The sequence below is a fragment of the Bradyrhizobium sp. CSA207 genome, assembly GCF_029051685.1.
Classification (GTDB): domain Bacteria; phylum Pseudomonadota; class Alphaproteobacteria; order Rhizobiales; family Xanthobacteraceae; genus Bradyrhizobium.
In genome coordinates, this window is sequence record NZ_JAACFT010000003.1 from 1 (window position 1) to 114,608 (window position 114,608).

General features: G+C 63.9%; 101 protein-coding genes and 1 pseudogene (1 of these 102 running past the window's edge). 57 read left to right on the top strand and 45 right to left on the bottom strand.

Translation table 11 applies throughout. The annotated features are described in order from the left end of the window. Window positions 1-541: 541 nt before the first annotated feature. Window positions 542-1,372 carry a uroporphyrinogen-III synthase gene (locus GWG65_RS03375; RefSeq protein WP_275193938.1) on the bottom strand — a complete coding sequence of 277 codons (831 nt, stop codon included), beginning with the start codon at window positions 1,370-1,372 and terminating at the stop codon, window positions 542-544. 172 nt (window positions 1,373-1,544) lie between these two features. Between GWG65_RS03375 and purU the strand changes: the two genes are divergently transcribed. Continuing rightward, window positions 1,545-2,408, top strand: coding sequence for a formyltetrahydrofolate deformylase (purU, locus tag GWG65_RS03380; RefSeq protein ID WP_275193939.1), 864 nt, complete (start codon window positions 1,545-1,547; stop codon window positions 2,406-2,408). 75 nt (window positions 2,409-2,483) lie between these two features. On the opposite strand, the gene GWG65_RS03385 is transcribed toward purU, so the two are convergent. Then, complete coding sequence (locus tag GWG65_RS03385; protein WP_275193941.1) at window positions 2,484-2,768, bottom strand: hypothetical protein; 285 nt, start codon at window positions 2,766-2,768, stop codon at window positions 2,484-2,486. Window positions 2,769-3,304: 536 nt separating this feature from the next. On the opposite strand from GWG65_RS03385, the gene GWG65_RS03390 reads away from it, so the two are divergent. The 6 genes from GWG65_RS03390 (at window position 3,305) to GWG65_RS03415 (ending at window position 9,238) form a co-directional block, all read left to right on the top strand. Beyond that, window positions 3,305-4,507 (top strand): ABC transporter substrate-binding protein, encoded by a 1,203-nt coding sequence (locus GWG65_RS03390; RefSeq protein WP_275193942.1) that lies wholly within the window; start codon window positions 3,305-3,307, stop codon window positions 4,505-4,507. Between the two features lie 223 nt (window positions 4,508-4,730). Then, window positions 4,731-5,600 carry a branched-chain amino acid ABC transporter permease gene (locus GWG65_RS03395; protein ID WP_275193943.1) on the top strand — a complete coding sequence of 290 codons (870 nt, stop codon included), beginning with the start codon at window positions 4,731-4,733 and terminating at the stop codon, window positions 5,598-5,600. Window positions 5,601-5,608: 8 nt separating this feature from the next. After that, window positions 5,609-6,637 carry a branched-chain amino acid ABC transporter permease gene (locus GWG65_RS03400; RefSeq protein ID WP_275193945.1) on the top strand — a complete coding sequence of 343 codons (1,029 nt, stop codon included), beginning with the start codon at window positions 5,609-5,611 and terminating at the stop codon, window positions 6,635-6,637. Further along, complete coding sequence (locus GWG65_RS03405) at window positions 6,634-7,389, top strand: ABC transporter ATP-binding protein (RefSeq protein WP_275193946.1); 756 nt, start codon at window positions 6,634-6,636, stop codon at window positions 7,387-7,389. Before GWG65_RS03400 ends, GWG65_RS03405 begins: the two co-directional genes overlap by 4 nt. Then, window positions 7,382-8,098, top strand: a complete 717-nt coding sequence (locus GWG65_RS03410; RefSeq protein ID WP_275193947.1) for an ABC transporter ATP-binding protein — start codon at window positions 7,382-7,384, stop codon at window positions 8,096-8,098. Before GWG65_RS03405 ends, GWG65_RS03410 begins: the two co-directional genes overlap by 8 nt. A gap of 21 nt (window positions 8,099-8,119) precedes the next feature. Then, a complete protein-coding gene (locus GWG65_RS03415; protein ID WP_275193948.1) occupies window positions 8,120-9,238 on the top strand; it encodes a cobalamin-independent methionine synthase II family protein in 1,119 nt (372 codons plus the stop codon). 148 nt (window positions 9,239-9,386) lie between these two features. Here the strand turns inward: GWG65_RS03415 and GWG65_RS03420 are convergent, their stop codons facing one another. Further along, the gene (locus tag GWG65_RS03420) at window positions 9,387-11,093 is read right to left on the bottom strand and encodes a caspase family protein (RefSeq protein WP_275193949.1); all 1,707 of its coding nucleotides are present in this window, start codon (window positions 11,091-11,093) and stop codon (window positions 9,387-9,389) included. A gap of 98 nt (window positions 11,094-11,191) precedes the next feature. Continuing rightward, a complete protein-coding gene (locus GWG65_RS03425) occupies window positions 11,192-12,280 on the bottom strand; it encodes an aspartyl protease family protein (RefSeq protein WP_275193950.1) in 1,089 nt (362 codons plus the stop codon). A gap of 195 nt (window positions 12,281-12,475) precedes the next feature. Between GWG65_RS03425 and GWG65_RS03430 the strand changes: the two genes are divergently transcribed. The 6 genes from GWG65_RS03430 (at window position 12,476) to GWG65_RS03455 (ending at window position 19,688) form a co-directional block, all read left to right on the top strand. Next, window positions 12,476-13,831 carry a hypothetical protein gene (locus GWG65_RS03430; RefSeq protein ID WP_275193951.1) on the top strand — a complete coding sequence of 452 codons (1,356 nt, stop codon included), beginning with the start codon at window positions 12,476-12,478 and terminating at the stop codon, window positions 13,829-13,831. A gap of 61 nt (window positions 13,832-13,892) precedes the next feature. After that, entirely contained in the window at window positions 13,893-15,089 is a 1,197-nt protein-coding gene (gene metK, locus GWG65_RS03435; protein ID WP_275193953.1) for a methionine adenosyltransferase, read from the top strand. Between the two features lie 120 nt (window positions 15,090-15,209). Next, window positions 15,210-16,631, top strand: coding sequence for an adenosylhomocysteinase (gene ahcY, locus GWG65_RS03440; protein WP_275193954.1), 1,422 nt, complete (start codon window positions 15,210-15,212; stop codon window positions 16,629-16,631). 201 nt (window positions 16,632-16,832) lie between these two features. Further along, window positions 16,833-18,293 carry an NAD(P)/FAD-dependent oxidoreductase gene (locus tag GWG65_RS03445; RefSeq protein WP_275193955.1) on the top strand — a complete coding sequence of 487 codons (1,461 nt, stop codon included), beginning with the start codon at window positions 16,833-16,835 and terminating at the stop codon, window positions 18,291-18,293. A 122-nt stretch (window positions 18,294-18,415) separates the two neighbouring features. Continuing rightward, complete coding sequence (locus GWG65_RS03450; protein ID WP_275193956.1) at window positions 18,416-19,078, top strand: AAA family ATPase; 663 nt, start codon at window positions 18,416-18,418, stop codon at window positions 19,076-19,078. Beyond that, the gene (locus tag GWG65_RS03455; protein ID WP_275193957.1) at window positions 19,047-19,688 is read left to right on the top strand and encodes a phasin family protein; all 642 of its coding nucleotides are present in this window, start codon (window positions 19,047-19,049) and stop codon (window positions 19,686-19,688) included. The genes GWG65_RS03450 and GWG65_RS03455 overlap by 32 nt, the downstream gene beginning before the upstream one ends. Before the next feature lie 622 nt (window positions 19,689-20,310). Here GWG65_RS03455 and GWG65_RS03460 read toward each other — a convergent pair. The 13 genes from GWG65_RS03460 to GWG65_RS03520 all read right to left on the bottom strand — a co-directional run bounded on the left by GWG65_RS03460 (window position 20,311) and on the right by GWG65_RS03520 (window position 31,022). Beyond that, on the bottom strand, window positions 20,311-21,405 hold the full coding sequence (locus GWG65_RS03460; RefSeq protein WP_275193958.1) for a phage baseplate assembly protein: 1,095 nt from the start codon (window positions 21,403-21,405) through the stop codon (window positions 20,311-20,313). 1 nt (window position 21,406) lies between these two features. Further along, window positions 21,407-21,754 (bottom strand): hypothetical protein, encoded by a 348-nt coding sequence (locus GWG65_RS03465; protein ID WP_275193959.1) that lies wholly within the window; start codon window positions 21,752-21,754, stop codon window positions 21,407-21,409. Window positions 21,755-21,777: 23 nt separating this feature from the next. Beyond that, window positions 21,778-22,083, bottom strand: coding sequence for a hypothetical protein (locus tag GWG65_RS03470; RefSeq protein WP_275193960.1), 306 nt, complete (start codon window positions 22,081-22,083; stop codon window positions 21,778-21,780). Then, window positions 22,080-22,382, bottom strand: a complete 303-nt coding sequence (locus GWG65_RS03475; protein WP_275193961.1) for a hypothetical protein — start codon at window positions 22,380-22,382, stop codon at window positions 22,080-22,082. The genes GWG65_RS03470 and GWG65_RS03475 overlap by 4 nt, the downstream gene beginning before the upstream one ends. Further along, window positions 22,382-22,750, bottom strand: coding sequence for a hypothetical protein (locus GWG65_RS03480; protein WP_275193962.1), 369 nt, complete (start codon window positions 22,748-22,750; stop codon window positions 22,382-22,384). Before GWG65_RS03480 ends, GWG65_RS03475 begins: the two co-directional genes overlap by 1 nt. 2 nt (window positions 22,751-22,752) lie before the next feature. Next, the gene (locus tag GWG65_RS03485; RefSeq protein WP_275193963.1) at window positions 22,753-23,121 is read right to left on the bottom strand and encodes a hypothetical protein; all 369 of its coding nucleotides are present in this window, start codon (window positions 23,119-23,121) and stop codon (window positions 22,753-22,755) included. 534 nt (window positions 23,122-23,655) lie between these two features. Further along, window positions 23,656-24,123, bottom strand: coding sequence for a hypothetical protein (locus GWG65_RS03490; RefSeq protein WP_275193964.1), 468 nt, complete (start codon window positions 24,121-24,123; stop codon window positions 23,656-23,658). A 5-nt stretch (window positions 24,124-24,128) separates the two neighbouring features. After that, window positions 24,129-25,190, bottom strand: a complete 1,062-nt coding sequence (locus tag GWG65_RS03495; protein WP_275193965.1) for a hypothetical protein — start codon at window positions 25,188-25,190, stop codon at window positions 24,129-24,131. 80 nt (window positions 25,191-25,270) lie between these two features. Continuing rightward, complete coding sequence (locus GWG65_RS03500) at window positions 25,271-25,693, bottom strand: hypothetical protein (protein ID WP_275193971.1); 423 nt, start codon at window positions 25,691-25,693, stop codon at window positions 25,271-25,273. A 481-nt stretch (window positions 25,694-26,174) separates the two neighbouring features. Beyond that, window positions 26,175-28,244 (bottom strand): primase-helicase family protein, encoded by a 2,070-nt coding sequence (locus GWG65_RS03505; protein ID WP_275193972.1) that lies wholly within the window; start codon window positions 28,242-28,244, stop codon window positions 26,175-26,177. A 295-nt stretch (window positions 28,245-28,539) separates the two neighbouring features. Further along, window positions 28,540-29,199, bottom strand: coding sequence for a hypothetical protein (locus GWG65_RS03510; RefSeq protein ID WP_275193973.1), 660 nt, complete (start codon window positions 29,197-29,199; stop codon window positions 28,540-28,542). Window positions 29,200-29,233: 34 nt separating this feature from the next. After that, complete coding sequence (locus GWG65_RS03515) at window positions 29,234-29,566, bottom strand: AlpA family phage regulatory protein (RefSeq protein ID WP_275193974.1); 333 nt, start codon at window positions 29,564-29,566, stop codon at window positions 29,234-29,236. 250 nt (window positions 29,567-29,816) lie between these two features. Then, a complete protein-coding gene (locus GWG65_RS03520) occupies window positions 29,817-31,022 on the bottom strand; it encodes an integrase family protein (RefSeq protein WP_275193975.1) in 1,206 nt (401 codons plus the stop codon). A gap of 230 nt (window positions 31,023-31,252) precedes the next feature. On the opposite strand from GWG65_RS03520, the gene GWG65_RS03525 reads away from it, so the two are divergent. The 3 genes from GWG65_RS03525 to GWG65_RS03535 all read left to right on the top strand — a co-directional run bounded on the left by GWG65_RS03525 (window position 31,253) and on the right by GWG65_RS03535 (window position 32,964). Beyond that, window positions 31,253-31,408, top strand: a complete 156-nt coding sequence (locus tag GWG65_RS03525) for a hypothetical protein (RefSeq protein WP_014493894.1) — start codon at window positions 31,253-31,255, stop codon at window positions 31,406-31,408. A 143-nt stretch (window positions 31,409-31,551) separates the two neighbouring features. Continuing rightward, the gene (locus tag GWG65_RS03530; RefSeq protein WP_275193980.1) at window positions 31,552-32,481 is read left to right on the top strand and encodes an aspartyl/asparaginyl beta-hydroxylase domain-containing protein; all 930 of its coding nucleotides are present in this window, start codon (window positions 31,552-31,554) and stop codon (window positions 32,479-32,481) included. A gap of 24 nt (window positions 32,482-32,505) precedes the next feature. Next, entirely contained in the window at window positions 32,506-32,964 is a 459-nt protein-coding gene (locus GWG65_RS03535) for a nuclear transport factor 2 family protein (RefSeq protein WP_275193981.1), read from the top strand. Between the two features lie 86 nt (window positions 32,965-33,050). On the opposite strand, the gene GWG65_RS03540 is transcribed toward GWG65_RS03535, so the two are convergent. From GWG65_RS03540 to galE, 3 genes are all read right to left on the bottom strand, one after another. Then, entirely contained in the window at window positions 33,051-33,752 is a 702-nt protein-coding gene (locus GWG65_RS03540) for a fumarylacetoacetate hydrolase family protein (RefSeq protein WP_275193982.1), read from the bottom strand. Window positions 33,753-33,799: 47 nt separating this feature from the next. Then, window positions 33,800-35,608, bottom strand: a complete 1,809-nt coding sequence (locus GWG65_RS03545; RefSeq protein ID WP_275193983.1) for an ABC transporter ATP-binding protein — start codon at window positions 35,606-35,608, stop codon at window positions 33,800-33,802. Between the two features lie 118 nt (window positions 35,609-35,726). Next, complete coding sequence (gene galE, locus GWG65_RS03550) at window positions 35,727-36,740, bottom strand: UDP-glucose 4-epimerase GalE (protein ID WP_275193984.1); 1,014 nt, start codon at window positions 36,738-36,740, stop codon at window positions 35,727-35,729. A gap of 126 nt (window positions 36,741-36,866) precedes the next feature. On the opposite strand from galE, the gene GWG65_RS03555 reads away from it, so the two are divergent. Beyond that, a complete protein-coding gene (locus GWG65_RS03555; protein ID WP_275193985.1) occupies window positions 36,867-37,904 on the top strand; it encodes a glycosyltransferase family 4 protein in 1,038 nt (345 codons plus the stop codon). Between the two features lie 176 nt (window positions 37,905-38,080). Here GWG65_RS03555 and waaF read toward each other — a convergent pair whose 3' ends face one another. Further along, window positions 38,081-39,151 (bottom strand): lipopolysaccharide heptosyltransferase II, encoded by a 1,071-nt coding sequence (gene waaF, locus GWG65_RS03560; protein ID WP_275193986.1) that lies wholly within the window; start codon window positions 39,149-39,151, stop codon window positions 38,081-38,083. A 159-nt stretch (window positions 39,152-39,310) separates the two neighbouring features. Here waaF and rfaD point away from each other — a divergent pair, with 159 nt between their 5' ends. The 6 genes from rfaD (at window position 39,311) to GWG65_RS03590 (ending at window position 47,313) form a co-directional block, all read left to right on the top strand. Continuing rightward, window positions 39,311-40,291, top strand: a complete 981-nt coding sequence (rfaD, locus tag GWG65_RS03565; RefSeq protein ID WP_275193987.1) for an ADP-glyceromanno-heptose 6-epimerase — start codon at window positions 39,311-39,313, stop codon at window positions 40,289-40,291. Between the two features lie 12 nt (window positions 40,292-40,303). Continuing rightward, on the top strand, window positions 40,304-41,788 hold the full coding sequence (gene rfaE1, locus GWG65_RS03570; protein ID WP_275193988.1) for a D-glycero-beta-D-manno-heptose-7-phosphate kinase: 1,485 nt from the start codon (window positions 40,304-40,306) through the stop codon (window positions 41,786-41,788). Continuing rightward, the gene (locus tag GWG65_RS03575; protein ID WP_275193990.1) at window positions 41,785-43,071 is read left to right on the top strand and encodes an O-antigen ligase family protein; all 1,287 of its coding nucleotides are present in this window, start codon (window positions 41,785-41,787) and stop codon (window positions 43,069-43,071) included. Before rfaE1 ends, GWG65_RS03575 begins: the two co-directional genes overlap by 4 nt. 161 nt (window positions 43,072-43,232) lie before the next feature. Next, window positions 43,233-45,146 (top strand): SDR family NAD(P)-dependent oxidoreductase, encoded by a 1,914-nt coding sequence (locus GWG65_RS03580; protein WP_275193991.1) that lies wholly within the window; start codon window positions 43,233-43,235, stop codon window positions 45,144-45,146. 2 nt (window positions 45,147-45,148) lie between these two features. Then, entirely contained in the window at window positions 45,149-46,369 is a 1,221-nt protein-coding gene (locus GWG65_RS03585) for a glycosyltransferase family 4 protein (protein ID WP_275193993.1), read from the top strand. Continuing rightward, window positions 46,366-47,313: an NAD-dependent epimerase/dehydratase family protein gene (locus GWG65_RS03590; RefSeq protein WP_275193995.1), complete on the top strand. Its 948-nt coding sequence runs from the start codon at window positions 46,366-46,368 to the stop codon at window positions 47,311-47,313. The genes GWG65_RS03585 and GWG65_RS03590 overlap by 4 nt, the downstream gene beginning before the upstream one ends. Here the strand turns inward: GWG65_RS03590 and GWG65_RS03595 are convergent. Next, entirely contained in the window at window positions 47,301-48,311 is a 1,011-nt protein-coding gene (locus tag GWG65_RS03595; RefSeq protein WP_275193996.1) for a glycosyltransferase family 4 protein, read from the bottom strand. The two genes, GWG65_RS03590 and GWG65_RS03595, sit on opposite strands and share 13 nt — an antisense overlap. Continuing rightward, window positions 48,308-49,267, bottom strand: coding sequence for a lysylphosphatidylglycerol synthase transmembrane domain-containing protein (locus GWG65_RS03600; RefSeq protein WP_275193997.1), 960 nt, complete (start codon window positions 49,265-49,267; stop codon window positions 48,308-48,310). Before GWG65_RS03600 ends, GWG65_RS03595 begins: the two co-directional genes overlap by 4 nt. Before the next feature lie 252 nt (window positions 49,268-49,519). On the opposite strand from GWG65_RS03600, the gene GWG65_RS03605 reads away from it, so the two are divergent. The 9 genes from GWG65_RS03605 to GWG65_RS03645 all read left to right on the top strand — a co-directional run bounded on the left by GWG65_RS03605 (window position 49,520) and on the right by GWG65_RS03645 (window position 61,558). After that, a complete protein-coding gene (locus GWG65_RS03605) occupies window positions 49,520-50,509 on the top strand; it encodes an SDR family NAD(P)-dependent oxidoreductase (protein ID WP_275193998.1) in 990 nt (329 codons plus the stop codon). A 7-nt stretch (window positions 50,510-50,516) separates the two neighbouring features. Further along, window positions 50,517-51,929 carry a mannose-1-phosphate guanylyltransferase/mannose-6-phosphate isomerase gene (locus tag GWG65_RS03610; protein ID WP_275193999.1) on the top strand — a complete coding sequence of 471 codons (1,413 nt, stop codon included), beginning with the start codon at window positions 50,517-50,519 and terminating at the stop codon, window positions 51,927-51,929. Between the two features lie 185 nt (window positions 51,930-52,114). After that, window positions 52,115-53,122, top strand: a complete 1,008-nt coding sequence (locus GWG65_RS03615; protein WP_275194000.1) for a Gfo/Idh/MocA family oxidoreductase — start codon at window positions 52,115-52,117, stop codon at window positions 53,120-53,122. Between the two features lie 51 nt (window positions 53,123-53,173). After that, a complete protein-coding gene (locus GWG65_RS03620; protein WP_275194002.1) occupies window positions 53,174-54,325 on the top strand; it encodes a DegT/DnrJ/EryC1/StrS family aminotransferase in 1,152 nt (383 codons plus the stop codon). Window positions 54,326-54,568: 243 nt separating this feature from the next. Continuing rightward, window positions 54,569-56,098: a murein biosynthesis integral membrane protein MurJ gene (gene murJ, locus GWG65_RS03625; protein ID WP_275194003.1), complete on the top strand. Its 1,530-nt coding sequence runs from the start codon at window positions 54,569-54,571 to the stop codon at window positions 56,096-56,098. Window positions 56,099-56,405: 307 nt separating this feature from the next. Next, a complete protein-coding gene (locus GWG65_RS03630; RefSeq protein WP_275194005.1) occupies window positions 56,406-56,696 on the top strand; it encodes a DUF1127 domain-containing protein in 291 nt (96 codons plus the stop codon). 299 nt (window positions 56,697-56,995) lie between these two features. Beyond that, window positions 56,996-59,305: a xanthine dehydrogenase family protein molybdopterin-binding subunit gene (locus GWG65_RS03635; RefSeq protein WP_275194007.1), complete on the top strand. Its 2,310-nt coding sequence runs from the start codon at window positions 56,996-56,998 to the stop codon at window positions 59,303-59,305. A gap of 121 nt (window positions 59,306-59,426) precedes the next feature. After that, complete coding sequence (locus tag GWG65_RS03640) at window positions 59,427-59,876, top strand: cytochrome c (RefSeq protein WP_275194008.1); 450 nt, start codon at window positions 59,427-59,429, stop codon at window positions 59,874-59,876. Window positions 59,877-60,274: 398 nt separating this feature from the next. Then, a complete protein-coding gene (locus GWG65_RS03645; protein WP_275194009.1) occupies window positions 60,275-61,558 on the top strand; it encodes a cystathionine gamma-synthase family protein in 1,284 nt (427 codons plus the stop codon). Window positions 61,559-61,684: 126 nt separating this feature from the next. Here the strand turns inward: GWG65_RS03645 and GWG65_RS03650 are convergent, their stop codons facing one another. After that, complete coding sequence (locus GWG65_RS03650; RefSeq protein WP_275194010.1) at window positions 61,685-62,104, bottom strand: CHRD domain-containing protein; 420 nt, start codon at window positions 62,102-62,104, stop codon at window positions 61,685-61,687. A 153-nt stretch (window positions 62,105-62,257) separates the two neighbouring features. Here GWG65_RS03650 and GWG65_RS03655 point away from each other — a divergent pair, with 153 nt between their 5' ends. Then, on the top strand, window positions 62,258-63,184 hold the full coding sequence (locus tag GWG65_RS03655; RefSeq protein WP_275194011.1) for a cytochrome c: 927 nt from the start codon (window positions 62,258-62,260) through the stop codon (window positions 63,182-63,184). Between the two features lie 9 nt (window positions 63,185-63,193). Here the strand turns inward: GWG65_RS03655 and GWG65_RS03660 are convergent, their stop codons facing one another. After that, complete coding sequence (locus GWG65_RS03660; RefSeq protein ID WP_148744076.1) at window positions 63,194-63,439, bottom strand: Lrp/AsnC ligand binding domain-containing protein; 246 nt, start codon at window positions 63,437-63,439, stop codon at window positions 63,194-63,196. Window positions 63,440-63,593: 154 nt separating this feature from the next. Between GWG65_RS03660 and thiD the strand changes: the two genes are divergently transcribed. From thiD to GWG65_RS03680, 4 genes are all read left to right on the top strand, one after another. After that, complete coding sequence (gene thiD / locus GWG65_RS03665; RefSeq protein WP_275194012.1) at window positions 63,594-64,394, top strand: bifunctional hydroxymethylpyrimidine kinase/phosphomethylpyrimidine kinase; 801 nt, start codon at window positions 63,594-63,596, stop codon at window positions 64,392-64,394. Window positions 64,395-64,610: 216 nt separating this feature from the next. Continuing rightward, on the top strand, window positions 64,611-65,423 hold the full coding sequence (locus GWG65_RS03670; protein WP_275194013.1) for a UDP-2,3-diacylglucosamine diphosphatase: 813 nt from the start codon (window positions 64,611-64,613) through the stop codon (window positions 65,421-65,423). After that, a complete protein-coding gene (locus GWG65_RS03675) occupies window positions 65,423-66,466 on the top strand; it encodes a glycosyltransferase family 1 protein (RefSeq protein WP_275194014.1) in 1,044 nt (347 codons plus the stop codon). The genes GWG65_RS03670 and GWG65_RS03675 overlap by 1 nt, the downstream gene beginning before the upstream one ends. A gap of 61 nt (window positions 66,467-66,527) precedes the next feature. Further along, window positions 66,528-67,511, top strand: a complete 984-nt coding sequence (locus GWG65_RS03680) for a threonine/serine dehydratase (RefSeq protein ID WP_275194015.1) — start codon at window positions 66,528-66,530, stop codon at window positions 67,509-67,511. A gap of 296 nt (window positions 67,512-67,807) precedes the next feature. On the opposite strand, the gene GWG65_RS03685 is transcribed toward GWG65_RS03680, so the two are convergent. Then, the gene (locus GWG65_RS03685) at window positions 67,808-69,628 is read right to left on the bottom strand and encodes a caspase family protein (protein ID WP_275194016.1); all 1,821 of its coding nucleotides are present in this window, start codon (window positions 69,626-69,628) and stop codon (window positions 67,808-67,810) included. 193 nt (window positions 69,629-69,821) lie between these two features. Here GWG65_RS03685 and GWG65_RS03690 point away from each other — a divergent pair, with 193 nt between their 5' ends. Beyond that, window positions 69,822-70,265 carry an RbsD/FucU domain-containing protein gene (locus GWG65_RS03690; RefSeq protein ID WP_275194018.1) on the top strand — a complete coding sequence of 148 codons (444 nt, stop codon included), beginning with the start codon at window positions 69,822-69,824 and terminating at the stop codon, window positions 70,263-70,265. A 61-nt stretch (window positions 70,266-70,326) separates the two neighbouring features. Beyond that, window positions 70,327-70,722 (top strand): hypothetical protein, encoded by a 396-nt coding sequence (locus GWG65_RS03695; protein ID WP_275194019.1) that lies wholly within the window; start codon window positions 70,327-70,329, stop codon window positions 70,720-70,722. A gap of 301 nt (window positions 70,723-71,023) precedes the next feature. Here GWG65_RS03695 and GWG65_RS03700 read toward each other — a convergent pair whose 3' ends face one another. Beyond that, window positions 71,024-72,370, bottom strand: coding sequence for a hypothetical protein (locus GWG65_RS03700; protein WP_275194020.1), 1,347 nt, complete (start codon window positions 72,368-72,370; stop codon window positions 71,024-71,026). 75 nt (window positions 72,371-72,445) lie between these two features. Here GWG65_RS03700 and GWG65_RS03705 point away from each other — a divergent pair, with 75 nt between their 5' ends. Next, entirely contained in the window at window positions 72,446-73,642 is a 1,197-nt protein-coding gene (locus GWG65_RS03705; protein ID WP_275194022.1) for an MFS transporter, read from the top strand. On the opposite strand, the gene dgcA is transcribed toward GWG65_RS03705, so the two are convergent. Then, the gene (gene dgcA / locus GWG65_RS03710; RefSeq protein ID WP_275194023.1) at window positions 73,612-74,607 is read right to left on the bottom strand and encodes an N-acetyl-D-Glu racemase DgcA; all 996 of its coding nucleotides are present in this window, start codon (window positions 74,605-74,607) and stop codon (window positions 73,612-73,614) included. The genes GWG65_RS03705 and dgcA overlap by 31 nt on opposite strands. 133 nt (window positions 74,608-74,740) lie before the next feature. Here dgcA and GWG65_RS03715 point away from each other — a divergent pair, with 133 nt between their 5' ends. The 3 genes from GWG65_RS03715 to GWG65_RS03725 are packed head-to-tail and all read left to right on the top strand — an operon-like array spanning window position 74,741 to window position 77,545. Continuing rightward, on the top strand, window positions 74,741-75,874 hold the full coding sequence (locus tag GWG65_RS03715; RefSeq protein WP_275194025.1) for an ABC transporter permease: 1,134 nt from the start codon (window positions 74,741-74,743) through the stop codon (window positions 75,872-75,874). 2 nt (window positions 75,875-75,876) lie between these two features. Continuing rightward, window positions 75,877-76,647 (top strand): ABC transporter ATP-binding protein, encoded by a 771-nt coding sequence (locus GWG65_RS03720; protein ID WP_275194026.1) that lies wholly within the window; start codon window positions 75,877-75,879, stop codon window positions 76,645-76,647. Between the two features lie 16 nt (window positions 76,648-76,663). Further along, entirely contained in the window at window positions 76,664-77,545 is an 882-nt protein-coding gene (locus GWG65_RS03725) for an MlaD family protein (RefSeq protein WP_275194027.1), read from the top strand. Between the two features lie 287 nt (window positions 77,546-77,832). On the opposite strand, the gene GWG65_RS03730 is transcribed toward GWG65_RS03725, so the two are convergent. After that, on the bottom strand, window positions 77,833-83,472 hold the full coding sequence (locus GWG65_RS03730) for a negative regulator of septation ring formation (RefSeq protein ID WP_275194028.1): 5,640 nt from the start codon (window positions 83,470-83,472) through the stop codon (window positions 77,833-77,835). Window positions 83,473-83,869: 397 nt separating this feature from the next. Between GWG65_RS03730 and GWG65_RS03735 the strand changes: the two genes are divergently transcribed. Both GWG65_RS03735 and GWG65_RS03740 read left to right on the top strand, forming a co-directional pair. Then, window positions 83,870-84,244, top strand: a complete 375-nt coding sequence (locus tag GWG65_RS03735) for an Hpt domain-containing protein (RefSeq protein ID WP_275194279.1) — start codon at window positions 83,870-83,872, stop codon at window positions 84,242-84,244. Window positions 84,245-84,522: 278 nt separating this feature from the next. Further along, window positions 84,523-84,843: a 2Fe-2S iron-sulfur cluster-binding protein gene (locus tag GWG65_RS03740; protein ID WP_045008721.1), complete on the top strand. Its 321-nt coding sequence runs from the start codon at window positions 84,523-84,525 to the stop codon at window positions 84,841-84,843. 13 nt (window positions 84,844-84,856) lie between these two features. On the opposite strand, the gene GWG65_RS03745 is transcribed toward GWG65_RS03740, so the two are convergent. Then, window positions 84,857-85,324, bottom strand: a complete 468-nt coding sequence (locus GWG65_RS03745) for a thioesterase family protein (RefSeq protein WP_275194031.1) — start codon at window positions 85,322-85,324, stop codon at window positions 84,857-84,859. Window positions 85,325-85,505: 181 nt separating this feature from the next. Between GWG65_RS03745 and GWG65_RS03750 the strand changes: the two genes are divergently transcribed. The 3 genes from GWG65_RS03750 to GWG65_RS03760 all read left to right on the top strand — a co-directional run bounded on the left by GWG65_RS03750 (window position 85,506) and on the right by GWG65_RS03760 (window position 87,962). After that, window positions 85,506-86,534 (top strand): NAD(P)/FAD-dependent oxidoreductase, encoded by a 1,029-nt coding sequence (locus GWG65_RS03750; RefSeq protein WP_275194032.1) that lies wholly within the window; start codon window positions 85,506-85,508, stop codon window positions 86,532-86,534. A gap of 106 nt (window positions 86,535-86,640) precedes the next feature. Continuing rightward, window positions 86,641-87,252, top strand: a complete 612-nt coding sequence (locus GWG65_RS03755) for a DUF2147 domain-containing protein (RefSeq protein WP_275194033.1) — start codon at window positions 86,641-86,643, stop codon at window positions 87,250-87,252. 353 nt (window positions 87,253-87,605) lie between these two features. Next, on the top strand, window positions 87,606-87,962 hold the full coding sequence (locus GWG65_RS03760) for a hypothetical protein (RefSeq protein ID WP_275194034.1): 357 nt from the start codon (window positions 87,606-87,608) through the stop codon (window positions 87,960-87,962). A gap of 52 nt (window positions 87,963-88,014) precedes the next feature. Here the strand turns inward: GWG65_RS03760 and GWG65_RS03765 are convergent, their stop codons facing one another. From GWG65_RS03765 to GWG65_RS03800, 8 genes are all read right to left on the bottom strand, one after another. Further along, window positions 88,015-88,284, bottom strand: a complete 270-nt coding sequence (locus GWG65_RS03765) for a hypothetical protein (RefSeq protein ID WP_275194035.1) — start codon at window positions 88,282-88,284, stop codon at window positions 88,015-88,017. 203 nt (window positions 88,285-88,487) lie between these two features. Then, complete coding sequence (locus tag GWG65_RS03770) at window positions 88,488-89,693, bottom strand: mandelate racemase/muconate lactonizing enzyme family protein (RefSeq protein WP_275194037.1); 1,206 nt, start codon at window positions 89,691-89,693, stop codon at window positions 88,488-88,490. Window positions 89,694-89,733: 40 nt separating this feature from the next. Next, on the bottom strand, window positions 89,734-91,275 hold the full coding sequence (gene garD / locus GWG65_RS03775; protein WP_275194038.1) for a galactarate dehydratase: 1,542 nt from the start codon (window positions 91,273-91,275) through the stop codon (window positions 89,734-89,736). A 137-nt stretch (window positions 91,276-91,412) separates the two neighbouring features. Beyond that, window positions 91,413-92,861 carry an aldehyde dehydrogenase family protein gene (locus GWG65_RS03780; protein ID WP_275194039.1) on the bottom strand — a complete coding sequence of 483 codons (1,449 nt, stop codon included), beginning with the start codon at window positions 92,859-92,861 and terminating at the stop codon, window positions 91,413-91,415. An 82-nt stretch (window positions 92,862-92,943) separates the two neighbouring features. After that, window positions 92,944-94,302, bottom strand: a complete 1,359-nt coding sequence (gene gudD, locus GWG65_RS03785) for a glucarate dehydratase (protein ID WP_275194040.1) — start codon at window positions 94,300-94,302, stop codon at window positions 92,944-92,946. 27 nt (window positions 94,303-94,329) lie between these two features. Further along, window positions 94,330-95,274: a 5-dehydro-4-deoxyglucarate dehydratase gene (gene kdgD / locus GWG65_RS03790; protein ID WP_275194041.1), complete on the bottom strand. Its 945-nt coding sequence runs from the start codon at window positions 95,272-95,274 to the stop codon at window positions 94,330-94,332. Between the two features lie 127 nt (window positions 95,275-95,401). Next, complete coding sequence (locus GWG65_RS03795; protein ID WP_275194042.1) at window positions 95,402-96,307, bottom strand: LysR substrate-binding domain-containing protein; 906 nt, start codon at window positions 96,305-96,307, stop codon at window positions 95,402-95,404. A 126-nt stretch (window positions 96,308-96,433) separates the two neighbouring features. Continuing rightward, complete coding sequence (locus GWG65_RS03800; RefSeq protein WP_275194043.1) at window positions 96,434-97,774, bottom strand: MFS transporter; 1,341 nt, start codon at window positions 97,772-97,774, stop codon at window positions 96,434-96,436. A 594-nt stretch (window positions 97,775-98,368) separates the two neighbouring features. Here GWG65_RS03800 and GWG65_RS03805 point away from each other — a divergent pair. Beyond that, on the top strand, window positions 98,369-99,454 hold the full coding sequence (locus GWG65_RS03805) for a hypothetical protein (protein ID WP_275194044.1): 1,086 nt from the start codon (window positions 98,369-98,371) through the stop codon (window positions 99,452-99,454). 279 nt (window positions 99,455-99,733) lie between these two features. Here the strand turns inward: GWG65_RS03805 and GWG65_RS03810 are convergent, their stop codons facing one another. Then, a complete protein-coding gene (locus GWG65_RS03810) occupies window positions 99,734-101,686 on the bottom strand; it encodes a hypothetical protein (protein ID WP_275194045.1) in 1,953 nt (650 codons plus the stop codon). 100 nt (window positions 101,687-101,786) lie between these two features. After that, window positions 101,787-102,866, bottom strand: coding sequence for a YbhN family protein (locus GWG65_RS03815; RefSeq protein ID WP_275194046.1), 1,080 nt, complete (start codon window positions 102,864-102,866; stop codon window positions 101,787-101,789). 420 nt (window positions 102,867-103,286) lie between these two features. On the opposite strand from GWG65_RS03815, the gene GWG65_RS03820 reads away from it, so the two are divergent. Continuing rightward, the gene (locus tag GWG65_RS03820) at window positions 103,287-103,793 is read left to right on the top strand and encodes a ferritin-like domain-containing protein (RefSeq protein ID WP_275194047.1); all 507 of its coding nucleotides are present in this window, start codon (window positions 103,287-103,289) and stop codon (window positions 103,791-103,793) included. 167 nt (window positions 103,794-103,960) lie between these two features. Further along, window positions 103,961-104,128: pseudogene (locus tag GWG65_RS03825) on the top strand (MFS transporter); the annotation flags it as partial. Between the two features lie 210 nt (window positions 104,129-104,338). Here GWG65_RS03825 and GWG65_RS03830 read toward each other — a convergent pair. Continuing rightward, window positions 104,339-104,773 carry a hypothetical protein gene (locus GWG65_RS03830; RefSeq protein WP_275194048.1) on the bottom strand — a complete coding sequence of 145 codons (435 nt, stop codon included), beginning with the start codon at window positions 104,771-104,773 and terminating at the stop codon, window positions 104,339-104,341. Between the two features lie 79 nt (window positions 104,774-104,852). Here GWG65_RS03830 and GWG65_RS03835 point away from each other — a divergent pair, with 79 nt between their 5' ends. After that, window positions 104,853-105,440: a hypothetical protein gene (locus GWG65_RS03835; RefSeq protein ID WP_275194280.1), complete on the top strand. Its 588-nt coding sequence runs from the start codon at window positions 104,853-104,855 to the stop codon at window positions 105,438-105,440. 8 nt (window positions 105,441-105,448) lie between these two features. Here the strand turns inward: GWG65_RS03835 and GWG65_RS03840 are convergent, their stop codons facing one another. Then, the gene (locus GWG65_RS03840; RefSeq protein WP_275194049.1) at window positions 105,449-106,792 is read right to left on the bottom strand and encodes a PLP-dependent aminotransferase family protein; all 1,344 of its coding nucleotides are present in this window, start codon (window positions 106,790-106,792) and stop codon (window positions 105,449-105,451) included. Window positions 106,793-106,979: 187 nt separating this feature from the next. Between GWG65_RS03840 and GWG65_RS03845 the strand changes: the two genes are divergently transcribed. Further along, window positions 106,980-107,216 carry a DUF1127 domain-containing protein gene (locus GWG65_RS03845; RefSeq protein WP_148743837.1) on the top strand — a complete coding sequence of 79 codons (237 nt, stop codon included), beginning with the start codon at window positions 106,980-106,982 and terminating at the stop codon, window positions 107,214-107,216. Between the two features lie 296 nt (window positions 107,217-107,512). Here GWG65_RS03845 and GWG65_RS03850 read toward each other — a convergent pair whose 3' ends face one another. The 3 genes from GWG65_RS03850 to GWG65_RS03860 form a co-directional block, all read right to left on the bottom strand. Continuing rightward, a complete protein-coding gene (locus tag GWG65_RS03850) occupies window positions 107,513-107,974 on the bottom strand; it encodes a hypothetical protein (RefSeq protein ID WP_275194050.1) in 462 nt (153 codons plus the stop codon). 15 nt (window positions 107,975-107,989) lie between these two features. Continuing rightward, complete coding sequence (locus GWG65_RS03855) at window positions 107,990-108,415, bottom strand: universal stress protein (protein WP_275194051.1); 426 nt, start codon at window positions 108,413-108,415, stop codon at window positions 107,990-107,992. A 155-nt stretch (window positions 108,416-108,570) separates the two neighbouring features. After that, window positions 108,571-109,107 (bottom strand): histidine phosphatase family protein, encoded by a 537-nt coding sequence (locus tag GWG65_RS03860; protein ID WP_275194052.1) that lies wholly within the window; start codon window positions 109,105-109,107, stop codon window positions 108,571-108,573. Between the two features lie 106 nt (window positions 109,108-109,213). Here GWG65_RS03860 and GWG65_RS03865 point away from each other — a divergent pair, with 106 nt between their 5' ends. The 4 genes from GWG65_RS03865 to flgK form a co-directional block, all read left to right on the top strand. After that, entirely contained in the window at window positions 109,214-110,668 is a 1,455-nt protein-coding gene (locus GWG65_RS03865) for an FAD-binding oxidoreductase (protein ID WP_275194053.1), read from the top strand. A 101-nt stretch (window positions 110,669-110,769) separates the two neighbouring features. Beyond that, a complete protein-coding gene (gene msrB, locus GWG65_RS03870; protein WP_275194054.1) occupies window positions 110,770-111,282 on the top strand; it encodes a peptide-methionine (R)-S-oxide reductase MsrB in 513 nt (170 codons plus the stop codon). Between the two features lie 177 nt (window positions 111,283-111,459). Continuing rightward, on the top strand, window positions 111,460-113,721 hold the full coding sequence (locus GWG65_RS03875; protein ID WP_275194055.1) for a flagellar hook-basal body complex protein: 2,262 nt from the start codon (window positions 111,460-111,462) through the stop codon (window positions 113,719-113,721). A gap of 35 nt (window positions 113,722-113,756) precedes the next feature. Next, on the top strand, window positions 113,757-114,608 hold the beginning of the coding sequence (flgK, locus tag GWG65_RS03880) for a flagellar hook-associated protein FlgK (protein WP_275194056.1). It continues 1,032 nt past the right edge of the window; the window shows 852 of its 1,884 coding nt (coding positions 1-852); it begins with the start codon at window positions 113,757-113,759; the stop codon falls past the right edge of the window.

A 114,608-nucleotide genomic window follows, 5' to 3' on the forward strand; every position in this document is an offset into this window, starting at 1 on the left:
AGAAGGTCGGCTTGGACGTGCCGCCGCCGCTGGTGGCGCTGATCAGTGCGCTGACGTCAAAGCTGTAGTCGATGATGTTGAAGGCGCCCTCATGGTGAAGAGCGGTGGAATTGCCAATAACGCCGTCAATCGTCAAATAATAGGCGAGGGCCATCGAACGCACTCCTGGCTTGAATCTTGTTGTCGCTCAAGCACATCGGCTTGAGTGTAAAATTCTGACTTCAGGTGAACCGGCGTCATTACCGGCATATGGAATGGCGAGGACGCAATGGTCTTAAAATGCGGATTTGAACAGCTTACGACAAATGATTCCATTGAAGGCTGAAGGATGCAACATCGCATTCAATCTCCCGTTCGCACCGGATCATGCGGAATTGGTCGAAAGGTGTCTGTGAAGTGCTTCACCGAAATGAATTATCGTGTGAAGCAACGGACCAAAAGGAGAAAGCGTTTGCAGTCCCATCTCTCCAGAGCGCAACCCCTCATCCGGTCTCGCGCAAAAAACGCGAACGTATCGCCAGCGCAACCCTGAGAATGAGCCTTACCTCGGGCGCTTCTCCGCGAGCGCCGTTGCCATCGCCGAGATCAGCGGCCGCATGAAATAGGCGTCTTCCGCCGGCGTGATGTCCGGGCGCAAGCCGTGCGCTTCGAGCTCGCCCGAGACCGCCGGCCCTACCGACGCGATCAGCGTCCGCTCCAGGCCGGCGCGCAAGCGCGCCTCGCTGCCATGCGCCTTCGCGGCTTCGATCAGGCGGCGGACCTGGCCGAGATTGGTCAGCGCGATGGAATCGATCCGTCCCTCCGCCATGTCGTCGATGGCGGCGACGATGCTGGCATCGGCGGCCTTGGGATCGTAGACGTAAGGCAGCACGGTATCGACCTCGGCACCTTGCGCGGCAAGCGCGCTGGTCAGCGCGCTATGGTCCTTGTCTGGATAAAGTTGCAAGCCGAGACGCCGTCCGCCGAGATCGAGCTTTGCGAGCATCTCGATCACGCCCTCAGTGGTCGGCTTCTCCGTCATCTGCTGCTGCTCGAGCCCGATCTCGCGCAGCGCCTTTCCAGGCTTCGGCCCGCGGGTGAATTTTCGCGATTTTGCCAGGGCGGCGACAAAAGCCTGGTCGAGCCCGCGCTCGCGCGCGAGCTTCATGATCCGCCGCAGGCCTTCGCCGGTCATCAGCACGAGGTCGTCCAAGGGCCTGTCGATGGCGCGGCGGATCCAGGCCTCGACCGGGGCGGGATCGGGCGCGTCTTGAATGGTGAACATCGGGCATTGCACGACCTCGGCGCCCTGTTCGGCGAGCAGCTTTGAAAACTGCGCCTCCTCGCGCGTTTCCAGGATCAGGATGCGGTAGCCGTTCAGGCGGTCGGCCATGGGGATGCTCCGGTCAGAATTCGCAATCGTCTGTTCATCCTGACTCCGCGCTTTACGTTGAAGCAAGTCTTGACCTTGAAGTCTTGGGATTGGCGCAAGGGCGAGGTCGGTGATAGAGCAGGGCGCAAATCGCGGGGTTCCGCGCCGTTTGCACAAACCTTCATCAAGGCCCATGCCCGATCATCAATATGTCCTGACCCTGTCCTGTCCGGATCGCCCCGGCATCGTCTCCGCGGTGTCGACGTTTCTGGCCCACAATGGACAGAACATTCTCGATGCCCAGCAGTTCGACGATGTCGAGACCAAGAAGTTCTTCATGCGCGTGGTGTTCACGGCGGCCGATCTCGCCGTGGAGCTGTCGGCACTGCAGACCGGCTTTGCTGCGATCGCGGAACGTTTCGCCATGGAATGGCAGATGCGCGACCGTGCCGCGCACCGCAAGGTGATGCTGCTGGTATCGAAGTCCGACCACTGCCTGGTCGACATCCTCTATCGCTGGCGCACCGGTGAGCTGTCGATGATCCCGACCGCGATCGTCTCCAATCATCCGCGCGAAGCCTATGCCGGGCTCGATTTCGGCGGGATCCCGTTCCACCATCTGCCGGTGAGCAAGGAGACCAAGCGCGAGCAGGAGACGCAGATCCTGGACCTCGTTGCCAGGACCGGTACCGACCTCGTGGTGCTCGCCCGCTACATGCAGATCCTGTCGGATGATCTTTCGGCAAAGCTGTCCGGCCGCTGCATCAACATCCACCACTCGTTCCTGCCGGGGTTCAAGGGTGCAAAACCCTATCACCAGGCCCATGAGCGCGGCGTCAAGCTGATCGGGGCCACCGCCCATTACGTCACGCGCGACCTCGACGAGGGCCCGATCATCGACCAGGACGTCGAGCGCATCAGCCACCGCGACACGCCCGAAGATCTCGTCCGCAAGGGCCGCGACATCGAGCGGCGCGTGCTCGCCCGCGCGATCCGCTATCATCTGGATGACCGCGTCATCCCCAACGGCCGCAAGACTGTGGTGTTTATGGATTAGCGAATGGTGAGTGGCGAGTAGCGAATAGAAAAAAGTCAGCCTCCTTATTCGCTACTCCCTATTCGCCATTCGCCCCTAACGCACCGCGTTGCCGGGCGCCGAGCCCGTCGCGCCCTTCTGCGCCTGCTCTTCCTTCTCGCGATCGGCGGCCGGCAGCAGCCGCTTGCGCTCGCGCTCTTTCATGTAGGCGTCGTATTGCGGCGTGCCGGCCCGCGGTGGAGCGTCCGCCGGCAGGCCACCGGCCCATTGCGGGACGTAGTCGCCCATGCCGGCCGAGAGCTTTTCGTTGACGGTGCCGCAGCCGGACAGCCCCGCGGCAAGCGCGAGGAGGAACACGAGGGAACGGACGGGCTTCGACATTTGTGGGGCACGCGGGTTCGGTCTGGTTGGACGACAAAGGTCAGGCGGGTGCCGGGACAGTAGCCTTCAACAAGGTAAAATAGACTTATTCGAGGTAGGTACTTAGCTACCAAGTTGCGGCCGATCGGGCTTTTGCGATGTCCAAATTCTGCAAAAGAAAGACGGAATCCTCCATCCACGCCGTTCGCCCAGTTTCTAGACTACGGCACGAGGGCTTGGCGGCAAATGGGACTTGGCTTGATCGGCGAGAGGCTTTTTCGTTGACAGGTCCATTTTATTTGTACAATCGTACAAATAAAAGCGGTCGAGGTTGGGGTGCCTGGGTCACCCTGACGTAACCGCGGTATAGCCCCTTGCCGACGGAAAAGTGGGACGCTCGGCTTGCGCCGAACGGTCGCCAAACGTCCGATTGACAAGGGCTGCGCGAAAGACGCCATTTGACGCGCGATAGGGCTCGTGCGTGAGCTATGGTGAGACAAGGACCGGGCACTCGGTCCGGCGCACAAGAGGTCAGGAATTAAGGGGAGGGACATCTGATGTTCGGACGCAAACAGCTTTCTTGTAGGGTCTCCTGGAAGGCCAGTTGGGCCGCCGCAGTGGCGGCCGTTGCCGGCGTCATGGCCGCCGCGCCCGTCAAGGCCGAGGACGTCGTGAAGGTCGGCCTGATCCTGCCGATGACCGGCGGCCAAGCTTCGACCGGCAAGCAGATCGAGAATGCGATCAAGCTCTACATGCAGCAGAAGGGCGACACCGTCGCCGGCAAGAAGATCGAGATCGTTCTCAAGGACGATGCCGCGATTCCGGACAAGACCAAGACCGCCGCGCAAGAGCTGATCGTCAACGACAAGGTCAATTTCATTGCCGGCTTCGGTGTGACGCCCGCCGCGCTGGCGGCCGCGCCGCTGGCGACGCAAGCCAAGATCCCGGAAGTCGTGATGGCGGCCGGCACCTCCATCATCACCGAGCGCTCGCCCTACATCGTACGCACGAGCTTCACGCTGGCGCAGTCCTCCACCATCATCGGCGACTGGGCCGTCAAGAACGGCATCAAGAAGGTGGCGACGCTCACCTCCGACTACGCGCCCGGCAATGACGCGCTGAACTTCTTCAAGCAGAATTTCACTGCGGGCGGCGGCGAGGTGGTCGAAGAGGTCAAGGTGCCGCTGCAAAACCCTGATTTCGCGCCCTTCCTTCAGCGCATGAAGGACGCCAAGCCCGACGCGATCTTCGTGTTCGTGCCGGCCGGCCAGGGCGGCAACTTCATGAAGCAGTATGCCGAGCGCGGCCTCGACAAGGCCGGCATCAAGGTGATCGGACCGGGCGACGTCACCGACGACGATCTCCTCAACAACATGGGCGACGCCGTGCTCGGCACGGTCACCGCGCACCTCTATTCCGCGGCGCATCCCTCGCAGATGAACAAGGACTTCGTTGCGGCCTACAAGAAGGCTTTCGGCAATCGTCCGGGCTTCATGGCGGTGAGCGGCTATGACGGCATTCACCTAATCTATGAAGCGCTGAAGAAGACCAATGGCGACACCGACGGCACCAAGCTGGTCGAGGCCATGAAGGGACAGAAATGGGAAAGCCCGCGCGGCCCGATCTCGATCGACCCCGAGACCCGCGACATCGTGCAGAACATCTACATCCGCAAGGTCGAGAAGGTCGACGGCGAGCTCTACAATGTCGAGTTCGCCACTTTCGAGGCCGTCAAGGATCTCGGCAAGACCAAGAAGTGACGCGCGAAAGTGCGCCACTCGGGGGCTCTCTGCACACCTCTCCCGCTTGCGGGAGAGGTCGGCGCGATCCGGGCGATGCGAAGCATCGTCCCGCGCCGGGTGAGGGCTCTCTCCACATTGGGAGTCTCTCCGTGGAGACACCCTCACCCCAACCCTCCCCCGCACGCGGGAGAGGGAGCGCAGCACGGCCTTTGGCCACACTTGAGATGATTTTCGATCTTCGATGACCTCTATCCTCACCAACCTGTTCGATGGCGTTGCCTACGGCATGCTGCTGTTCGTGCTGGCCTGCGGGCTCGCGGTCACGCTGGGACTGATGAACTTCGTCAACCTTGCGCATGGCGCCTTCGCCATGGCCGGCGGCTATGTCTGCATGGTGCTGGTCAACCGGATGGGCTGGCCGTTCTTCGCGGCATTGCCGCTCGCTTTCGTCTCCGCCGCTGCAATCGGCATCGCGCTTGAGCGGACGCTGTACCGCCACCTCTATGCGCGCAGCCATCTCGACCAGGTGCTGTTCACGATCGGTCTGACCTTCATGTCGGTCGCCGCCGTCGACTACATTCAGGGCTCGTCGCGGGTCTTCATCAATTTGCCGACCGGGCTCCAGGGGCAGTTCGACCTGTTCGGGGTCGGCATCGGCCGCTACCGGCTGATGATCATCGTAATCTGCGGACTGCTCACCATCGCGCTTCAGATGGTGCTCGCCAAGACCCGTTTCGGCAGCCGCCTGCGCGCCGCCGTTGACGATCCCCGCGCCGCAAGCGGCCTCGGCATCAATGTGCCGCAGGTGTTCGCCTTCACGTTTGCATTTGGATGTGGCCTTGCCGGCCTCGGCGGCGCGCTGAGCGCGGAGATCCTCGGCCTCGATCCGTACTTCCCGCTGAAGTTCATGATCTACTTTTTGATCGTGGTCACCGTCGGCGGCTCATCCTCGATCACCGGGCCGTTCCTGGCCTCGCTCCTGCTTGGCATCGGCGACGTCGCCGGCAAGTACTACGTGCCGAAGATGGGTCCCTTCGTGATCTACACCATGATGATCGTGATCCTAATCTGGCGCCCGAACGGCCTGTTCGGCCGCACGGCCGCGCGTTGAGTTCGCCGATGAGCGCTTCTTCCGACGTCGGTCATCACGCCCAGCGCCAGGCACGCTGGCACTATGGCGAAGCCGCTTTCTGGCTGATCGTGCTGGCCTGCGGCTTCCTGTTTCCCAACCGCTATCTGATCATGACCGACATCCTGCGGCTGGCGCTGTTTGCGATGTCGCTCGATCTCATCCTCGGCTATGCCGGCATCGTCTCGCTCGGCCATGCCGCCTTCTTCGGCGTCGGCGCCTATGCTGCGGGGCTTCTTGCACTTCACGGCATCGTCAACGAGCCCGTGCTCGCGCTTGTTGTCGCCGGCCTGGCCGCGATGGTGCTCGGCTTCGCCACGAGCTTCCTGGTGATCCGCGGCGTCGACCTCACCCGGCTGATGGTGACCCTGGGCATCGCGCTGCTGCTCGAAGCGCTCGCCGAGCGCTTCTCCAAGATCACCGGCGGCACCGACGGTCTTCAGGGCATCGAGATCCAGCCGATCTTCGGCGAGATCCCGTTCGACATGTTCGGCAAGACCGGCTTCTTCTATTCGCTGGCCGTGCTGTTCCTGCTGTTCCTGCTCGCCCGCCGCGTCGTGCATTCGCCGTTCGGGCTGTCGCTGCGGGCGATCAAGAACAATCCGTTGCGTGCGGCGGCGATCGGCATCCCCGTCAACCGCCGCCTGATCGCGATCTATACGCTGGCGGCGTTCTACGCAGGTATTGCCGGCGCGCTGTTCACCCAGACCACGGCGATCGCCTCGCTCGACGTGTTCGCCTTCGAGCGCTCCGCCGACCTGATGCTGGTGCTCGTCATCGGTGGCACCGGCTATCTCTATGGGGGGCTGATCGGCGCGGTGCTGTTCCGCATGCTCCAGGAATTGTTCTCCACCATCACCCCGCAATACTGGCAGTTCTGGATCGGTCTCGTGCTGGTCGTGATCGTGCTGGTCGGCCGCCAGCGCCTGCATCGCTGGGCGCTGTATGTGCCGAACCTCGTGATCAAGCAAATTGCCGGACGCAAGGCCGTCGTCGCCGTGCCGGAGAGCGACGCATGACCATCGCGCTCGAAACCCAGAATCTCGAAAAGCAGTTCGGCGGCCTGCGCGTCACCCGAGACCTGTCCCTGAAGATCGAGCAGGGTGCCCGCCACGCCCTGATCGGCCCGAACGGCGCCGGCAAGACCACGGTGATCAATCAGCTCACCGGCGTGCTCAAGCCGAATTCGGGACGCATCCTGCTCGAAGGCCAGGACATCACCGACCTTGCCGTACACAAGCGCGTGCTGCGCGGCCTGTCGCGCACCTTCCAGATCAACCAGCTCTATCCCGACCTGACCCCGCTGGAGACCATCGGCCTTGCGGTTTCCGAACGCCTCGGCCATGGCGGCGACTGGTGGCGGCGGATGGGGACACGCAGTGACGTCAACGGCGAGATCGCCGATTTGCTCGCGCGTTTCCATCTGCTCGACGTCATGAACGAGCAGACCGTGACGCTGCCGTACGGCAAGCAGCGCCTGCTCGAGATCGCGGTCGCGATCGCGGCCAAGCCGCGCGTGCTGCTGCTCGACGAGCCCGCCGCCGGCGTGCCCGAGAGCGAGCGCCACGACATTCTCGCGGTCGTAGGCAGCCTGCCGCGCGACGTCACCGTGCTCCTGATCGAGCATGACATGGACCTCGTGTTCTCCTTTGCCGACCGCATCTCGGTGCTGGTTTCGGGCGCGCTGCTCACGGAGGGCCCGCCGGACCAGGTCGCGCGGGACCCGCAGGTCAAGGCTGTTTATCTCGGCGAGGAGGCGGTCAATGTCTGACCTGCTGGCCATCGAATCCCTGCGCGCCGGCTATGGCGAGGCGGTGGTGCTGCCGAATATGAGCCTGCGTCTTGCCGAGGGACAGGTGCTGGCGCTGCTCGGGCGCAACGGCACCGGCAAGACCACGCTGATCAACTCCATCGTCGGCGTCACCCGCCGCTTCTCGGGCACCGTCGCGCTCGCCGGCGCCGACGTCACGACCTTGCGCCCCGACCAGCGGGCGCGCGCCGGGATCGGCTGGGTGCCGCAGGAGCGCAACATCTTCCGTTCCCTCACGGTGGAAGAGAACATGACCGCCGTGGCGCAAGTTGGCCCCTGGACGGTCGACAGGGTTTACGAGATGTTCCCGCGGCTGAAGGAGCGGCGGAGCAATTTTGGCAACCAGCTCTCCGGCGGCGAGCAGCAGATGCTGGCGATCGGCCGCGCGCTGACCCTCAACCCGAAGGTCCTGCTGCTGGACGAGCCGACCGAGGGCCTTGCCCCCATCATCGTCGAGGAACTGCTGAAGGCGATCGGGACCATCACCCGGGCCGGCGGCATCTGCTCGATTATCGTCGAGCAGAATGCGCAAAAGATTCTGGGGCTGGCCGACCGCGTTGTGATATTGGAGCGCGGAACGATCGTCCACGACGCCCCGAGCGCCGCGCTGAAGGCCGACCCCTCGGTCCTGGAGCGCCACCTCGGCGTCGCCGGAGCGGTCGCCCACTAGAGCATCCCGGGAGTTAGAAGAATGCAGCGAACCAGAGCCCCCTTCCGCGCCGACGAGGTCGGCAGCCTCCTGCGTCCCGCCAAGATCAAGGAAGCCCGCAGCCGTCTCGAGAAGGGCGAGATCTCGGCCGACGATCTGCGCAAGATCGAGGACATGGAGATCGAGAAGGTCGTGCACAAGCAGGCCTCGATCGGCCTGAAGCTTGCGACCGACGGCGAATTCCGCCGTTCCTGGTGGCATTTCGACTTCCTGGCTAAGCTGACCGGCTGCGAGCTGTTTCACCCCGAGACCGGCATCCAGTTCGCGGGTGTGGAGACGCGTCACGACGCAGTCCGCGTGATCGGTAAGCTCGATTTCCCCGATGATCATCCGATGCTGGATCACTTCCGCTTCCTGAAGAAGTGTGCCGACCAGGCCCACGTCACCGCCAAGATGACGATCCCCTCGCCGGCGGTGCTGCACTTCCGTGGCGGCCGCAAGGCGATCTCCAAGGACGTCTATCCGGATCTCAACGCCTTCTACGAGGACCTCGGCAAGACCTATCGGAAAGCCGTCAAGGCCTTCTATGATGCCGGCTGCCGCTATCTCCAGTTCGATGACACCGTCTGGGCCTATCTCTGCTCGCAGGATGAGTTGCAGAAGGCGCGCGAGCGCGGCGACAATCCGGAGGGCCTCCAGCAGATCTATGCGCGCATCATCAACTACGCGCTGGCCGAGAAGCCTGCCGACATGGTGGTGACGACGCATGTCTGCCGCGGCAACTTCCGTTCGACTTGGATTTCCTCGGGCGGCTACGAGCCGGTCGCCGAGACCATGCTCGCCGGCACCAATTACGATGGCTACTTCCTTGAATACGATTCCGACCGCGCCGGCGGCTTCGAGCCGCTGCGCTTCCTGCCCAAGGGCAACAAGGTCGTCGTGGTCGGCGTCATCACGTCGAAGTTCGGCGAACTCGAGAGCAAGGACGCCATCAAGCGCCGCCTGGAAGAAGCCGCCAAATTCGTCCCGCTGGAGCAGCTCGCGCTCTCCCCGCAATGCGGCTTCGCCTCGACCGAGGAAGGCAACATCCTCTCCGAGGAAGAGCAGTGGGCCAAGCTCAGCCTCGCGGTGGAGATCGCGAAGGAAGTATGGGGCGGGTAAGCCCTCGCTCGCTGTCATTCCCCGCGAAGGCGGGGAATCCAGTACGCCGCCGCTTCTCCGTACCTCTCGCTGTCTCTGGAATACTGGATCGCCCGGTCGAGCCGGGCGATGACAGCTGAGTGTGTGGCGAGCCTTGAGGCCCGCCCCCTCAGTTCTCCGCCAGATAAACCTCGCCCAGCAGCGACGAGTTCGACCACGGCACCTGCTTGCTCTTGGTCGATGAGACCACGTCCGTCCGCACCCGCGTCAGCATCTGCTGCACTTCCAGCCCCGGCGTGCCGAGGTGGCGGGAGAGGGCGGCCGAGAACGGTGAGTTGGCGCCTTCGCCGTCGAGCGCGACCTGGCCCGGCGCGGTCGCGAATGCGATCAGCGTGCCGGCGCCCAGCGTTGCACCGGCGCCGAGGCTAGTCGGCGCGGCGAGGCCCGATGCGCCCTCGATGCCGCGATTGGCGCCCGTGGATGCGACCTGATGCGCCATCGGATTGTTGCGGCAGGCATCGAAGATCAGGATGTTGGTGCGGACCTGGTCGTCGAGGCCGGCCATGATCGTGTCCATGTCTATCATCGCATCAGTCATGCTCGCGCCCGGCTTGAGCTCGACGTCGACGGGAATGAGATAGTTGCGGCCGTCGACCTGCACGCCATGGCCGGCGTAGTAGATGACTGCGACCTGCGCTCGCGCCGCCTCCCGCAAAAAGTCGCGCGTCATCTTCTGCATGGCTGTGCGGTCGAGGTCGACGCCTTCCGACACAGTGAAGCCGATGTCGCGCAGGCTCTTGGCAACGGCGCGCGCATCGTTGGGCGGATTGGGCAGCGCCTTGACATGTGCATAGGCGCCGTTGCCGATGACCAGCGCCATCCGCGTGCCGCGAGCGGCCGGGGCGGGCGAGGGGGCTGACGCTGCGCCGGTCCGCTGCTGCGACGGGGCCACGGTCGGGGTCGGCGCATCGCGCGGGATTGGCGCGACTGCATCCGTCACCAGCGACAGCCGCACTTTTGCGGTCGCCTGATTGGCCTTGCTGCCGGCATCGGAGGCCACGATCGCCAGCGTCGCCTTGTAGTCATCCCTCGCGCGGGCGTAGTCGCCCTTGGCCTCATAGGCTAGCGCGCGATGGGTGTAGCCCGCGATCAGCACGCTGTTCGGCGGCGTCATGATGTTGGCGGGCGGCTTCTCCTTGGCAAGCCGGATCGCCTCGGAGCCATCGGCAATGGCGCGATCGAGATCGCCCCTCGCACGCCAGATCGCAGTGCGGTTGATCAGCGGCTGCGGCAGCGTCGGATCGAGCCGGATCGCCTGGTTGATGTCGGCGAGGGCGCCGTCGAGATCGCCGAGCGCTGCCTTCGCGATGCCGCGGTTCTGGAACGAGAATGCCGATTTCGGCTCCAGCTTGATCGTGGCGTCGTAATCGGCGATCGCCTTGGCGTAATCGCCCTTGCCGCGCCAGGCATTGCCGCGGTTGTGGAAGATGGTGCTATCAGGCGGACCGAGCTTTAGCGCATCGTCGAAATCCGCGATCGCGATGTCGTGCTCGCCCCTGTCGTAGTAGGCCGAGCCGCGCAGATTGTAGGCCGCCTGGCTCGGCTGGAGCCGGATCGCCTCGGTGGCGTCAGCGACGGCTTTTGCGTAATCGCCTTTCTTGTTCCAGCCGACTGCCCGCCAGAAATAGACAGTCGCGAGCTGCTCGCCCTTGAAGACCTTCAGCGCGATGATCTTGGTGCAGGCATCGATCATCTGGTCGGTCGGCGTGGTGTCGGTGGTGCAGAGTGGCCCGAGCTGACTGCGCGCCTGCGCGAATGCGGGCGCAGACCACAGGGTTGCCAAGAGAAGGGAGAGCGCGACGAGCAGGCGGCGCATGGGGCCTCGGATGCTGACGATACAACAGAAGGAGGACGTGACCCTTTTGTCGGTCCCAGGGGATCGTCGGTTCAGATCCTGCGGTTGTTGGGGCAGGCTTACTTCTTCGGTTGGCGGGTGCGGACCTCGATGAAGCCCCCGGCCATTTGAACTTCGAACCGTGACAGGAAGCTCATGCCGAGCAGGCCATCGACGCCGGCGCCGTAACTCTTGTCATCCGTGGTCTGGATCGCCACGGGCACGTTGATTGCTTCCAGCTTGCCGAGAGCAACTTTGTCGGCCCTGGATAGCTTCGCCTTGCTCTGGCCGTTGGCCGTCATGAGCGTGATCTCACTCGTGCCGGCTTCGGAGATTTTGGCGCGGCTGGCAAGAGCGGCCTTCACGGACACATAGCTCGCGCCGGTATCGAGGATGAACAGTCCGGAGACGCCGTTGATCGCAGCTTTCACCGTGATCACGTTCTTCTGCCCGCGTAGGGGGAAGCTTTCTTTGCGGAATCCTGTCGATTCGACGCAATGGCCCTGGCTTTCGTAGTCAGCGATGATCTTCCGCGTCTGGCTGGTGTCGCGGGTGGCCGGATCGAGCGCAACCCACAGATTTATCGGCGCTGTGGCCTCGCAGAACTGTTTGAGGGCGGCATAGGCGCCTGCCATGCGCAGGAAGACACGGCTCGAGATCGATTTCTTGTCCGCGCCATAGAGCTCGATGGCATCGGAATAATCGGCCAGCGCACGGTGATAGTCTTTCAGGCCTTCAAGCGCGACGCCACGCAAGTAATGCGCGTCGTGATTGGTTGGTGCGCGCCGCATGAACTCGTCGGCGACCTCCACGGCTCTGGGATAGTCCGTGAGCTTGAGATAGATGTCGATCGAGCGGTGCAGCGCGGTGATCGGCGCGCCACAATTCATGACGAACTTGTAGAGCCCGTCAGCGGCCTGTCGCCGGTAGCCGAGCTTGTCCAGCATGAGCGCGAGATCGTTGATGCTTTTCTGGTCGCACGGCTCGCGCTTCAGCTCTTCCAGGCGCAGCCAGACAAATGGGTCGCGCGCGGCTGCGACGGGCAGGACGCCGATCCTCTCATAGACTGATGCGAATAATTCGTCGGGATTCTCGTCCAGATAACCTGCGCGTGCGCCGCCCGATAATGCCGCCAGAAGACAAGCGACGAGCCAAAACAATCTGAACATACCCTGCCCCGAACATCCCCGTTCGCAATGTATACCGGTAAGTGTAGGCACAGCCAAACGCACGATGGGGGTGTCCGCAGAGAGCCTGGTGGGCCTATCGACGAGGGAGTGGAGCAGCTCCTGAGGTATTTCCTTAGTGGGCAGAATTTGCTAAGGGGAGGTCCCCCAACTCTTCTGCCCACCGCAATCCCACTGATGAAAAACGACGAAATCCTCAGCCAAATCACCGAGTTCTGCCGCAAGGCGGACATGGCGGAATCGACGTTTGGCCGGCGTGCGGTGAACGATGGGAAGCTGGTGCAGCGCCTGCGCGAGGGCAAGCGCATCACCATCGACACGCTGGACCGGATCCAGGCCTATATGGCGGCGTCGATGACCGGCGGCCTGCCGCCGCCGCGGGGACTGCAGGTGCCCCCGGAAAAGCGCGATCCGCGCGGCAATTTCCGCTTCTTCGAGAACCGGCAGAAGTACCTGCTGTTCGTCCACACCTGCAGCGAGAAGCGGGTGGTCGCCGATCGCGTGGCGCTCGAGCTTGCCACCATCCATCCGCGGCCACCGGCGCTGCGCATGTTCGACGCGGGTGTCGGTGACGGCACGGTGCTGGCGCGGGTGCTGCGCGCAACGCACCAGCGCTTTCCGCACATGCCGTTCTATGTGGCCGGCAAGGAGCTCAGTCTCGAGGACCTGCGCCTGACGCTGGAGAAGGTGCCGGATCGCATTTTCGAGCATCCGGCGTCGGTGTTCGTCTTCACCAACATGTTCTATTCGGAGGCGCCCTGGCTGACGCCGGCATCGCCTGCGGCAGCTGCTGCCACCGTCTGGCACGAAGTCCCGCTCCGGGGTGCATCATCGGGAGAGTTCGAGCAGCAGATCGTCGAGCTGAGGCCGTTCCTGGAGCAGAACTGGCGCGCCGCGATCAGCCCGCGCACGGCCATGCCGTTGTACGAGCGGCCCGTCGTCCTCGTGCTCTATCGCGAGGACCACAGGTTCCTGCTGGATTCGACCATTCCGCGGCCGGGCCAGACCGAAGCCAATTTCGACCTCATTATCGCATCCCAGCCCTACCGTGCCCTGTCCTCGGTCAATTTTCGGGCAAAGCGGATCATTGCGCCGCTGGCGCGGGCGCTTCGGCCCGGCGGGCGGCTGATCGGAATCCACTCCCACGGCCAGGATCCGGGCATGGAAATGATCCAGGCGATCTGGCCTGGAGAAAATCCTTTCTCGGTGAGCCGCCATGAGCTATTGCGCGCGGTGAAGTACGAGCTTGGATCGTTGGGCCGCGACTTAAATTTTAATGCTTATGCGGACAACCGTTCGATCTTCAGGTATGATATGGAAGCTCTGCCCAACGAGGTGACGGGTACCATCGGAACCTCGACGGCCTTTGCAGCGTGGAATGCGGCGGTGTATGTCGCTCAGATTGAGGACGACCGATTGACAGAAATGACTCAGAACGGCCGCACTCTGGACGCCGCCAGGGACGTGCTGCGGAAGTATAACGGGCTCTGGTTTCTCGACGAATCCTACGTCATCTCGCGCCGGCGCGATTGACATCATCCGAAGGTAAACATCGCAAACGACCGCCGGCTAGCGGCGGGACAGGGGGTTACTGATGCGCGCGTCCTATCTCTTCACCAGCGAGTCCGTGTCCGAAGGGCATCCCGACAAGGTCTGTGACCGGATTTCCGATGAAATCGTCGATCTGTTCTACCGCGAAGGGCCGAAAGCCGGCATCGATCCGTGGGCTATCCGCGCCGCCTGCGAGACGCTCGCGACCACCAACAAGGTGGTGATCGCCGGTGAGACCCGCGGTCCGAAGTCCGTGACCAACGAGCAGATCGAGGGTGTCGTCCGCGGCGCGATCAAGGACATCGGTTACGAGCAGGAAGGCTTCCACTGGAAGACGTGCGACATCGAGATCCTGCTGCATCCGCAGTCGGCCGACATCGCCCAGGGCGTCGATGCGCTGCAGCCGGGTGAGGTCAAGGAAGAAGGCGCGGGCGACCAGGGCATCATGTTCGGCTACGCCACCAACGAGACGCCCGACCTGATGCCGGCGCCGATCTTCTACGCCCACAAGATCCTGCGCCTGATCTCCGAAGCGCGCCACTCCGGCCGCGAGAAGGTGCTGGGCCCCGACTCCAAGAGTCAGGTCACCGTGCAGTACGAGAACGGCAAGCCGGTCGGCGTGCGCGAGATCGTGGTGTCGCACCAGCATCTGGTCGAGGACATCTCGTCCAAGCAGATCCGCGACATCGTCGAGCCCTATGTGCGCGAGGCGCTGCCGAACGACTGGATCACGTCGAAGACCATCTGGCACATCAATCCGACCGGCAAGTTCTTCATCGGCGGTCCCGACGGTGACTCCGGCCTGACCGGCCGCAAGATCATCGTCGACACCTATGGTGGCGCGGCCCCGCATGGCGGCGGCGCGTTCTCCGGCAAGGATCCGACCAAGGTCGATCGTTCGGCAGCGTACGCGGCGCGCTATGTCGCCAAGAACATCGTCGCGGCCGGTCTTGCTGACCGCTGCACGCTGCAGCTTGCCTACGCCATCGGCGTGGCGCGGCCGCTGTCGATCTATATCGACACCCACGGCACCGGCAAGGTGCCGGAGGATCAGCTCGAGAACGCCGCCGCCAAGGCGATGGACCTCACCCCGCGCGGCATCCGCAGCCATCTCGACCTCAACCGCCCGATCTACGCGCGCACCTCGGCCTACGGTCATTTCGGCCGCACGCCCGACAACGAAGGCGGCTTCTCATGGGAAAAGACCGACCTGGTCGAGCAACTCAAGCGCGCGCTCTAGTCACCTATGTCATTCCGGGGCGCCGCGGCAGCGGCGAACCCGGAATCTCGGACTTCTGGATTCGGGGTTCGCTCCTTTGCGGACGCCCGGAATGACCAGCTAAACAAATAGGAACCTCTCATGAACGCGAAGCCCGGCTTCACCGATTACATCGTCAAGGACATTTCGCTCGCCGATTTCGGCCGCAAGGAGCTCTCGCTCGCCGAGACCGAGATGCCGGGCCTGATGGCGACCCGCGAGGAATACGGCCCCAAACAACCTTTGAAGGGCGCGCGTATCGCCGGCTCGCTGCACATGACGATCCAGACCGGAGTGCTGATCGAGACGCTGGCAGCGCTCGGCGCCGACATTCGCTGGGTCTCCTGCAACATCTATTCGACCCAGGACCACGCCGCGGCGGCAATCGCAGCCGCCGGCATTCCGGTGTTCGCCGTCAAGGGTGAGAGCCTTACCGAATACTGGGACTACACCGCCAAGCTGTTCGACTGGCACGGCGGCGGTTACCCGAACATGATCCTGGATGACGGCGGCGACGCCACCATGTACGTCCATCTTGGTCTGCGCGCCGAGAACGGCGACACCAAGTTCCTGGACAAGCCGGGTTCGGAAGAAGAGGAGGTCTTCTTCGCGCTTCTGAAGAAGCAGCTCAAGGAAAAGCCGAAGGGCTACTTCGCCGAGATCGCCAAGAGCATCAAGGGCGTTTCTGAAGAGACCACCACGGGCGTGCATCGTCTCTATGACATGCAGAAGGCCGGCACGCTGCTGTGGCCGGCCATCAACGTCAACGACAGCGTCACCAAGTCGAAGTTCGACAACCTCTATGGCTGCCGTGAATCGCTGGTCGACGGCATCCGCCGCGGCACCGACGTGATGATGTCCGGCAAGGTCGCGATGGTCGCGGGCTTCGGCGACGTCGGCAAGGGCTCGGCCGCCTCGCTGCGTCAGGCCGGCTGCCGCGTCATGGTCTCCGAAATCGATCCGATCTGCGCGCTGCAGGCGGCGATGGAAGGCTACGAAGTCGTGACCATGGAAGACGCCGCCCCGCGCGCCGACATCTTCGTCACCGCCACCGGCAACAAGGACATCATCACCATCGAGCATATGCGTGCGATGAAGGATCGCGCCATCGTCTGCAACATCGGTCACTTCGACAACGAGATCCAGATCGCGGGTCTGCGTAACCTGAAGTGGACCAACATCAAGCCGCAGGTCGACGAGATCGAATTCCCCGACAAGCACCGCATCATCATGCTGTCGGAAGGCCGCCTCGTGAACCTCGGCAATGCGATGGGCCATCCGTCCTTCGTGATGTCGGCGTCCTTCACCAACCAGACGCTGGCGCAGATCGAGCTTTTCGCCAACAACAAGGACGGCAAGTACAAGAAGGAAGTCTATGTGCTGCCGAAGTCGCTGGACGAGAAGGTCGCGCGCCTGCATCTTGCCAAGATCGGCGTCAAGCTGACAGAACTGCGCAAGGACCAGGCCGACTACATCGGCGTCAAGCCGGAAGGTCCGTACAAGAGCGACCACTACCGGTACTGATCGTTCCGGGCTCAGCGCAGTCTGCAGTCATTGTGACGCTTCGGCTCGCAGTGAGATTGACAGAGCTTGGCCACAACCTCCACTGTCATCGCCCGGCTTGACCGGGCGATCCAGTACGCCGCGGCAGACGTGATAAGTAGCGTCGTCTCTGGAATACTGGATGCCCTGGTCAAGCCGGGGCATGACGACGGTGGAAGATCGATGCCACAAGAACATGTCGACGTCCTCATCGTCGGTGCCGGGCTGTCCGGCATCGGCGCGGGCTATCATCTTCGGACGAAGTGCCCGGCCAAGAGCTACGTCATCCTGGAGGGCCGCGACTGCATCGGCGGGACCTGGGATCTGTTCCGCTATCCCGGCGTCCGCTCCGACAGCGACATGTTCACGCTGGGCTATTCCTTCAAGCCGTGGATCGACCCGAAGGCGATCGCCGACGGTTCGCAGATTCTCGACTACGTGCGCGAGACCGCGGCCGAGAACGGCATCGAGAGGCACATCCGCTTCCACCATCGCGTCAAGCGCGCGTCGTGGTCGACGAGTGAGGCGCGCTGGACCGTCGAGGCCGAGCGCACTAAGAGTGAGGGCGCGACCGAGACCGTGCGCTTCACCTGCAATTTCCTGTTCATGTGCTCAGGCTATTATAAATACGAGGCGGGCTACACGCCGCAGTTCAAGGGCACTGAGGATTTCGCCGGCCGCATCGTACACCCGCAGCAATGGACCGACGACATCGACTACGCGGGCAAGCGCATCGTCGTGATCGGGTCGGGCGCGACTGCGGTCACGCTGGTGCCGGAGCTCGCCCGGAAGGCCGCGCAGGTCACCATGCTGCAGCGTTCGCCGACCTATGTGGTGTCGCGCCCCGCGCAGGATCCTGTCGCCAACAAATTGCGCCGCAATCTGCCGACACGGCTGGCCTATCATCTGATCCGCTGGCGCAACGTGATGTGGGGGATGTTCTTCTTCCAGCTCAGCCGGCGCCGCCCCGCCAAGGTGAAGGAACTGGTCCTCAAGGGCGTGAGAAGCGCGCTCGGGCCCGACTACGACGTCGCCACCCATTTCACGCCGCGCTACAATCCATGGGATCAGCGGCTCTGCCTCGTGCCCGACGGCGACCTGTTCAAGGCGATCCGCGAGCAGCGCGCCGCCGTCGTCACCAGCGAGATCGACTTGTTTACGCGCGACGGCATCCGCCTCAAGGACGGCAGCGAGCTCGCCGCCGACATCATCGTGACGGCGACGGGGCTCGTGCTCCAGGCCGTGGGCGGGCTCGAGGTGAGCGTCGACGGCCGCACGGTCGATTTCGCCAGCACGCTGACCTATAAGGGCATGATGTATGCCGACGTGCCGAACATGGCTTCGGCCCTCGGCTACACCAACGCGTCCTGGACGCTGAAATGCGATCTCACCTGCGAATATGTCTGCCGGCTGATCAACTATATGGACCGGCACAATTTCCGCCAGTGCATGCCGCACAATGACGATCCCACGATCACCGCGCAGCCGTCACTCGACTTCACCTCGGGGTATGTGCAGCGCTCGGTCGCCAAGATGCCGAAGCAGGGCTCGAAGCAGCCGTGGCGGCTGTACCAGAACTACGCCCTCGACATCGTCTCCCTGCGCTTCGGCCGGATCGACGATGGCGTGATGCGGTATTCCTGATCTCCGTATGTTGCCGGAAGAGCCCGTTGACCGCTTGAGGTGAATCGCGACTTGAAGTAGTGTTTTTGCGTTGCATGCAGCGTCTGAGTTCCGCGTCGCTGACATTCAGGGGAGCGCGGAACATGCACGTCCTTGCTCTGGTCACGCAAAAAGGCGGAAGCGGCAAGAGTACGCTGGCTGTTGGGCTCGCAGTGGCCGCCATGGCGCGCGGAGAGCGTGTCGCGCTTGTCGAGGCGGACGCCCAAGGCACGATCTCGAAATGGAGAGAGCGCCGCGAAAATCTTCACCCGCGTGTCGAGCGCGTCAACGAACCTGCTGAAATCGAGCAGATCTTATCCCGCCTCGAGGCCGAAGGGATCTGGCTCGCGATCATCGACACAGCCGCCACGAACAATGCCCTGGCGGCGCGCGCCATTGCCAGTGCCGATCTTTGCCTCATTCCGGCTCGTCCGAGCCCGGCCGATATCGAAGCCGCAATACCTACGCTGATCGCTATTCGCAGGCTCGATCGCCGGTTTGGCTTCATCCTCAATCAGACGCCCACACGGGGTTGCCGGCTGGGCGAAGCGGCCACCTCGCTCAACGCGCTCGGCTTGCTTGCGCTCCCCTTCATTGGGCAGCGCAACGACCACCAGGATGCGCTGGGGGCAGGGCTGGGCGTGACCGAGTTCGCGCCGGAGGGAAAAGCTTCGGAGGAAATCGTGGCCCTGTGGGGTTGGATATCGGAACGCCTTATCATGGAGTCGAATGATCATGGGCAAGCCGCGCTCAAGACAGCCTGCTGACATTGCACGCGCCAGGCGTCGTTCGCTGGTGGCCCTGACCGCGGAGGTGAGCCGCGCCGTCGACGAGGGCTTGGCGATGCCCCCGGGCTCGGTCACCGTCGACCGTCAGGATGCGCCGCGGATCGCGCAAGCAGCGCCTGCTTCGACGACGGTGCCGACACAAGAAGCCGCCAGCGTCATCGCTGCAACGATTGAGCCTCCGGGCAGCACCACCGCCGATCTTATCCTGGACATGGCCAAGGATTGTCAGGCTCGTGCCTTGGAGGGCGTGAAGGCTGGTGCTCACGCTGCGCTGGATTATGCCAAGGACCTGGCCAAGCCACGGCTAGCCGGTGGGGCACCGGGGGTCGAGGGCGTCGCCGCCGCGGAAAGCCACCTCATCGAGGCGATTGGAACGGCAGCCGAGTGTCGCGCCGTCGTCCTCGAACTGATGAAAGTCAATGCGGGCGCGACGCTAGAGTATGCGCGGGAGTTGGGCCGTGCGACGACGTTTGCGGACTTGGTTGAGCTGTCGAGCACGCATGCGCGAAAGCAATGCGAGCTGGTCCTGAAGCAAACCGAGTTGCTAAAATCGCTTGCTCAGAACATCGCAAAGCCCGGTGCCAGGTAGCGCCGTTCGCCGACGCGATTGCGCCCGGAATCTGCGCGGGCCGGCAATGCGTTGTTTTGCGTATTCGGCCGCGGCGCTGAATCGGCAATGCTGCCCGAACGGTTAACGCCGGATTAGTCGATAAATTTCATCTAACTTATTGAGCTTATTGGATGTTTTTAGAAGAAGGTGAGCCAAAAACTAACGACAAGCTAAGCGTAAATCGCGCCGACCCTAGACGTGGCCCGGACGGCGCGACGGGCTGGTATGGACAACCGGAGCCCAGAACTCGCATGGGCGGGCCGTTTCTGGCCCGACGCGGGGTGCCGGTGGGACAGGCGACTTGCCGCCGATACCTATGCCGAACAACGCGCTGCCGAAATCAGGCGACGTGCTGAACGTCGTGCCGGGGAGTTGTTGAGCAAGATGCCGAAAGCGAAAGGTGTGGTGGGGACCAAAAGTCAAATCACCGACCGCCTCGGGCGGCAGGTGATTCTACCCTAAAAGACCTTGGCATCAGCACCCAGCAAGCCTCGCAATGGCAGCGTATGGCGGCGATGCCCAAGCCGGAATTTGAAGCAGCAATCGGAACAGTAGAACTTAATGGCAGACCACCATCAACAAAAGACAAATCGCATCTAACCTAACCGCCTCCCGGTCCCTGCGGAATCAAGCCGCCCAGCGCCAGCGGATTGACCAGCTCCAGCGTCGTCCTCGTCCCGGTCTGGTCGTCCTGGGTGAAGGTTGCGGTCTTCACCGTCAGCGGCAGCGCGCCGTCCATGACCAGCATCGGCGACACCACATGCACGGTCTGATTTCGTTGCCACAAGCCGCCGCTCGGCCGCAGCCAACCCTGCACCGTCGCGAAGATCGTAATCATGTCCTCGGATTGCCAATCGCGGTCGGCGGCACCGCGGCCTTGCAAGTGCGCCTTGCTCCAAGCCGGAATCTCCAGCACTTGCGCCTGCGGCGCGTATTTTCCCGCCAGTGACGGAAACTGAGTGGCGTAGTACGGCACCGACGCGACCTTGGCGCCCCATTCCTCGTCGGTGCCGGGCTTGCTTCCCATGGTCGAATAGATTCCGTTCGCCATCCCCATGTTGAAAATGATCTCTCTGCCTTCAAGGATCGATGGCCGGCCTAGATCGCCTTCGTAGACCGTGTCGTCGCCTCCGGCCGGTCCCACCGCCACGACCAGATCGCCGGCATTGTTGGAGGTAAACGAAAACGAGCCAAGCGAGCGCAGCGGCATCTCCAGAGCGTCGAGAATGCTTTCGCCGGGAGTGATCGAGATGCGCGGGAATCTGTCGGTCGGCAATGTGCCGCCTTCGGTCAGGAATTTGATTCCGAGCGGCTTGACCAGCGCCTCTGCAAACTGCGCGTAGGTGACGTCCTTGAATTCGCCGGTCTTGGTGATCGCGGCGGCAGAAGCGAGTCCGGACGTCAGATTGCTGCCTTGGATTTCGATGTGGTGGCGGCGGGCGTCGAAGAACACCTGCCGGCTGTTGACCAGACCGGTGACGGCGTGCTCGCCAGCGAGGATAACCGTGCACTCCATTCCGGGGATAATGCGCAGCGCCGCCCAGTTACGGGCCAGAGGCATGCCTTCGCTCGCAGTGAAGCGATATGAGTAGTAGGGGTGCTCCTTCAGAGCCATTCTGACTTGGACCGTCTCCCAGTCGGTAAATCTGCGCCCGTCGACGATGAGAATCGCTTGTTCGCTCGCTTTGGGAAACATTTCAGACTCCTTTCGGCATGCCGATCACAACCGGCACGAATTCAAACGACGACTCGATCATGACCCTCGGCGCTGCTATCGTGCCGTGCACGAGCAAGCCGGTCGGGCTGCACAGCGCCCACCAGTTCACCATCGCGTGTGACGTCACCGTGCCGACCATGGTGATCGACGTCAGCTTGCGGCCGTTCGGCGCCCAAGGCGCGGGCGGATCGACGAAGATACCGCCGGGACCGTAATCCGCGTTGCCAATCGCGAACGATACGGCTTCGGCGAAGGTTGTCGGCTCGATTGTGCTTAGGAAAAGTTGGCTGGCGTTGGCGCGCAGCGCATTCAAACCGCCGTCGAGCACGGAGTCTTCCACTTTCGCAGACATTAATTTTCCTCGGATCGGTGGCGGGCCCGGTCCAGCGCTCGCAGCACCTGCGATAGCTCACGCGCCAGCACCTCACCGACGGGAAGAGTAACCTTGTCGTTGCCGCAGCCGCCGCGTTGTCGTGCCTCGACTGCACGTCGGTTCAGCGCCATCAAGAAAGCGGTTTCCATTTCCGATAGTTTCTGCTTGCGGTTGGCACGGCAGCGTCTTGATCGTTCGCGTCGACGAGCCAGCGCCGGGTCGGCAGCCTCTTGCGCTGCTCGGGCTTCGCGTCGTCGTTGCGCATACCATTGACAGTATTTCACGCCAGTCGCTCCAACTCCCGCCGGACCGCCAGCGCGTCCGCGAATTGCTCCGGCTTTTCATTCCAGCTTCGTCCTTCAGCCTCGCAGCCGATGGTGTCGAAGATATCGAGATCGCAAGCCGTGCGGCCGAGCAAAACGTGCAGATAGCCGCACGCAGCACGGCACTGGTCTGATAGCAGCCCCCACTCGTCAATCTTGGAAGTGTCGTAAAGTTTGCGCGCGCGTTTGTAGGCTTCGAGAATTTCCGGCGTGATGCGAAGCTTGCGGCCACGGTTGATGGGTGTGCGTGTTGTGGTCATTAACGCGCTCCCGGTGGACGACCGACGTTCTTCAGCGGCTCTAGGTTAAGGCCCAATCTTTGAAGGTTGCGGGTGATGAATGCTCTACAGCCTAGCTCTGCACGCAAAGCAGGATGCTCTTTTAGTCCGTGCTTCGTCATGACTACTGGTCCATCTCGATCAACTTCAGCGGCGAGAGATTCAGCGCGATCTAGGGTTGAACAAATCTGCACTAAAACTTCTACGCCGCCGGCATCCTCGATTTCATATTCTGAATTAATCTTGTTCCAAAGAGCGAGACCATGCTTTCCCAAATTCCGTGATGGCTGGGTTGTGGTAGCAGTCGATGCAGACACGATCTTAAGTGCTGGTTTAGATGGTTTCTTCATCTTCAATCCTCGCACAAATAGAGTGACGGAAGACTGCCGTCATAGGGATGCAGATAGCGCGCAGGCATTCCATCATCGATCCAATAGGTGGCAGCACCGCTGTTGTAGTCGTGCACAACATCATTGAGGACATAGAATGCGGGACACGCGGTGCCGCACTCATGGATAACATCGACTTCTACAATGCCATCATCAAGTTTCGAGAGTTTCGAAAGAAGAGCATCACGTTCTGCTTTCGAGACCGAGCGCGTAATAGCATCACGCAACTCTTCTTTTTTCTCTGAGACATCGTCGGTGGTTGCAATCGAAGCTTGGGACGCGATGTAATAACGCGGGACGCCACCGGGATATTGATAAATCGTTTTCGCCATTTCATCTCCTAATCATTTTCCGCGCTAATCGAAAACTTAGTATCAAGGGTCTTTCACCAGGCCGTGGTCCGCGATAGAGCAGAATAGAATGAAAGTTACTCGCCCCCCTGGCCTATTTCTAATCCCAGCAGCCCGGATGCGGAGGATTTGAAACAACACAGCCGGGCTGCTGGTGGAGGTCTTAAGCGGTCATCACTCCGCCCACCTCCTGTCTCTCAACACAGGCCGCTTTTTCTTCTTGAACGGTGAGCATCCACGCAGCTCCTCTTCGGCTTTGAAGCGCTCGACAAGTCGTTTTTGCAGGCGGTCGTCTGCACTCGATCGCGCCTTGCGTAGTGGCGGCTTCCATCGCATTTTCACTATCTGCCTCCATATTCCAATCGGTCCGCGACATCGCGTAAAACATCCGCGCATCGAAACCGCGTCGTGACCGATGCGTTGCGCGCCGCGATCAACGACTCCAAACTGCGATGCTTGACTGCGCTGACTAGGATTGCCAGCCGCTCGTCAAATTCCAATCCAGAGAGCTCGTTTTCAAGCCAGTCGCGAAAATCCATTGCGTCTTTCTTTCCGCCGTTCGATTGCCGTTGCCATGCGGCTTGTGCCGCCGCGATAGGTCTTGATGGAACGAAGATCGGCGATCTCACCTCGCAGCTCAGCGATCTCGTTGCGCAGGCCCGTGATCTGTGCTGTGTGGCTTTTGCTCACCGCCGCAACTTTCTTGAGAATAGCCACGACGACTGATTTGATCCGTGAATCAAAGCTTGCGGCAAACCATCTATTCCAGCCAGCGTCCGCTTTCGGCTGCTGTGACTGACTGCGCTCATGTCGCGCTCGGCTTTCCGCGAGAACCTCTTCGCGCCGTCGCTCGTCGCGTTGCACGAGCCGTTCGTCAATTTCCGCTAGCTCTTCCGCATGCGCTGCGGCCCAATTTTCAAATTCCGCCTCTAGCGACGCCGTGCGCTCCAGCGTTTCGCGCGCTTTTTGAATTGAACGATGCATATTCGTCACCACGTCACTGCTTGAGTCCAAGCGATTGCGCCTGAAGCCCGCAACGCCCAATTCATTTCGAAGATGAACCTCACAGCCACCGCATCTTGCTGGTAGGTTGAGAGCAACGGGGCGGCGACGGAGTTCGGGGTGCCGACTGTTGAAATCTGCGCAACAGCTGTGGCGCTGTCGTCCATATGCATGACCGCATTACGACTGATCTCGAATCGGGGCGCGGCGTCGCCTGCGACCGCGAGGCAATTGGTCGCGAGCGCGAGGACAATGCCGCTGGCGAGCCCGGCCGTCGCAAACACCGGATAAGCGAAGGTGCCGTTGGTCCGGATCGAAATTTTGGTGGCTTCGCCGGGAGCTGCGAGGAAAATGATGTTGGATTGCGAGACAGCCAAGGGCGCGATCGCTGCGGCGAGATTGGCGAGGTCCTTGATCATTGCCTCTTGACCGCCGCCCGCAGTCGCAGCGGTCGCGTTCACGTTATTGCGCAGGCCCGCTGGACGGACGGTATCGGAAGCAACCGCATCAAGGAATAAACTGTCCACGCCGAGCGACAGATCTTCTGAGAGTTTCGCCTTTACCAGCGTCGGCGCGTTCGAACCTTCGAACAGCTCCCGCGTCATGACAGCGCCCAGAGCGAGCTTCTTGGCCGTCAGGGTTGGGCCGTCAAAACTGTATTGCCGAACCGGAAACGGACTGCCTTGCGCGACGAATGCCACACCGCTCGCGCTCGCGGTGACGGTCGGCACCAGAATCGAATTGGCTCCATCGAGCGCCAATTGAATCGCGCGGCTGGCGACCGCACCGAACGCGGACATCGGCCCGATGATGCTGACCAGATCGGGGACGCCGGTTACAGCAAGTCCGCTGGTCGTGGTCGATGTTGGAATGACCGCGCTTTTTTGAATCGTCTCGACCGTCGCCCGATCACCCGGCCATGTCGACTTGGCGAATTCGGCGGCGTGCACGGAGTCGACGCGGGCAAGAGCAACAATGCCTCGATACAAGGGTCGCGAGCGTCTTTCGCTTTGCAAGCGGTCGGTATAGGTGCCGAGATGATGTTCCATCGCGCTGGTCCCACTGTCCTCGATTTTGAGGGACCATAGATATTCAAGTGCGCGGATCGCCAGTGGCTAGGGGGGTTTGCTCAAACCCTCCGCAACGAGAGCTTCCACAGCCTGCTACCGTGCTCCTTACCGCAGGGCTCGATACAATAGCCGTCGAAGTCTGTGTCGATGTTTTGAAGCAGCAACCGGCCAAGCTGTTTGCGGCTTCTCCCAACGAGAGCAGTACGCAGCGCTTCGTCGAATTCGGCATGACGAAACAATTGGTCAACCGTGAAGGGTTCTTCACCGATGGAATCGGCAATCGTGTCGGTTACAAGTGCAATGTCAGGCTTCGGAATCAGGTAGCCGCGACCACGGCAGCACGGGCAGGTGAAATAAATAACCGCGATCCCGATTAGGGGCGGGCGGACAGTCAAGTTGTTCGCTTCGAACGAGACACTGTTCTCCCTAGCGGGGGGGACAATGATTTCAATCACGCCAGACTTGGGTTTACCGCCATGCATTACCGACCTCCCGCCTTGCCCTTGCCCCGCCAAGCGCCTGTCCGGCCCAGCTAATGGGGCGTCGCACCGTCTTGCCGCTTGCCCGGGGACAGGGGGACAGCGCGGCACCTATGGCCTTGTCTGCTTGCCCTACCGCCTTGCCTGAGCTAACCTCGAATCTGCCTTAAAACCTGCGGCGCCAGCCAAATTTGTCAGCGTTGTCAGGGCTTTGTCAGGGGAATGAAACGAATCCCTGACACGATTAACCTCCTGATTTTATTAGGAGAATTTCCATTTGTCAGCGATGTCAGGGATTCGAGCCCGCAAAGTTGCGCGGGCCGGAGCGCAGGCGTTTGTGCAGCACACCGCTATCTTTATTATTATTCTCCCTTTAATAAGCTGACAAAGCTGACATCCCTGACAAACTAACTTAAACCATTAATTTCATTAGCAATTTTTTGTCAGGGTTGTTGTCAGCCGTGCAGCAAACCCTGACAACACGCTAGAATGGTGGCTCGCCCGGTTTGGCTCTGTTGATCAAGTCAGCAACTGACTCATACAAGTCGACCGGCTCGCCCGGCTGCTCGCTGCCAGTGACCGTCCATTCACTCACGTCGTCGGGGCTTAACCATTTCTGATCGCCAAAGCGCTCTACAAACTTGGTCCGCAAGTCCTCCAGCGTTGGCCATTGCAGCATGGACCTTCGGCGCTCTTTGTTGTCACGCGTAGGATCGCGCGTTGGTCCCAGCGCTTGGCAACCCCATTCGGCGACGAGTCTCCTGATCACCTTATGCGCGCCAAGGTTCACCAGCTCCTTGTCGCGGTGACTGTCAATGTAGAGAAAGAGTCCGTAGCCAAGCTCTTTGCCGGACGTGACGGTCCAGCCCGGTTTGTTCCAATGTGCCGCAGGCACTCGGCCCATGCTGCACGCCTCCTCGACAAGTCCGTCAACACCACGGCGTCCAAGCGCGGCTTGCTCCGCCAGTCCTGCGGTCTTTGGCACGGCGCGGACATTGAAATCAGTCAGGTCGATCTCGTGCAGCAAGTGATACAACAGTGCCTCAAAGCCGCCGTCGTTGCGGAGTTGGTTGTCAATTGCGGCAAAGAATTTGAAGTCCTGCATGTGATCGGCCGACGTAGTCGGGATAAAGACTCTCCGCGCCGTGCCGCTCGCCGGGAAAAAATGCCTGCTGTTGCTTAACATGGATATGTTGAGATAGTTGTCGACACTGTAGACCGCGCAGCCTTTGTGCTCGATTGTGATCGTCGGCTCGGTGATCAAAGCAAACAGCATATTTCTGTGCTCGTGGTTGCCGACAAACAACGCCTCGTCGGCCGTCAGTCGCAACAGCGTCTCCAAGTGTGGATTGAAATTTCCGACGATATGCCGTGGGTGGGTGATCGCCATGCCGTGGTTGCCGACCAAGTGGCGCATGACGGTCTCATAGAATCCTTTGCCAACGCCCTCCTGCTCGGAGTACAGACCCAGCGCGATCTCGCTCCGCACTAGCCTTTGCAGGATCGTCGCCTCGCGTTTCCGGAGATAGTCAAAGTGGCGTTCGTTGCCGCTACAGATCACTTTGAGCATAAAATCCAGAAACTTGGCGCACCCGGCGGCGCCGCTCTTGCCCTCTGGCTTGACCGGCTTGACGCCATAGCCGCGCCAAAGGTTGAGTTTTTTATCATCTCGTTTGTGGGGCATAAAAGCCATGCCGCCGTCGTATTGGCGACGATAGCGACTGTCGATCCAGTAGGACCCCAATGGAATCGTTTTCTTCTCGCCTTTGGCGTCCATATACTCGTGCCTGTACTTATTTTGCAGCGAGGCAAAGTCGCCGAGACTCTGTGTCATGACAATCGACTGGCGTCCCGGAAATTCCTCAAGCTCGCCAAAAGTCACGACGCGGGTCTTGCCTCCAATCGGCAGCACGGCGTGATCGGCGTTGAGCTGTTTGACGCCTTGTGAGTCCAGATCGACACCGTCCAGATCGATATCGGGATTGTAATCGATTGCCCCGGCGTCGAGATCGTCACGTTGATCGATAAAGTCGCCGTCGACAATTTCGGTCTTGATCTGTTGATCGCCAACGGCGCCGTAAGGAAGGAGCGCCTCGGGATTAAAGCTCTTGCCACTGAGCTTTTCCTTGAGCAGTCCGTTGAGCCGTGCCGCCATGGCTGGCAACTGCTCTGACGATAGCGGCGTTGAAAACGGAATCACGGCTTGCAGCTGCGGCGCGGCGATCAGATTATGCGGGCCATCGTAGATCAGCGCGCGGATCTTGGCTTTCTTGAATCGTTTGCAGACTTGGCCGATATCGGTCTCGTTGATTTTTGCATTGATCCCGGCAACCTCGACCTCACCATTGTCGTAGAGAGACAAGCAAGGCATCGGCTTTTTAGATTCGGTTTTCGTCAACGAGATCTCGTCGGCCAAATCCGGCAAGGTCATTCTTTCAGGACGCGCGAAAGTGGCGGCACCGCTAAATTGCATGACCCTGATTTTATGGCTGGCAAGCGCGCGGTCGGGGCTTGCCGTCGAATCTTGACGTTGGTGGCTGCCGTTACGTGCCATGGCGGCCTCCCGTGTCGGAGACCTTGACCCCGCCGGCCGGCTGGACTATGGTTGCCTTTGCAACTAATTTGGTTTTGCCCTGTTCGACGTGGCTGCGTCGAACGGGGCCATTTGTTGAATTGGCCATGTGAATCTCTTTCATATCGGTTGAAGGTCATTGCTCATTCCTTTCTGTGGGATTCCGATTTCTGATTTCGTTTTTCGATTTCACCGACTGCAAAAGCAGCAGTCTTGGCTACCGGTCTCGCCGGGGTGGGAAGACCTAATAATGGGTCTTGGCGCTTGCGCGTAATGCCTACCCCGCCGGTTCTCGACAAACCGGCGGGGGTTGTTCCCTTAAAACAGGCGGGTCTTCTTCCGCCGCCACCGCTAACCTCTGATGCAAAGCGCTCCACGCGTCGGCTGCCGCACGCACAGCGTCGATTTCATTCTTGGTCACCTTTGCTGGGTCGATATTCCACTCGTTGGCGCAATCCTCACAAGCCTTGGCTTTACAGATTCGCGACAGACTGCTTTTGAAGATTTGAGATAACAGTCCTTGCACAATTCCGGCGACTCTATTCGGCGACATTATCGTTTCACGGATTTTTCCTTCGTTCCTGAGCGCATTGATGAACGGCGTAATTCCATCGATCAGTTTTTCGGCGGCGGGTATGTGAACTAACTCGTCCGGGGTTGGATTGTCGTGCCGCCGGAATACCCGACGCGCTTTGCCGTCGAGACCAATTCGAACTGCGGAAAATTCCGCAGTTCCACGCCGGGCGTCTCTTACCGTTCCTTCATCAACCCCAATGTCCCTGGCGATAGCTCGATTTGACTTTCCTGGATGTGCCGCTACAGCCTTGGCCGCTGCAACACGGGCTGGCATATAGGCCACGCCGCAAGCGCAAGTCGCGTCCGCCCTGGCTCCGCATTTGGAGCAGAATAATTTGGGCAGAATTTTTCTCATCATCATCACGCTGCGCCTTTGTCGTCGCCCTTGAGCGGGGTCATGCCGACTCCTTATCAGCGCCCTTGCGCTGCCACCCATCATCGCCCTTCAGCAGTTTGCGCGGGCGTTCCGAAATCCAACGATCAATTTCGGACTCCACCCAGGTCGCCTTGCCGCCGGTATCGCGAGAACGAGGAAATTCTCCGGCTTTCATCCAGGTCCAGATCGTTGGAAAGCTGAACGGGATACGGCGCAGCAGTTCAGTCCTGTCGATCAGTCGCAGAGGGGATTTAGGATCGCGGGCAGCGGCAACGGTGGGGGGCGCCGGTGCGGCTGACGGTGCGGCTGACGGTGCCGCCGCAGCTTTGTGGCTGGTCTTGTGGGACGTCATTTGGATAGCTCCCGTTGGGAGCGCCGTGCAGCCGCAAAATAAAACGGGAGCCGCAACGGCGCTCGTTAAAGCGTCGGTTGCGACTCCCGTTTCTTGCTACCCTTTAAGCGGCCAACTCAGGTCGGGTGTCGGTATTGGATATTCGGGCTGGCCCGCCCGTTTACCTGTGCGGCTACGCTAACCTACCGGGGTTTGTGAGCGCAAGTATTTTTATAAGGCTTTGTAAAATCGGGCAAAACCCGCAAGCCTGCTATTTGGCAGGCTTGCTGAACGCAACCACGTTGACTGCACCGCCGCCGTCGATCAGCGACATGAATCTTGCCGCAACGCTTTCCATAATCCGCTTATTTTCTTCGGCGTATTCAAATCGATCGTAAACGTCGGCGATGCTGCCTTCGCGGTGATTTTGAATTCTATTCATGGCGTCCCTGCCAAAGCCAAGGCCGGTAACAGTCGAGCCGTGAGTACGTCGCAAATCGTGCGGCGTCGCTCGCTCGACTCCAAGCTTCTTGCAGATCGCGCGCATGGCCTTGTCCAGACCCGTGACAGCAACGCCGCGCGAACCGACAAACAACAGTCCGCTAGTCTCCATGTCGGCAATGATCTGTTGCGCGGCCTTCGGCAGCCAAATCCGGTGGGTCTTTTCATTCTTGGTACCCGGCCAGTGCAGCGCCGGCACCGGTTTGCCCGGCATGGTCCACCAGCCATCTTCATCGATATGCTCGGTACGCATGTGCACGACCTCGCCGGGGCGCTGGCCAGTGAGCAAAACCATTCTTAGCGCCGTGCCCTCGACCAGACCCGCGTCGTCGAATGCCAGCCAGAATTTCTTTAGCTCGGCGTCCGACAAAATTCTTTCGCGCTCGGTGGTCGCGTTGCGCTCGACTCCGACACAGGGATTGATCTTGACCAGTTCCTCGCGAATGGCCCACGTGAAGATTGACGACGCTGCGGCCAATACCTGATTGGCAAGAATCGGAGCCGCAATCCGGGCCATCATCGTCTTGACATCGGACCGCGCGATATCAGCAGGCGGCAACTTACTCCAGCGCGGCAACAGATAGCGCTGCACCAGCTTGTCGGCTTGTTTCCAAGACTTGTTTTTCTTCTTGGCGTGATCGAGGTAGCGGTCTGCCAATTCACCGAAAGTGCCGCTGGTGCGCTCGGCCTTGCGATCGGCCTGCGGGTCCTTGCCCTCGGCGACCTGCACCATGACCTTGGCCGCCAGCAGGCGAGCGGCGGCGAGTCCAATAGCGTCGGTTCGTCCAATGTGAAACCAGCGCGGTCGGCCGTGCCGAGAGTAGATGCACTTCCACGCCGCATTGCCGCTTGGCTGCACCTGGACCGCAAGCCCGTGTTGCAGGGTGTCCCAAATCAGATACGGCTTGGCCTTGGGCTTCAGTCGCTTGAGAGTGAGTTCGTTCAGTTTGACTTTGTTGGGTGGCTTGCGCGGCATGGCGATTACGTCCCGGAGTGGCCAACTAACCCACAGCTAAAGGTGGGGGCTTAATTAAGTTAACGATTTGTTAACGGATTTAAACAAGAAAAGACTGCGCCGCAGCAGTTTCTTGCGCTTAGTTTTACAAAGTTTAACAGGTCCTAAACCCCGTTTATCTTAACGCCGGATTAACCGGGGAGTCCTAACCTGTCTCGGCCGGGGTTACTCGCAAGGCCGAGGTGAGCCCAATGGAAGCCCAGAAGATCGCGGTCGACGCCGTCGTCGCGCTGACCGATTGCGACCGCGACGCCGTCATCGCCTTCATCCGCCGGCTCTATCTCGCCGGCGTCACCGATCCCAAGCGCCTGACCTTCAAGGGTCTCCAGGCGCTGTCGCGGGCGTGATTCGGTTCGTTTCGGTCTGATTCAGCCCAAGTTCCATCTCTGGGCTCTCTCCAGAGTGATTGCAACCCAGCGGTCAATATCTTGCCGCCTGGGTCGGGTCGAGGTAGAGGACGTCCCCAGCTGTGTCACTGGGGAACGGGGAGATGCTGAAGCAGCTTTTTGCGCCGCAACTGGTCGTGCTCTATGTGCTTGCAGCATCGACGATTTACGTTCACTTCCGGGGCAAGCAGCGGCTGCGCTTCGCGCGCCAGCTCGGCGACCACTCGACCTATCTCGCGCCTTACAACGTGCTGATGTATGCGGGCTCGGCCGTGCCGAACAGGCCGGTGATCTCGGTCGATCAGTTTCCCGAGCTCAAGCCGCTCGGCGACAATTGGGAAACAATTCGCGACGAGGCCGTTCGCCTGTTCGACGAGGGCTTTATCCGCGCCGCTGCGAAGAACAACGACTGGGGCTTCTACTCCTTCTTCAAGAGCGGCTGGAAGCGCTTTTACCTGAAATGGTACGACGACTTCCTGCCCTCGGCGCGGACGCTGTGCCCGAAGACGGTGGAGCTGTTGAATTCGATTCCGAGCGTGCATGGCGCGATGTTCGCGATGCTGCCGCCGGGCGGCAAGTTAGGGGCGCACCGCGATCCCTTCGCCGGCTCGCTGCGCTACCACCTCGGTCTCGTCACGCCGAACTCGAACAAGTGCCGCATCCTGGTCGACGGCGTCGAATGCGTCTGGCGCGACGGCGAGGCCTTCATGTTCGACGAGACCTTCATCCATAGCGCGGAGAATGCGACCGACGTCAACCGCATCATTCTGTTCTGCGACGTCGAGCGCCCGATGAAATACGGCTTCATGACCGCGATCAACCGCTGGGTCAGCCATCACGTCGTCAAGGCGTCGGCCACCCAGAACGTTGATGGCGAGAGCGTCGGCGTGCTCAACAAGGTGTTCGGCAAGCTCTACGAGATCCACCTTGCGAGCCGCAAGGTCAAGGACTGGAACCGCAACGTCTACTACACGCTGAAATATTCGCTGACCGCGCTGATCCTCGGTTTGATCTTGATGTCGGCACTGCGGTGATCGCCGCAGTCACTGGAGCAGGCCATGGCCCCCTTGCCGACCGCGAACGCGGAGATAACGCAGTTCTTCCACCAATGGCTGGAAACCTTCGCGGGCTATGTCCGCGAGGTCGACTACGCCTCGGCGAGGCCGCTCTTCCATCCGGATGTACTTGCCTTCGGCACGCATAACGATGTCATCCCCGGCCTGGACCAATGGGTCACGACGCAATGGGACAACGTCTGGCCAAAGACGGCCGACTTCCGTTTCGTCCTGGAGCAGACCTCGGTTCTGGCATCTCCCGACGCCGCGATGGCGACCGTAATCGCGCCGTGGACGAGCACCGGCTACCATCCCGACGGCAGTCTGTTTCCACGTCCCGGACGGGCAACGATGGTGTTTGCCAGGGATGCCGACGGCTGGCTGTGCGTGCATTCCCATATGTCGCTCAACCGTGGTGTGCCGCAGGCAAGCCACGCCGATCGACCGGTGAAGGCCTGGTAGATCGAATCCGGCATGTCCACGTCATCGGAATAGAAAAAGGCCCCGGACACGTCCGGGGCCTTTCGATGTCCAAAGGTCCTGGCAGCTTATTCCGGCTGGCCGATCGAGACCCTCAGCGCGCCGACGCCGTCGACGCCGCATTCGAGCCTGTCGCCGGGCTGCAGCTGCGACACGCCGGCCGGCGTGCCCGTCATGATGATGTCGCCGGCGGCGAGCTTCACCTGCTGCGAGAGCTGCCAGATGATCTCCGGCACGTTCCAGATCAGCTCGGTGAGGTCGCCCTTCTGCGCTTCCTTGCCGTTGACCGTGAGCCAGATCTTGCCCTTGGCCGGATGGCCGATCTTCGCGGCCGGCTGCACCGCGGAGCAGGGCGCGGAATAATCGAACGACTTGCCGATCTCCCAGGGACGCTCCTTCTTGCGTGAAGCAAGCTGAAGGTCGCGGCGGGTGAGATCGATGCCGACGGCATAGCCATAGACGTGGTCGAGCGCCTTGTCGGCGGGAATGTTCAGGCCACCGCTCTTCATCGCGACGATCAGCTCGACCTCGTGGTGCAAATCCTTGGTCAGCGGCGGATAGGGAATGCTGGTGCCATCGGGTACCAGCATGTCGGCATGCTTGGCGAAGAAGAACGGCGGCGCGCGCTCGTCATTGCCCATCTCGCGGATGTGCTCGAGATAGTTGCGGCCGACGCACCAGATGCGGCGCACCGGGTAGCGGCCGGACTCCCCGACGACGGGAAGCGATGGTTGCGGCGGAAGCGGGATGACGTAGGAGGCGGCGTTCATGAAGCGATCTCGCTGCTCTTGGGGTAACTCTTGGGGTGAGAGGAATGCTAGGCGGTTGCACCGATCGGCGCCAGTCCCAAGGAGCCGGTGTCGTGATGTTGCAGCCGGAAGAACGAGGCGTAGCGACCCGAGCGGCGGAGCAGCTCGTCGTGCCGGCCCTGCTCGACGATCTCGCCGCCCTCGACCACAAGGATCGCATCCGCGTGTATGATGGTGTGCAGGCGATGGGCGATCACGATGGTGGTGCGATTCTGGCAGAGATGCTCGATCGCCTCCTGCACCTGCTTCTCGGACTCGGAATCGAGCGCCGCGGTGGCCTCATCGAGCAGGATGATCGGTGCATTCTTGATCAGCGCGCGTGCCACCGCGATGCGCTGGCGCTGGCCGCCGGAGAGCTGGGTGCCGTGCTCGCCGACCGGGGTGTCGTAGCCGAGCGGGAAGCTCATGATGAAGTCGTGCGCGCAGGCTGCCTTGGCGGCATCGATGATTTGCGCTTCGGTCGCGCCCGGCCTGCCGAAGGCGATGTTGCTGCGAATGGTGTCGCGGAACAGATAGACGTCCTGGCCGACATAGGCGGTCTGCGCCCGCAGCGACTTTCGCGAAATAGACCCGATCGACTGGCCGTCGATCACGATGTCGCCCTGCGTCACCTCATAGAAGCGCAGCAGCAGCGCCAGCACCGTCGACTTGCCGCCGCCCGAGGGGCCAACCAGCGCGGTGACCTTGCCGGGCTCGGCGACGAAGCTCATGCGATTGAGCACGGTCTCGCCGGTGCGGTAAGCGAAGCTGACGTCGTTGAGCTCGATCCGTGCGTCGGAGAGCTTTAGCGCCGGCTTGTCGTCGTCGGATTGCTCGCTGGCCGGGCTGTCGACGACTTCGAGCAGCATGCGCGCGCCGACGAGCTGGCTGTTCAGGTCGATGTTGAGCCGCGCCAGGCGCTTGGCCGGCTCGGTCGCCATCAGGAACGCGGTCATGAAGGAGAAGAACGCGCCGGGCGTGGCGTTGAGTGCAACCACGCTGTAACCGCCATAGAGCAGGCAGCCGGCCACCGCGAAGCCGCCGAGCATTTCCATCAGCGGGTTGGAGCGGTTGGCGACGCGGGCCATCTTGTTGGCGTTGCGCTCGACGATTGCGATGTTCTCGTCGATGCGCTTCTGCATGGCTTCTTCGAGCGTGAAGGCCTTGACGGTACGGATGCCTTGCAGCGACTCCTGCATCGTTTCCATGATGTCGGCAGTGCCGGTGAACTGGTTGAAGGCGAGACCCTTGATGCGCTTGACCAGCTTGCGCAGCACCAGCATCGCCGGCGGTACCGCGACGAGGCCGATGAACGACATCAGCGGATCCTGCCACACCATCACGCCGATCATGGCGAGCAGCATCATGAGGTCGCGCCCGACGGCGTTGACCAGCATGTTGAGGACGTCGGTGATGGACTTTGCGCCGGCCGTCAGCCGCGCCAAAAATTCCGACGAGTGCCGCTCGGAGAAGAAGCCGACGTTCTCGCGCATCAACTTGGCGAAGAGCTGGCGCTGGTTGGTGGCCAGGATGGCGTTGCTGATCTTGGTCAGGATCACCATGTGGCCGTAGGTCGCCACGCCCTTGATGAACAGAAGGATGACTGTCACGCCCGAGAACATCGCGATGCCCGGGATGTTCTTGTCGACATAAGCCTGGTTGATGACCTGGCCGAGCACGTAGGTCGCGCCCGCGGTCGAGCCTGCGGCAAGCGCCATCAGCGCGAAGGCAACCAGGTAGCGCCGCCAGTAGATGACGCCCTGTTCCGTGACCAGGCGGCGAATCAGGACCGCTGCCGCGTAGGGATCGTCGGTGATTTTCTTTGGAAACTGGGCCATCCGCAGTCCATTGACGGCACAGGAAAAAGCCTGCCCGCGCGTCAGGGATCGAACGGCCTCTGTGCCCGCTAAAGCCACGCTTTTCAAGCCCAATTAAGGGCTTGCGCCTGGATGGATTCTAGGCCGAGGCGGCGTGGCGGAGCTCGCCATGGCGTTCACGGAGCAGCTTGTCCTCCCAGGCCAGCGCGTGCGCCGCGATGGTCTCGAGGTCGTCGTATTGCGGCTTCCAGTCGAGCAGGCTGCGGATGCAGCTGGTGTCGGCGACCATGGTCATGATGTCGCCGGGCCGGCGCGGCGCGTATTGCACGGCGAAGCTGCGCCCCGAAACCCGCCGCACCGCGTCGATGGTCTCGAGCACCGAATAGCCGCGGCCATAGCCGCAATTCAGCGTCGTGGAGGCCCCGCCGCGGCGCAAGTACGACAGCGCCGAGCGATGCGCCTGCGACAGGTCCGTGACGTGAATGAAGTCGCGGATGCAGCTGCCGTCCTGGGTCGGATAGTCGGTGCCGAACACGTCGATCTTGGCGCGCTGGCCGGTCGCTGCCTCGACCGCGATCTTGAGCAGATGCGTGGCGCCGACGGTGGCAAGACCAATGCGGGCCTGCGGATCGGCACCGGCGACGTTGAAATAGCGCAAGGTCACATATTGCATGCCGTAAGCCGAGGCGACGTCGTGCAGCATGATCTCGGTCATCAGCTTCGACGAGCCGTAGGGCGACAGCGGCCGCGTCGGCGCGTGCTCGGGCACCGGCACCTGATCCGGATTGCCGTAGACGGCGGCGGTCGAGGAGAAGATGAAGCGGCCAATGCCGCGCTTGACCGCGACGTTGAGCAGGTTGCGCGCGGTGGTGAAGTTGTTGCGGTAGTAGCCGAGCGGATCGCGCATCGACTCCGGCACGACCACCGAGCCCGCGAAATGGATGATGCTCTCGATGTTGTGCTGCGCGATCACGCCTTCGAGCAGGTTCTCGTCGCCGGCATCGCCGATGAACAGCGGCACGCCCTCAGGCAGATAGGCGGAGAAACCCGTGGAGAGATCGTCGATCACGACGACGTCTTCGCCGGCTTCCGCCAGCGCCAGGACCGTGTGACTTCCGATATAGCCGGCGCCGCCGGTGACAAGCACAGTCATGATCTCACCCGTCTTCGATCAACGCATGAAGCTAACGTTTATGCGGTGAAGAGGGGGTTTCGGCGCGGCTGAACTGGCCACTATGCTTAATGTTGCGTATAGGACCTTTTCGAAACGGAGCATGACGTGGCGAATACCCCGGGCGATCTGCAGGTGATCGTGCCAAATCTGCACAGGCGCTATTCCGGGGTCACCGCGACCAACCGGATGGTGGCGCCGCGGCTGGCGAAGCTGTTCCGCGCCGGCTGGTTCGGCTCGGACGCGCCGGAGGGGATTGCGCGCCTTGGCGTTGCCGATGTCCTGAAATTATGGCGCCGCCGCACGCCGCTGATCTGGCACGCGCGCCGCAACAACGAGATGATCGCGGGCGTCGCGCTGCGCGCGCTCGGCTGGCCGCTCAAGCTCGTCTTCACCTCGGCGGCGCAGCGCCATCACAGCTGGATCACGCGCTGGCTGATCCGGCGCATGGACGCGATCATCGCGACCTCCGACATCTCGGCGTCGTTCCTGAAGGTGAAGGCGAGCGTGATTCCGCATGGCGTCGACACCGACGTCTATGCGCCGCCGCAAGTTCGCGCCGCGGCCTTTGCGGAAGCCGCGCTGCCGGGCCGCTACGCGATCGGCTGCTTCGGCCGCGTGCGCGCGCAGAAGGGCACGGATGTGTTCGTCGACGCGATGTGCATGCTGTTGCCGCGCTATCCGGATTTCACCGCCGTCATCGTCGGCCAGGTCACGGCGGAGCAGACTTCCTTTGCCAACGATCTGAAGAAGCGGATCGAAACTGCAGGCCTGCAATCGCGCATCGTCATCACCGGCGAGCTGCCGATCGATGAGGTGCAGCGCTGGTACCAGCGCCTGACCATCTACGCCTTCACCTCGCGCAACGAAGGTTTTGGGCTGACGCTGATCGAGGCGATGGCGGCGGGCAGCGCGCTGGTCGCCGCGCGTGCCGGAGCGGCCGAGCCGGTGGTCGAGGACGGCGTCACCGGCGTGCTGGTGCCGCCGGGAGATGCCGATGCGCTGGTCGCCGCACTGGAGCCGCTGATGCGTGACGTGACCGCGGCCACCGCGATGGGCGAGCGTGGCCGCGCCCGCGTGCTTGAGATGTTCAGTCTCGACGCCGAGGCGGCACGGATCGGCGAGGTCTATCGTCCGCTGCTCTGAACGACCGCCTCGGGTCGAGATCAAAAAGCGCGAAAACAACCCCATGCACAGTAGCCGGTGCCAGCGGAATCAATGGCTTGGCGGCCGGCGGGATTGAGTGCGGATTTTGCGAAATCAATTTGACGCGTCGGGCAAAACACCGGCATGATGTCACCATCGGCGCAGCCTCGACGGCCTCACGTCGTAGCCCGCGCCCCCGCCTGACTCAGCACCCGCTGCGCAATCGCCACCACCTCCGCCGCCGCGATATCGCGCATGCAGCGGTGGTCGTTGATGCGGCAGATCGTGCTCTGGCAGGGCTGGCAGGCGAGAGCGCTCTTGTCCTGGACAACGGTAGCGGCAAGGCCGTTGAGGGGGGCCCAGAGGTACGGACTGGTCGGGCCGAAGATGCCCATGGTGGGCGTCCCCAGCGCGGCCGCGATATGCATCAAGCCGGAGTCGTTGGAGATCGCGACATCGGCCGCGGCCATGGCCAGCACACCGTTGCGCAGGTCGGTGCCGGTCAGATCTCGCACCCCGGGCCCGCCCGCGGCGACGATCTCCTGCGCTAGGCCCTTTTCCCCGGGACCGCCGGCCACCCAGACCTCCAGCCCGCGTTCGACCAGCAGCCGGGCGGCCTCGGGATAGTAGGTCCAGCGTTTTGAAGCGCCGACCGAGCCGGGGGCGAGCGCCACGGCCGCGCCTGCGCCGAGGCCATTGGCCTGCCGCCAGCGGGCGACCTCCTCGGCCGGAACCCGCAATTGCGGTACCGGCCATTCCGCCGGCAGCGGCGCGCCGGCGGGCTGGGCGAGGGCGGCATTCTTGTCGATGAAGCGGGGCAGCCGCTTTTCGCCCCAGCGCCAGCGGTTGAGCAGGCCGAACCGGAACTCGCCGACAAAGCCGACCCGCTCGGGGATGCCGGCCAGTGCGGGCGCAATGGCCGCTTTCCAGGTGCGGGGGAGCACCAGGGCCGTGCCGTAGTTCCGCTCGCGCAGGAGCTTCGCCAGGCCGAACTGGCGGCCCACGGCGAGTTGGCTGCGTGGCAGGTCCCAGACGATCCCGTGGCGTACGCCGGGCATGTAATCGACCAGCGGGGCGCACAGGGACGTGGTCAGGAGATCGACCGGCCGGTTCGGCCAGCGCTCCTTCAAAACCCGGACGACGGTGTGATTCCGGACGAAATCGCCGATCCACATATAGGGGATGATCAGGATCGGGCGGGTGTCGCTCCGGCCCTCACGCCCCTTAAATTGCGAATCGCTGTTCATTTGTTGATCGGGCCGCTGGCGCACTGATTGTGTCGGTTCGGTAGCCGCTCCGGGCCGGCAGGTAAAGCCGGCAGCTCGCCGGTCCCAAAACCGCTTACACTTTGGCGGATCATGCGCTAGGGCAAGACCGGACCTCGAAATTCGGGCAGGGATCTTGGAATGTTGCTGGTGACCGGCGGGGCCGGTTTTATCGGATCGAATGTCGTCGCCGCGCTGAACGAGGCCGGCCGCAGCGACGTCGTGGTCTGTGATCTCCTCGGCACCGACGGCAAGTGGCGCAATCTCGCCAAGCGGCAGCTTGTGGATATCGTCCCGCCGGCCGAGCTGCTCGCGTGGCTGAAGGACCGCAAGCTTGACGCCGTGATCCATCTCGGAGCGATTTCCGAGACCACCGCCACCGACGGCGATCTCGTGATCGAGGCCAATTTCCGCCTGTCGATGCGCCTCTTGGACTGGTGCACGGCCAATGCAGTGCCGTTCGTCTATGCTTCTTCGGCCGCAACCTATGGCGATGGCGCCGCCGGCTTTGACGATGACGCGTCGCTGCCGGCGCTGAAGAAGCTGCGGCCGATGAATCTCTACGGCTGGAGCAAGCAGCTGTTCGATCTCGCCGTCGCCGAGCGCGTGGCGCGCGGCGACAAGCTGCCGCCGCAATGGGCCGGGCTGAAGTTCTTCAATGTGTTCGGCCCGAACGAGTATCACAAGGGCTCGATGATGAGCGTGCTGGCGCGCCGCTTCGACGACGTCAGGGCGGGCCGCACTGTGCAACTGTTCAAGTCGCACCGCGAGGGCATCGCCGACGGCGATCAGCGCCGCGATTTCATCTATGTCGACGACGTCGTGCGGGTCATCATGTGGCTATGGGCGACGCCCTCGGTGTCCGGGCTGTTCAACGTCGGAACCGGCAAGGCGCGCAGCTTCAAGGACCTGATTGTTGCCGCCTATGCGGCACTCGGCAGCGAGCCAAACATCGAATACATCGACATGCCCGAGGCGATCCGCGGCAGCTACCAGTACTTCACCCAGAGCAAGGTCGATCGTCTGCATCGTGCCGGCTATAACGGCGGCTTCACGACGCTGGAGGACGCGGTGAAGGCCTATGTCGGGGATTATCTCGACCGGCTCGATCGCTTTCGCTGAGGCCCTTTGACCATGCCGACGCCAATTCTCGATTTCGATGCTCTCGGGCAAGCCATTGCGGGCCGGACGGTGCTTTGCATCGGCGACATCATGCTCGACGAGTTCGTCTATGGCGAGGTGTCGCGGATCTCGCCGGAAGCGCCGGCCCCGGTGATCGCAGCAGGGCGCAGCGAGATCCATATCGGCGGCGCCGGCAACGTCGCGCGCAATGTCGCCTCGCTCGGCGCGCGCTGCATCTTCGTCGGTCTCGTCGGCGATGACGATGCGGGCCGGCGGCTCGCGGCCGCGCTTGCCGAGCAGACCGGCATTGAAAGCGTGCTGGTGTGCGATCCGTCGCGGCCGACGACGCGAAAGGTGCGCTTCGTCTCCGAGCATTTCTCCACCCATATGCTGCGCGCGGATTGGGAGCAGGCGCAGCCAGCTTCCGACGAGATCGAGACCAGGCTGATCGAGGCGATCCTGCCGCAGATCTCGCGCGCCGACATTCTGCTGCTGTCCGACTATGCCAAGGGCGTGCTGACCGCGCGCGTGATCCGCCACACCATCGACGCCGCGCGAATACTCGGCAAGCCCGTGATCGTCGATCCCAAGAGCCTCAACTGGGCGATCTATCGCGGCGCCACGCTGCTCACGCCCAACCGCAAGGAATTCTCGGAAGCGACCCGCAGCCGCGCCGACACGGCGCAGAGCATCGTCGACGCCTCCGAGGACGTGATGCGGCTCGCCGATTGCGAGGCGATCCTGGTGACCCAAGGCGAGCACGGCATGACGCTGGTGCCGCGCCATGGCGAAGCGGTTCATGTTCCGGCGTACCCTGTGAAGGTGCGGGACGTCTCCGGCGCCGGCGATACTGTCGCCGCAGCGCTTTCCGTGTCGCTCGCGGCGGGCGCGGATTGGGATACGGCCTTGCGTATGGCCAATGCAGCAGCCGCTGTCGCCGTCGGCAAGCAGGGCACCGCCAGCGTGACCGCTGCCGAGCTGCGGCGAACGATCCTGCCGCATGCCTATCTCGCGGCCGAAGAGAAGATCGTGCTCGAGGCCGACGCACTCGAGGCGCAGCTCGCCGAATGGCGCAGGCTGGGCTTGCGGGTCGGCTTCACCAATGGCTGTTTCGATATCCTGCATCCCGGCCACGTCAAGGTGCTGACCGCGGCGCGCTCCGCCTGTGACCGCCTCATCGTCGGCCTCAACAGCGATGCCTCGGTGCGGCGGCTGAAGGGCGCGGACCGTCCGGTGCAGGACGAGCGCGCACGCGCCGAGGTGCTGGCGGCGCTTGAAGCCGTCGATCTCGTCGTCATCTTCGACGAGGATACGCCAATCGACCTGATCACCCGGATCAAGCCGAGCGCCCTGGTGAAGGGCGGCGACTACACCCGCGAGCAGGTGGTCGGCCACGAGGTCGTGGAGGCCGCCGGCGGAACGGTCGTGCTGGTCGACATCCTCCAGGGTTTCAGCACGACGGCGCTGGTCCATCGCGCGCGCGGAGGGGACAAGTGACGGCGCTTGCCCGGGAGACGACCGGCCAGATGCTGTGGCGGCGCCTGCGCAGTCCGGCGGCCTGGCGCGAGACGGTCGATCTGCTCGCCATTCTCACGGCCGCCTCGCTGCCCTGGTCGACCACGCTCGCAGCGATCTTCAACATTGCGATGCTCGCCTGCATGGTGCCGTTCCTGGACGTCAAGGCGTTCCTGCAATCGCTCAAGCGTCCGATCTGCGCGGCGCCGATTGCCCTGGTCTTGCTCGCGCTGTTAGGAACGCTGTGGTCAGACGCACCGTGGGGCGCGCGTTTCTACGCGGTCAATCCGACCGCGAAGTTGCTCGTGCTTCCGGTCCTTCTGTATCATTTCGAACGATCCTCGCGCGGATATTGGGTGCTCGGCGCCTTCCTCGTCTCCTGCGCGCTGTTGTCGGTGATGTCGTGGCTCGTCGCCTTCAATCCCGGCCTTTCCCTGAAGCCCGCGATCGACGCCGAGCGCGGCATCTTCGTCAAGAACTACATCGACCAGAGCCAGGAATTCACCCTGTGTGCGGTCGCGCTCGCTTATCCCGTCGTGCTGCTGCTGCGTGAGAAGAGGTACTGGCTTGCCGGGCTATTAACCGCGCTTGCGCTGAGCTTCTTCGTCAACATGGCCTTCGTGGTGGTGTCGCGCACCGCACTCGTCACCGTTCCGATCATGCTCGGCGTGTTCGCGCTGCTGCACCTGAGGTGGCGCAGTATCGCAATCATCCCCGCCGCTCTGCTCGTCGGCGCAGCACTCGCCTGGCAGACCTCGCCGCAATTGCGCAAGACCGCAGACACCTTTTCCCGAGACTATCAGCTCTACACGCAGGAGAACGTCCCGACGTCGATGGGCGAGCGCCTCGAATATTGGCAGAAGTCAATTCAGTTTTTCCGGCAGGCTCCGATCGCGGGGAACGGGACGGGCTCCGTGTTCGGCCTGTTCGACAAGGTTTCCAGAAGTGCCGATTGGGTCCCGGGCGTCAGGGTCTTTCCGAATCCTCACAACCAGACTCTGGCCGTGGCCGTGCAATGGGGCGTCATCGGCGTCGTCGTTCTCTACACGATGTGGATCCTGCATCTGATGCTGTTCCGCGGCGACGGACTTGCCAACTGGGTGGGCCTGCTGGTCGTGGTGCAGAACGTCTTCACCTCGCTGTTCAATTCCCATCTGTTCGACTTCCACGAGGGCTGGATGTACGTCATCGGCGTCGGGGTTGCCGGCGGCATGGTGCTTCGCGCTGGCCGCACGCCGCCGAAGCTCGGCGAAGCCGGTGCCTGAGGGGCCGTGCGGCTGCCAAGTCTTTTGCTGCCAAGTCTTTTGCTGCCAAGTCTTTGTGCTGCCAAGTCTTGTGCTGATAAGTCGTCTTGTGCTGGCAACTCCTGGCGGGATGGGTTATCAGCGCGGTCAGTTGCACTCAACTGGATAGCATCGGTCGTCGGATGACGCGTCTTTCGCATCTCACCTTGCGCAATTTCCTGATCGCGCTCCACGACCTTCTGGCGACCACGGCGGCGCTGTTTGCCGCCTTCTATCTGCGTTTCGAGGGCGGCGAGGGTTTCCACGACCGTTTGCCGCTGCTGTTTCAGATCCTGCCCTACTTCCTTGCCTTCGCCGTGGTCGTGTTCTTCATCTTCAACCTGACGACGACGAAATGGCGTTTCATCTCGCTGCCCGACGCGCTGAACATCATCCGTGTCGCGACCGTGCTGACGGTTGCGCTCCTCGTCCTCGACTACATCTTCGTTGCCCCCAATGTGCGCGGCGCGTTCTTCCTCGGCAAGGTGACAATCGTCCTCTACTGGTTCCTTGAAATTACCGCTCTCAGCGCGTCGCGCATGGCCTATCGCTACTTCCGTTATACGCGGGTGCGGCGCCGTGCCCGGACCCAGGATGCTGCGCCGACGCTGCTGATCGGCCGCGCAGCGGATGCAGAGGTGCTGTTGCGCGGCATCGAGAGCGGCGCCATCAAACGGATCTGGCCGGTCGGCGTGCTGTCGCCCTCCAGCTCCGATCGCGGCCAGTTCATTCGCAACGTGCCGGTGCTGGGCGGCGTCGACGACATCGAGGATGTCATCGCGGACTTCGCCAAGCGCAACAAGCCGATCGCCCGCCTGGTGATGACGCCGTCCGCGTTCGAGCCGGAGGCTCATCCGGAATCGATCCTGATGCGGGCGCGTAAGCTCGGCGTGATCGTCAACCGCATGCCCTCGCTGGAGAGCGGCGACACGCCGCGGCTGACCGCGGTGGCCGTCGAGGATCTCCTGCTGCGGCCGAGCGAGCAGATCGACTATGCGCGCCTCGAAGCCCTGATCGAAGGCAAGGCGGTGATCGTCACCGGCGGCGGTGGCTCGATCGGTTCGGAGATCTGCGAGCGCATCGTCGCTTTCGGCGCCGCGCGCCTCCTGATCCTGGAGAATTCCGAGCCGGCGCTCTATGCGGTGACGGAAGCGCTCGCCGCGCAGGGCACAGGTGCTGCGGTCGAAGGGCGGATCGCCGACATCCGCGACCGCGAGCGCGTCATGCGCCTGATGGCCGAGTTCAAGCCGGACATCGTATTCCATGCCGCAGCCCTCAAGCACGTGCCGATCCTCGAGCGTGACTGGAGCGAGGGTGTCAAGACCAACATCTTCGGCTCGGTCAACGTTGCGGACGCGGCGCTCAGCGCCGGCGCCGAGGCCATGGTGATGATCTCCACCGACAAGGCGATCGAGCCGGTATCGATGCTCGGCCTGACCAAGCGTTTCGCCGAGATGTATTGCCAGGCGCTCGATCACGACCTTGCGGCGGCGGCCGGCGGCGCCAAGCCGGCGATGCGGCTGATCTCGGTCCGGTTCGGCAACGTGCTGGCGTCGAACGGGTCGGTGGTGCCGAAGTTCAAGGCCCAGATCGAGGCCGGCGGCCCGGTGACGGTCACGCATCCCGACATGGTCCGCTATTTCATGACCATTCGTGAGGCCTGCGACCTCGTCATCACGGCGGCAACGCATGCGCTCGGAACGGTGCGTTCGGACGTTTCGGTCTACGTGCTCAACATGGGCCAGCCGGTCAAGATCGTCGACCTCGCCGAGCGTATGATCCGCCTGTCCGGCCTTCAGCCCGGCTACGACATCGAGATCGTGTTCACGGGAATGCGGCCGGGAGAGCGCTTGAATGAGATCCTGTTCGCGTCCGAGGAGCCGACCCGCGAGATCGGCGTCGCCGGCATCATGGCTGCGCAGCCGAACGAACCGCCGATGCAGACCCTGCGCAAATGGATTACGGCGCTGGAGCAGGCGATCGCGCGGGACGATCGCGCCACCATCAGGACCATCCTGAAGGATGCGGTTCCGGAATTCGGGTCGACCGCGGCCTGACCATGCAGCCTCCCGGCAAGATCGTCGTTGCGAGTCAGCATTATCCGCCGGATCCGAGCACGACGGCGGCGATCATGGCCGAGATCGCCTGCCGTCTCGCCATCGAACACGAGGTCGTCGTGCTGTCGGGCTCGCCCGGCGCGTTGCCGGCGTCGCAGGCCGGTCCGGGCAAGCCGCGCATCGTCGCCGTCAAGAACCGCGTGACCGGCAAGGCGGCGCTGGTGCGGCGTGGCGCGGCCGAATTGCTGTTCGTCGCGCGCACCTTCCTTGCGTTGCTGCGGCAGCTTCGGCCCGGCGACGTCGTGGTCACCGTCACTGCGCCGTTCATGCTGCCTTACGCGGTCGCCGCGGCAGCAAGGGTGAGGCGCGCCCGCTCGGCGCTGATCCTGCATGACCTCTTCCCCGAGGTGCTGGTGACGGCGGGGATTCTCAAACCCGGTTCGATCGTGACCCGGACGATGCGCGCTGCCAACGCCTTGATGTTCCGCACGCTCAATGCCGTCATCACCATCGGCCGCGATGCAGAACGGCCGCTGCTGAGCTATCGCGGCATGACGCGGAATAAGATCCGCTTCATCCCGAACTGGGCGACACTCGTGCCCGCCCCGCGGCCGGTGACCCCGGACAATCCGTTTCGCAAGGCGATGTCGGCCCGCTTCGTCGTCGGCCTGTCGGGCAATCTCGGCTTCACCCACGATCCGGAGATCGTGTTCGAGGCGGCGCGCCTGTTGAAGGACGAGACCAACATTCACTTCCTGCTCTCCGGCTGGGGCATCGGCTTCGATCGGCTGAAACAGTTGCAGACGGCTTCGAACCTGCCCAATGTCTCCTTCGTGGCGCGCGTCGAGGATGCGGAGCTCGAGGCGTTCCTGACTTCTGCGGACCTCTGGATCATTCCGTACCGGAAGGACGTCGCCGGGGTGTCGGTGCCGAGCCGATTCTACAATCTTCTGGCGGTCGGCCGTCCCGTCGTGCTGGTCTCCGAGCCGGAAGCCGAGGCCGCGCTGACGGTGGTGGAAAACGGGCTCGGCTGGGTCGTCACGCCGGGCCGCGCCGATCAACTGGCCGAAGCAATCCGCAATGCGTCGCGTTCCGACACCGGTGCCATGACGGAGCGGGCCGTGAAGGCGGCATCGAAGTTCGATCGCGCCAGCGCGATGAACGCCTATGCCGCCCTGGTCGACGAATTGCTGCACAGTCCCGAATTGGCGGAGCAACGATGAGCGAACGCAAGCCGGTGGTGCTGGTCACGGGAGCGAGCGGCTTCGTCGGCGGTCATGTCGTGCCTGCGCTGGCGCGCGAGGGATGGTCGGTCCGCCGCGCGGTCCGCAGCCCGGAAGGCATCGGCGATGAGGTCGTCATCAAAGCGATCGGGCCCGAAACCGATTGGCAGGACGCGCTCGCCGGCGTCGACGCCGTGGTCCATCTCGCCGCGCGCGTGCATCACAAGCACGAGGAGCATGCGGTCAAGCTCTATCGCAACGTCAACATTGCCGGCACGCTGCACCTGGCGCGCAGTGCGGCGACGTCCGGCGTGCGCCAGTTCATCTTCATCAGCACGGTTCTCGTGCATGGCCGCAGCAATGAGGGCCGTGCGCCGTTCAGCGAGGACGATATCCTGACGCCGCGCGGCCTCTATGGCATGTCCAAGGCGGCGGCCGAGGCGGGCTTGAGGACGCTGGCGCGCGACACCGACATGAAGATCTCGGTGATCAGGCCGCCGCTGGTCTATGGCGCGGGCGCCAAGGGCAATTTTGCGCTGCTGTCGCGTGCTGTGCAGCTGGGGCTGCCGCTGCCCTTTGCCGCGATCCGCAATCACCGCGCTTTCCTCGCGGTGCAGAACCTCTCGTCGTTCATCCTGCGCCGGCTCGCCCATCCCGACCCCGCCAGCAATTTCGAGATCTTTCTGGTGGCGGACAGGGAACAGGTCTCGACGCCCGAATTCATCGAGCGCCTGGCGCTGGCGTCCGGCAAGAGCCCGCGGCTGTTCGGCATGCCGCCGGAGCTGCTCGGCTCGCTGCTCGGCGTGATCGGCCGGCAGGATACCTATGACAGCCTGATCGGCTCGCTCGAGCTCAACGTCTCCAAGGCGATCGCAATCGGCTGGCAGCCCCAGGTCACGCTCGATGAGGGCTTGCGGCTTGCGCTGTCGGCTCAGGACGCCTGAGGGCGCGAGAACCGCCGCAGCACCAATCCAACTGCGATTGCGCCCGCCAGCAGCGCGAGCATCGTGGCAGCCGCCGAACCGGCACGAATGGTGACGATGGCCAGCAGTGCGAGCAGGAGGTTGAGCGCGAGCACCTCGGCGATCACCCGCGAGACCGTGAAACCGTTGTCGGTGGCGCGCTGGTAAAAATGTGAACGGTGCGCCGACCAGAACGGTTCGCGTCTTGCGATGCGGCGAAACAGCGTGATGGTGGAATCCGCAAGGTAATAGGCCGGCAGCAACAGCGCTGCGGCCGGCTGCCCATGCCAGGCGAGCTCCAGCAGGCACCATCCGAGCAGGAGGCCGATCGGCAAGCTGCCGACATCGCCGAGAAACACCTTTGCGACCGGACGGTTGAATGGCGCAAAGCCGAGCATGGCCCCGCACAGCGCCGTGGCGACGAGCGCGGCCGGCCAGGACAGTTCGCCGAGCCATCCGAGCAGCATCAGCGCCGCGGTGACCGGCACCACTTCCGCCGCGGTCATCAGGTCGAGCCCGTCCATGAAGTTGACGAGGTTCACGAACCAGACGCCCGCAAGCAGGATGAGGCCGCGCTCCAGCGCGAGCGGCAGGGCCGGAACGATGCGCGCAGTCTCGGGCGAGGTGAACACGACCGCGCCGACGGCGGCGGCCTGCAGCACCAGCCGCACCAGCACCGGCAGCGACACGATGTCGTCGGCAAACCCGACCAGCGCGATCAGCACCGTCGCGGCCACCAGCGCCGGCGGGATCGCGATGTTGGCCCAGACCGAAGCAACCAGCAGCGTGGCGGCGATCACCGCGATGCCCGCACCCTGCGGGGTGGGGATACGATGCGAGGACCGCGCATTCGGACGCGCCAGTGCGTAGCGCTGCAGCAGGGGACGGCTGGTCCAGGTTATGAGGGCCGAAATCAGCGCGGCGATCGCGATGGCGAGCAGCGATGGTCCGACGGCGAGGGCGGCGTCGGCCGGATTCACTCCGGCACCCCGATCGGCCCCGATCCTTGCGCGGCTTTTTCGGCGCTGAGGATCCAGACCAGGCCACCAACCGCGCCGACGATGAACGAGACGGCGCCGAACAGCAGCGAGACGTTGACACCTTCGTTCACAGCGAGCCCGGCGAAGCCGAAGGCCAGCCCCATCGTGGCCTCGCGTACGCCCCAGCCGGCGATCGAGATCGGCATCAAGGTGATCAGCATGACCGGCGGCAGCAGCAGGAAGACCTGGCCGAAGCCGACCGGCGCGGCAATCGACTGCACTACGCACCAGGCGATGACGACAGCGAGCACGTGAATGACGAGCGACAGGATGGCGATGATCGGTCCGCGCGTCGCGCTGAAGATCACGCGGTTCGCGATCACCGCACAGGCGTGGATGTGATGCGTGGCCCACCAGGTCTTCAGCCACGGCCATTTCAGCGCGCCGAAGACCAGAAAGCCGAGGCCGCCTGCAAGCGCCGCAAGGTCGACAAGCACCAATGCCGATCGTCCGTGCGGATCAGTGATGAGGGCATAACTCCAGGGCAGGCTCGCGACGATGATGATCGCAAGCGCGATCAGGCCGATCGCGCGGTCGACGAAGATCGAGTAGGTCGCCGCGCGCCATCCGGCGCCGGCGCGCGCGACCAGCCACAGCCGGACCGCGTCGCCGCCGATCGCCGATGGCAGGGTCTGGTTGAAGAACGCGCCGATCACGTTGTAACGCATGGCGCGGCCGAGCTCGAGCGGCGCGCCGCATTCGGCGCTGACCTCGCGCCAGCGCAGCACGCCGACGAAGATTTGCAGGAAGGTGATCGCGATCGCCATGCCGATCCAGAACAGGCTGGTCACGGTGAAACGCGAAAACAGTTCGGACAGATCCACCTTGCGCAGCGCCAGATAGAGCAGCGCCGCGGAAATCAGGATTTTGGCCGTCGACAGCAGGATTCGGCGCATCTCGCCCGCATGAACAGGGTTTGCGAAGATTTGTGGCGACCCGACGCGAAGCGCCGAATTCGGCCGCTTTGGTATGGTCTTGGCGCCGATCTTGCAATAGCTGAAAGGAAGCTGTCATGAAAGGAAGCTGTCATGAAAGGAAGCGGTCATGAACGGAAGCGGTCATGAACGGCGGCGGGATATCGCCCGCTCGAAGCAGCAGCTAAACAGGCGCCGATCGCGGGCGCGGGTGAAGGACCCTTTGGGAACAGGATGACGGATCAGGCGATTTTGGTCACGGGTGCCGCCGGCTTCATCGGCTTTCACGTCGCCCGGCAGCTCCTGGGCGAGGGCCGGCCCGTCGTCGGCCTCGACAATCTCAACAGCTATTATGATCCGGCGCTCAAACAGGCGCGTCTGGATTTGCTGCGGAACGATTCCCGCTTCTCCTTCGTGCAGGCCGATCTGGCCGACCGCGACACCATCGCGGCACTGTTTGCCAGGCACGGATTCGCCAAAGTCGTGCATCTCGCCGCGCAGGCCGGCGTGCGCTACTCGATCGACAATCCGCACGCTTACGCGGATTCCAACCTCCAGGGCTTTCTCAACGTGCTCGAGGGCTGCCGGAACAATTTCTGTCGTCATCTCGTCTACGCCTCGTCATCCTCCGTTTATGGCGCCAACACAAAACTGCCATTTGCCGTGCAGGACCGGACCGATCATCCGGTCAGCTTCTACGCCGCGACCAAGAAGGCGAACGAGCTGATGGCGCAGTCCTACAGCCATCTCTACCGGCTGCCGGTCACGGGCCTGCGCTTCTTCACCATCTACGGACCGTGGGGGCGGCCCGATATGGCCATGTTTCTGTTCGCGAACGCGATCATGGCGAATAGGCCGATCCGGCTCTTTAACCATGGCAGGATGCGTCGCGACTTCACCTATATTGACGACGTGACCCGTGTAGTATCCAAGCTGATCGACCGGGTGCCCGCGGACGAGCCGGCTGCCGCAAATGCGCCGTCTCGGGTCTACAATGTCGGCAATCACCACCCCGAGGAGCTGATGCATGTCGTCGCGCTTCTGGAGCGGGAGCTGGGCCGGACGGCGAACAAAGAGCTGCTGCCAATGCAGCCTGGAGACGTGCTGGAAACGTTCGCGGATGTCGAGGATTTGATGCGCGACACCGGCTTTGCGCCGTCAACGCCGATCGAGCACGGGGTCCGTAATTTTGTCACCTGGTATCGGGACTACTTCAAGGTTTGAGATGACGATGGACAAACGCATTATCCCCCTGATCATGTGCGGCGGTGCCGGCACGCGGCTGTGGCCGGCCTCGCGCGAGGTTCGCCCCAAGCAATTCCTGCCGCTGTTCGGCGCACGCTCGACCTTCCAGGACACGCTGCTGCGCGTCTCGGAGGCGTCGCTGTTCGACCGGCCGATCGTCATCACCAATGCGTCCTACCGTTTCATGGTGCTGGAGCAGCTGGCCGAGATCGGCATCGAGGCCGACGTGATCCTCGAGCCGATGCGGCGCGATTCCGGCCCCGCGATTGCCGCGGGTGCGGTGTTCGCGCAAGTGCGCGCCGCTGATGCCGTCGTGCTCGCGCTCGCCGCCGATCACGTGGTGCAGGACACTGCCGCCTTCGTCGCCGCCTGCCGCGAAGGCCTCGTTGCCGCGAGCGCCGAGCGCATCGTCACCTTCGGCGTCAAGCCGGAGCGGCCCGCAACCGAATACGGCTATATCAGCCCGGGTGAGGCGATCTCGGGCGAGGTGCATGCGGTGGCCCGCTTCGTCGAGAAGCCGGACGCGGTGAAGGCCGCCGACTACGTCAACTCCGGCTATCTCTGGAACAGCGGCAACTTCATGTTCCCGGCAACCCTGCTGCTCGACGAATATCGCAAGGTCGACCCAGCAAGCGTGGAAGCGATCGCCAATGCGGTCACCCATGCCGGCCGCGATCTGTCCTTCGTGACGCTGGAGCCGCAGGCGTTCGGCTCGGCCAAGGCGATCTCGATCGACTATGCGGTGATGGAAAAGACCTCGCGTGCCGCGGTGGTGCCGGTGTCCTGCGGCTGGTCCGACGTCGGCTCCTGGCACGCGGTGTGGGAATTGTCGGACAAGGACGCGCAAGGCAACGCCGCGCACGGCGCCGCGGTGTTCGAAGACTCCCGCAACTGCAACGTCACCACCGACCAAGCGCTGGTCGCGCTCGAAGGCGTCGATGATCTCGTCGTGGTGGCGACCGCGGACGCGGTGCTGGTCTCGCGCCAGAACGATGCCAACGGCCTGAAGCGGCTGGTGACGAAGCTCAAGGCGGTCGCGCCCAAGGTCACCGAGGAGCATCTCAAGGTGCATCGGCCCTGGGGCAGCTACCAGTCCGTCGACAATGGCGAGCGCCACCAGGTCAAGCGCATCGTGGTCAAGCCCGGCGGGCGGCTGTCGCTGCAGAAGCACCATCACCGCGCCGAGCACTGGATCGTGGTCCGCGGTGCCGCGCGCGTCACCGTCAACGAGACCGTGAAGACGGTGCACGAGAACGAGTCGATCTACATCCCGATGGGCGCGGTGCACCGGATGGAGAACCCCGGCAAGATCATGCTGGAGCTGATCGAGGTCCAGACCGGCAGCTATCTCGGGGAAGACGACATCATCCGGATTGAAGACGACTATCAAAGGTCGTGACCAGCAAACTTCCGAATCACGCGATCCGGGCCGAAAGAGCGGTATCTTTCAGCGGCTTAAGGCCCGGGGAGCATGTAACTTTTTGAATCAAATCGTGTCCGGTCCGCACCCTCGGCATTCGCCACAAATGTGGCGACCGTGCTAGAAGCGGCCCGGGGATTTGCGTTGAATCGGGGTTTGCTCAGATGAGTTCCAAAGGGTCTGCACCGGCAAAGGCCGGCTTGCGCGTCGGCGTCATTGGTGCCGGCGTGATGGGCAGCAACCACGCGCGCGTGCTCGCGGGGTTGCCCGGCGTCAGCCTTGTCGGTGTGGTCGATCCTTCGCCGGTTCACCTCGCGCGCACATGCGAGCTCGCCAACTGCCAGGGTTTCGAAACGCTCGATCAGCTGCTCGCCGCGGGCGTCGATGCCGTCACCATCGCGGCGCCGACCCATCTGCATCACGAGATCGCGCTCGCCTGCATCGCCAAGAACATCCACGTGCTGGTCGAGAAGCCGATTGCGTCCACGGTCGCGGAAGGCCGCGAGATCGTTTCCGCCGCGCAAAAGGCCGGCGTGACGCTGATGGTCGGCCATGTCGAGCGCTTCAATCCGGCGGTCGCCGCCGTCAAGCAGGCGATCGCGGGCGAGGACATACTCTCGATCGCGATCACGCGCGTCGGTCCGTTCCCGCCGCGCATGTCCAATGTCGGCGTCGTCATCGATCTCGCCGTGCACGACATCGATCTGATCCGCTGGTTCACCGAATCCGACATCGTCGAGGTGCAGCCGCAATTGTCGAGCGCTGTGGCCGAGCGCGAGGATATCGCGCTGTTGCAGTTCCGCACCGCATCCGGCGTGCTCGCCCATATCAACACCAACTGGCTGACGCCGTTCAAGGCGCGCAGCGTCACGGTCGCGACCCGCGGCAAATATGTGATGGGCGATCTCTTGACGCGCCAGGTCACCGAATGTTTCGGCTTCAAGCCCGATGGCAGCTATTCGATGCGGCATCTGCCGGTCGGGCACGACGAGCCCTTGCGCGCCGAACTGATCGCGTTCCTTCGGGCCGTCCGCCACGGCGAGACGCCGGCGGTGACCGGCGACGAGGGCGTTGCCAGCCTCGAAATCGCCACGCAGTGCCTCGAAACGCCATCGCGGCCCGCCGCCACGTCGTCGCCAGCCCGCACGGGCCCGCGCCGCGTCGCCGGCTGATCCTCCTCCATGTCGACAGCTCCAACCACGCAAGACAATCGGCAAGGCGCCATGAACCAGCATCTGCGTTCCGATCCCATTCCGTTCATCGATGTCGGCTCGCAGCGACGCCGGCTCGGCGCCTCGCTCGATGCGGCCGTCAAGCGCGTGCTCGACCATTGCCAGTTCGTCAACGGCCCGGAGGTCGCCGAGCTCGAGGCGCAGCTCGCGGCCTATTGCGGCGCCAAGCACGTGGTGTGCTGCGCCAGCGGCACCGATGCGCTGCTGATGGTGCTGATGGCGAAGAACGTCGGCCCCGGCGATGCCGTGCTGTGTCCCTCGTTCACCTTCATTGCCACCGCCTCGCCGGCGGCGCGGACCGGCGCTACGCCGGTCTACGTCGATGTCGACGAAGCGACTTTCAACATGAGTCCTGAGTCCCTCAAGCGCGGCATCGCCACCGCGCGGAAGGCCGGCTTGAAGCCTGTGGCGGTCATTCCCGTCGACCTGTTCGGGCAGCCCGCCGATCACGACGCCATCGCGGCAATCGCGAAGGCCGAGGGCCTGTTCGTGATCGATGACGCCGCGCAAAGTTTTGGCGCGAGCTACGAGGGCCGCAAGCTCGGCACCGAGGCGCTCGCGACCACGACCAGCTTCTTCCCGGCCAAACCGCTCGGCTGCTTCGGCGACGGCGGCGCGATCTTCACCGACGACGACGAGCTCGCCGCCACCCTGCGCAGCATCCGCGTGCATGGGCAGGGCGTGGACAAATACGACAACGTCCGCCTCGGCTTGACCGGCCGGCTCGACACCATGCAGGCCGCGATCCTGATCGAGAAGCTGAAGATTTTCGACGACGAGGTCGCTGCCCGCAACAAGGTTGCGGAGCGCTATGCGCGCGGCCTGTCCAATGTCGTCACCGTGCCGCGCCTTGCATCCGGCTGCACCTCGGTCTGGGCGCAGTACACCATCCGCTTGCCTGAGGGGACCGACCGCGACGGCTTTGCCGCCGCGCTGAAGGCCCAGGGCGTGCCGACCGCGATCTATTATGCGAAGTCGATGCATCAGCAGACCGCCTACAAGCACTATCCGGTCGCCGACGGCGGCCTGCCGGGCTGCGAGAACCTGTCGGCGGACGTCATCAGCCTGCCGATGCACCCCTATCTCGACGAGGCCGCCCAGGAGCGAATCATCGCCGCAGTCCGCGGTGCGGTTTCGGGCTGATCTGGCCGTTTTGCCGCGCCGCTGCTTCACCTCTCCCCAGCGGGGAGAGGTCGGATTGCGTAGCAATCCGGGTGAGGGGCCGCAGCGTTCGGAGGGTCCGTAACCCCTCACCCGGATCGCATCTTTCGATGCGCTCCGACCTCTCCCTACGGGAGAGGTGAACACAGCCGAGCAACCGTCTTTTTTGATCACATCGGACTTCAGAGCCTTATCGGTTGACGGATAAGTCTTTAGAACAGACGCATGCTCGGACGTATCTTCACGGTTGGCGGATATACGCTGCTCTCGCGGCTGACGGGATTTGCCCGCGACATCATGCTCGCGGCGATCCTCGGCGCCGGCCCGGTGGCCGACGCCTTCTTCGTGGCGCTGCGGCTGCCCAATCACTTCCGCGCGATCTTCGCCGAGGGCGCCTTCAACGCCGCCTGGGTGCCGGCCTATGCCCATGTCCATGGTGAGCGCGGCGAGACAGCCGCAAAACTGTTCGCCGATCGCATCTTCACGCTGCTGCTGGCTTCGCAGGTCATGCTCCTGGTCGTCGCCTGGCTGTTCATGCCACAGGCCATGAGCATCCTGGCGCCCGGCTTTAGTGAGGATGCCGAGCAGCGCAAGCTCGCGATCGAACTGACCCGGATCACCTTTCCCTATTTGCTGCTGATCACGCTGGTGACGCTCTATGGCGGCATGCTCAACGTGATGCAGCGTTTTGCCAGCGCCGCGGCCGCGTCGATCTTCCTCAATGTCGCGATGATGATGACGCTGGCGCTGGCCGCCTGGTTTCCCAATGCGGGGCACGCCGCCGCCTGGGGCGTCCTGATTTCGGGCTTCCTGCAATATTTTCTTCTTGCGGGCGATCTCGCCCGCCACGGCGGCCTGCCGCGCTTTGCACCGCTCAAGCTCGACGAAGATGTCCGCGCCTTCTTCAAGGCGCTCGGTCCGGCGACGCTAGGCTCGATGGGGACGCAGGTCGCGCTGTTCGCCGACACCATCATCGCGACCTTCCTGCCCGCCGGCGCGCTGTCGGCGCTCTACTATGCCGACCGCCTCAACCAGCTGCCGATCGGTGTCATCGGCATCGCCATCGGCACGGTGCTGCTGCCGGAGATGTCACGGCGGATCACGGCCAATGATCATGACGGCGCGATGAAGGCACAGCGCCGCGCGTTCGAGTTCACGCTGCTGTTCTCGGTGCCGTTCGTCGCGGCCTTCGTGACCGTGCCCGAGGCGATCATGCGTGCGCTGTTCGCTCGCGGCGCGTTCTCAAAGGCCGATGCTGCTGCAGCCGGTGCCACGCTCGCCGCCTATGCCATCGGCTTGATCCCCTTCGTGCTGATCCGCAGTGCGGTCGCGACCTTCTATGCGCGCAAGGATACGGCGACGCCGGTCCGCGCCTCTCTGACCGGCATTGCCGTCAACGTCGCGTTGAAGGTCGCGTTGATGGGATCGCTGGCCCAGATCGGCCTGGCGCTGGCGACCGCCGTCGGCGTCTGGACCAATCTGCTGCTCGTACTCACCTTCGCAGTGCGGCGCGGCTATCTCGCATTCGATCGGGCACTGGTGCAATCGCTCGCCAAATTCGTCCTGATCGGCCTGATCCTCGCCGCCGGGCTATGGCTGACCGCGCATTTCGGCGCGATCTATTTCTCCACCATGCCGAGCTTCCGGGACGAAATGACGCTGGCGCTGCTGATGATCACTGGGACCTTCATCTACGCCTTCTGTATCCTGGTGCTATTCGGCCGCGGCTGGCTGTTCTCACTGGTGCGCGGCTAGGCGACTTCAATAGATTCGTCGCGTCCATTTTACGGAGGACGAATGCGCCGGAGCGGGTGCTCGCCTCTAAGGTGCAACCTACATCCGCACAGCCCTTGATTTTGCATAGTTGCTGTGGTACTGACGCCACATGATCAAATCAGTGCGCAAAGTCACCTGCAACCACATGACCCGCTTCGGCTGGGCCGTGGGAGGAGTCGTGCGCTAGGAATTCGACGACGACATCTCTTCCACCAGGCCCCGCCGGCATCGGACGGGGCCTTTTCTTTGGCCACGCTCCCTGCCGGCACAACAGCAGGAGCATCCGATGCCACCTCAACAGACGGACATCGCACCCGCGACCGAGCGCGATGCCGCGGCGCTGCGCCCCGACATCGCATTGGCGAGGAGCATTTTAAGCCTGATCACGCGATACTGGCGTGCGTTTCAGGAGCGGCGCCGGCGGCAGGGCCCACGAGTCACCTTGCAGGATCTGAGTGACAGGGAGCTGATGGATATCGGCCTGACGCGTGACGAGATCGACTACGTCACGCTAGAACGGGCTATCGATAGGCTAAGAGATAGCACGACGCATCTGTGGGGCCGTGGTGTGATGTAACTTGAAGAGGAGTTGGTGGGCAGCCTATTCGCGGCTGATCCTTCGAGACGTCCGCCTTTGGCGGCTCTTCAGGATGAGGTCTCGTTTCGCGGCGTAATCCTAGACCCTCATGGTGAGGAGCGCCGCTTTGGGCGCGTCTCGAACCATGAAGCCGAACTCTCTCCCGCCCTCCAGAACGCCATGTGCGGGTGCGCTGGGCTTCCCCGGCCAGCGATCAATATGCCTAGCTAAAGCCGTTTGCCTTGTCACATTTTCCACGGCAGTATGCGGCAAAACAACCATGAGGACATGGAGAGAAAATGGCGGCTCCCATCAAGTTCGGCGTTGGCCAAAGCGTGCTGCGCAAGGAGGATGACGCACTCATCCGCGGCAAGGGCCGCTATACCGACGATTATGCGCCGCAGGCCGCACTTCACGCCCTGATGCTGCGCTCGCCGCACGCGCATGCCAAATACACCATCGATGTGAGCCGCGCCCGCGCGCTGCCTGGCGTTGCGCTGATCCTGACCGCCGACGACGTTGCGGATCTCGGCAATCTGCCGTGCCTGTTCAATCTCGAGACCGATCCGTTCACCGGCCCGCCTTACCCCATCCTTGCCAAGGACGAGGTGCGCCATGTCGGCGATTCCATCGCCTTCGTGGTCGCCGAGACCATCGACCAGGCCCGCGACGCCATCGAGGCGATCGAGGTCAAATGGAGCCCGCTGCCGGCGGTGACCGGCGTCGTCAATGCCGTGAAAAAGGGCGCGCCGCAGGTCTGGCCGGACAAGCCCGGCAATGTGCTGTTCGACGTCTCGATCGGCGACAAGGCCGCGACCGAAGCCGCCTTTGCGAAGGCGCATGCGGTCGCGGAAATCTCCATCGTCAATCCGCGCGTGGTCGCAAGCTTCATGGAGACGCGCGCGGCGGTCTGCGAATACGACGCCAAGAATGATCATCTGACATTGACCGTCGGCAGCCAGGGCAGCCACCGTCTGCGCGATATCCTCTGCCAGAACGTGCTGAATATCCCGACCGACAAGATGCGGGTGATCTGCCCCGACGTCGGCGGCGGTTTTGGCACAAAACTGTTTCCGTACCGCGAATACGCCTTGGTCGCGGTCGCCGCGCGCAAATTGAAGAAGGCGGTGAGATGGGCGGCCGACCGCACCGAGCATTTCATGGGTGACGCGCAAGGCCGCGACAACGTCACCACCGCGAAGATGGCGCTCGCCGAGGACGGCAAATTCCTCGCCATGGATTGCGACCTGATGGGCGACATGGGTGCGTATCTGTCGACCTTCGGGCCCTACATTCCCCATGGCGGCGCCGGCATGCTGCCCGGCCTCTACGACATCCGGGCTTTCCACTGCCGGGTGCGCACCATCTTCACCAACAGCGTTCCGGTCGATGCCTATCGCGGTGCGGGCCGGCCCGAGGCGGCCTATGTCATCGAGCGCCTTGTCGACGCGTGCGCGCGAAAACTCGACATGACGCCGGATGCCATCCGCCGCAAGAATTTTATTCAGCCAAAGGCGCTGCCGTACAAGACGGCCACGGGCAAGGTCTATGATTCCGGCGATTTCGCCGCGCATCTGAAGCGGGCGATGGAGATCGCCGAGTGGAAGGAGTTTCCCAAGCGCGCAAAGCTCGCCAAGAAGCAGGGGCTGATCCGCGGCATTGGCTTAGCGAGCTATGTCGAGATCTGTGGCGTGATGGGCGAAGAGACCGCCAATGTGCGGCTCGATCCCAATGGCGATGTCACCGTCCTGATCGGCACGCAATCGAGCGGGCAGGGTCATCAGACCGCTTATGCGCAGATCGTCGCCGAGCAGTTCGGCTTGCCGCCGGAGCGCGTGCATGTCCGCCAGGGCGACACTGCCGAGATCGCGACCGGTCTCGGCACCGGCGGCTCGGCCTCGATTCCCTCCGGCGGCGTCAGCGTCGAGCGTGCCACGCGCGAACTCGGGCAGAAGCTGAAGGAGATTGCGGCGCAGGCGCTGGAAGCTGGCGCCGGCGACCTCGAGATCTCGGAGGGCGTGGTACGGATCGCCGGCACCGACCGTTCGATCTCGTTCGCCGATCTCGCCAAGCGGCCGGGCGCCGATCCCTCGAAGCTGAACGGCAGCGCGACCTTCGCCAGCGCCGACGGTACCTATCCGAACGGTACCCATCTGGCGGAAGTCGAGATCGATCCGGCCACCGGCATCATCAAGATCGTCAATTACGTGATCGTCGACGATTTCGGCAAGACGCTCAATCCGCTGCTGCTGGCCGGCCAGGTGCATGGCGGCGCCATGCAGGGCATCGGTCAGGCCTTGATGGAGCAGGTGGTCTACGGCGCCAGTGACGGGCAGCTCATCACCGCCACCTACATGGACTATGCGCTGCCGCGCGCGGCTGACGGTCCGTCCTTCGTGTTCGAGACCGCCAACGTCCCCTGCAAGACCAATCCGCTCGGCGTGAAGGGCGCGGGCGAGGCCGGTGCGATCGGCTCCTGTCCGGCCGTCGTCAACGCCATCGTCGACGGGCTGTGGCGCGAATACAAGATCGACCACATCGACATGCCGGCGACGCCGGAGCGGGTGTGGATCGCCATCCACGAGCACCATCGGCGTCACAGCCTTTAACAAATCCCCGATCTCCCCGTGCGGGAATAAATGTCGCGCACGGGGTTCTAATCTGGATGGACGGATACCCGTGAAACGGGTGGACGGTCTTTCTCAAATTCTGCGAGCCGGAGAACAAGCAATGAAACGGATGATGATTGTCGCGACGACCCTGCTGTTGGGCGCAGGCGCCGTGATGGCGCAGCAGGAGGTCGCCGTTCAACAGGACAATTTGATGCGTTCGCAGGCCAAGAGCCTCTACACCGTCATCCAGAAGATGACCAAGGGCGACATCCCCTACAACCGGAAGGCCGTCGACGAGGCGCTCGCCAATCTCGAGGCCGACGTCGCCAAGATCGCAAAAACCTTCGAGATCAATCCCAAGCAGGACGTGGTCAACGGCAGCTACGGTGCGTCGCCAAAAGTCTGGCAGAACAAGGCCGATTTCGATTCCAAGATCCCGCCGGTGCAGAAGGCGATCGCCGACGTCAAGGGCAAGATCACCGACGTCGCGAGCCTGAAGGCGGCCTACACCGCGGTCAACGACCGCTGCAACGACTGCCATGAGACGTATCGGCTCAAGCTGAAGTAGCGGTTTGGGCTTATTTGCGTGCGTTGTCTGAACCGTCATTGCTGCAAGCTCGGCGTCATCGTCCGCCTTGTGCGCACTGGGGCGGGCGATCCAGTACGCCACGGCAGTGCAGGGAACGTTGGACGTCTCTGGAATACTGGATTCCCCGCCTTCGCGGGGAATGACAGGCTGAGAGAGGCGCCGCTGTGGCGTCCATGACGGACATGGCCGCCACCCGTCCTGAGTCGACGCGCACAAGGTAGCGGGAAATTCTGCTCGCAAGGCCTGACGGATCGCTGTCAGAGCGGCTATCTTCACCTCAGCCGCCGCGACATTGACGTGCGCCGTTGGATAATCTTGCCCAACTACACGGAGTTCCAACGCGCGACGAGAATCCAACCAGGACAGCGAGACAGGCCATGGCAAAACCGTTTCCGTCGAAGACCCACATCGGCAACCATATGCTGCAACCCGAAACGCTGATGCTGACCTATGGCTATGATCCGCAGCTGTCGGAAGGCGCCATCAAGCCGCCGGTGTTCCTGACCTCGACCTTTGTGTTCAGGACGGCCGAGGACGGGCAGGACTTCTTCGATTACGTCGCCGGCCGGCGTGAGCCGCCGGAAGGGATGGGCGCGGGCCTGGTCTATTCGCGCTTCAACCATCCCAACAGCGAAATCGTCGAGGACAAGCTCGCGGTCTATGAGCGCACCGAGAGCTGCGCGCTGTTCTCATCCGGCATGTCCGCGATCGCGACCACGATCCTCGCTTTCATCCGCCCCGGCGATGTCATTCTGCACTCCCAGCCGCTCTATGGCGGCACGGAAACGCTGCTGACGAACACGCTTGCACGCCTCTCGATCGGTGCTGTCGGCTTCGCCGACGGCGTCGACGAGGCGGCAGTCAAGCAGGCTTCGGAGGAGGCCATGCGCAAGGGCCGGGTTGCGATGATTCTGATCGAAACCCCGGCCAATCCGACCAACGGCCTGGTCGACATCGCGATGGTCCGCCGCGTCGCTGATGCAATCGGGAAGACCCAGGGACACACACCGATCATCGCCTGCGACAATACGCTGCTCGGGCCGGTGTTTCAGCGGCCGATCGAGCAGGGCGCGGACATTTCGCTGTATTCGCTGACCAAATATGTCGGCGGCCATTCCGACCTGATCGCCGGCGCCGCGCTCGGTTCAAAGGCGATGATGAAGGGCATCAAGGCGCTACGGGGCGCAATCGGCACCCAGCTCGATCCGCATTCGTGCTGGATGATCAACCGCTCGCTCGAGACGCTGAGCCTGCGCATGGAGAAGGCCGATGCGAACGCGCGGCTCGTTGCGGATTTCCTGCGCGATCACGCCAAGGTGGCGAGGGTTCACTATCTCGGTCATCACGAACGAGCGTCGCCAGCCGGCCGGGTGTTCGCGCGGCAATGCCTCGGCGCGGGATCGACGTTCTCGTTCGACATCGCCGGTGGCAAGGAAGCGGCGGTGAAATTCCTCAACGCGCTGCAGATCTTCAAGCTTGCGGTGAGCCTTGGCGGAACGGAATCGCTTGCGAGCCTGCCGGCGACCATGACCCATTCCGGCGTTCCGGCCGAGATCCGCCAGAAAATAGGCATTCTCGATTCCACGATCCGGCTGTCGATCGGCATCGAAAACCCGTCGGACCTGATTGCAGACCTCTCCCATGCGCTGAGCCTCTCATGAGCGATCCTGCCCGACTGATGCAACTTCGCGCGTCCGGGCTGTTGGGCGCTTATTGCGCGAGCCGGAATCAAAAGGCCGAGCGCCCCCTCCAGCACTCGGCCCTTCCGCGACGACGCAGTTTATCGCTTACTTCGTCACCTGACCGCGAATCTCGCCGCCCGGATTGGCGGCGGTATGGATGTTGACGTACAGCTTGCCGGCGAGGAGATCGGCGGCCTGCGCATCGGTCAGCGTCGCGCTGCCCTCGACCGGGCTCGACGCCGCGTTCGGAATCGGGACCGCGACGCCGGCGTTCTTGCCGGCCTCGGCGGGGCCGTGGAAGTGGGCGGCGGTGGCGGGACCGGACAGGCCCGAATAGGTCACCTTCCAGGCGAGCTTCTTGCTGGCGGCGTCGTAGTCCAGATCGGCTGTGCCGGTGGCGCTGCTGGTCGTGGCTGGCACCTCGGACTTGCCGCTGAGAGTCGCCTTCAATTTTTCCGCGCAGGCCGGACCTGCAAAAGCGATGGCCGCTCCGAGCGCAAGCGTGACAAAAACGGGCTTGTTCATGGTGGTCTCCCTGTTGACGTCTGATGGTGTCAATCTGCAAACAGTGCAGGTTTGATTTTATTCCCGCCGACGAATCAAACTATCTAAATTATTCGTGGCTGGAACGGCCGCGACCTCACCCGTAAATTCGCTTGATCTGGATGGAATGCCTCAATGCTGCGACGAACTCTCCTTGCCACTCTCCTCGTTGCCGTCGCGGCACTGGGCGTCTTTTGGTGGCTGACGGCCCCGGCTGCGCTGGCGATTGCGCTGCCGTCCCGCGCGCCTGATCTTGCCAACGGGCAGGAAATATTCAACGTCGGCGGCTGCTCGTCCTGCCATGCCGTCCCCAGCCAGCCGGACCGTCTGCGGCTCGGCGGCGGCCTGCCGCTCGGCTCGCCGTTCGGGACGTTCTACGCTCCCAATATTTCGCCTGATCCCACCGACGGCATCGGGCGCTGGGGCGAGAGCGATTTCGTCAGCGCCGTGATGCGGGGCATCTCGCCGGAGGGAGCGCATTACTTCCCGGCATTTCCCTACGCGTCTTATCATATCGCGAAGGTGGACGATGTTCGCGATCTCTTCGCCTATCTGAAGACCTTGCCGGCCGTGCCGGGCCGGGTGCGCAACCACGACCTGCCGTTTCCGTTCAACATCCGCCGCAATGTCGGCATCTGGAAACTGCTGTTCATGGACGGCGGGCCGTTCGTGCCGGATGCAACGCGCTCGTCGCAATGGAATCGCGGCGCCTATCTCGTGAACGGCCTTGGCCACTGTGCGGAGTGCCACAGCCCACGCAACCTCTTGGGCGGCATCATCACGGCGCAGCGCTTTGCCGGCGGCCCCAATCCGGAAGGCGAGGGCTGGGTGCCGAACATCACGCAAAAGGGCCTCGGAGAATGGAGCGAGAAGGAGATCGCCGATTTTCTCGAGACCGGCGAGATGCCCGAAGGCGACACCGCGTCAGGCGCGATGCGGCCGGTCATCAAGAATCTGGCGCAGCTCACGGCCGAGGATCGCGCCGCGATGGCGGCCTATCTGAAGTCACTGCCGCCGGTCGATGGGCCGACGCCGCCAAAACGCAAGCAAGGTGGCGCGTGAGGCCGGACCTTAGCTCGCGCCGAATGCCTTGAAGGTGATGATGGTGAGGGTGTCCTGGATGCCGGGCAGCACCTGCACCCTCTCGTTGACGAAGTGGCCGATGTCGGTGTCCTTGTCGACGTAGAACTTCACCAGCAGATCGTACTGTCCGGCGGTGGAGTAGATTTCGGAGGCAATCTCGGCTTCGGCGAGCGCGTTGGCGACCGTATAGGACTGGCCGAGCTTGCATTTGATCTGGACGAAAAAAGGAACCATTACAGTCACTCCGAAGGCACATCTGGCGGCTAATAGGCCAAAACCCGCCGGAATTGGCAAGCGAACTTGCTGCCTCCGGGCGCAAGCAAACTTGCTGCCCTCCGGCATGCGCGCTAGGACGGATCATGGCCCAAAATCAACAGAAAATCGCCCCATGACGACGCCCGTGGCGCTCACTATCGCAGGTTCCGATTCGAGCGGCGGCGCCGGCATCCAGGCCGATCTGAAGACCTTTGCCGCGCTCGGCGTCTATGGCGCTTCCGCCATCACCGCATTGACGGCGCAGAACACGAAGGGCGTCACCGGCATTCATGCGGTTCCGGCCGATTTCGTTGCCGCACAGATCGATGCGGTGTTCTCCGACCTCGACGTCGGCGCGGTGAAGATCGGCATGGTGGCGCAGGCGGCCAGCATCGATGCGATCGCGGCCGCGCTGTCGCGCTGGATGCCCCGCTACGTCGTGCTCGATCCCGTGATGGTCGCAACCTCCGGCGACCGCCTGCTGGCGTCCGATGCCGTCGACGCCCTGCGCTTGAAGTTGATGCCGCTGGCCTCGATGATCACGCCCAACCTGCCGGAGGCCGCTGCGCTGCTCGACGAACCGGTCGCGCGAAGCGAGACCGAGATCGAAAGCCAGGGGCGCCGCCTGCTCGCGCTCGGCTGCCGCGCGGTCCTGATCAAGGGCGGGCACGGGGAGGGCGCCGAGAGCACCGACTATCTCGTCGATGCCGAAAACACCATCGCGCTCGCGGCACCGCGCCTCGTCACCCAAAACACCCACGGCACCGGCTGCTCGTTGTCCTCGGCGATCGCGGCGGGACTTGCCAAGGGCGAGGATCTCGAGCGCGCGGTGCGCAACGCCAAGGCCTGGATCAGCGCGGCAATTGCGGCCGCCGACCGCTTCAGCGTCGGCCACGGCCACGGGCCGATCCATCATTTCCACAAGTTCTACTGACGCAGGATTCGCGCAGCGCGGCGGCTTCCGTCGTTAACCAATGAGGCCAAGCTGTTCCGTGCTTTTGCGGGGCCCGTTGCGGCGCCGTGTCGCCTGATTGTCGCATGCGACTGATATTCGCGGGGAAGGCGAGGCGAGGTGTGATTCGTATCTGAGGTGCCTCAAAGGTTCAATCGGTCATCCCCCTGTCACGGGATATTGTTACAGGCATGTCGCATGGGAAGTTATGATGTGAGTGACGAGAGCCCTGACAGGCGCTTTCGCACCTTGTTCATCTCCGACGTTCATCTCGGAGCCCGCGGTTCACAAGCCGACCTTCTGCTCGACTTCCTGCGCTTCCACGACGCCGATACGATCTATCTCGTCGGCGACATCGTCGACGGCTGGGCGCTGAAATCGAGCTGGCACTGGCCGCAATCGCATAACGACCTCGTCCAGAAGCTTTTGCGCAAGGCGCGCAAGGGCGCCAAGGTCATCTACATCCCGGGCAACCACGACGAGTTCCTGCGCAATTATTACGGCACGCATTTCGGCGGCATCGACGTCGTCGAGAACACCGTCCATACCGGCGTGGACGGCAAGCGCTATCTCGTCATCCACGGCGACATCTTCGACCTCGTGGTGCAGAACGCGCGCTGGCTCGCCCATCTCGGCGACAAGGCCTACGACTTCGCGATCCAGATGAATCGCTTCGTCAACTTCTTCCGGCGCATGTTCAAGGTGCCGTACTGGTCGCTGTCGCAATGGGCCAAGCAGAAGGTCAAGAACGCCGTCAACTATATCGGCGCGTTTGAACAGGCGCTCGCCGCCGAGGCGCGCCGTTACGACGCCGATGGCGTGATCTGCGGCCACATCCACTATGCCGTGATCCGCGACGAGGGCGGCATCCGCTACATGAACTGCGGCGATTGGGTCGAGAGCTGCACGGCGCTGGTCGAGCACGACGATGGCCATTTCGAGATCATCACCTGGGCGGATCAGTTGCAGAAGCAGGCAGCCGTCCCACAGGTCGCGGCAAGGGCGGCTTGATGCGCATCCTGGTCGCGACCGACGCCTGGCACCCACAAGTCAACGGTGTGGTTCGGACGCTGACCAAGCTCGCTGACGCCGCCGAGACGCTCGGCGCCGAGTTCACGTTCCTGACGCCGCAATCGTTCCGCACCTTTGCGATGCCGAGCTACCGTGACGTGCGGCTGGCGATGCCGCGGCCGGCTCGAATCGCGAAGCTGATCGAGGAAGCCCGTCCCGACAGCATCCATATCGCGACCGAAGGGCCGATCGGCCTGATGGTCCGCCGCTATTGCCGTCAACGCAAGCTGCCGTTCACTACCAGCTTCCACACCCGCTTTCCCGAATATGTCCGCGCCAGGGTGCCGGTTCCGGAATCCCTGATCTGGCGGGCGCTGCGCCGATTCCACAGCAGTAGCCGCGCCGTGATGGCGGCAACGCCGGCGCTCGCGCGCGAGCTCGGCGAGCGCGGCTTTGCCAATGTTGTGCTGTGGCCGCGCGGCGTCGACACCAGCCTGTTCCACCCCCGCGCCATCGATCTGTGCCTGCCGTCGCCGGTGTTTCTCTCGGTCGGCCGGGTTGCGGTGGAGAAGAATCTCGAGGCCTTCCTCGACCTCGACCTGCCCGGCACCAAGGTGATCGTCGGCGACGGCCCGGCGCGCGTCGCGCTCGAAGAGGCCTATCCCGATGCGATCTTCCTCGGCCAAAAGCATGGCGAGGAACTGGCGGACATCTACGCGGCGGCCGACGTGTTCGTGTTTCCGAGCAAGACCGACACGTTCGGCCTGGTCCTGCTGGAAGCGCTGGCGAGCGGCCTGCCGGTCGCGGCCTTCCCGGTGAAGGGACCGCGCGACGTGATCGGTGATGCGCCGGTCGGCGCGCTGGATCACGATTTGCGCAACGCCTGTTTCGCCGCGCTCGAGATCTCCCGGCAGGCCTGCGTCGAATTCGCCGCCGACTATACCTGGGAGGCTTCGGCCCGGGCCTTCATCGACAGCATTTTGGCGGTCGGCGCTGTGCTGCCCGGCCGGAACGGCGCGGAACAGGCCCGCATCGTCGCCTGACGGGCAAATCCTCGCACCGAGATGTCTTGCCGGCACCTGATCCAACGCGATAACATCTGTTATGACCGAACAGCCCCTTCCGATCGGCCCCGCCGATATCGATGCCGCAGCACGCGTGATCGCGCCTTTTGCCATCCGCACCCCGCTGCTGTCCTTTCCCGTGCTCAACGAGCGCGTCGGCGCAAAGGTGTTCCTGAAGCCGGAGATGCTCCAGCGCACCGGCTCCTTCAAGTTCCGCGGCGCCTTCAACAAGGTGGCCTCGATCCCGCAGGACAAGCGCGCCGGCGGCGTCGTTGCCTTCTCCTCCGGCAACCACGCCCAGGGCGTGGCGGCCGCGGCGAAGATCCTCGACATGCAGGCGACCATCGTGATGCCTGCGGATGCGCCGCTGTCGAAGCGCGAGCGCACCAAATCCTACGGCGCCGAGGTCGTGCTGTACGACCGCGACCGCGACGATCGCGAGGCGATCTCGCGCGGCATCGCCGAGAAGCGCGGCGCCACGCTGGTCAGACCTTATGACGATCCGTTCGTGATCGCGGGGCAGGGCACCGCCGGCCGCGAGATCGCCGAGGACCTGGCGGCGCTCGGCCTCGCGCCCGATATCGTTGTGGCGCCGGCCTCTGGCGGCGGCCTGATCGCCGGCGTCGCGACCGCGGTGAAGGCGCGTTATCCGCTGGCCGAGATCGTGGTGGCCGAGCCGGAGGCGTTCGACGATCACGGCCTTTCGCTGACGGCAGGCCACCGCGAGCCGCATGCGCCTGCGGGCCGCACCATCTGCGACGCGCTGATGGCCTTGATCCCCGGCGAGATGACGTTTGCGATCAATAGCAAGCTGCTGGCGCGCGGCGTCACCGCATCGGATAAGGAAGTCGGCGCCGCCGTCGCGTTTGCCTATCGTGAGCTCAAGCTCGTGGTCGAGCCCGGCGGCGCCGTCGGCCTCGCCGCGCTGCTTGCGGGACGTCTCGACGTCGCCGGCAAGAACGTCGTCATCGTGCTCTCCGGCGGCAATGTCGACGCTGATCTGTTCGCCGAGCTGGTGGCCTGATTCCAATTGAACGGCGCGAGCGAGGGAGCTCGGTTCACCTCTCCCGTGGGGAGAGGTCGGATCGCATCGAAAGATGCGATCCGGGTGAGGGGTTACGGTCTCACCGATCGCTGCGGCCCCTCACCCGGATTGCACTGGACGATGCCTTGCATCGCCAGGTGCAATCCGACCTCTCCCCGCTGGGGAGAGGTAAGGACCGAGCCGCACTCGAGCTGATCTTGTTCTATTTGCCCACATCAAGCAGGGGCAGAGCGTTACCGCTCTGCTCCTTTGTCGTGTGTGCGCTTTCTGCGCGATCAGTGCATGAAGCTCCGGTGGTTGTTGCCGCCGTTCATGCTCGGCGCCTGGTTCATCGACTGCCGGAAGTTGTTGCTGCCGTTGACCATGCGGTTCGGCATCGTGTTGAGTTGCGGGCGGCTGTTCTGTTGGCCGTTTTGGACCTGGATCTTGTTCACCGGATTGTTGTTGAGTTTCACGATACCGGTGTTGCCGTTGTTGATGCGGATCGGGTTGGTCTGCGTCTGAACAGGCTTCACGTCGGCATTCGAGCCGCTCTTGCCGACATTCACCGGCATGCTGACGATCTTGCCGGGGTTGCCATTGGCATTGCCGGAATTTTGGGCATTGCCGGAATTCTGCGTGACGTTGGTCGCGGGCAGCGTGACGATCTTTCCGATGCCGCCATTGTTGGTCGTGGTGTGGGTCGGCGCGGGCAGGGTGACGATCTTGCCCGGCGTCTGCGACGGCGTGCCGTTCTGCTGGTTGCCCGTCGGCAGGTTGATGACCTGACCATTGATCTGGCCGCCGAGCTTGCCGTTGACGTTGCTGTCGACCGGCTTGTGCACGATCGGCTGGTTGCCGTTGATCTGCGCGCCGTTGCCCTGCTGGACCAGCGGCATGTATTTGGGCTGGCCGAGATTTCCGATCTTGAAGGTCGGGTTGATGGTCTGCGGAGCCAGGAACCTGGTCGCCTGCATCAACGGGACCAGCTTCGGCTGCGCCTGGAGCTTCAGCGCGACAGGCGCATAGGGGCTGTTGCTGTAGCTGTCATAGAAGCTCTTGTAGGCGACCGGCGAGTTGGCAAGCACCGTCTTGTGCCAGGCCTGCGAGATCTGGAGGTTGGAGAGCAGCCAGCGGATGTGGTCGCACAGCGGGTCGTGCGGATACATCTGGATGAACTCCTGATAGTATTCAGGGCGGCCTTCGGACACGACGTAGTCATAGGCCTGACGCGTCGAACGGCTCGGCAGATTGGACGCCATCTGCACCACCGGCGCGTTCACCGGCGCACGGTTGGCGGCAACAGCGGTGTCGCCGAAGAAAGTGAAGTCCGAGGTCAGCGACGAGCTTTCCCACGGGATCTGCGCGCCGCTGGTGGTCTGGTTGACCTCCAGCCGCACGCGCTTGAACAGCTGTTCGATCGGCACGTTGGGCTCGCGCGCGACGTTGAGGAAGGCCTGGGTGTAGGGACTGTGGCCGCCGGTGCCGTCCTGCGCTTCCGCGCCCGGCGCCGTCGAGTAACCGACGATCGAGCCGTTCGGCGCATCGACGATGGCAAGGCCGCGACCGGCATCGTTGACGGTCGGGAACGGGTTGTTGCGGCAGGCATCGAGGATGACGATGCGCATGCGGCTCGGGATCGTCTCCAGCGTCGACATCACGTCGACGAGGCGCACGGAATTGTTCACGAGCTCGGTCGGGCTGGAGACCCTGGCGTCGACGGGAACCAGATAGTTCTCGCCGGCGAGCTGCACGCCGTGACCGGCGTAATAGACCATCGCCACCGTGTTGGGGCCGCGTGAAGCGACCTTGGCGGAGAAGTCCTGCACCACGCGCAGCATGTCGTTCTGGGTCAGGTCGGTCGCGGCGACCACTTCGAAGCCGGCCGAGTTCAAGAACTGCGCCATCGACTGCGCGTCATTATCGGGGTTTTGGAGCTGCGGTGCGTTCTGGTAGTTCGAATTGCCGATCACCAGCGCCACCCGTTGCTCCGGGCCCTGCAGCGTGGTCGGGGCAGGCTCGACAGGGGCGACTTGCGCGGAAACAGGGCCGCAGGCGAAGCCGAACAGGCTTCCGAGCAGGCCGGCGGTCATCAGGAAAGGCTTTAGGCGGAACATGGCGTGCTCCTTTGGCACTGATCTCGATACGAGATTGGTTGCGGGCAAGCTTGGCCGCGTTCGAGCCTGGGGTCCGTGATCGCGATCACCATCGTCTCATGCGTGATCTGAATCACGCTGGAACCTGCTATGGTGAACGTTCGCTTGCCGGTTACGCCGTCGAAAGACATGCCTTGGGGAGATAGACCGTCACATGCTGAAATCGATCGATCCGATCCTCACGCCCGATCTGCTCTGGCTGCTGGCTTCCATGGGCCATGGCGACGACCTCGTTGTCGTCGACGCCAATCATCCGGCCACCCGCATCGCGCAGAGCACATTGTCGCGGCGCCTGATCCAGTTGCCGGGCATGGGCATGGAGACCGCCGTGCGCGCCATCATGACGCTCTATCCGCTCGACGATTTCGATCCGGATCCGGTGCGCGTGATGATGCCGGTCGACGATCCCGATCGCGTGCCCGACGTGCAGCGCGCGGTGCTGGCGGAGATCGAACGCGCTGTCGGCCGCCCCGTCAGTCCCGGCAAGCTCTCGCGGCCGGATTTTTATCGCGCGGCGGCGGCGAGCTTTGGCGTCGTGCAGGTCGGGGACAGCAGGGGCTACGGATGCTTCCTGATCAGGAAGGGCGTGATCAGCTAGAGCAAGTTCCGGACAATTCGATTGGTCCGTGATCCTGCAATCGCCTTGCACTCGAATTTGAATGGCCTTCCTGCAACCGACTATCTATCGTGAACTCATGTCGCGCTTCGTGTGTCTCTCTATTGCTATCATTCTGTCGCTGGTGTCGGTCGCAGCTACGGCTGCGCCGATCAAGAAACGGCCGGCGCAAGCCTGGCATGGCTACGGCTTCCTGCCGGGCTATCGCCAGCCGCTGAGCAACAGCATTCCGCTCTACAAGCAGAAGGAGGCGATGCGCCGCCTCTCGCGCAGCGATCGCCGCCACTGGTACATCGATCCGGTCCCCCAATATTACGGCTGGGACGGCGAGTGGCGCTATTTCGGCCGTCCCGGCTTTGGCGGCGGCCGCTACAACGGCGGCAGCTTCGGTCCATGCTGGACACGGACACCGATCGGCGCGGTCTGGAATTGCGGGTGAGGAGCCGGGGCTGATCGCGCGCTCAAAACGACGTTAGGCTCGTCAGTTTGGTGATGGTGGCGCGGGTATGTCCCGAACAGCGACTCGAAACGAGCGTGAATAGCGTTGCGGTGTCGTGCCCCGGCTCTGCGCAGCAGCGCCAAGAAGCGTTACAGCGCGTCCGGGACACGAGAGTGAGCGGCGCTGCTGCCTGATACTCCGTCATTGCGAGCGCAGCGAAGCAATCCAGAGTCTTTCCGCGGAGGGATTCTGGATTGCTTCGCTGCGCTCGCAATGACGGCGTTGATGGGTCCTGCTCGTCTTACGAGAAGAAAGCGATCTTTTCGGCCTGGGTCATGCGGCGGAGCGGGGCCAGCGGATCGTTGGCGGGGGTGCGGGGCTTTTGCAGCATGCCGCTGGCGAGGATGGTGGCGCCGAGTGACTGTTCGGACATGGGCATGGGCGAGGGCATCGGCAGCGTTGCGGCCTGTGCCATCGCCGGCACGGGGCGCTCCATCACCTCGGCGGCGGCCGCTGCGATGGCATCAGTGAGGCGCGCCAGCGATTCCATCGCGATCGGCGCCTCGGCTACCTGCGGCTCTTCCGCAATCGGAGCCGGCGGCTCCGGAATCTCGGCGGCGACCGGCGCTGCGACTTCCGCGACGATCGGCTCGGGCATTGCCGCGGCGATCTCGACCGGCTCGACGATCTCGTCGAAATCCGGATCGGGCGCGGCCATCTCCATCGCGATGCGCTCGAGCACGGCTTCGTCCTCGGCCTCCGCGGCCGCATCGAACGGAAGCTCTTCGGCGGTCTCGGCGAGGGCGGCAGGCTCGTCCTCAGCCGCAGCGAAGCTCTCGTCCACCGCGACATGGCTTTCGGCGATGACCTGCGACGCAACGGAGGCGTCCATCGTCTCCTCGGCAAAGGACATCGCTTCAACGGGCGCGGCGATCTCAACGGCGGCTTCAGACGCCGGAGCCGCGGCGATGTCTTGCAGGGCCTCCGCAAAAGCCGCGGGCGCTTCGCTCGCCATCGCGGCGGGCGCGGTCTCAGCCGGCGGAACGTCCGCCATCGCGGGCGCCTCTTGCGCCGGGGACGGCGGCACCGCCACCTGCGGCGCTGCGCTGTCGTCCGCGTCGGTCTGGGCCACCCGGTCCTTCAAGAGATCGAAAGCGGCCGCAAGGTCGGCGCGCGGGTCGATGCTCAAAACCTGCGTGCAGGCGGTCTCGATGGCGGCGAGCTGCGAATCAATCAGATCGCAGATTCGCCCGTCGGCGCCGATTTCGCGCCAGCGCCAGGAGATCTCCTTGATGATGCGCACCCCGCGCTGGATCGGCCCGGCGCTGGCCTCGATCGCGGCGGGGTCGAACGCCCCGATCGCGATCGTCTCGGCCTCCCGGATGGCGTGGCGGATCTGGACCAGCGCCTCGGGCAAGCGGTCCTCGACGATGGGTTGTCGCTGCGCCGCAAGGGTTTCCTCGATTTTCGCGACCGCATCGAGCACCATGCTGGTGTCGGCATTGCGGTTGCGCCTGGCAAATTCGCCGAGGAACCAGCGGCCGCGCGCAGTCTCCATGAAGGCTTCGCGGATCGCGTCGTAGTCCTGCTCGTTCGGCTCGGCCGCACGGGCAGACATAGGCGAGAGGGCAAATGCTTCAGAGGCCATGTCATTCTCGTCGCGCAAATCACTGCGCGTTACGCTAACGATCACCACGATATCGACCGAATCGCAATTGGTTTGATGGCGCCCGAATCACAAATCCCCATCGCAGCGTCCGAAAAGCGGCGATTCGCCGTGCGGCTGGCGCTGTTCTATTCGGCGGTCTTCGCGGTCTCGGGCACGCATCTGCCGTTCTTTCCGGTCTGGCTGAAAGCGATCGGCATCGACGCCGCCTGGATCGGCATCATCAACGCGCTGCCGGCGATCACGCGATTCACCACGCTGCCTTACGCCACCGCCCTTGCCGAAAAGCGCCATGCCGTTCGCGCCGGCATGATGGTGTCGGTGCTGGCGACCGCGGTGGGCTTTGCGGCGGTCGGCTTGCAGCAGCAGCCGCTGGCGCTGCTCCTGATCTATGCGCTGACCTGCATGATGTGGACGCCGACGATCCCGCTCACCGACGCCTATGCGCTGCGCGGCGTCGCCCGCTACGGCATCGACTACGGGCCGGTGCGGCTGTGGGGCTCGGCGGCCTTCGCCGCCGGCTCGCTTGCCTGCGGCTATCTCGTCGACATCATTGCCGCGCGCGAGCTGATCTGGGTCATCGTCGCGTGGGCTGTCGTGGCAGTGCTCGCCAGCCTGTTGCTCCAGCCACTGGACGATGTGCGGCGCAGGAGCGCGGAGATACCCGCCGGCAAGGCGCTGCTGCGCGATGCCGGCTTCTGGGCCGTCATCCTCTCGGCGGCGCTGATCCAGGGCAGTCACGTCGCCTACTACACGTTCTCGGCCATCAACTGGCAGGCCCATGGCCTTGGCGGGCTGACCATCGCCGGCCTTTGGACGTTGGGAGTGATCGCCGAGATCGTCGTCTTCGCGCTATCGCCGCGCGTTTCGTTGCATCCATCCTCGCTGATGGCGATCGGCGGTGCGAGCGCCGTCGTGCGCTGGGTCGTCACAGCGCACGATCCGCCGCTGGCGCTGCTGGCGGTCGTACAACTCGGGCACGGCCTGACCTTCGGAATGACCATCCTCGGCACCATGAATCTGCTGGTGCAGCGCGTGCCGTCGCATCAGATCGCGCGCGGGCAGGGCTATTATGCCGCGTGCATCGGCTTATTGGGCGCGACGACCTCGATCGCGTCGGGCGCGATCTACGCCCGCATCGGCGACGGCCTGTATTATGTGATGGCCGCGATGGCCGGCCTCGGTGCGCTCCTGATCTGGTCGGCACGGCACCGGCTCAAGGCTCATCCCCAGAGCGAGGAGTCCGGCGGATAGACCAGGCTGTCATCGTAACGCAGCCCATGATCGCGGTCGCGTGCCAGCAGCAGGGGACCGTCGAGATCGACGAAGCGCGCCTGCGGGGTAACCAGCATCGCCGGCGCCATCGATAGCGAGGTGGCGACCATGCAGCCGATCATGATCTCGAAGCCGAGCGCCTGTGCGGCGTCCGCCATCGCGAGCGCCTCGGTGAGGCCGCCGGTCTTGTCGAGCTTGATGTTCACGGCGTCATAGCGCGCGCGGAGCGGCGCGAGCGAAGAGCGGTCATGCACGCTCTCGTCGGCACAGACCGCGAGCGGTCGCTTGATCCGCGCTAGCGCATCGTCCTTGCCGGCCGGCAGCGGCTGTTCGACCAGGGTGACGCCGGCGGCGTCGCAGGCGGCGAGGTTGTATTCCAGATTGGCCTCGGTCCAGGCCTCGTTGGCGTCCACGATCAGCTCCGATTCGGGGGCGGCCTTGCGCACCGCCGCGATTCTGGCGTCGTCGCCGTCGCCGCCAAGCTTGATCTTGAGCAGCGGCCGGTGCGCCGCCCTGGCGGTCGCCGCCGCCATCGCCTCGGGGGTGCCGAGCGAGATGGTGTAGGCCGTGGTGCGCTCGCCCGGCACCGGGCGGTCCAGCAGGCCCCAGGCTCGTAGGCCTGCGGCCTTGGCCTCAAGGTCGATCAGGGCACAATCCAGCGCGTTGCGGGCCGCTCCTAGCGGCATGGCGGATTGCAGGGCCTGCCGGGTGAGACCGCCAGCCACGGCGTCCTGCATGGCCTGGATGGCCGCAAGCGCAGCTTCAGGGGTCTCGCCATAGCGGGGATAGGGCACGCACTCGCCGCGGCCTGTCAGACCGTCCCTTCTGACCTCGGCCACGACAGTCACGGCCTCGGTCTTGGCGCCCCGGCTGATCGTGAAGCTGCCGGCGATCGGGAAGCGCTCGATTCGCGCGCGAAGTGCCGGAACTTTGCTGGAAGTCATTTTGAACTCTGGCGAAATCTGAACCTGCTAGTTACCTGTTGCAACTAACAATGGCCAGTTGGGGTACCTTTTCTAGGCAAGGGCGCGTGCGCATCCATCACTTTTTCTCCGCCCGGGCATGGGAGCGGACATCTTGAGCGGCGATCCGAAGCTGGAACGGATTGCCAAGGGCAATGCGCTGGCACTCTGCGCTACCGGAACCTGGACCGCGAGCTTCGCGCCGGTCCTGGAACGGATGGTCGCGGATGCCGAGAAGCTGGCCGGCGGTTCGCAAAGCATCTTCATCGACGTGTCCGAGGTCGCCAAGCTCGACACTTTCGGCGCCTGGCTAATCGAGCGGCTGCGCCGCAGCCTCACCCAGGGTGCCGTCGAGGCGCAAATCGCGGGACTCTCCGCCAACTATTCGAGCCTCGTCGACGAGGTCCGCCGGGTCAGGGCGACGCCCGTGATCGATACCGGTGCGATCACCATCACCGGCATGCTGGAGCAGATCGGCCGGGCCGTGGCCGGTGTCGCCGGCACGGTGGCAGGCTTGATCGACATGCTCGGCGCGGTGCTCGCGGCGTGCGGGCGCGTGCTAATCCATCCGCGCTCGCTCCGCCTGACCTCGACCGTGCATCATCTGGAGCAGGTCTGCTGGCGCGCGGTGCCGATCGTGGTGCTGATCACCTTCCTGATCGGCTGCATCATCGCCCAGCAGGGCATCTTCCACTTCCGCCGCTTCGGCGCCGATCTCTTCGTCGTCGACATGCTCGGCGTGCTGGTGCTGCGCGAGATCGGCGTCTTGCTCGTCGCGATCATGGTCGCGGGCCGTTCGGGCAGCGCCTACACCGCCGAGCTCGGCTCGATGAAAATGCGCGAGGAGATCGACGCGCTGCGCACCATGGGCTTTGACCCGATCGAGGTTTTGGTGTTGCCGCGCATGCTGGCGCTGGTGCTGGCGCTGCCGATCCTGGCCTTTCTCGGCGCGATGGCCGCGCTCTATGGCGGCGGTCTCGTCGCCTGGCTCTATGGCGGCGTCGAGCCCGAAGCCTTTCTGCTGCGGCTGCGCGACGCCATTTCGATCGACCATTTCATCGTCGGCATCGTCAAGGCACCAGTCATGGCGGCGGTGATCGGCATTGTCGCCTGCGTCGAGGGGCTTGCGGTGCAGGGCAGCGCGGAATCGCTCGGACAGCACACGACATCCTCGGTGGTGAAGGGGATCTTCTTCGTCATCGTCATGGACGGCGTGTTCGCGATCTTCTTTGCCTCCATCGGGATGTGATGATGGCCGGCGAGATCCAAAACCCCATCATCCGCGTCCGCGACATCACCGTGCAGTTCGGCACGACGCGCGTGCTCGACGGCCTCAACCTCGACGTCAAGCGCGGCGAGATTTTGGGCTTCGTCGGCCCTTCCGGTGCCGGCAAGTCGGTGCTGACGCGCACCATCATCGGTCTCGTGCCGAAGGTTGCCGGCCGCATCGAGGTGTTCGGCGTCGATCTGGATGCGTCCAATACGTCGCAGCGCCGCAACGTGGAGCGGCGCTGGGGCGTGCTGTTCCAGCAGGGCGCGCTGTTCTCCTCGCTGACCGTGCGGCAGAACATCCAGTTTCCGATGCGCGAATACTTGCGGGTCTCGCAGCGGCTGATGGACGAGATCACCATCGCCAAGCTCACCATGGTCGGCCTCAAGCCCGAAGTGGCCGAGCGCTTTCCGTCCGAGCTCTCCGGCGGCATGATCAAGCGCGTGGCGCTGGCGCGCGCGCTGTCGCTCGATCCGGACCTCGTCTTCCTGGACGAGCCGACCTCGGGCCTTGATCCGATCGGCGCCGGCGATTTCGACGAGCTGGTCAGGACGCTCCAGCGCACTTTGGGGCTGACCGTTTTCATGGTAACCCACGACCTCGACAGCCTTTACACAGCTTGCGACCGCATCGCCGTTTTAGGGAACGGTAAGATCATTGCGGCAGGGTCGATCGCCGACATGCAGGCCTCGCAGCATCCCTGGCTGAGGCAATATTTCCATGGCAAGCGCGCTCGCGCGGTGATGGGCTGAGGTGCCGGAGTAGCTGATGGAAACGCGGGCAAATTACGTACTGATCGGATCGTTCACGCTGGCGGTGATCGCTGCCGCGATCGGCTTCGTGTTGTGGTTCCAGTCGCTGCACACCACCAAGCAGCGCAGCCCGCTGCGCGTCGTGTTCGAGGGTCCGGCGGCGGGCCTGCGCAACGGCGGCAGCGTCAATTTCAACGGTATCCGGGTGGGCGAGGTGGTCTCGGTGAAGCTCGACAACCCGCGGCGGGTTGTCGCACTCGCCATGGTCGAGAACAATGCCCCGATCCGCAAGGACACCCTCGTCGGCCTCGAATTCCAGGGCCTCACCGGTGTTGCCGCGATCTCGCTCAAGGGCGGCGAGGAGGCGGCGCCCGCGCCGCCGCTCGACGAGGACGGCATTCCGACACTGACGGCCGATCCCAACAAGCTTCAAGACGTCACCGAGGCGATCCGCGGTACGCTCCAGAACATCAACAAGATCGTCGCCGACAATCAGGAGTCGGTGAAGAACTCGCTGAAGAATCTCGAGATCTTCACCAATTCGCTCGCGCGCAACTCCGAGAAGATCGATGGCGTGATGGCCAAGGTCGACGGCGTGGTGCTCAAGGCCGACAGTCTCATGCTCGGCCTCAACACGCTGGCCGGCGGCAAGGATGGCGGCGAACTGTTCCAGGCCGTGAAGTCGATACGCGAGCTGGCCGATGACTTCGACAAGCGCTCCGGCGCACTGATGACTGACGGCCGGCGCACCCTCGGCGACATCAGCCGTGCCGTGAACAATTTCGATCGCAACCCGACCCGCGTGCTGTTTGGCGCCAGCAACAGCGCGCCACCGGCTGCTCCGCCGCCCGCCGAGGCGCCGAAGCCCGCGGCCGCGAACGAGCGCAAGCGGCAGTAGCGGCGAACCCTTCTCCCCTTGTGGGAGAAGGTGGCGCGCGCAGCGCGTCGGATGAGGGGTTCCTCTCCGCGCGCGCATCTCCCTCAGTTGAATACGAGGCGACAACCCCTCATCCGGCGCTTCGCGCCACCTTCTCCCACAAGGGGAGAAGGAAAGGGACTGCGAGGAAGCAGTCTGGATTGCTTCGTCGCAAGGGCTCCTCGCAATGACGGCTCAAACAAAAAACGGAGGCCGCAAGGCCTCTGTTTTCATTCGCTATTCGCTCCTCGCCATTCGCGAGCTTCGTTTTACCCCAGCCGACCCGCCGCATGCGCGAGCAGGGTGTAGACCAGGCCCGTCTCCGAGGTCAGGTGGTTGCGCAGCTCTTGCGGACCGCGGCCGTCGCGGGCGACTTCGTCGAGCAGGCGTTCGAACTCGGCGACGTAGCGGTCGACCGTGCCCTTGAAGTTGCGGTCGGCGCGGTACTTGCGGGCGACCTCGTCAAAGGCCTTCTGGCCGGCGGGCGTGTAGAGGCGCTTGGTGAAGGCCTTGTTCTCGCCACGCTGGTAGCGGTCCCACATCTCGGCGGCGAGGTTGCGGTCCATCAGCCGGCCAATGTCGAGCGATAGCGATTCCAGCGGATTGCCCCCACCCTGCGGCGCTTGCGGCTGCGGAGCGGGTGCAGCGCGGCCGCGCGGGGCCTCACGTCCGGTCGGAGCACCCTGGTTGGCGTCCGTGCGGCTCAAGAGGTCGGAGAGCCAGCCGTCACGGCCCTGGTCGTTGCCGGCGGGTGCGACCGGCGGCGCTTCGGTGCGGCGCGAGGCCGGCATGCCGAGGTCCGGCGGCGGCAGGGTGGAGGCACTGCCGGTGTCGCGCATGCGCGTCTCGGTGCCGCGGCCGCCGACCGCTGCCATCGCCGGCTCTTCCTGGCGCTGCTGCACACTGGCGCGGCCGGTCGTAGTGACGTCGAGGCCGCGGCCATGCTGGGCCACAATGCGGTTGAGCTCGGCGAGCGCCTCGATCTGGTCGACGATCACTTTGCGCATCTGCGCAGTGCTCTCGGCGGCCTCCTGCGGCATCTCGAGCACCCCGCGGCGCAGCTCGTTGCGGGTGGCTTCGAGCTCGTTGTGCATCTCGAACGCCATCTGCTTCATGCTGGAGACGAGGTTGCCGAACTTCTCGGCCGACTGCTTGAACATCGCATCCGCTTCGTCGGTGGTCTGGCGGTAGATGTCGTGCATGGTCTCGATGGTCTGCCGATGCTCCTCTTCGGAGGCCGACCGCACCGCCTCGAACTGGCGGGTGATCGCGGCAGATCCCGCACCGGCAGTCTCCGCCACGACGCGGGCGATGTCGCGGGCGCGCTCTTCGGCGGCGGCAAGCGATTCATCGAGCAGGCCGGTGAAGCGCGACAGCCGCTGGTCGAGATCGGCGGTACGCAGGTCGATCGTGGTGACGAGCGACTCCAGCGCCTGCTTGCGTTCGGCGAGCGAAGCGGTGGTATTCTTGTTGCTCTGCTCGACGACCTGCGCGGCATCGACGAGTGCCTTGCCGTGCGCGTCGAACTGGGTCGACAGCTCGCCGAGATCCAGCAGCGCCTTCGTGGTCTTGCTGTTGAAGACGTTGAGCTGGTCTTCGAGGTTCTGCGTCGCCGCGCCGTTGCGCGAGGTGACGTCGTTCATTGCCGAGACGAAATCGGCAACGCGCGTCACCAGCGCCCGCTCGAGCGAGTTGAGGTTGTCGTGGGCGCCGGTCAGCACCTCCTGGAGCAGGATGTTGCCTTCGCGCAGGCGCTCGAACAGCGCCACCGTGTCGGTGCGCAGGATCTTGCTGGTCTCCTGCATCTCGGTGACGGCCGCGATCGAGACCTGGCGCGACTGGTCGATCGCCGCCCGCGAGGCCTGCTCGAGGTCCTTGAGCGACTTGTTGACCGCACCGGTGGCGATCTCGCTCGCCGAGTTGATCGTGCGGGCCACTTCGGAGCCGTTGCCCATCATCGTCTGCGAGAACGCGTGGCCGCGCGTTTCGATCGACTTCAGCGCGTCGGAGGTGACGCGGTCGATGTCGAGCGTGAGCTGGCTGGTCTTGGAGCCGATCGCATCCACCAGCGAACCGCGCTTGGCGTCGATCATGTTCGCAAGGCGGTCGGACTGCTGCTGCACGTAGGTGACGATCTCGTCGGTCTTGCCGGTCATGGCCTGGCCGAAGCTGCTGCTGGCGGCGAGCACCGAACGCTCGACATCGGCCGAGCTCGACTTGACCCGCGAGCTCGCCTCGTTGGAGGCGTTGATCAGCGCGTTCTGGGCGTTGAGCGCGCTGGTCTGGATGTCGTTGGTCGCATTCGCAGTAGCCGTGCTCAGGGTGCGCTCGATCTCGGTCGAGATGGTGCGGATCTGGCTCGCGGCGTCCGCCGACGTCGAGGTCAGCGAACTCTGCGCCTCGCGTGCGCTGTTGAGGATGGTCGAGGCGGTATCGGCGCCGACCGCGGTCAGGGTGCGCTCGATGTCCGTGGTCAGGGACTTGATTTGGCTCGCCGCATCGGTCGATGCGGAGATCAGCGTGCCCTGGGCCTCGCGCACGCCGCTGGTGAGCGCCTCGATGGTGGCGCCGCCGGCGGTCGCCAGCGCGCGCTGCATCTCGGCCGCGAGCGAGCGGACCTGGCCGGTCTGTTCCGCCGAGACCGCGAGCAGGGTGCTCTGGGCGTCGCGGGCACTGGTCGTGATCGTCTCGGCGGTCATCTGGCCCGCCTGCGACAGCGAGCGATGCACCTCGGCCGCGAGCGACTTGACCTGGCTCGCCGCGTCCGAAGACGCCGTGACCAGGGTGTTCTGGGCCTCGCGGGCGCCGGTCATGATGGTCTCTGCCGTCGAGGTGCCCGCCATCGAGAGCGAGCGCTGGACGTCGGACGACAGCGCCTTGATCTGGTTGGCGGTCTCGGTCGAGGCCGCGATCAGCGTGCCCTGCGCATCGCGTGCGCCGGCGGTGATCGACTCGGCCGTGGCGGAGCCGGCCATCGACAGCGAGCGCTGCACGTCGGCGGTGAGCGTCTTGACGTGGTTGGCCGCGTCCGAAGAGGCGGTGACGAGCGTAGTCTGCACCTCTCGGGCGCCGGCCAGGATGGAGGCCGCGGTTGCCGAGCCTGCCGCCGACAGCGTGCGTTCGACGTCGGCCGACAGCGACTTGATCTGGTTGGACGCATCGCCCGATGCCGCAACCAGGGTCGACTGCGCCTCGCGGGCGCTGCTCAGGATCGAGTTGGCAGCGCCCGTTCCGACCGCGGTGAGCGCGCGCTCTACCTCGGCGGAGGTCATCTTGAGCTGGGCGTTGACGTCGGAGGAGACCGTCATCAGCGACTGCTGGGCGGTGCGCGCGCCGGTCTGGATCGTCTCGCTGGTGTTGACGACGAGGTTGGTGAGCGAACGCTCGGCGTCCTCGACATGCGAGCGGATGGTGGTGGAGATCATTTCGGCGCGGGACATCATGTCCTCGCTGGCCTGGCGTCCGCTGCTCTCGATGCGGCCGGCGACGGCCTCGACGCGCGAGCCGAGCAGGTCTTCGAACTGCGCCACGCGCACGTCTATGTCGTTGGCGACCGCGCCTACCTTGGTCTCGATGGCCTGTTGGATATCCTGGAAGCGCGCGGTGACCGTGTCGGTCAGATGCATGCTGCGGCCGTCGATCACCTCGGTGACGCCGGTGATGCGGCGGTCGACCGCCTCGATCGCCTGCGCGGTGCCGTCCGTGAGCGTCGAGGTCAGGAGGCTGAGGCGCGTGTCGATCGACTGCACGGCCTGCGAGGCGCCGTTCGTTACCGCGGTGGTCAGGTAGGTGAGGCGGGTGTCGATGGACTCGAGCGCCTGCGATGCGCCGCCGGTGAGCGTCGTCGTGAGGTGCGTCAGCCGCGTGTCGATCGTCTGGATCGTCTGCGATGCGCCGTCGGTCAGCGACGTCGTCAGGTGGGTGAGGCGGGAGTCGATCGACTGGATCGCCTGGGTGGCGCCATCGGTCAGCGACGTGGAGAGCGTGTTGAGGCGTTCATCGATGGTCTCGGTCACGGACTTCGTGCGGGTATCGAACGACTGTTCGAGCGCCGCAACACGGCCGCCGAGCTGCTCGTCGAAGGTCTTGATGTGGCTTCCGATGGTGCCGTCGAGGCTGGTGATCTTGCCGTTCAGCGAGGAGTCGAGGTTGCTGACGCGCTCGCCGATCGTGGTCTCGAACTGCACCAGGCGCTGGTCGAGCTGCGCGGTGATCCGACCGCCGTTCGAGGTGAAGCGGGTGTCGAAATTGTCGACATAGGTCTTCAGCGTCTCGGCGATGTCCTGCGTGCGCTGGCCCATGCGCTCGACGATCTCACCGCCGAAAGTCTTCACGGTGCGGTCGAACTCGGAGATGTGGCGCGTAATCAATGCGCCCAGCGTGCCGGAGTCGCGGGCGAACTTCTCGACCAGTTCGGAGCCCTGGTTCTTCACCAGCTCGTCGAACGCGCTCATCTGGAGCGACAGCGAGTCGTGCGCGGTCTCGGTCTGGCTCACGACCTTGGCGACCAGCGTGTTGACGGTAGCGTCGAGGGCCTCGCTCGCCTTGTCGCCGGAGGTCATGATCTGGCTGGCGAGCCGGTTGCCGGCGTCGTCGATCTTGGCAGAGAGGTCGTTGGAGCGCAGCTCGAGCTCGAGCAGCAGCGAGTCGGACGAATTCTTCAGGGAATCGTGCACCTGCTCGGTGCGCTCGGAGATGCCGTCGACGATCGCGGCGGAACGCTGCTCGAACTCGCCGGTGATGCGGTCGATGCGCTCGTTCAGCATCTCATGGACGCGGTCGGCGAGGTCGACGAACTCGTCGTGGACGTGGCCGGTCTTGAAGTTGAGGCTGGTGGTCAGCCGCTCGCTGGCGTCGAGCACAGCGCGCGTGGTCTCGTTGCTGGCTTCCTCGAGACGGTCGAGCAGGTCGCCGCCGCGCTCGCCGAGCGCGAGGATCATGTTGTCGCCGGCGTTGCTCAGTGCCCCCGTGATGTGGGCGCCGCGCTCTTCCAAAGCGCCGGTGATGCTCTTGGCGACTTCGTCGACGCGCGAGGCGATCGCGTCCGAGATCAGCGCGATGTCGTGGCGCAGATCGATCTGCACGCCGGAGATGGCGCTGCGGACCTGCTCGGCCTGGCCGACCAGGTTGTCGCGCTGATGCGCGATGTCCTGGAGCAGCGCGCGGATGCGCACTTCATTGTCGGAATAGGCGCGTTCCAGCGCTGCGACCTCGTTGGCGACCAGCGTCTCGAGCTCGCCGGCGCGCGCGATCGCGCGCTCGATGCCGTCGCCCATCGCAGCGACCTCGCGGCGGATGGCCTGGCCGACGGTGACCATGGAATCGGAAGCCGAACCTTCCGGCTCGGAGAAGCGCATCGCCACCTGCGCCATGGCCTGTGCGATCATGCGCATTTCCTGCCCGCGCCAGACCAGGCTCGCCAGAAAGTAGAACAGCATGATGGGCGCAAAGAACATCGCGACCAGACCGGCGACGACGAGCACGCCGCCGCTCTGGCCCATGGCGGCCTGGATCGAGGGCAGGAAGCCGACGCTCAGCGCGGCGCAGGCTGCAAGCCAGATGCCGGCGAAGATGGTGGCGAAAGTGTAGACGCTGCGGGCAGGGCGGCCCTTCTGAAGCGCCTGGAGCAACTGTCCGATGGTCTCGCGGTCGTCATTGGCGGCGCGGCGCGAGGTCCGGGGCTCCTCCATCGGCTCGAACACCGCCCGCTCGTTGGCGGCCTGACGCGGCTCGAAGGCCGGCTCGTCGAACATCGGAGGCGCCGGCGGCGCCACCTGAGGTGCGGATTCATTACGCATCGACGCGTTGCGGCTGGTGTCCGCGGCGGTGTCGCTGATGTTCAGGGCTTCCTGGATCGCAGAAAGCGCAACTTCTGTGGGGTCTTTGACCTTTTTCGGAGTGTTCGCCATGTTCAGTCCGAGCCCTCGTTACTTGTACGCGTCTCCCCGCGAGCCCTGCGCGCTACGCAAGCCCACAGATCGGATCATGCCGCTTACGCGGATCTCCGAGCCATCCCCACCCGGACGGCTTGTCCGCCAATTTCCGCAACATCCTATTGGCAGAGCGTCGCGAATGAAATGCCCGCGGTTAAGACAATCTTAATCATCGTTAACAGGATTGCGCCCTAACGCCTTAGCAACAAATGAAATTCTCCACCGAACTTGGCCGATTGCGGCGACTTTTCGTCAATAAACCGGCAGAATTACGTAAAACGGCCCAAACATTTCGTTAACCATTTCCGTGCTTGGGTTGGCGGAACCTTGCCGCCGGACCGGCGGAATGTCGCGCGATGCCGGGGTCTGCGCCATGACGCCTGATCTGCAACGGATGGAATGGATGCCCTCGCCCCCGCTTGCGCCCATCGACAGCCCGCTCGATCTCGACCACCTGTCGCGCATGACGCTCGGCGATGCCGAGCTGGAACAGGAAGTGCTGGCGATGTTCGCCGAGCAGGCGGTCAGGCTGGTCGCGGCGATGGCGGCGGTGCCGGCCGAGGCCGGTGCACTCGCGCACAAGCTCAAGGGCTCGGCGCGCGGAATCGGCGCCTTTGCGGTGGCGGACGCCGCCGCCAGCCTGGAGACCGCGATCCGGTCCGGCCATAGCCGGCCCGATGCTTTCGCCGCGCTGAAAGAGGCGGTGGCCGAGGTCCGCGCCGCGATCGAGGCGATCTTGAAGCACTAGAGCCTTTTCCGTTCCGATTGAATCGGAACGGGGCTCTAGATTCTCGTTTTGACGCGTTTTCTTCACGCGAACCGGGGTCCGCTTCGCTAGAAAACGCTCTAGGCCGGGGCCCGCAGGATGCGGGTGGCTTGCGCACCTAGTCTTTTGTTTTGACGCGTTTTCTTCACGCGGACCGGCATCCACTTCGCATCAAAACGCTATGGCGCCGGGCTGATCGACCCGTTATAGGACAGCCCGGACCCTCCTTTATTCCCTAGATCGCGGCAGCACGAGCACACATGGCCAAAATTCACTTTGTCGATCACAAGGGCGAAACCCGTACGGTGGACGTCGAGAACGGCGCGACTGTGATGGAAGCCGCCATCCGCAACAGCATTCCAGGCATCGAGGCCGAATGCGGCGGCGCCTGCGCCTGCGCCACCTGCCATGTCTATGTCGACGAAGCCTGGCGCGAGAAGGTCGGCAGCCCGACGCCGATGGAAGAGGACATGCTCGACTTCGGTTTCGACGTGCGCCCGAATTCGCGCCTGTCCTGCCAGATCAAGGTGTCCGACGAACTCGACGGCCTCGTGGTGGCGACGCCGGAACGCCAGGCCTGAGCATTCTTCTGTTCTAAGCGGCGGGCGGGACGACCTCGATGCCCCGCTTGCACCAGGGCGTCAGCTTGGCGATGATCTCCGCCGTGAGCGGTGCCGGCCGCCGCGTCGCCTCGTCGAGCATGACGCCGACCGACGTTGCCGACGCGATGCATTTTCCTTCAGAGAAAACGACCTGCTCGAAGGTCACCGAGGTTCGTCCCAGTTTGACGACGCCAAGGCCGAGCTCGATCGTATTGGGCCAGCGCAGCTCGGCGCGAAAATGCATGTCGAGGCGCACCATGATCCAGGCCAGGCCCGGCGGCGTCAGCCCATATTGCGGGCTCTTCATCAAGGTGACGCGGCCGGTCTCGAAATAGGTGGCGTAGACCGCGTTGTTGACGTGCTGGTTGGGGTCGAGATCGCCGAAGCGGACATTGTCGCCGAGGCGATAGGGGAAGTCCTCCAGGCGCGGCGTCGTATCGAGGCGGCTTGGTGCGTTCACCGGTTGATCTCCGTCATATCCTTCCTCGTTACATCCCAGTTATTTTGACCCGGCAAGTGGGCGCGGCTGCGGGGCGCTCCCGCTTTTATGCCTTCCCTGATCCATCCCCGTTGGCTAGACAGGCAGGGTTCCTCTGCCCGCTGGGCGGCGTCCCACCGACAACGATCGATAAAGAGACGACATGAGCGACGCGATCAAAACCGATGTGCTGATTATTGGTGCCGGCCCCTGTGGCCTGTTCGCCGCCTTCGAGCTTGGCCTTCTGGATATGAAGACGCATTTCGTCGATATCCTCGACAAGATCGGCGGCCAGTGCGCCGAGCTCTATCCGGAAAAGCCGATCTACGACATTCCCGGCATTCCGAAGGTCTCCGGCCAGGGTCTCACGGATGCGCTGATGGAACAGATCAAGCCGTTCCATCCGACCTTTCATCTCGGTGAGATGGTGGAGACGGTGGAGAAGATCGGCGATCCCTTGTTTCGCTGCACTACCGACGCCGGCAAGGTGTTCGAGTGCAAGGTGTTGGTGATCGCGGCCGGCGGCGGCTCGTTCCAGCCCAAGCGCCCGCCGGTGCCGGGGATCGAAGCCTATGAAGGCACCTCGGTGCATTACGCCGTGCGCAAGATGGAGACGTTCCGCGACAAGAACGTGCTGATCGTCGGCGGCGGCGATTCCGCGCTCGACTGGACGCTCAATTTGCATCCACTCGCCAAGCGCATCACGCTTTTGCACCGGCGCGACGAATTCCGCGCTGCTCCCCACAGCGTCGAGCAGATGCGCGCGCTGGTGGCTGACGGCAAGATGGATCTCAGGCTCGGCCAGGTCACCGCGCTGGCGGGTAGCGCCGGCAATCTCACCGGCGCGACCATCAAGGGCAACGACAACAGCATTACCGAGATCGCCTGCGACACCCTGCTGCCGTTCTTCGGGCTGACCATGAAGCTCGGACCGGTCGCGAACTGGGGCATTGCGCTGGAGAACAATCTCGTGCCGGTCGAGACCAGCGCGTTCGAGACCAACGTGCCCGGCATCTTCGCAATCGGCGACATCAACACCTATCCCGGCAAGCTCAAGCTGATCCTGTGCGGCTTCCACGAAGGCGCGCTGATGTCGCAAAAAGCCCATCGTTACGTCTATCCGGATAAGCGGCTGGTGTTCCAGTACACGACCTCGTCCTCCAGCCTGCAGAAGAAGCTTGGCGTCCATTAACGGCGGCGGACAGGGAGGCGATGCCCCATGTTTCTGGTGCTGGAGCCGTTCGCGAAATCGCCGTAGTCTGCGGCCACTCAAGTCGCGGGTTAGCAAGGTGATCATAATGCTGAATCTCTTTCCCGGCCTTCGGCTGCTCTCGTTCCTGGCGCTCGCGCTGTCGCTCGGCGCGGCGAGCCCGGCTGCGTCGCAAGTCCCGGCTGCGGCGCAGGCCCAGCCGACTGCTGCAGGCCTTTGGCAAAAGGTCGAAGATGGCAAGACGGTGGGATGGTTCCTGTTCGTCGATCACAACGGCATCTTCGAGGGCGTGATCGCAAAGACCTTTCCGCGTCCTGGCGACGATCCGAACGAGGTCTGCGCGAAATGCACGGACGATCGCAAGAACGCGCCGGTGCTCGGCCTTTCCTTTATCCGCGACATGAAGCGCGACGGATTGAAGTATGATGGCGGCAACGTGGTCAATCCGCGCGACGGCAACATCTGGAAGGCCAAGATGTCGATCAGCCCGGACGGGCAGACGCTGACCATGCGCGGCTTTCTCGGGATCTCCCTGTTCGGCAAGGACGAGACCTGGACCCGCCTGCCGGACGCCAACATCGCGCAGGTCGACCCCGCCATCGTCGCCAAATACCTGCCCGCTCAGGCCGCCGCGCCCAAACCGCCACCGGCACCCGCGGCGAAAAAGGGCGGCGCGATGATGGCGCCGCCGAAGCAGTAAGGGCGCCGCGACCGCCGCTATGGTGGGTGGGCAGCCGTAGCCGCAGCCTCACACGCCACTGTCATTCCCCGCGAAGGCGGGGAATCCAGTACGCCGCGGCTTCTCCGTATCCTCTTCGCCTTCTCTGGAATACTGGATCGCCCGATCAAGTCGGGCGATGACAGCGAGTGTGTGGCTCGTGCCGCGCTATCGCTCCAGTAGTTCCCCGGAATGCGCGTTGGCGCCGGATTTGCATAGCTATCGGCAAAGCTGCTGGGGGATGAGTCGCCGTCTCCACGCCTGCCGCACACCGTGCGGACGGCGGACGGCAGCTTTTACCCCCGCGGCGGTGATTGCGATCCGCGGGAGACGACATGAGACTTGCAAGACCGTGTGCGGCGGCGCTGTTGGGGCTGGCGACGCTGCTGGCGACGTCCGCGCTTGCGCGAGACGACGGGCGCTACGCCACCTCGCCGTTAAAACCCTGGTTTGAGAGCCTGCATAGCGAATACGGGCAATGCTGCTCGGATGCCGACGGCTATGTCGTGGCCGACGTCGACTGGGAGTCCGATCGGGGGCGTTATCGCGTGCATCTCGACGGCGAATGGGTCATCGTGCCCGACGGCGCCGTCATCACCGAGCCGAACAAGATCGGCCGCACCATGGTGTGGAAGCACTATATCGACGGCCACCCGCACGTGCGCTGCTTCATGCCGGGCAGTATGACGTAGAGATCGCGCGTCATTCCGGAGCGCACCTCGCGTCCCGGAATGACAGGAGTGCTCAGCGCGCCTCGCTCTGCGCGTTCACATTTGCGAGCCGCTTGACGCGCGGCGACAGCACCGAGATCTGCGCGGGTGAGGCGGGCATGCCGGCGACGATCATCGCAGGCGTCGCCGATTGTTCGTCGATTCCGGCGGCGCCGAGCACCTGGACCTGCATCGCCGAGATCGGAAATGAATTCACTTCGTAAGAGGGACGTTCGGCGGCGAATGCGCCGGCCGAGCTGGCAATCATTGCGCCGAGAACGGCGATCATCGAAACAACGCGCATTGGAAAATCTCCGTGGAAAATGGCAATCGGAGTTTGGTCGCGGCAATGCCGCAACAGGTTCGCTCCTATGCGAACATTCGATCGCCGTCAGAAGAGTATTTGGTTGCGTGATGCGGGGGCGGTGAAGCGCGCAGGAAATCTTCCGCGCCAATGTTTCCGGACGGTTTCGCGAGCCCCGTCGCCTGTCTCTCCGTCGGTCGCGCCTACGCTTCGTATCGGGTCTCTCGCACCACTGCATCCGCGCGGCGTCGCAAGTCCGGGTTGAGCGCAAGCCCGAGACCGGCCGCACGCGGCGCAGACACGATGCCGTTGTTCACCGTCGGAATCGCGGTGACGAGATCGCGATACCAGGTCGACAACGTCGCGCGCACGACCTCCTGGAAGATCGCGGTGGGCGCATGCAGCGCCAGATGCAGACCCGCCATCAGCGCGACTGGACCGGTGCAATCGTGCGGGGCGAGCGGCTTGTTGTAGGCTTCGGCGAGCGCGGCGATCTTGCGCGCCTCGCTCAGGCCACCACACCAGGCGATGTCGAGCATCACCACGTCGATGGCGTCGGCCGCGAGCAGACTGCGGAAGCTCGCTGCGCCCGCCAGCGTTTCGCTGCCGCAGATCGGCGTTTTCACGCGTCGCCTGAGGTCTGCAAGGCCCTGCACATCGTCCATCTTGCCGAGGGGATCCTCGACCCAGAACACGCCGTAATCCTCGAGCGCGCGGCAGATGCGCTCGGCGGTCTGTGCGCCCCACAGGCTGTGCAGCTCGCACATGATCTCGATGCGCTCGCCAACGGCAGCGCGGATCTTGCGGAACGGTTCGAGGCCGGTCTTGAGGTCGGTGAGCGAAATCGAATGGCCGCCGTTGGCGGCAAACGGGTCGAACGGCCAGATCTTCATGGCGCCATAGCCTTCGCTCAAAAGGCTCTCGGCGAGCGCTCCGGCGTCGCGCATGAAGGCGATCTGGTCGTCATAGGGGCCGAGCGCGGCATCGTCCGCGCCGATCTCGCGGCGCTTGGCGCTCCTGGTATTGTAGGCGTAGCCGGCGCAGGTGTTGTAGGCGCGGATCTCGAGCCGGCTCGCGCCGCCGAGCGCCTCGTGCACGGGAATGCCGTGACGCTGACCCTTGATGTCCCATAGTGCGATGTCGATGGCGCTGGCGGCGCGCACCTCGGCGCTGACGCTGTGGAAGCCGAGATAGGGCGTCAGCAACTGGCGCGAGATCGACTCGATCCGGCGGGAGTCCTGGCCCAGCACCAGCGGCGCCGCGAGCTCATGCACGGCAGCCTCAACCGCCTGAGCGCCGCGAAAGCTTTCGCCAAGGCCGGTCAGCCCTTCGTCGGTCTCGATCTCGACCCAGATCAAATTCGGCCGCTCATCGATGCGGATCGTGCGAAGGGTCGTGATGCGGGACATTGAACGTCCTCTTGGAGTTTTTGCCGGCGTCTGATCGCTCTCAGGTCACCGGCGCCGGATTGAACAGCGTCAGGTCGTTGTGGATGCCCCAGCGATCCGACCACGGCTTGGTGCGGCCCGAAGCGACGTCCAGGATCAGGCGGAACAGGTCCCAGCCGGTCTCCTCGATGGTCCTCTCGCCGGTGGCGATACGGCCGGCGTCGAAATCGATCAGGTCCTTCCAGCGCCGCGCGAGCTCGCTGCGGGTCGCGACCTTGATGACCGGCGCGGCCGCAAGGCCGTAAGGCGTGCCGCGGCCGGTGGTGAACACCTGCAGCGTCATGCCTGAGGCGAGCTGGAGCGTGCCGCAGATGAAGTCGGAGGCGGGGGTGGCAGCAAACAGCATGCCCTTCTGCGTCGCCTTCTCGCCGGGCGACAGCACGCCGGTGATCGCGCTCGAGCCGGATTTGACGATCGAGCCAAGCGATTTTTCGACGATGTTGGCAAGCCCGCCCTTCTTGTTGCCGGGGGTGGTGTTGGCGCTGCGGTCGGCGCCGCCGCGGGCGAGATAAGAATCATACCAGGCCATCTCGCGCACCAGCGCGCGGCCGACGTCCTCGTTGATGGCGCGGCGGGTGAGCAGCTGGATGGCGTCGCGGACTTCCGTCACTTCCGAGAACATCACGGTCGCACCGGCGCGCACCAGAAGGTCCGCGGCGAAGCCGACGGCGGGGTTCGCGGTGACGCCGGAGAAGGCGTCGCTGCCGCCGCATTGCAGGCCGATGACGAGGTCGGAGGCCGGGCAGGTCTCGCGGGTGCGCTTGTTGAGGATCTTCAGGCGCGCCTCGGCCTGGGTCATGATCGCATCCACGATCGCGCCAAAACCGTCGAAGGCCTCGTCCTGCATGCGCACGATGGCATCGCTGACGCCTTCCGGCACCAGCCGTTCGGGCGCAAGCTTTTCGCAACCGAGGCTGATGACCAAGATCTCGCCGCCGAAATTCGGGTTGAGCGCGATGTTTTGCAGCGTGCGGATCGGAATCACTGCGTCGGGCGCGGTGATGGCGACCCCGCAGCCATAGGCATGCGTCAGCGGCACGACGTCGTCGACGTTCGGGTATTTCGGCAACAGCTCGGCGCGGATGCGCTTCACCGCATATTCCATCGTGCCCTTGACGCATTGCACGGAGGAGGAGATGCCGAGAATGTTCTTGGTGCCGACCGAGCCGTCCGCATTGCGGAAGCCCTCGAAGGTAAATCCTTCGAGCGGCGGCAGCGGCGCGGGGACGGCGGTCGAGATTTCGAGCTTGTCGAGATCGGGGGCCTCCGGCATGCGGATGCGGGCTTCGTCGACCCATTCGCCTGCCGATATCGGCGAGAGCGCGTAGCCGATCACCTCGCCATAACGCACGATCGCTTCGTCTTGCGCGATATCGACCAGCGCCGTCTTGTGCCCCTGCGGCACGAAGGCGCGCAGCGTCAATCCGCAGGCAAAGCGGGAGCCGGCGGGCAGCCCGAAATCATTGACGACGATCGCGACATTGTCGCGCTCGTTGAGCTTGATGTAGCGGGGCTGCTCTTTCGCTGCGACTGACTGGTCCATCGAGGACTCCGAAAGTGTAGGGTGGGTTAGCGGAACGCGTAACCCACCAAGCTTGGTGCATCGTGGCGTTGGTGGGTTACGCCAGCGGACTGCGCTTCGCGCAGCCGCGGGCTAACCCACCCTACGATCATCGGCTATCAGCCGGGATAGGTATAGGCGGTCTTCACAGTGGTGTAGAACTCGCGCGCATAGGAGCCCTGCTCGCGGGCGCCATAGCTCGAGCCCTTCCGGCCACCGAACGGCACGTGATAGTCGACGCCGGCGGTCGGCAGATTGACCATCACCATGCCGGACTCGCTGTTGCGCTTGTAATGCGAGGCGTATTTCAGGCTGGTGGTGCAGATGCCGGAGGCGAGGCCGAACTCGGTGTCGTTGGAGATCGCGAGCGCCTCTTCGTAATTCTTGGCGCGAATGACGGTCGCCACCGGCCCGAAGATTTCTTCGCGCGCGATGCGCATGTTGTTGTTGGCTTCGGTGAACAGCGCCGGCTGGAGATAGAAGCCGGGCGTCTCACGGTTGAGCAGCTCGCCGCCGAAGGCGAGCTTGGCGCCTTCGTCCTGGCCGATCTTGATGTAGCGCAGGTCCTGGTCGAGCTGGCTCTGGTCGACCACCGGGCCGATATGCACGCCGGCCTTGAGTGCGTCGTCCACCGACAGGCCTTTGAGGCGCTCGGTCATTGCCGCGACGAAGCGGTCGTGAATGCCTTCGGTGACGATCAGGCGGGAGGAGGCTGTGCAGCGCTGTCCGGTGGAGAAATAGGCGCCGTTGACGGCGACCTCGACCGCGGTCTTGAGATCGGCGTCGTCGAGCACGACCAGCGGATTCTTGCCGCCCATTTCGAGCTGGAATTTCTTCATCGGGTTCGACAGCACGCAGGCCTGCGCGATCTTGCGGCCCGTTTGCACCGAGCCGGTGAAGGAGATCGCCGCAACATCCGGGTGCTCGATCAGGGTCTGGCCGACCACCGAGCCGGAGCCGACCACCAGGTTGAACACGCCGGCGGGAATGCCGGAGCGGGTGATGATCTCGGACAGCGCATGCCCCGAGCCCGGCACCAGCTCGGCCGGCTTGAACACTACCGTGTTGCCGTAGCAGAGCGCGGGCGCGATCTTCCAGGCCGGGATCGCGATTGGAAAATTCCAGGGCGTGATCATGCCGACGATGCCCACCGGCTCGCGCGTCAGCTCGACGTCGAGGCCGGGACGGACGGAGGCGCCTTTTTCGCCGGTCAGGCGCAGCGCCTCGCCGGCAAAGAACGCAAAGATCTGGCCGGCACGTCCGACCTCACCGATGCCTTCCGGCAGAGTCTTGCCCTCCTCGCGGGCAAGCAGGCGGCCGAGCTCTTCCTTGCGGGCGAGGATCTCGGTCGAGATCTTGTTCAGCGCGTCATAGCGCTCCTGCGGCGTCGAGCGCGCCCAGGCGGGGAAGGCGGCCTTGGCGGCGGCAATCGCCTTCTCGGTCTGGGCCTTGTCGGCCTTGGCGTATTCGCCGACGACGTCCTTGGTGTTAGAGGGATTGATATTCCTGGTGACGCCGGAGCCGTCGACCCATTCGCCGCCGATGAAGTTTTTCAGGATCGCAGTCATCTCTCGTCCTCCAAAAGTTTCACTTCCAGTTTGGACATGATCTTCAGCGGAAAGCCGGTATCCGCTTGTCCGGGATCACGCTCTAGCGCACGAGGCAGGGACGCTTGTCGTCAAAGGTCCAGCCGGGGATCAGGTCCTGCATGGCAATAGCGTCATCACGGGCGCCAAGTCCATGCTGCTTGTAGAGGCTATGCGCGGCTTCGATGGCTGCCCGGTCAATTTCGATGCCCAGGCCCGGCCGTTCCGGCACGGCGATCTTGCCGCCCTTGATCTGGAGCGGCTCCTTGGTGAGGGCCTGGCCGTCCTGCCAGATCCAGTGGGTGTCGATCGCGGTGACCTTGCCGGGGGCGGCGGCGCCGACATGGGTGAACATAGCGAGCGAAATGTCGAAATGGTTGTTGGAGTGCGAGCCCCAGGTCAGGCCGTTGTCGCGGCAGGTCTGGGCAACGCGCACCGAGCCTTGCATGGTCCAGAAGTGGGGATCCGCCAGCGGAATGTCCACCGCGCCGAGGCGCAAGGCGTGCGAGAGCTGCCGCCAGTCGGTCGCGATCATGTTGGTCGCGGTCGGAAGACCCGTGGCGCGGCGGAACTCGGCCATGATCTCGCGGCCGGAGAAGCCGGCCTCGGCGCCGCAGGGGTCCTCGGCATAGGCGAGTATGCCGTGCATGTCCCTGCAGAGCCGGATCGCTTCATCGAGCGACCAGGCGCCGTTCGGGTCCAGCGTCACGCGTGCGTTCGGGAAGCGTTTGGCGATCGCGGTGACGGCCTCGATCTCCTGCTCGCCGCGCAGCACGCCGCCCTTCAGCTTGAAGTCGGCAAAGCCATAATGGTCGTGGGTGGCTTCCGCGAGCCGCACCACGGTCTCCGGCGTCATCGCCTCCTGATGGCGAAGGTTGAACCATTCGGGCTTGCCGGTCTCGCCCGCGACGTAGTCCAGCTTGCTCTTGACGTGGTCGCCGACGAAGAAGAGATAACCGAGCGTCTCGACGCTGGTGCGCTGCTGGCCCTCGCCAAGCAGGGCGGCAACGGGCAGGTTGAGATGCTGGCCGAGCAGGTCGAGCAGCGCGGATTCGATCGCGGTCACCGCGTGGATCATGACGCGCAGGTCGAAGGTCTGCTTGCCGCGGCCGCCGGCATCGCGGTCCGCGAAGGCGGTGCGGACGTCGGCGAGGATGTTGTTGAGCGCGCCGACGGTCTTGCCGATCACCAGATCGCGCGCGTCCTGGAGCGTCTGCCAGATCTTTTGCCCGCCCGGCACCTCGCCGACGCCGGTGTGACCGGCATTGTCGGCGAGGATGACGATGTTACGGGTGAAGAACGGCGCATGCGCGCCGCTTAAGTTGAGGAGCATGCTGTCGCGGCCCGCGACCGGGATCACCTGCATCGCGGTCACGATTGGTGCGCCGGAGACTGACGCGCCGGAGATTCCGTTCTGGACCATCGGCTGCTCCTCCCTTGTGTCTGGGCGTTATTCTGCGGCCTGTTGTGTCGAAGCGATGGCGGGCAGATTTTTCACCAGCGCGGTCAGTTCCGCGATCTCCTGCTCGGTGAGGTCGGTCAGCGGCGGGCGGACCGGGCCGGAGTCGCGGCCGATCACCTTCATGCCGGCCTTGATGATCGAGACCGCGTAACCCTTCTTGCGGTTGCGGATCGCGATCAGCGGCAGGATGAAATCCTTCAGCCCGGCATGGATCGCCGCGTGATCGCGTTTGCGCACGGCGGTGTAGAAATTGGTCGCGAACTCCGGGACGAAGTTGAACACGGCCGAGGAATAGGTCGTCACGCCCATGTCGAGATAGGGCAATGCGAAGGTCTCTGCGGTCGGCAGGCCGCCGACATAGGTGAGGCGATCGCCGAGCTTGGTGTAGACGCGGGTCATCAGTTCGATGTCGCCGATGCCGTCCTTGTAGCCGACGAGATTCGGGCAGCGCTCGGCGAGGCGCGCCAGCGTATCGGGCTGCAGGATGGCGTTGTCGCGGTTGTAGACGATGACGCCGATCTTCACCGAAGCGCAGATCGCCTCCACATGGGCGGCAAGGCCCTCCTGCTCGGAGTGGGTGAGATAGGGCGGCAGCAGCAAGAGGCCGTCGGCGCCGGCCTTTTCGGCGCCGATCGCGATCTCGCGCGCGGTCGCGGTGCCGTAACCGGTGCCGGCGAGCACGGGCACGCGGCCCTTGGTCTCGTCGACGGCAATCTTGACGACTTGCGGAACCTCGGTCGGCGTTAGCGAGAAGAACTCGCCGGTGCCGCCGGCGGCGAACAGGCCGGCGACGTCATAGCCGCACAGCCAATCCATGTTGGCGCGGTAGGTCGCCTCGTCAAAGGAGTAGTCCGCCTTGAACGGCGTAACGGGAAAGGACAGGAGGCCGGAACCGATCTTCTGGGCCATTTCCTGCGGGGTCATCTTGCTCATGGGCGCTGCTCCCTTGTCTGGTGTTGTCGAGGACGCAGCTGAAGCCGCGCGTCCATGCGCCGTTATTTAGGAGACCGTTCGATGCGCGTCCAAGCCAAAGCCTATATTGACCAATGCGGATTCAGCATCAATCGTCCATCGCCTCCGCCGAGGACAATTCGCTCGCGATCTTCACAAGGGCCGAGACCAGCGGATTTTCATCGTCACGGCGCCAGACCATGAACAATTCGACCGGGACGCGCGTGCGCAGCTTGAGCGGCCGCAGGCGCACGTCCGAGATTTTGAGGCTGGTAGCCGCAGCCGGCACGATGGCGAGGCCGAGCCCGGCGCGGACCATGGCGAGGATCGAGTGGATCTGGCTGAGATGCTGGACGTAGCGCGGCAGGATGTCGGCGCGAGTGAAGAGTGCCACCAGCAGGTCGTGAAAGTAGCGGCTTTCATAGGGCGAATACATCACGAAGGGCTGGCCGTCGAAATCCTTGATCGTGATGCTTTCGGCATTCGCCAGCGGATGCTTTTTCGGGACCGCCGCGAGCAGGGGCTCGGCGACGACGCGGCGGCTGGCAATTTCGGGGCGCGCGATCGGCGGACGCAACAGGCCGGCATCGATCTGGCCCGAACCCAGCGCCTCGAACTGGTCGCCCGACACCATCTCCTTCAGCGAGAAGTCGACCTCGGGCAGTTTGGCGCGGCAGGCGGCGACGAGCTCCGGCAGAAAGCCGTAGGCGGCGGCCGCGGTGAATCCGATCTTCACCGAACCGGTCTTGCCGAGCGCGATGCGGCGGGCGACCTGCGAGGCGCTTTCCGCAAGCTTCAGGATACGCCGGGCTTCCGGCAGGAAGCTGCGGCCGGCGGGCGTCAGGCGCACCGAGCGGCTGGTGCGCTCGAGCAGGGGCGCATCGATGATGTGCTCGAGCACCTGGATCTGCCGCGACAGCGGCGGCTGGGTCATGTTCAGCCGCGCCGCGGCGCGGCCGAAATGCAGTTCCTCCGCGACCGTGACGAAGCAGCGGAGCTGGTTGAGGTCGAACATTGATACATGCCTTGGATGGATAAGGCGTTTCCCTGGCACTTCTAGCATCGATCTTCCCCGAAACAAAGACGGCGGCTGTTTAGGCCGCCGTTGAGTTGCCTGGTCCGCGCCGATTGCCCGGAGCTCTCAGGAGGAACGTTTGAGCACCACCCGCTCGATCTTGCCCACAACCACGAGATAGGCGAACGCGGCGACCAGCGCGTTGGCGCCGACGAACAGCAATGCGCCGTTGAACGAGCCGGTCGCGGCCAGGATGTAGCCGATCACGATCGGGGTGGTGATCGAGGAGAGATTGCCGAAGGTGTTGAACAGGCCGCCGGAGACGCCGCCCGCTTCCTTGGGAGAAGTGTCAGAGACCACGGCCCAGCCGAGTGCGCCGATGCCCTTGCCGAAGAAGGCGAGCGCCATGAAGCCGACCACCAGCGCCTGGCCGTCGACATAGTTGCAGGCAATGATCGACATCGACAGCAGCATGCCGCCGACGATCGGGATCTTCCGCGCCAGCGTCAGCGAGCCCGTCTTGCGCAGGATGGCGTCGGAGATGACGCCGCCGAGAACGCCGCCGATGAAGCCGCACAGCGCCGGCAAGGTGGCGACGAAGCCGGCTTGCAGGATCGACAGCCCGCGCTCCTTGACGAGGTAGACCGGGAACCAGGTCAGGAAGAAATAGGTCAGCGTGTTGATGCAGTACTGGCCGAGATAGACGCCGAGCATCATGCGGTTGGACAGAAGCTGGCGGATGTGGCTCCACCCCGGACCTGAACTCGGCGCGCGCTCGTCGCGGGGCGCATCGAGATCGACCAGCGCGCCGCCTTCCTTGATGTAGTCGAACTCGGCGTCGTTGATTCCCGGATGCTCCTTCGGCCCGTAGATGGTCTTGATCCAGACCAGGCCCATCACGATGCCGAGCGCGCCCATCACGAAGAACACGTAGCGCCAGCCATAGGCATGGGCGATCCAGCCCATCAACGGCGCAAAGATCACGGTGGCGAAATACTGTCCGGAGTTGAAGAAGGCGGACGCCGTACCGCGCTCGTTGCCGGGAAACCAGGCCGCGACGATGCGGGCGTTGGCGGGGAAGGAGGGCGCTTCGGCGATGCCGACCAGGAAGCGGAGTGCGAACAGCACCACGATCGCGGTGCCGGCGCTGAAGAAGCCGACCCAGCCCTGCAGCATCGTGAACAGCGACCAGACGATGATGGAGAAGGCATAGACGAGGCGCGAGCCGTAGCGGTCGAGCAGCCAGCCGCCCGGTACCTGCGCGATCACGTAGGACCAGCCGAAGGCCGAGAAGATGTAGCCCATGGCGACAGGATCGAGATGGAGCTCCTTAGACAGCGCGGGACCGGCAATCGAGAGCGTGGCGCGGTCGGCATAGTTGACGGTCGTGACCAGGAACAACATGGTCACGATGAGCAGCCTGACGCGAGACCTCCTCACGTCCGCTGCGGACACAACTGCGCTCATCATGCGCCTCCTTAGAATTCGAAATGTTTCCTCAAGACGACTCCTAGAGGCGCGCGCGGCAAAGTGTCCAAGTTGAAGGGGGTATCGATCGATGCCGTTTTTGGATTGATGGAACGGCAGGTGGTGGGAACGTACGCGGAGTTTGCGACGTGATCGCCACGTACTCCGCTGTCATTCCCCGCGAATGCGGGGAATCCAGTACGCCGCGGCGCCTCGATTTGATCACGTCTGTCACGGAGTACTGGATCGCCCGCCTTCGCTGGCGATGACAACATGCGTGTGGAGGGTGCGAAGTCCAATCTCGTCATTGCGAGCACGGCGAAGCAATCCAGAATCTCTCCGCGGAGCGACTCTGGATTGCTTCGCTCCGCTCGCAATGACGGTGTGGAGAGAGTTCGTTTTTGCTTCTACTGCCGCGCCAGTGCGTAGCTAGTATCGAAGCGATGGGCGGCGAGAGCAGTGCCGGACGTCTGGTCCGCTTTCAATCGTCAGCGAGGGTGGACAAGTGGCCCGTCCAAGAAGCAGGCGGACAAGGCGCAATCTGTACTTGTAGGCCGATTGTGGCTAGCATCGAGTATTGGCGCGGGAGGAAGGATGCTGACGCAAATCGTCGTTCTTTTGAAATCCTTTGCGACGGCACAATCGTGGCGTCGGGCTTTCACTGCCGCGCTGTTGAGCGCAATCACGTTTGCGCCGGAGGGTCTCAGTGCGGCCGCATCGGATGCGAACAAGCCGGCAACCCTTCGCGGCCCGGAAGCCTTCAAGGTTCTCGTCGGCAACACTCTGCGGTCGGTGGGTGATAGCAAGCTGATCCCGACGTTCCGATACTTTATGTCGGACCAGGTCGAATATCGTTGCCGCGGGTGGGATCCGTCCGGCCTCGCTCGCCGGGATATCAGACTCCACAGCGAGGCTGGCGGATGCGAGCTTCTCTTCGTGGCGCTCAAGGAAGGTCGGCTCTGCGAGAGCTATCAATACGAGCAGTGTCAAGATCACGAACTCAAGCTCACCTTTGCCCGGCGCTCCGATCCGACGAAGGTTGCCGAGGGCGAGGTGCTTGGTCGTGTTACCTTGCCGGGAACTGACAGGGCGGCGAGCGACCCGATTGATCATGATCTGATCAAGGGAAAGTTCGAGCTTGTCAAAGGGAACGGAACAATCTTTCCGAATTTCGATCCCGTTCCAAAACCTGAGCTTCTCCGACCGGACACTCTCCCATTGTCGCTGCACACCCAGGATTTCGGCAAGACACTGCGGTCAGTCGGGCTGAGTGATGCTGAAGCGACCTCAAAAATCATCGGAAACACGATGGTGCGGCTCGGTCCGGACGGGAAGCCAGACGGCCGTGCAGGCGAGTACTATGGCCCCGACGGACGAATTACTGTGATCTCCATCCCCAAGTCGCCGGAAGGCGCCGACCTCTTGCATCTATCGGCCGAAGCCGCTGGAACCGTCTTCATCAACCGCTGGAAGATTGAAAACGGCGGACTCTGCCGCACCGAGAACGATGAGCCGACAAAATTCATCTGTGCCGTCTCGCTATCTCTGGAAGCCCCTGAGCAGTCTGGCGATCAAGCGGCTCCACGCTATTTCGCTGGCAACAGCGGGATCGGGCCTCGTGCCTACATCGCGAAGGGAAATCCGTTCGGGTTTGACTTCGGCAACTCGACACGGAAGTAAGGGGATCCTCACGCGACCGTTCATCCTCCGCGAAGGCGGGGAATCCAGTACGCCGCGGCTTCTCGATTCAATCACAGCCGTCACGGAGTACTGGATCACCCGCCCCGGTGCGCAAGTGCGCACAAGGCGGGTGATGACACCGTGGGTGTGGATTGTGCGAACTACGCTCTCGTCATTGCGAGTTGGGACCGGCGGCGAGGCGCCGCAGAATCTCTCCGCGGAGGGACTCTGGATTGCTTCGCTGCGCTCGCAATGACGATGTGGAGAGAGCTCGCCTTGCTACTGCTGCGCGCTCGGCAGCAGCTGCGGCAACAGTCCGCGCGTTACGCCGGGCGGCACCGCATCCAGCCCGAGCGCGGCGCTCGCGGCCGGCAGCGTGGCGTCGGCCATCGCGGCGTGGCCTTCGGCGGTTGGATGCACGGCGCCGCCATAGACGGCCGAGAGCACGCCCCAGGTCGCGTCGTGGATGTCGGTCGGCTGGCTCGCGGCCGGCAAGCCTTGCGGATAGGTCATCGCTGCAAAATAGCTGTCATTGGCGTCGCGGATCCAGCGCGCCCGCGGCAGGTAGGCGCGATATTCGGAGGCGCTCCGGCCGCACAGCATCGGCTGGCTCGCTGCGCTCACGATGTCCGGATTGAAGCTCTGGCCGTTCTCGGCAAAGCAGGTGCGGTCGAATTCGGGATCGTTGCCGGAATGGGCGCAGAAGCCGTGATTGGCGAAGGCCGCCTGATGCGTGTCGACGAAGGTCATGCGATCGGCTTCGGGATCGCGGCACAGCGCGCCGCTGGTGCAGGTGGCGAGGCCCTTCAGCTGCGGCAGGAACTCGGTGTCGACGAAGGTCGAGACGCGGGCGAGGCGCTGCGGATCGGCGTTAAAGGCGGGATGGATGTCGAATCCGGCGCGGCCGCCGCGGCAGGGCACGCCGCCATCTGCCAGCGCCGGATTGGCATAGGAGACGTAGACGACGTGCGAGAGGTCGCCGCCGACCAGCGGCTTGAGCGCCTCGCGCAGCTTGACGAAATTCTGCGGCAGCTCGCGCGCCAGCGCATCGCGGGAATCGTCGACGCTTGCCATCACGCCGGAGCGGCGGAACAGCGCGCGCTCCGTCGCAGTATCGACGATGACGTCGGCGACGAGGCCGGAGAAGTAGACGTCATTGGCGCCGATCGAGAGCAGCACGAGATCGAGCGTGCGGTCGGGCTGGCGCTTCTTGGCGGCGGTGAGCGCTTCGCGCAGCTCGGAGACCTGCGCACTCACGCTGGTCTGGCAGGCGCCGTTCTTGCTGGGCGGGCATTCGCGGGCACGCTGCGAGCCGAGCAGACCATCGCCGATGCTGGCGCCGGTGCAGGCGAGCGGCAGGTAAGTCACCGCGACGTGGGTGTAGCGCAGCGCGAGCGCGAGCGCCGTGCGGGTCTGATAGCTATAGAGCGAACGGTGGCAGGGAGAATTGAACCAGAGCGCGCTGTAGCGCTGCCAGTTGGCGAGCGTATCCGGCGCCTCGCAGGCCCGCCCGCCCTTGAAGCCGGCGCGGCTTGGTCGATAGTACTGCGCGCCAGCGCTGCCGAGATAGGAGCGGAAGCAGAAGCCCTCGTCGGACAGCGCCAGCGGGCGGTCCGGATTGCCTTCGCCCGAGGCGATGCTGTCGCCGAGGCCGGCGACGAAGATGTCGCGGACCTGGATCTCGGTCTGGACACGCTGGGTCGGATCGGAGCCGGAGGAGACGTCGACGCTCGCTACAGTCTGTTTGCCGTAACGAACGCGCAGGTTGACCGGCTCGGCGCAGTCGAAGGTCGAGGCTTGCGGTCCGTCGCCGTCATCGAACGACCAGGCGCAGGTGGCCCCGACCGGCACCGCGCCGGTCAGGCGCACGGTGACGGGGTGGTCGACCGGGGTGAGGTAGTTCTCTTTGACGTCGTCGCGGGTGCAGGGCTGGTTGACCCGGCCCTGGAGATCGATGCAGAGCCGGTTGACCATGTTGCGGGCCCAGCCGCGCCCCTCGCTTTGAAGCTCCAGCGACTGCTCGGCGGCGAGGATGCTGCGGTTGCGAGCGTTTTCGACATGGAGCAGGAAGTCGCGCTCCTCGCGGAACAGCCGGAAACGGTTGCGTACCTCCCAAGATATCTGCATGGCGCCTGCGTCCTGCGCAGCCGCGGGTTCGGGCAGCAAAGCGATGAGAATTCCGGCAAGCAACAGGGCGCCCGCGGAGAGGAAGCGAAGGGGTACAGGGATCATGGCCCGCGTCTTCAACGGCAAAGTTGAGGCGGAAATAAGAGAGGAACGGCTCTCCGCCTGCACATTGGTCTGACGGTTTTGCGAGCCGCCGTCCAGCGGCTTAGCGTTTGGCCTGCCGTAGCGACCGCTCGCGCTCCATCGCTGCCACCTGCTTCGGCAAATTGGCCTGCGCGCATGCCTCCGCAAGCCGTCGGCGTTCCTGCCAGGGCTCCACGACGTTCATCCAGAGTTCGCGCGCGCCCATGATGGAGATGGCGAGACCGAACGGGATCACGAAATAGAGGATGCGGAAGACCAAGAGGGTCGCCAGCAACTGCTCGCGGCCGAATTCGGGCAACGCCACCAGCATGGCGGCATCGAATACGCCGATCGAGCCGGGAGCATGGCTGGCAAAGCCGAGCAGCGTCGCCAGGATGAACACTACGGCGAGGGACAGGAAATCGATCTGCGGATCGGCCGGCACCAGCAGGTACATCGCCAGTGCGCAGAAGCCGAGATCGACCACGCCGATCAGGATCTGCACCAGCGTCAGGGGCGCCGACGGCAGCACCACCTTCCAGCCCTTCTGGCCGAGTTCGCGGCGCTTCTCGCCCATGCAGAGCCAGACCAGATAGGCGCTGATCGCGGCGAGGCCGCCGAATGCGATCAGCCGGTTGATCGACGAGGGGAGCTGATCCATGTAGGAGGCGGCATCAGGATGGATGGCCATGCCGATCGAGAGCACGAAGATGTTACCGAGCCAGAAGGTCAGGCCGGAGAGGAAGCAGATTTTTGCGACGTCGATCGCGTTCAGCCCATAGTCCGAATAGATCCGGAAGCGGATCGCGCCGCCGGTGAACATGGTTGCGCCGATATTGTGGCCGATCGAATAGGACGTGAAGCTGGAGAGCGCTGCAATGCGATAGGGCACGTGCTTCTTGCCGATCGTTCGCAGCGCAAAAAAGTCGTAGAAGGTCAGCGTGCAGAACGCGAAAAGCACGCAGATCGCGGCCAGCCCGATATTGCCGCGGGGAATCTCGGTTAACGCCGTCAGGATGACGCCGGTATCGATGCCCTTGAGGGTCCGCGCAAGCGTCGCGATGGCCAAGGCTATGATGAAGACGCTCGCGGCAATGCCGAGCCGTCGCCAGCCAATCCATCTCTTGAAGCCGCGTTTCAGCGCGGGCAGCAGTCCGTGCATTCATCCTCCCGGGCGGGGGCAAGTCCGATCCGGTCAAGCATTGGCCGGTCGGCACGATCGTTGCCAAAGGTGGGCGCCGATCGCTAGGCATCCTCTAGCTCATTAAGGCAAAAACCGCGACTTGTGCAGCCCTTGACAAGGATAGGTTCTGGGTTGGACGGCTGCGTTTGTCATACCTGGTACACATTGGCGGCGCGTTAAGCATTGAGTCGCGATCGCCGGCTCACATCACGCCCTTGCAGCAATATGGTGTCAAATCTTCGCCCCGCCGGCATTGTTCCAGCGCAAAGCGATGCAGGCTTTTTTCGGAACATCGTCGCGGCGTGCCGGTTAGCGCCGCATCAGCAATCGAACAGGGCAGGATGCGGTTTCGTGTACGAGCCGTGCTGTCCTGTTCCGGAATGTGCGAGGATTGGAACGATGGGACTGTTCACAAAAGACATCAAGACCATGAACGACCTGTTCGTGCATCAGCTGCAGGACATCTACTACACCGAGCAGCAGCTCACCAAAGCACTGCCAAAAATGGCAGATAAGGCCACCGATCCGCAGTTGAAGCAGGGCTTTTTGACGCACCTCGATGAAACCAGGCAGCACGTCAAGCGCCTCGAGGAAGTGTTCAAGATGCACGGCGCGCAAGTGAAGGCGGTCGATTGCCCGGCGATCGACGGCATCATCGAGGAGGCCGACGAAACCGCGGGCGAAGTCGCCGACAAGGCCGTGCTCGACGCCGCGCTCATCAACGCGGCGCAGGCCGCCGAGCATTACGAGATCGTGCGCTACGGCAGCCTGATCGCCTGGGCCAAGCAGCTCGGCCGCAACGACTGCGCCACCGTGCTCGCCAAGACCCTCGAGGAAGAGAAGGCGACCGACAAGAAGCTCACCTCGCTTGCCGAAAGCAAGGTGAACCTGCGCGCGGCCAGCTAGCGAGAGTATAGCCAGGAAAGCGCCGCGCGGCCGACGCGCGGCGCTTTCTTTTTCTTTTTGGCATCCATCCTTTGGCTTCTTTTTGGCATCTATCCTTCGGCCATTCTCGAAATATGATGGTGCACCGGAGGCGTATGTTTCGCATGGGGCTGCGATCGAGGTGCAGCATGCGAGCCGATACATTCAAATTCGAAGCCTTCGACGACTCCAGAAGCGCCCCGCGCGCGACGGGTCTTGCGACGTCTCTCACATTGGCCGCCATGAGCCTCGGCTATGGGGTGGTCCAGCTCGATGTCACCATCGTCAACACCGCGCTCGACCAGCTCGGCAACACCGCCGCCAAGCGTCTTGCCCATGGCGGCGCTGTTCGGATCGCTGATCGCAGGCGAAGGCGCGTTCATGGAAGGCTTGCATCTGTCACTCGCCATTTCGGCAGTGGTCCTGCTGCTGGCCGCCGCCGCGATCGGCTCGGCGCACAGGCGCGAGGACGAACAATGTGAGCAAACGGTGGAGGCGACGCGCCTTCCGCCTAAGCTGTCCGGGACTTACGCGCGGCGCAGCGCGAAATGCGCGCCGCAGAACGCCATCACCGCGCCGAGACAGAGTGCGGCAAGGCCCGCCAGCACGCCGGACACGGTGGGGATCGGGCTCGGCGCCGAGGCCGCTTGCCCTGCGCCCGCGAGCAGAAGCACCCCGACCGCGATCAGGAATTGCCGCATCCTTTGCGGGATCTGGCCGGAGACGGCGCTCTGCATCAGTGTCGCCGTGAAATAGCCGCCCGAGAAGCCGACGGTTGCGATCAGCCACCAGGCGATCGCCGCGCCCGCCGGCATGAACTCATGGGTGTCGGAGCGCCAGAGGCCGCCGAGGTCGAGTCCGTAGCGTGCGCCGAGCATGTGCACCGCGAGCGCGAGCAACACGCCGGAGATCACGGCGGCGCCGAGAATCAGCCGGCGCGGAAAAAAGATCGTCTCAGCCATGCCCCGCTTGTAGGATGGGCAAGGGCGATCGCGCAAGCGGATCGCTGACGGGATTGCGCGGACGGGATCGATCGTGAAGATGCAGCTTTCCGAGGCGCGGCCCGCTTCAGCCACGAGCTACGCCTACAAGGCGTCGCTGATCGGCTCGGCGCATCGCTTCGAGCTGACCGATGAAGGCCTGTCCTGGCAGATCGGCGGCCGTTCGGGCGTCTGGCGCTATGACGAGATCAGCGCGATCCGGCTGTCGTTCCGCCCGGTGTCGATGCAGCAGCACCGCTTTCGCGCCGATGTGCGCCACGCCGATGGCGGCCGCATCGCGATTCTGTCGACGAGCTGGCAGACCGCCGCACTGATGGCGCCGCAGGACAACGGTTTTCGCGATTTCATCCTGGAGCTGCATGCGCGAATGGCGACGGCGGGCAGCCGGGCCGAGTTGACCGCGGGCCTCGGCCGCAAGACCTATGCGGCGGTGCTGGCATTCCTGGCGGCCCTGGCGGCCGCGATGACGGGACTGTTGATCCGCGCGCTGATCATCGGCGAATTCGCGGGCGCGCTGTTCATCGTTGGATTTGCCGCGCTGTTTGCCTGGCAGGTCGGCGGCTTCGTGCTGCGCAATCAGCCGCAGGGCTACGACTTCGATCGCGTGCCTCGGTCCTTGCTGCCGTAGAGGAATCGCTACTCCGTCGAGTCGAAATCCTCCTCCTTGGTGCCGAGCAGCGACACGATGGTGCGCAGGCCGGAATCGAGCTGCTCGGGGGAGGGTGGGGCGAGCGCGAGCCGCACTGCATTCGGCGCGTGGCCATGCGCGATCGCGAAGGTCGAGGACGGCGTCAGCGCAATGCCGCGCCGGGCTGCGGCCGCGACAAAAGTCTGCGAGCGCCAATGCGGTGGCAGCGTCAGCCAGAGATGATAGGAGCGGGGATCGGCGCCGATCTGGTAGCCGGCGAGCAGCCTTGCTGCGGTCTGCTGGCGACGGGCGGCGTCGATCCGCTTCAGCCGCGTCAGCTCGGCAACAGTGCCGTCGGCCATCAGGCGCTGTCCGGCCGCGAGCGCATGGCCGGAGGCGATCCAGCCGCCGGTCCGCACTGAACTCATCACGCTTTCGCGCAAGCGCGGCGGCGCGACCAGGATGCCGAGCGCAAGGCCCGGCGCGACCTTCTTGGACAGGCTGTCGATCACGATGCAGCGGTCCGGTCCGAGTGCCGCAAGCGGCGTGTCGTCGGCAAGGAAGCCGTAAACGGTATCCTCGATGATGGTGAGGTCGAGTTTTTCGGCGACACGCATGATGTCGGCGCGCCGTGTCGGACTCATGGTGACGCCGAGCGGATTCTGGATGATGGGCTGGAGATACAGCGCCGACAGATGTGCCTCGCGATGCGCCTTCTGGATCGCGTCGGGCCGCGCGCCGTGCTCGTCCATCGGAATCGGGACCAGCGTCACACCTAACCGCGCCGCGATGCTCTTGACGTAGGGATATGTCAGCGCCTCGACGCCGCAGCGGCCGCCGGTGGGAACGAGGGCTGCGATAGCGGCCGCCAGCGATTGCTTGCCGTTGGCGGTGAAGACAATCTGCTCGGCCTGCGGCGTGAAGTCCTTGCGCGCGAGATAGGCGGCGGCTGCATTGCGCGCGCTCTTGGTGCCGGTGCTGGTCGAGACGCGCAGCGCGGATTCGAGCGCATCGACGCGCTCCAGTCCCGCAAGGCTCTTGGCGATCATGGCCCATTGCTGCGGCAAAAGCGGGTAATTGACCTCGAGGTCGATGCGCGCATCGCGAGGCTCGCTCATCGTCTCGACTTCGCGCCTGACGTCGCCGGAGATGAAGGTGCCGCGGCCGACCTCGCCGACGGCAAGCCCGCGGCGCAAGAGCTCGGTATAAACCCGGCTCGCGGTTGAGACCGCGATGCCGCGGTCATAGGCAAAATTGCGCTGCGGCGGCAGCCGGTCGCCGGGTCTTAACGTGCCGTTAGAGATATCGGCGGCAATGGCATCGGCAAGCTTCACGTACTCGAACTTGGACATTATTGCACCGAGAGCAATGTTTTCCTTGTACCGAGCATTGTACTGGAGCATTTAGGTTCCATCAAGTTCCGCGATTGAGCCGAGGTGAGCGAGAGCAATCCGAAGGCAAATGAGGTGCAGGCGCTTCCCGCGTTTGCGCCAACGGCATCTGCTTCGCCGCGCGGGACGTTTAGGCCGGAGAAGGAAAATGACCACGATCTCGCAGACCGCCGGGCGGAGTTTACGCCCCTCCTCATCGGGCGGATTTTTCCGCACGCTCGCCAACGGCGCCTATGCGCTGTTCGAGCGCCTGGAGCACCGCTCCGCCGTCAAGACGCTGAACGAGCTCGACGACCGCGCTTTGCGCGACATCGGGATCACGCGCAGCCAGATCGAGGACGCCGTCTACGGGCAGGTCAAAGCCGAGCTGACGCGGTATCTCTGATCGTCCTTTCGCTACGTCCGGCGGAGCCGGGCGTAGCGAAATACGTGTCTCCACATCGTCATTGCGAGCGCAGCGAAGCAATCCAGAATCCCTCCATGGCGCCAGTCTGGATTGCTTCGTCGCATCAGCGCAAAATTGCTACGCAATTTTGTCGCGAGCTCCTCGCAATGACCAAGTGTGGGGTAACGCAAGGTCTTGCAGCCCGGATGGAGCGCAGCGTAATCCGGGGTCATCGCCAGCGGACACAGCGGCCCCGGATTGCGCTGCGCTCCATCCAGGCTACGAGCGCAGATGGATCAGGCGAAGGCGGCCTGGTCCCACGCTCCGCCAAGAGCTCGATCGTCTTCAGAGCGGTCGGGCTTGCGGTGAGGCCTTGTCGCGGCGCCGCGTTGGCGCCGATGCCGTACATCCAGGCGCGGCAAGTGCGCAGCGACGTTGCCCGTGAACGTCGCGATGCGCGTGGCGGCCTGTTTGACGACGAACAGAATCGTGGTGACGCGGCTCAGCACGCCGAGCAGGAACAGCGCCGAGAAGATGTCGATATAGGCGAGGAGATCGCCGACCAGCATCAGCTCCGGCGGAATCGGGATCCTGTGATAGTAGGCAAGGACGAGGATAGCGATGGGAATGAAGGCGATGACCTTCCGCACCGTCAGTCTGTCCAGCAACGCCGCCAATTGTACGACGAGCACCTCCCACAGTGCATCGCCGAACGCGAGCGGGACTTCATAGGTCCATCTCCGCCACCATTGCTTCAAGATATTGCTCCGAGCTCAGTGCCTGACCACCAGCACCGAGCACTTGGCATAGCGCACGACATGCCCGGCGTTGGAGCCGAGGAAATAGGTGCGCATCGCCGGCCGGTGCGAGGTCATCACGATCAGGTCGGCCTTGACGTGCGCCGCCTCCTCCAGGATCTCGTGATAGATGCCGCCCTGGCGCACCACGCTCGAGATGCGCGTGGCGTCGATGCCGGATTCGCGTGCAACGATCGCGAGCGCTTCCTCCGACGTCTGGCGCTGCTGCTCGTCAAAATCGGCCGGGACGTATTCGGCGAGCATCACCGGCGTCATCGGCAGCACGTTGAGCAGGCGCACCGTGCCGCTCCAGGTCTGCGACAGCGTTGCCGCGGTTGCGATCGCCGGCTTTGCCAGCTCCGTGTCGGCGAGGTCGATGGGCACGAGGATGGACTTGAACATCTGCGCCTCCAAATCTTCCAGTCAGCGATCTTGCGGTCAGCGAGTCTTGCAGTGAGCGAGTCTTTGCAGTGGGCGAGTCTTGCGGTCAGCGATCTTGCGGTCAGCAGGTCTTGCGATCAAGTGACACCGACTGGTCGAGACGGCGCCCGCGCGTCTCATCCCAGTCGAAGCAGCTTGGGGCTGACGAACAGCACCAGTTTGCCGCGGCGGTAGGCCACGTCACCCCAATCCTTGACGTCAAAGTCGAAGATCGCAAGCCCCGCCGTGGGCAGATTGTGGGCGAGCGCCTTGGCGCCGGCCGGATCGCCGCTGCCGATCAGCATCAGCGCGACCTCGTGCATGCCGGGGTTATGGCCAACCAGCATCAGCCGCCTGGGATTTGCCGGGATGGTTGCAGTGCGAACAGTCTCCAGGATCTGCGCCGGATCGGCGCCATAGAGTTCGGGCAGGATCTCGACCTGCGGCGCGGCGACGCGGTCCTGCATCGCCTCCCAGGCGATGTCCCAAGTCTGCCGGGCCCGGACGGCATGAGACACCAGCACGGCATCGGGGAAGGGCGGATGGGCGGCGATCCAGTCGCCGATCTCTGCGGCATCCTTGTGACCGCGGTCGTCGAGCCGGCGATCCCGGTCACGGCCGCTTGACGCGTCAGTCTCGGTCTTGGCGTGACGCAGCAGCATCAAACGGCGCATGGCATTCTCGAATCGTTACACGTCCAGGATAATCTAAAAGGATAATCTACAGGCGCCGGTTGAGGACAAGGTGGCAAGCGCCCGCATAGTCCTTTAAGAAAACGACATGAGCGAGACTTTCACAAGCGTGTCCCAGGAAGAAGCCGGCTTGCGCGAGCGCGTCCGGCTGTCGTTTGACCTCGATGCCGACATCTGCGTCATCGGGGCAGGGCTTGCCGGGCTCTCCATCGCGCTCGAGGCGGCCAGGCTCGGGGCCAGCGTCGCGGTGCTCGAGGGCCGCCATATCGGCTGGAACGCCTCCGGCAACCAGCTCGGCACCGTGATGCCGGGCTTTGCGCTGCCGCTCACCGAGCTGATGGAGCGCATCGGCTTCGAGGACGCACGCGAATTGTGGACGCTGTCGAAGGAGGGGGCCGAGTTCGTCCGCGCCAACGCCACAGAAGCGAACATGCCGGGCATCGGCCCGAGCGACGGTGTGCTGGAGGTCTCCAACGTCGATGGCGGTGACCGGCTGATCAGCCGATTGCAGATGCTCACCGAGGATTTCGACACCGAGGTCGAGGGCTGGCAGGCCGATCGTGTCCGCGACGTGCTCAAGACCGATCGCTACTTCCACGGCGTCTACTATCCCAAGGCGTTTCACGTCGACGGCCGCAAATACGTGCATGGCCTCGCGGCGCTGGCCCGGCGGGCGGGGGCGCGCATCTTCGAGGACACTCCGGTCGTCAGCATCGATCATTCCGGCATCCGCAAGCGCATCGTCACGCCTTCGGCGCGTCTGCGCGCCACCCACATCGTGCTTGCCGGCAACATCCATCTCGGTGCGCCGCTGAAGCGGCTGTCGGAGACGCTGCTGCCGGTCTGGCGCTATGCCGGCGTCACCGCGCCGCTCGGCGAGCGCGTGCATGAGATCATCGCCTTCAAGGGATCGGTGATGGATTCCGACGGGGTCGATCATTTCCGCATCATCGATGGCGACCGCCTGATGTGGGAAAGCCCGGAGATGACCTGGGCGGCGCGCCCGCAGCGCTTTGCCGGTGCCGTCAGTCGCAGGATCCGCACCATCTTCCCCGGTCTCGGCAATGTCGAGATCACCGAGACGTTCGGCGGCGCCACTGGCCAGACCGTGCACGGCATGCCGCAGATCGGCCAGTTGCGCAAAGGCCTGTGGGTGGCGAGCGGGTTCGGACGTCAGGGCATGAACACCTCCGCCATGGCCGGGCAGATGATCGCGCGCAGCATCTTGTGGGGCGACGAGCGCTGGCGGCTGTTCTCACCGTTTGAACTGGTATGGGCGGGCGGGGCGACCGGGCGGGTCGCCGGCCAGCTGGTCGGAATCTGGGGCAGGGCGAGCTCCGCCGCCGCCGGCTCGCTCGCCCGCTACCGCGAACGGGCGCGGGTCAAGGACAGGGAGCGCGAGGCGCGGCTGGCCGAGGCCAACCAGGCTGCCGGCACCGGCCCGCGCCGTCCGCAGCCCAACGGCCGGCCGCGACCAGCCGCTCCGGTCCCCCGGCCGGAATCGCCCGCGGCCAAGGCCCCCGAACCGGTTCCCCACGACTAGGGGCTCTCGCAGTAAATTGAGAGAAAAGTCCGCCCGAAAGTGTAACGTCGGCCGTTAGAGCCCGTATCTCAGGCGTGGGACTTCTGCGCACGGAGAATGAGATGTTTGACCGCCGCATTCTGTTGACGACCGTCGCCGGCCTGTTTGGCCTTGCGGCCTTCCGCTGGCTGAGAGCGACCCCGGCCGAGGCTGGCGACAAGGCCGCCGGGAAGTTCGAGATCGAGAAGACCGACGCCGAGTGGCGCGCCCAGCTCACGCCGCAGCAATATGAAATCCTGCGCAAGGAAGGCACCGAGCGGCCCGGCTCGAGCCCGCTCTTGAAGGAGCATCGCAAGGGCGTGTTCGCCTGCGCCGGCTGCGACCTGCCGCTGTTTGCGTCCGACACCAAGTTCGAGAGCGGTACGGGATGGCCAAGTTTCTACCAGCCGATCGAGGGCAATGTCGGCAAGACCGAGGACCGCACGTTCGGCATGCTCCGCACCGAGGTGCATTGCCGCCGCTGCGGCGGCCATCTCGGCCACGTCTTCGACGACGGTCCGAAGCCGACCGGGCTGCGCTACTGCATCGATGGCTTCGCGCTGGTCTTCCACCCGGCGGCGGCGTCCGCAACCTAGAATGATCCCGGCAATTGTTGCCGGCCCGGCAATTGTGCCCCGGTCGCCCGACCGGGGTATCTTTTCTCAAGTCATTGATTTCATGAGAATACCCGCATTGGCATAGCCCTTGCGACTGTCTCCTCCGACTGCGGCCCTGGTCGACCGGCCGCCGAGATCGGATTTGGAGACAAAGTTATGGGTATCTTCGATGCAATGAACACCTCGGTGGGTGGCCTGCAGGCGCAGTCCTACGCGCTTCAGAACATTTCCGGCAACATCGCGAACTCATCCACCACCGGCTACAAGGGCATCGGGACCAGCTTCGTCGACCTCATTCCCGACTCCTCCGTGCCGAGCAAGCAGGTCGCGGGCGGCGTGACGGCCAACGCGAAGGCGACCATCACCACGCAGGGCACGATCTCCGGCTCAACCGTCGCCACCAATATGGCGATCACCGGCGACGGCTTCTTCTCGATCCAGAAGGCGACCGGCATCGTCGACAACTCGCCGGTGTTCAGCGGCGTCACCTACTACACGAGGCGCGGCGACTTCCAACTCAATGCCAACGGCAACCTGGTCAACGGCGCCGGCTACTATTTGATGGGCGTCACGGTCGACCCGAAGACCGGCAATCCGCAGGGCAATGTGGCGACCGTACTGAAATTCCAGAACAACTTCATCCCGGCGCAGGCGACCACCTCGATCCAGTACGCGGCGAACCTGCCGACCCAGCCGAATACGGTAGCGAGCACCACGGCGGCAAGTGGCTCGCTGCTCGCGGCCGGCGGCCTCAATCCATCGGACTTCACCGCCAACCCGCTGCCGGTGGGCACGCCGCCAGCGCCCTATACCAACGCGACGGTGTCCGGCGCAGCCGCCACCGGCAATATCCGCTCGGCCTACTCGTCAACGACCGGGACCGGCACGGTTGCGCTCCAGAACAACTCGTCCGCGGTGGCCTCGACGTCCACCTCCCTCGACAACACCGTGGGCACGCATCTGGCGTCCAGCATCCTCACCGCGCTGAGCGGCCAGACGCTGACCATCAACGGCAACACGATCACCTTCAACGGCGGCACCACGGTCTCGACGGTCGGCAGCAACACCACGATCGGCCTCGGTGCGGGCACAACGGCCACGGTGGCCAGCATCCTGAGCGCGATCCAGACCGCCGGCGGCGCCGGCGTCACGGCATCGCTGTCTGCCAGCGGCAACATCGTGATATCGACCGGCACCGGCGTCGACGTGGCGGTCAACAGCGGCACGGCAGCCACGGCTCTCGGCCTCAGCAGCGTGACGCGCGGCGGCAACGTGCTGTCCTCGCCCGCGATCTCGGGCGCCACGGTGCTGAGCGGAAGTGCGACCGCCGGCGGCGCCGAGGTTCTTTCATCGGGCTTTTCGGCAGGCCCGCCCGCCGACACGATCACCGTCAACGGTCAGACGCTGACCTTCATGGCCTCGGGTGCCTCCGGTCCGAACCAGATCAACATCACCGACAACATCACGACCCTGCTCGGCAAGATCGACGCGCTCTCCGGCGCCTCGGGCTCATCGATCAGCAGCGGCGGCGTGATTACGCTGAACACCGGCACCGTCTCCAACCTGCAGGTGTCCAGCTCCAACAGTGCGGCCTTCGCCGCGCTCGGCTTCACCTCGACCATCACCAAGAATCGTGACGGTGGCGGCACCGCCGGCACCGGCGGCGTGATCGGCAACGACATCGCCACCTTCACCAAGGAATCGATCAGCGGTGGCGCGGTGACCGCCTACAACGCCGCCGGCACGCCGGTGAACCTGCAATTGCGCTGGGCCAAGACCGACAGCGCGTCGCTGGGCGCGGGTCATACCGATAGCTGGAACCTGTTCTATCAGACCGACCCGAATGCGACCGGCACGACGGTCGGCTGGGTCAATACCGGACAGGCCTTCACCTTTGCCAGCGACGGCTCGCTGACTTCGCCGAGCGGCTCCGGCATCACCATCAACAATGTCAGCGTCAGCGGCCAGTCGCTCGGCTCGGTCGCCTTCAACATCTCCTCGGGCGGGCTGACGCAATATGCCAGCACCAGCGGCGCGGTGACCATCAACACCATCACCCAGAATGGTTACGCCGCCGGTCAGCTCCGCTCGGTCGCCGTCAACAACAATGGCCTCGTGGTCGGCACCTTTTCCAACGGCCAGAACCTCGATCTTGCACAGGTATCGTTGTCGCACTTCAACGGCACCAACTACCTGAAGGCGCTCGACGGCGGCGCTTATGCCGCGACCGAACAGTCGGGAAATGCCATCGACGGCGCTTCGGGCACCATCAGCGGTTCGTCGCTGGAAGGGTCCAACACCGACATCGCCGACGAATTCACCAAGCTGATCGTGACCCAGCAGGCCTATTCGGCCAACACCAAGGTGATCACGACGGCGAACTCGATGGTCCAGGATCTCTTGAACGTGTTGCGCTGATCGACGCGTAACGTAACCAAAGGCGGCTAGTCAACATGGGTTTGAGTTCAGCCCTTGCCAGCGCGATGAGCGGTCTGCGTGCCAATCAGGCCGCGCTCTCGATCGTCTCCTCGAACGTCGCCAATTCGCAGACGCCGGGTTACGTCGTCCAGACTCCGAACCAGATCGAGGTCACCACCGGCGACTTTGGCTCGACGGTGATGACGACCGGCGTCAGCCGGGAACTCGACACCTACGTGCTGAACCAGCTGCGCACCGAGACCGGCGGCAGCGGCTACGCCGACCAGATGGCCAACATCCTGAAGCAGCTTCAGAATGTCTATGGCACGCCCGGCAACAGCGGTACGCTCGAAACCGCACTGAACAATTTCACCACGGCTTTACAGGCACTCTCGACCAGCGCCGGCTCTTCGTCGGCGCAGACCGTTGCCGTTGGGGCGGCGCAGGCGCTGGCGCAGCAGCTCAACGTCACCACCAAGGGCATCCAGTCGCTGCGCTCCAATGTCGAGCAGGATCTCGGCAGCTCGGCACAGCAGGCCAATGCGGCGATGCAGCAGGTCGCCGACATCAACACCAAGCTCCAGGGGCTGTCGGCAAACGATCCCTCGGCCGCGACGTTGATGGACCAGCGCGACCTGGCCATCAATACGCTGTCGAAATATGTCGACGTCCGCGTCACCACCGATGGTTCGAACCAGGCCAACATCTACACCACAACCGGTATCCAGCTCGTTGGCGCCGGGCTCGCCTCGCAATTCACCTTTGCGTCCGCCGGCGCGCTGTCGGCGACCTCGCTTTACAACATCGATCCGGCCAAGTCCGGCGTGGGTGCGCTCAACATCAAGTTACCGAACGGCTCGCAGGTCGACGTCGTCGCCAACAACGTA

Coding starts and splice junctions, on each gene's coding strand:
- GWG65_RS03705 (WP_275194022.1), top strand. CDS start 72,446: ATGGCGCCCGAATCACAAATCCCCATCGCAGCGTCCGAAAAGCGGCGA.
- GWG65_RS03400 (WP_275193945.1), top strand. CDS start 5,609: ATGAGCGCTTCTTCCGACGTCGGTCATCACGCCCAGCGCCAGGCACGC.
- GWG65_RS03480 (WP_275193962.1), bottom strand. CDS start 22,750: ATGAAGAAACCATCTAAACCAGCACTTAAGATCGTGTCTGCATCGACT.
- GWG65_RS03545 (WP_275193983.1), bottom strand. CDS start 35,608: ATGGCCCAGTTTCCAAAGAAAATCACCGACGATCCCTACGCGGCAGCG.
- GWG65_RS03835 (WP_275194280.1), top strand. CDS start 104,853: ATGCAGCTTTCCGAGGCGCGGCCCGCTTCAGCCACGAGCTACGCCTAC.
- GWG65_RS03875 (WP_275194055.1), top strand. CDS start 111,460: ATGGGTATCTTCGATGCAATGAACACCTCGGTGGGTGGCCTGCAGGCG.
- GWG65_RS03865 (WP_275194053.1), top strand. CDS start 109,214: ATGAGCGAGACTTTCACAAGCGTGTCCCAGGAAGAAGCCGGCTTGCGC.
- GWG65_RS03680 (WP_275194015.1), top strand. CDS start 66,528: ATGACCGAACAGCCCCTTCCGATCGGCCCCGCCGATATCGATGCCGCA.
- GWG65_RS03810 (WP_275194045.1), bottom strand. CDS start 101,686: ATGATCCCTGTACCCCTTCGCTTCCTCTCCGCGGGCGCCCTGTTGCTT.
- GWG65_RS03695 (WP_275194019.1), top strand. CDS start 70,327: ATGGCCTTCCTGCAACCGACTATCTATCGTGAACTCATGTCGCGCTTC.
- GWG65_RS03750 (WP_275194032.1), top strand. CDS start 85,506: ATGAGCGACGCGATCAAAACCGATGTGCTGATTATTGGTGCCGGCCCC.
- GWG65_RS03770 (WP_275194037.1), bottom strand. CDS start 89,693: ATGTCCCGCATCACGACCCTTCGCACGATCCGCATCGATGAGCGGCCG.
- GWG65_RS03605 (WP_275193998.1), top strand. CDS start 49,520: ATGACGGATCAGGCGATTTTGGTCACGGGTGCCGCCGGCTTCATCGGC.
- dgcA (WP_275194023.1), bottom strand. CDS start 74,607: ATGACTTCCAGCAAAGTTCCGGCACTTCGCGCGCGAATCGAGCGCTTC.
- GWG65_RS03490 (WP_275193964.1), bottom strand. CDS start 24,123: ATGCATCGTTCAATTCAAAAAGCGCGCGAAACGCTGGAGCGCACGGCG.
- kdgD (WP_275194041.1), bottom strand. CDS start 95,274: ATGAGCAAGATGACCCCGCAGGAAATGGCCCAGAAGATCGGTTCCGGC.
- GWG65_RS03855 (WP_275194051.1), bottom strand. CDS start 108,415: ATGTTCAAGTCCATCCTCGTGCCCATCGACCTCGCCGACACGGAGCTG.
- GWG65_RS03485 (WP_275193963.1), bottom strand. CDS start 23,121: ATGGCGAAAACGATTTATCAATATCCCGGTGGCGTCCCGCGTTATTAC.
- GWG65_RS03630 (WP_275194005.1), top strand. CDS start 56,406: ATGCCACCTCAACAGACGGACATCGCACCCGCGACCGAGCGCGATGCC.
- gudD (WP_275194040.1), bottom strand. CDS start 94,302: ATGGTCCAGAACGGAATCTCCGGCGCGTCAGTCTCCGGCGCACCAATC.
- GWG65_RS03830 (WP_275194048.1), bottom strand. CDS start 104,773: ATGGCTGAGACGATCTTTTTTCCGCGCCGGCTGATTCTCGGCGCCGCC.
- GWG65_RS03525 (WP_014493894.1), top strand. CDS start 31,253: ATGGAAGCCCAGAAGATCGCGGTCGACGCCGTCGTCGCGCTGACCGAT.
- GWG65_RS03390 (WP_275193942.1), top strand. CDS start 3,305: ATGTTCGGACGCAAACAGCTTTCTTGTAGGGTCTCCTGGAAGGCCAGT.
- GWG65_RS03820 (WP_275194047.1), top strand. CDS start 103,287: ATGGGACTGTTCACAAAAGACATCAAGACCATGAACGACCTGTTCGTG.
- GWG65_RS03780 (WP_275194039.1), bottom strand. CDS start 92,861: ATGACTGCGATCCTGAAAAACTTCATCGGCGGCGAATGGGTCGACGGC.
- GWG65_RS03610 (WP_275193999.1), top strand. CDS start 50,517: ATGGACAAACGCATTATCCCCCTGATCATGTGCGGCGGTGCCGGCACG.
- GWG65_RS03410 (WP_275193947.1), top strand. CDS start 7,382: ATGTCTGACCTGCTGGCCATCGAATCCCTGCGCGCCGGCTATGGCGAG.
- GWG65_RS03860 (WP_275194052.1), bottom strand. CDS start 109,107: ATGCGCCGTTTGATGCTGCTGCGTCACGCCAAGACCGAGACTGACGCG.
- GWG65_RS03585 (WP_275193993.1), top strand. CDS start 45,149: ATGCAGCCTCCCGGCAAGATCGTCGTTGCGAGTCAGCATTATCCGCCG.
- GWG65_RS03720 (WP_275194026.1), top strand. CDS start 75,877: ATGGCCGGCGAGATCCAAAACCCCATCATCCGCGTCCGCGACATCACC.
- GWG65_RS03515 (WP_275193974.1), bottom strand. CDS start 29,566: ATGACGTCCCACAAGACCAGCCACAAAGCTGCGGCGGCACCGTCAGCC.
- rfaD (WP_275193987.1), top strand. CDS start 39,311: ATGTTGCTGGTGACCGGCGGGGCCGGTTTTATCGGATCGAATGTCGTC.
- GWG65_RS03800 (WP_275194043.1), bottom strand. CDS start 97,774: ATGAGCGCAGTTGTGTCCGCAGCGGACGTGAGGAGGTCTCGCGTCAGG.
- GWG65_RS03700 (WP_275194020.1), bottom strand. CDS start 72,370: ATGGCCTCTGAAGCATTTGCCCTCTCGCCTATGTCTGCCCGTGCGGCC.
- GWG65_RS03840 (WP_275194049.1), bottom strand. CDS start 106,792: ATGTCCAAGTTCGAGTACGTGAAGCTTGCCGATGCCATTGCCGCCGAT.
- GWG65_RS03420 (WP_275193949.1), bottom strand. CDS start 11,093: ATGCGCCGCCTGCTCGTCGCGCTCTCCCTTCTCTTGGCAACCCTGTGG.
- GWG65_RS03845 (WP_148743837.1), top strand. CDS start 106,980: ATGACCACGATCTCGCAGACCGCCGGGCGGAGTTTACGCCCCTCCTCA.
- galE (WP_275193984.1), bottom strand. CDS start 36,740: ATGACTGTGCTTGTCACCGGCGGCGCCGGCTATATCGGAAGTCACACG.
- GWG65_RS03735 (WP_275194279.1), top strand. CDS start 83,870: ATGACGCCTGATCTGCAACGGATGGAATGGATGCCCTCGCCCCCGCTT.
- GWG65_RS03640 (WP_275194008.1), top strand. CDS start 59,427: ATGAAACGGATGATGATTGTCGCGACGACCCTGCTGTTGGGCGCAGGC.
- GWG65_RS03450 (WP_275193956.1), top strand. CDS start 18,416: ATGCACGTCCTTGCTCTGGTCACGCAAAAAGGCGGAAGCGGCAAGAGT.
- GWG65_RS03445 (WP_275193955.1), top strand. CDS start 16,833: ATGCCACAAGAACATGTCGACGTCCTCATCGTCGGTGCCGGGCTGTCC.
- purU (WP_275193939.1), top strand. CDS start 1,545: ATGCCCGATCATCAATATGTCCTGACCCTGTCCTGTCCGGATCGCCCC.
- thiD (WP_275194012.1), top strand. CDS start 63,594: ATGACGACGCCCGTGGCGCTCACTATCGCAGGTTCCGATTCGAGCGGC.
- GWG65_RS03740 (WP_045008721.1), top strand. CDS start 84,523: ATGGCCAAAATTCACTTTGTCGATCACAAGGGCGAAACCCGTACGGTG.
- GWG65_RS03685 (WP_275194016.1), bottom strand. CDS start 69,628: ATGTTCCGCCTAAAGCCTTTCCTGATGACCGCCGGCCTGCTCGGAAGC.
- GWG65_RS03455 (WP_275193957.1), top strand. CDS start 19,047: ATGGGCAAGCCGCGCTCAAGACAGCCTGCTGACATTGCACGCGCCAGG.
- metK (WP_275193953.1), top strand. CDS start 13,893: ATGCGCGCGTCCTATCTCTTCACCAGCGAGTCCGTGTCCGAAGGGCAT.
- GWG65_RS03620 (WP_275194002.1), top strand. CDS start 53,174: ATGAACCAGCATCTGCGTTCCGATCCCATTCCGTTCATCGATGTCGGC.
- ahcY (WP_275193954.1), top strand. CDS start 15,210: ATGAACGCGAAGCCCGGCTTCACCGATTACATCGTCAAGGACATTTCG.
- GWG65_RS03600 (WP_275193997.1), bottom strand. CDS start 49,267: ATGCGCCGAATCCTGCTGTCGACGGCCAAAATCCTGATTTCCGCGGCG.
- GWG65_RS03505 (WP_275193972.1), bottom strand. CDS start 28,244: ATGGCACGTAACGGCAGCCACCAACGTCAAGATTCGACGGCAAGCCCC.
- GWG65_RS03615 (WP_275194000.1), top strand. CDS start 52,115: ATGAGTTCCAAAGGGTCTGCACCGGCAAAGGCCGGCTTGCGCGTCGGC.
- GWG65_RS03580 (WP_275193991.1), top strand. CDS start 43,233: ATGACGCGTCTTTCGCATCTCACCTTGCGCAATTTCCTGATCGCGCTC.
- GWG65_RS03670 (WP_275194013.1), top strand. CDS start 64,611: ATGGGAAGTTATGATGTGAGTGACGAGAGCCCTGACAGGCGCTTTCGC.
- msrB (WP_275194054.1), top strand. CDS start 110,770: ATGTTTGACCGCCGCATTCTGTTGACGACCGTCGCCGGCCTGTTTGGC.
- GWG65_RS03635 (WP_275194007.1), top strand. CDS start 56,996: ATGGCGGCTCCCATCAAGTTCGGCGTTGGCCAAAGCGTGCTGCGCAAG.
- GWG65_RS03765 (WP_275194035.1), bottom strand. CDS start 88,284: ATGCGCGTTGTTTCGATGATCGCCGTTCTCGGCGCAATGATTGCCAGC.
- GWG65_RS03430 (WP_275193951.1), top strand. CDS start 12,476: ATGAAAAACGACGAAATCCTCAGCCAAATCACCGAGTTCTGCCGCAAG.
- GWG65_RS03675 (WP_275194014.1), top strand. CDS start 65,423: ATGCGCATCCTGGTCGCGACCGACGCCTGGCACCCACAAGTCAACGGT.
- murJ (WP_275194003.1), top strand. CDS start 54,569: ATGCTCGGACGTATCTTCACGGTTGGCGGATATACGCTGCTCTCGCGG.
- GWG65_RS03495 (WP_275193965.1), bottom strand. CDS start 25,190: ATGGAACATCATCTCGGCACCTATACCGACCGCTTGCAAAGCGAAAGA.
- GWG65_RS03815 (WP_275194046.1), bottom strand. CDS start 102,866: ATGCACGGACTGCTGCCCGCGCTGAAACGCGGCTTCAAGAGATGGATT.
- GWG65_RS03730 (WP_275194028.1), bottom strand. CDS start 83,472: ATGGCGAACACTCCGAAAAAGGTCAAAGACCCCACAGAAGTTGCGCTT.
- rfaE1 (WP_275193988.1), top strand. CDS start 40,304: ATGCCGACGCCAATTCTCGATTTCGATGCTCTCGGGCAAGCCATTGCG.
- GWG65_RS03655 (WP_275194011.1), top strand. CDS start 62,258: ATGCTGCGACGAACTCTCCTTGCCACTCTCCTCGTTGCCGTCGCGGCA.
- garD (WP_275194038.1), bottom strand. CDS start 91,275: ATGGACCAGTCAGTCGCAGCGAAAGAGCAGCCCCGCTACATCAAGCTC.
- GWG65_RS03460 (WP_275193958.1), bottom strand. CDS start 21,405: ATGTTTCCCAAAGCGAGCGAACAAGCGATTCTCATCGTCGACGGGCGC.
- GWG65_RS03520 (WP_275193975.1), bottom strand. CDS start 31,022: ATGCCGCGCAAGCCACCCAACAAAGTCAAACTGAACGAACTCACTCTC.
- GWG65_RS03425 (WP_275193950.1), bottom strand. CDS start 12,280: ATGTTCAGATTGTTTTGGCTCGTCGCTTGTCTTCTGGCGGCATTATCG.
- GWG65_RS03475 (WP_275193961.1), bottom strand. CDS start 22,382: ATGACCACAACACGCACACCCATCAACCGTGGCCGCAAGCTTCGCATC.
- GWG65_RS03650 (WP_275194010.1), bottom strand. CDS start 62,104: ATGAACAAGCCCGTTTTTGTCACGCTTGCGCTCGGAGCGGCCATCGCT.
- GWG65_RS03795 (WP_275194042.1), bottom strand. CDS start 96,307: ATGTTCGACCTCAACCAGCTCCGCTGCTTCGTCACGGTCGCGGAGGAA.
- waaF (WP_275193986.1), bottom strand. CDS start 39,151: ATGAACAGCGATTCGCAATTTAAGGGGCGTGAGGGCCGGAGCGACACC.
- GWG65_RS03540 (WP_275193982.1), bottom strand. CDS start 33,752: ATGAACGCCGCCTCCTACGTCATCCCGCTTCCGCCGCAACCATCGCTT.
- GWG65_RS03805 (WP_275194044.1), top strand. CDS start 98,369: ATGCTGACGCAAATCGTCGTTCTTTTGAAATCCTTTGCGACGGCACAA.
- GWG65_RS03385 (WP_275193941.1), bottom strand. CDS start 2,768: ATGTCGAAGCCCGTCCGTTCCCTCGTGTTCCTCCTCGCGCTTGCCGCG.
- GWG65_RS03405 (WP_275193946.1), top strand. CDS start 6,634: ATGACCATCGCGCTCGAAACCCAGAATCTCGAAAAGCAGTTCGGCGGC.
- GWG65_RS03645 (WP_275194009.1), top strand. CDS start 60,275: ATGGCAAAACCGTTTCCGTCGAAGACCCACATCGGCAACCATATGCTG.
- GWG65_RS03415 (WP_275193948.1), top strand. CDS start 8,120: ATGCAGCGAACCAGAGCCCCCTTCCGCGCCGACGAGGTCGGCAGCCTC.
- GWG65_RS03760 (WP_275194034.1), top strand. CDS start 87,606: ATGAGACTTGCAAGACCGTGTGCGGCGGCGCTGTTGGGGCTGGCGACG.
- GWG65_RS03690 (WP_275194018.1), top strand. CDS start 69,822: ATGCTGAAATCGATCGATCCGATCCTCACGCCCGATCTGCTCTGGCTG.
- GWG65_RS03375 (WP_275193938.1), bottom strand. CDS start 1,372: ATGGCCGACCGCCTGAACGGCTACCGCATCCTGATCCTGGAAACGCGC.
- GWG65_RS03755 (WP_275194033.1), top strand. CDS start 86,641: ATGCTGAATCTCTTTCCCGGCCTTCGGCTGCTCTCGTTCCTGGCGCTC.
- GWG65_RS03660 (WP_148744076.1), bottom strand. CDS start 63,439: ATGGTTCCTTTTTTCGTCCAGATCAAATGCAAGCTCGGCCAGTCCTAT.
- GWG65_RS03725 (WP_275194027.1), top strand. CDS start 76,664: ATGGAAACGCGGGCAAATTACGTACTGATCGGATCGTTCACGCTGGCG.
- GWG65_RS03535 (WP_275193981.1), top strand. CDS start 32,506: ATGGCCCCCTTGCCGACCGCGAACGCGGAGATAACGCAGTTCTTCCAC.
- GWG65_RS03510 (WP_275193973.1), bottom strand. CDS start 29,199: ATGATGATGAGAAAAATTCTGCCCAAATTATTCTGCTCCAAATGCGGA.
- GWG65_RS03530 (WP_275193980.1), top strand. CDS start 31,552: ATGCTGAAGCAGCTTTTTGCGCCGCAACTGGTCGTGCTCTATGTGCTT.
- GWG65_RS03500 (WP_275193971.1), bottom strand. CDS start 25,693: ATGCATGGCGGTAAACCCAAGTCTGGCGTGATTGAAATCATTGTCCCC.
- GWG65_RS03590 (WP_275193995.1), top strand. CDS start 46,366: ATGAGCGAACGCAAGCCGGTGGTGCTGGTCACGGGAGCGAGCGGCTTC.
- GWG65_RS03395 (WP_275193943.1), top strand. CDS start 4,731: ATGACCTCTATCCTCACCAACCTGTTCGATGGCGTTGCCTACGGCATG.